The sequence below is a fragment of the Starkeya nomas genome (assembly GCF_902703545.1).
Lineage (GTDB): Bacteria > Pseudomonadota > Alphaproteobacteria > Rhizobiales > Xanthobacteraceae > Ancylobacter > Ancylobacter moscoviensis.
The window spans coordinates 4263057-4352536 of sequence record NZ_CACSAS010000001.1; the positions used below are offsets into that span (position 1 = coordinate 4263057).

81 protein-coding genes and 5 pseudogenes (1 of these 86 only partly in view) are annotated in these 89480 nt (G+C 63.1%); 38 read left to right on the forward strand and 48 right to left on the reverse strand.

Going from position 1 to position 89480, the window contains the following annotated elements; all coding sequences use genetic code 11:
- Together STARVERO_RS23755 and STARVERO_RS20200 are read left to right on the forward strand one after the other, a co-directional pair.
- Positions 1-128: the 3' portion of a hypothetical protein gene (locus STARVERO_RS23755; protein WP_280178145.1), read on the forward strand. It extends 4 nt beyond the left edge of the window; only the last 128 of its 132 coding nucleotides appear in the window; the start codon falls outside the window, past its left edge; it ends in the stop codon at positions 126-128.
- A 5-nt stretch (positions 129-133) separates the two neighbouring features.
- Complete coding sequence (locus STARVERO_RS20200; protein WP_159601104.1) at positions 134-286, forward strand: hypothetical protein; 153 nt, start codon at positions 134-136, stop codon at positions 284-286.
- Between the two features lie 126 nt (positions 287-412).
- Here the strand turns inward: STARVERO_RS20200 and STARVERO_RS20205 are convergent, their stop codons facing one another.
- A complete protein-coding gene (locus STARVERO_RS20205) occupies positions 413-3223 on the reverse strand; it encodes a winged helix-turn-helix domain-containing protein (RefSeq protein WP_159601106.1) in 2811 nt (936 codons plus the stop codon).
- A 160-nt stretch (positions 3224-3383) separates the two neighbouring features.
- Here STARVERO_RS20205 and STARVERO_RS20210 point away from each other — a divergent pair, with 160 nt between their 5' ends.
- Together STARVERO_RS20210 and STARVERO_RS20215 are read left to right on the forward strand one after the other, a co-directional pair.
- The gene (locus STARVERO_RS20210; protein WP_159601108.1) at positions 3384-4043 is read left to right on the forward strand and encodes a recombinase family protein; all 660 of its coding nucleotides are present in this window, start codon (positions 3384-3386) and stop codon (positions 4041-4043) included.
- 295 nt (positions 4044-4338) lie between these two features.
- Positions 4339-5661, forward strand: a complete 1323-nt coding sequence (locus STARVERO_RS20215) for an MFS transporter (RefSeq protein WP_159601110.1) — start codon at positions 4339-4341, stop codon at positions 5659-5661.
- Between the two features lie 385 nt (positions 5662-6046).
- On the opposite strand, the gene STARVERO_RS20220 is transcribed toward STARVERO_RS20215, so the two are convergent.
- Positions 6047-7063: an AraC family transcriptional regulator gene (locus tag STARVERO_RS20220; protein ID WP_159601112.1), complete on the reverse strand. Its 1017-nt coding sequence runs from the start codon at positions 7061-7063 to the stop codon at positions 6047-6049.
- A 308-nt stretch (positions 7064-7371) separates the two neighbouring features.
- Between STARVERO_RS20220 and STARVERO_RS20225 the strand changes: the two genes are divergently transcribed.
- Together STARVERO_RS20225 and STARVERO_RS20230 are read left to right on the forward strand one after the other, a co-directional pair.
- Positions 7372-8982 carry a DUF1254 domain-containing protein gene (locus STARVERO_RS20225; RefSeq protein ID WP_159601114.1) on the forward strand — a complete coding sequence of 537 codons (1611 nt, stop codon included), beginning with the start codon at positions 7372-7374 and terminating at the stop codon, positions 8980-8982.
- Positions 8983-9077: 95 nt separating this feature from the next.
- Complete coding sequence (locus STARVERO_RS20230) at positions 9078-9392, forward strand: hypothetical protein (RefSeq protein WP_159601116.1); 315 nt, start codon at positions 9078-9080, stop codon at positions 9390-9392.
- A gap of 154 nt (positions 9393-9546) precedes the next feature.
- Here the strand turns inward: STARVERO_RS20230 and STARVERO_RS20235 are convergent, their stop codons facing one another.
- On the reverse strand, positions 9547-10005 hold the full coding sequence (locus tag STARVERO_RS20235) for a cytochrome C5 (RefSeq protein ID WP_159601118.1): 459 nt from the start codon (positions 10003-10005) through the stop codon (positions 9547-9549).
- Between the two features lie 279 nt (positions 10006-10284).
- Between STARVERO_RS20235 and STARVERO_RS20240 the strand changes: the two genes are divergently transcribed.
- Positions 10285-11106, forward strand: a complete 822-nt coding sequence (locus tag STARVERO_RS20240) for an SEL1-like repeat protein (protein WP_159601120.1) — start codon at positions 10285-10287, stop codon at positions 11104-11106.
- A gap of 280 nt (positions 11107-11386) precedes the next feature.
- Positions 11387-11827 carry an immunity 22 family protein gene (locus STARVERO_RS20245; protein ID WP_200837872.1) on the forward strand — a complete coding sequence of 147 codons (441 nt, stop codon included), beginning with the start codon at positions 11387-11389 and terminating at the stop codon, positions 11825-11827.
- 727 nt (positions 11828-12554) lie between these two features.
- On the opposite strand, the gene STARVERO_RS20250 is transcribed toward STARVERO_RS20245, so the two are convergent.
- From STARVERO_RS20250 to STARVERO_RS20260, 3 genes are all read right to left on the reverse strand, one after another.
- Positions 12555-14162 carry a hypothetical protein gene (locus STARVERO_RS20250; RefSeq protein WP_159601122.1) on the reverse strand — a complete coding sequence of 536 codons (1608 nt, stop codon included), beginning with the start codon at positions 14160-14162 and terminating at the stop codon, positions 12555-12557.
- A 32-nt stretch (positions 14163-14194) separates the two neighbouring features.
- Complete coding sequence (locus STARVERO_RS20255) at positions 14195-15061, reverse strand: type I restriction endonuclease (RefSeq protein WP_159601124.1); 867 nt, start codon at positions 15059-15061, stop codon at positions 14195-14197.
- Between the two features lie 282 nt (positions 15062-15343).
- Positions 15344-17059: a DNA methyltransferase gene (locus STARVERO_RS20260; RefSeq protein WP_244616842.1), complete on the reverse strand. Its 1716-nt coding sequence runs from the start codon at positions 17057-17059 to the stop codon at positions 15344-15346.
- 1200 nt (positions 17060-18259) lie between these two features.
- Here STARVERO_RS20260 and STARVERO_RS20265 point away from each other — a divergent pair.
- The 3 genes from STARVERO_RS20265 to terL are packed head-to-tail and all read left to right on the forward strand — an operon-like array spanning position 18260 to position 21463.
- Positions 18260-19666 carry a DNA modification methylase gene (locus STARVERO_RS20265; RefSeq protein ID WP_159601128.1) on the forward strand — a complete coding sequence of 469 codons (1407 nt, stop codon included), beginning with the start codon at positions 18260-18262 and terminating at the stop codon, positions 19664-19666.
- A gap of 10 nt (positions 19667-19676) precedes the next feature.
- Complete coding sequence (locus STARVERO_RS20270; protein ID WP_159601130.1) at positions 19677-20030, forward strand: DUF5681 domain-containing protein; 354 nt, start codon at positions 19677-19679, stop codon at positions 20028-20030.
- On the forward strand, positions 20027-21463 hold the full coding sequence (gene terL, locus STARVERO_RS20275; RefSeq protein WP_159601132.1) for a phage terminase large subunit: 1437 nt from the start codon (positions 20027-20029) through the stop codon (positions 21461-21463). The genes STARVERO_RS20270 and terL overlap by 4 nt, the downstream gene beginning before the upstream one ends.
- Positions 21464-21527: 64 nt before the next feature.
- On the opposite strand, the gene STARVERO_RS20280 is transcribed toward terL, so the two are convergent.
- Complete coding sequence (locus tag STARVERO_RS20280) at positions 21528-22043, reverse strand: hypothetical protein (protein WP_159601134.1); 516 nt, start codon at positions 22041-22043, stop codon at positions 21528-21530.
- Positions 22044-22193: 150 nt separating this feature from the next.
- On the opposite strand from STARVERO_RS20280, the gene STARVERO_RS20285 reads away from it, so the two are divergent.
- Entirely contained in the window at positions 22194-22442 is a 249-nt protein-coding gene (locus STARVERO_RS20285) for a helix-turn-helix transcriptional regulator (protein ID WP_159601136.1), read from the forward strand.
- Between the two features lie 88 nt (positions 22443-22530).
- Here STARVERO_RS20285 and STARVERO_RS20290 read toward each other — a convergent pair.
- From STARVERO_RS20290 to STARVERO_RS20300, 3 genes and pseudogenes are all read right to left on the reverse strand, one after another.
- Positions 22531-22662 (reverse strand): annotated as a pseudogene (locus STARVERO_RS20290) (LysR family transcriptional regulator); the annotation flags it as partial.
- A gap of 114 nt (positions 22663-22776) precedes the next feature.
- Positions 22777-23955: an AGE family epimerase/isomerase gene (locus tag STARVERO_RS20295; protein WP_159601138.1), complete on the reverse strand. Its 1179-nt coding sequence runs from the start codon at positions 23953-23955 to the stop codon at positions 22777-22779.
- 25 nt (positions 23956-23980) lie between these two features.
- On the reverse strand, positions 23981-25519 hold the full coding sequence (locus STARVERO_RS20300) for a UxaA family hydrolase (RefSeq protein WP_159601140.1): 1539 nt from the start codon (positions 25517-25519) through the stop codon (positions 23981-23983).
- Between the two features lie 111 nt (positions 25520-25630).
- Between STARVERO_RS20300 and STARVERO_RS20305 the strand changes: the two genes are divergently transcribed.
- The 3 genes from STARVERO_RS20305 to uxuA are packed head-to-tail and all read left to right on the forward strand — an operon-like array spanning position 25631 to position 29096.
- Positions 25631-26371, forward strand: coding sequence for a GntR family transcriptional regulator (locus STARVERO_RS20305; RefSeq protein ID WP_244616844.1), 741 nt, complete (start codon positions 25631-25633; stop codon positions 26369-26371).
- Positions 26368-27885 carry a mannitol dehydrogenase family protein gene (locus STARVERO_RS20310; protein WP_159601144.1) on the forward strand — a complete coding sequence of 506 codons (1518 nt, stop codon included), beginning with the start codon at positions 26368-26370 and terminating at the stop codon, positions 27883-27885. Before STARVERO_RS20305 ends, STARVERO_RS20310 begins: the two co-directional genes overlap by 4 nt.
- Positions 27882-29096, forward strand: coding sequence for a mannonate dehydratase (uxuA, locus tag STARVERO_RS20315; protein WP_159601146.1), 1215 nt, complete (start codon positions 27882-27884; stop codon positions 29094-29096). Before STARVERO_RS20310 ends, uxuA begins: the two co-directional genes overlap by 4 nt.
- A gap of 70 nt (positions 29097-29166) precedes the next feature.
- On the opposite strand, the gene STARVERO_RS20320 is transcribed toward uxuA, so the two are convergent.
- From STARVERO_RS20320 to STARVERO_RS20345, 6 genes are all read right to left on the reverse strand, one after another.
- The gene (locus STARVERO_RS20320) at positions 29167-29997 is read right to left on the reverse strand and encodes an ABC transporter permease (protein WP_159601148.1); all 831 of its coding nucleotides are present in this window, start codon (positions 29995-29997) and stop codon (positions 29167-29169) included.
- 8 nt (positions 29998-30005) lie between these two features.
- Complete coding sequence (locus STARVERO_RS20325; protein WP_159601150.1) at positions 30006-30887, reverse strand: ABC transporter permease; 882 nt, start codon at positions 30885-30887, stop codon at positions 30006-30008.
- Positions 30884-31954 (reverse strand): ABC transporter ATP-binding protein, encoded by a 1071-nt coding sequence (locus STARVERO_RS20330; RefSeq protein ID WP_159601152.1) that lies wholly within the window; start codon positions 31952-31954, stop codon positions 30884-30886. The genes STARVERO_RS20325 and STARVERO_RS20330 overlap by 4 nt, the downstream gene beginning before the upstream one ends.
- Positions 31955-32033: 79 nt before the next feature.
- Positions 32034-33197: an extracellular solute-binding protein gene (locus STARVERO_RS20335; RefSeq protein WP_200837873.1), complete on the reverse strand. Its 1164-nt coding sequence runs from the start codon at positions 33195-33197 to the stop codon at positions 32034-32036.
- A 47-nt stretch (positions 33198-33244) separates the two neighbouring features.
- The gene (locus STARVERO_RS20340) at positions 33245-34009 is read right to left on the reverse strand and encodes a glucosamine-6-phosphate deaminase (protein ID WP_159601156.1); all 765 of its coding nucleotides are present in this window, start codon (positions 34007-34009) and stop codon (positions 33245-33247) included.
- Between the two features lie 2 nt (positions 34010-34011).
- Entirely contained in the window at positions 34012-35091 is a 1080-nt protein-coding gene (locus STARVERO_RS20345) for a LacI family DNA-binding transcriptional regulator (RefSeq protein ID WP_159601158.1), read from the reverse strand.
- A gap of 309 nt (positions 35092-35400) precedes the next feature.
- Here STARVERO_RS20345 and STARVERO_RS20350 point away from each other — a divergent pair, with 309 nt between their 5' ends.
- A complete protein-coding gene (locus tag STARVERO_RS20350) occupies positions 35401-35784 on the forward strand; it encodes a hypothetical protein (RefSeq protein ID WP_244616947.1) in 384 nt (127 codons plus the stop codon).
- Positions 35769-35918, forward strand: a complete 150-nt coding sequence (locus STARVERO_RS20355; RefSeq protein ID WP_159601160.1) for a hypothetical protein — start codon at positions 35769-35771, stop codon at positions 35916-35918. Before STARVERO_RS20350 ends, STARVERO_RS20355 begins: the two co-directional genes overlap by 16 nt.
- A 349-nt stretch (positions 35919-36267) precedes the next feature.
- Here the strand turns inward: STARVERO_RS20355 and STARVERO_RS20360 are convergent, their stop codons facing one another.
- Positions 36268-37197, reverse strand: coding sequence for a LysR substrate-binding domain-containing protein (locus tag STARVERO_RS20360; protein WP_159601162.1), 930 nt, complete (start codon positions 37195-37197; stop codon positions 36268-36270).
- 91 nt (positions 37198-37288) lie between these two features.
- On the opposite strand from STARVERO_RS20360, the gene STARVERO_RS20365 reads away from it, so the two are divergent.
- Positions 37289-38476: an MFS transporter gene (locus tag STARVERO_RS20365; RefSeq protein ID WP_159601938.1), complete on the forward strand. Its 1188-nt coding sequence runs from the start codon at positions 37289-37291 to the stop codon at positions 38474-38476.
- Positions 38477-38589: 113 nt separating this feature from the next.
- Positions 38590-39015, forward strand: coding sequence for a GFA family protein (locus tag STARVERO_RS20370; RefSeq protein WP_159601164.1), 426 nt, complete (start codon positions 38590-38592; stop codon positions 39013-39015).
- A 248-nt stretch (positions 39016-39263) separates the two neighbouring features.
- Here STARVERO_RS20370 and STARVERO_RS20375 read toward each other — a convergent pair whose 3' ends face one another.
- Positions 39264-40160 (reverse strand): LysR family transcriptional regulator, encoded by an 897-nt coding sequence (locus STARVERO_RS20375; RefSeq protein ID WP_159601166.1) that lies wholly within the window; start codon positions 40158-40160, stop codon positions 39264-39266.
- 98 nt (positions 40161-40258) lie between these two features.
- Between STARVERO_RS20375 and STARVERO_RS20380 the strand changes: the two genes are divergently transcribed.
- Positions 40259-40465: a hypothetical protein gene (locus tag STARVERO_RS20380; RefSeq protein ID WP_159601168.1), complete on the forward strand. Its 207-nt coding sequence runs from the start codon at positions 40259-40261 to the stop codon at positions 40463-40465.
- 35 nt (positions 40466-40500) lie between these two features.
- Complete coding sequence (locus STARVERO_RS20385; RefSeq protein ID WP_159601170.1) at positions 40501-41259, forward strand: YoaK family protein; 759 nt, start codon at positions 40501-40503, stop codon at positions 41257-41259.
- Between the two features lie 284 nt (positions 41260-41543).
- Here STARVERO_RS20385 and STARVERO_RS23865 read toward each other — a convergent pair whose 3' ends face one another.
- The 8 genes from STARVERO_RS23865 to STARVERO_RS20425 are packed head-to-tail and all read right to left on the reverse strand — an operon-like array spanning position 41544 to position 48298.
- Positions 41544-41963, reverse strand: a complete 420-nt coding sequence (locus tag STARVERO_RS23865; RefSeq protein ID WP_422802181.1) for a DUF202 domain-containing protein — start codon at positions 41961-41963, stop codon at positions 41544-41546.
- Between the two features lie 5 nt (positions 41964-41968).
- Positions 41969-42313, reverse strand: coding sequence for a YidH family protein (locus STARVERO_RS20395; protein WP_159601174.1), 345 nt, complete (start codon positions 42311-42313; stop codon positions 41969-41971).
- Between the two features lie 38 nt (positions 42314-42351).
- The gene (locus STARVERO_RS20400) at positions 42352-42768 is read right to left on the reverse strand and encodes an aconitase X swivel domain-containing protein (RefSeq protein ID WP_159601176.1); all 417 of its coding nucleotides are present in this window, start codon (positions 42766-42768) and stop codon (positions 42352-42354) included.
- Positions 42768-44012 (reverse strand): aconitase X, encoded by a 1245-nt coding sequence (locus STARVERO_RS20405; protein ID WP_159601178.1) that lies wholly within the window; start codon positions 44010-44012, stop codon positions 42768-42770. Before STARVERO_RS20405 ends, STARVERO_RS20400 begins: the two co-directional genes overlap by 1 nt.
- A complete protein-coding gene (locus tag STARVERO_RS20410; protein WP_159601180.1) occupies positions 44009-45283 on the reverse strand; it encodes a TRAP transporter large permease in 1275 nt (424 codons plus the stop codon). The genes STARVERO_RS20405 and STARVERO_RS20410 overlap by 4 nt, the downstream gene beginning before the upstream one ends.
- 2 nt (positions 45284-45285) lie before the next feature.
- On the reverse strand, positions 45286-45771 hold the full coding sequence (locus tag STARVERO_RS20415) for a TRAP transporter small permease subunit (protein WP_159601182.1): 486 nt from the start codon (positions 45769-45771) through the stop codon (positions 45286-45288).
- A gap of 33 nt (positions 45772-45804) precedes the next feature.
- Entirely contained in the window at positions 45805-46803 is a 999-nt protein-coding gene (locus tag STARVERO_RS20420; RefSeq protein ID WP_159601184.1) for a TRAP transporter substrate-binding protein, read from the reverse strand.
- A gap of 43 nt (positions 46804-46846) precedes the next feature.
- Positions 46847-48298: a sulfatase family protein gene (locus STARVERO_RS20425; RefSeq protein WP_159601186.1), complete on the reverse strand. Its 1452-nt coding sequence runs from the start codon at positions 48296-48298 to the stop codon at positions 46847-46849.
- Between the two features lie 67 nt (positions 48299-48365).
- Here STARVERO_RS20425 and STARVERO_RS20430 point away from each other — a divergent pair, with 67 nt between their 5' ends.
- A complete protein-coding gene (locus tag STARVERO_RS20430) occupies positions 48366-49145 on the forward strand; it encodes a GntR family transcriptional regulator (RefSeq protein ID WP_159601188.1) in 780 nt (259 codons plus the stop codon).
- Between the two features lie 119 nt (positions 49146-49264).
- On the opposite strand, the pseudogene STARVERO_RS20435 reads toward STARVERO_RS20430, so the two are convergent.
- Positions 49265-49525, reverse strand: a pseudogene (locus tag STARVERO_RS20435) (transposase); the annotation flags it as partial.
- A gap of 140 nt (positions 49526-49665) precedes the next feature.
- Here STARVERO_RS20435 and STARVERO_RS23600 point away from each other — a divergent pair.
- Positions 49666-51867: pseudogene (locus STARVERO_RS23600) on the forward strand (autotransporter family protein).
- Positions 51868-51883: 16 nt separating this feature from the next.
- On the opposite strand, the pseudogene STARVERO_RS20450 reads toward STARVERO_RS23600, so the two are convergent.
- The 8 genes and pseudogenes from STARVERO_RS20450 to STARVERO_RS20485 form a co-directional block, all read right to left on the reverse strand.
- Positions 51884-52152, reverse strand: a pseudogene (locus STARVERO_RS20450) (IS5/IS1182 family transposase); the annotation flags it as partial.
- Positions 52153-52489: 337 nt separating this feature from the next.
- Positions 52490-53446 (reverse strand): FecR family protein, encoded by a 957-nt coding sequence (locus STARVERO_RS20455; protein WP_159601940.1) that lies wholly within the window; start codon positions 53444-53446, stop codon positions 52490-52492.
- Positions 53447-53509: 63 nt separating this feature from the next.
- A complete protein-coding gene (locus STARVERO_RS20460) occupies positions 53510-54061 on the reverse strand; it encodes an RNA polymerase sigma factor (protein WP_159601194.1) in 552 nt (183 codons plus the stop codon).
- Positions 54062-54326: 265 nt separating this feature from the next.
- Positions 54327-55133, reverse strand: coding sequence for an ABC transporter ATP-binding protein (locus STARVERO_RS20465; protein ID WP_159601196.1), 807 nt, complete (start codon positions 55131-55133; stop codon positions 54327-54329).
- Entirely contained in the window at positions 55120-56100 is a 981-nt protein-coding gene (locus tag STARVERO_RS20470; protein WP_159601198.1) for a FecCD family ABC transporter permease, read from the reverse strand. Before STARVERO_RS20470 ends, STARVERO_RS20465 begins: the two co-directional genes overlap by 14 nt.
- Positions 56097-57083 carry a FecCD family ABC transporter permease gene (locus STARVERO_RS20475; RefSeq protein ID WP_159601200.1) on the reverse strand — a complete coding sequence of 329 codons (987 nt, stop codon included), beginning with the start codon at positions 57081-57083 and terminating at the stop codon, positions 56097-56099. The genes STARVERO_RS20470 and STARVERO_RS20475 overlap by 4 nt, the downstream gene beginning before the upstream one ends.
- A gap of 47 nt (positions 57084-57130) precedes the next feature.
- Positions 57131-58063 (reverse strand): iron-siderophore ABC transporter substrate-binding protein, encoded by a 933-nt coding sequence (locus STARVERO_RS20480; protein WP_159601203.1) that lies wholly within the window; start codon positions 58061-58063, stop codon positions 57131-57133.
- A 47-nt stretch (positions 58064-58110) separates the two neighbouring features.
- A complete protein-coding gene (locus STARVERO_RS20485; RefSeq protein ID WP_159601205.1) occupies positions 58111-60534 on the reverse strand; it encodes a TonB-dependent receptor in 2424 nt (807 codons plus the stop codon).
- 191 nt (positions 60535-60725) lie between these two features.
- Between STARVERO_RS20485 and STARVERO_RS20490 the strand changes: the two are divergent.
- Positions 60726-60892 (forward strand): annotated as a pseudogene (locus STARVERO_RS20490) (ornithine cyclodeaminase); the annotation flags it as partial.
- A gap of 110 nt (positions 60893-61002) precedes the next feature.
- Here STARVERO_RS20490 and STARVERO_RS20495 read toward each other — a convergent pair.
- From STARVERO_RS20495 to STARVERO_RS20520, 6 genes are all read right to left on the reverse strand, one after another.
- A complete protein-coding gene (locus tag STARVERO_RS20495; protein ID WP_159601207.1) occupies positions 61003-61836 on the reverse strand; it encodes a transporter substrate-binding domain-containing protein in 834 nt (277 codons plus the stop codon).
- 31 nt (positions 61837-61867) lie between these two features.
- Positions 61868-63031: an alanine racemase gene (alr, locus tag STARVERO_RS20500; RefSeq protein ID WP_159601209.1), complete on the reverse strand. Its 1164-nt coding sequence runs from the start codon at positions 63029-63031 to the stop codon at positions 61868-61870.
- Positions 63031-63783 (reverse strand): ABC transporter permease, encoded by a 753-nt coding sequence (locus STARVERO_RS20505; protein ID WP_159601211.1) that lies wholly within the window; start codon positions 63781-63783, stop codon positions 63031-63033. The genes alr and STARVERO_RS20505 overlap by 1 nt, the downstream gene beginning before the upstream one ends.
- A gap of 12 nt (positions 63784-63795) precedes the next feature.
- Positions 63796-64464: an ABC transporter permease gene (locus tag STARVERO_RS20510; protein ID WP_422802182.1), complete on the reverse strand. Its 669-nt coding sequence runs from the start codon at positions 64462-64464 to the stop codon at positions 63796-63798.
- A gap of 8 nt (positions 64465-64472) precedes the next feature.
- Positions 64473-65258 carry an ABC transporter ATP-binding protein gene (locus STARVERO_RS20515; protein ID WP_159601215.1) on the reverse strand — a complete coding sequence of 262 codons (786 nt, stop codon included), beginning with the start codon at positions 65256-65258 and terminating at the stop codon, positions 64473-64475.
- Between the two features lie 92 nt (positions 65259-65350).
- Positions 65351-66247, reverse strand: coding sequence for a helix-turn-helix domain-containing protein (locus STARVERO_RS20520; protein ID WP_159601217.1), 897 nt, complete (start codon positions 66245-66247; stop codon positions 65351-65353).
- A 488-nt stretch (positions 66248-66735) separates the two neighbouring features.
- Here STARVERO_RS20520 and STARVERO_RS20525 point away from each other — a divergent pair, with 488 nt between their 5' ends.
- The 9 genes from STARVERO_RS20525 to STARVERO_RS20560 all read left to right on the forward strand — a co-directional run bounded on the left by STARVERO_RS20525 (position 66736) and on the right by STARVERO_RS20560 (position 76287).
- Entirely contained in the window at positions 66736-67059 is a 324-nt protein-coding gene (locus tag STARVERO_RS20525) for an ArsR/SmtB family transcription factor (protein WP_244616848.1), read from the forward strand.
- A gap of 39 nt (positions 67060-67098) precedes the next feature.
- Positions 67099-68802, forward strand: a complete 1704-nt coding sequence (locus tag STARVERO_RS20530; RefSeq protein ID WP_244616849.1) for an MFS transporter — start codon at positions 67099-67101, stop codon at positions 68800-68802.
- The gene (locus tag STARVERO_RS23605) at positions 68799-69404 is read left to right on the forward strand and encodes an SRPBCC family protein (protein WP_244616850.1); all 606 of its coding nucleotides are present in this window, start codon (positions 68799-68801) and stop codon (positions 69402-69404) included. The genes STARVERO_RS20530 and STARVERO_RS23605 overlap by 4 nt, the downstream gene beginning before the upstream one ends.
- Positions 69347-69973, forward strand: a complete 627-nt coding sequence (locus STARVERO_RS23610; protein ID WP_244616851.1) for a pyridoxamine 5'-phosphate oxidase family protein — start codon at positions 69347-69349, stop codon at positions 69971-69973. The genes STARVERO_RS23605 and STARVERO_RS23610 overlap by 58 nt, the downstream gene beginning before the upstream one ends.
- A gap of 414 nt (positions 69974-70387) precedes the next feature.
- Complete coding sequence (locus tag STARVERO_RS20540; RefSeq protein ID WP_159601221.1) at positions 70388-70582, forward strand: hypothetical protein; 195 nt, start codon at positions 70388-70390, stop codon at positions 70580-70582.
- A 398-nt stretch (positions 70583-70980) separates the two neighbouring features.
- Positions 70981-72861, forward strand: coding sequence for an AAA family ATPase (locus STARVERO_RS20545; protein ID WP_200837875.1), 1881 nt, complete (start codon positions 70981-70983; stop codon positions 72859-72861).
- Positions 72858-73745 (forward strand): sensor histidine kinase, encoded by an 888-nt coding sequence (locus STARVERO_RS20550; protein WP_159601223.1) that lies wholly within the window; start codon positions 72858-72860, stop codon positions 73743-73745. The genes STARVERO_RS20545 and STARVERO_RS20550 overlap by 4 nt, the downstream gene beginning before the upstream one ends.
- Positions 73742-75166 (forward strand): phosphotransferase, encoded by a 1425-nt coding sequence (locus tag STARVERO_RS20555; RefSeq protein ID WP_244616852.1) that lies wholly within the window; start codon positions 73742-73744, stop codon positions 75164-75166. Before STARVERO_RS20550 ends, STARVERO_RS20555 begins: the two co-directional genes overlap by 4 nt.
- A 2-nt stretch (positions 75167-75168) precedes the next feature.
- Complete coding sequence (locus STARVERO_RS20560) at positions 75169-76287, forward strand: hypothetical protein (RefSeq protein WP_244616853.1); 1119 nt, start codon at positions 75169-75171, stop codon at positions 76285-76287.
- A 135-nt stretch (positions 76288-76422) separates the two neighbouring features.
- Here STARVERO_RS20560 and STARVERO_RS20565 read toward each other — a convergent pair whose 3' ends face one another.
- The 3 genes from STARVERO_RS20565 to STARVERO_RS20575 form a co-directional block, all read right to left on the reverse strand.
- The gene (locus tag STARVERO_RS20565) at positions 76423-77715 is read right to left on the reverse strand and encodes an McrC family protein (RefSeq protein ID WP_159601227.1); all 1293 of its coding nucleotides are present in this window, start codon (positions 77713-77715) and stop codon (positions 76423-76425) included.
- Positions 77712-79967 (reverse strand): AAA family ATPase, encoded by a 2256-nt coding sequence (locus STARVERO_RS20570; protein WP_200837876.1) that lies wholly within the window; start codon positions 79965-79967, stop codon positions 77712-77714. Before STARVERO_RS20570 ends, STARVERO_RS20565 begins: the two co-directional genes overlap by 4 nt.
- Positions 79968-80444: 477 nt before the next feature.
- Entirely contained in the window at positions 80445-81317 is an 873-nt protein-coding gene (locus STARVERO_RS20575; protein ID WP_159601229.1) for a DMT family transporter, read from the reverse strand.
- Positions 81318-81759: 442 nt separating this feature from the next.
- Here STARVERO_RS20575 and STARVERO_RS20580 point away from each other — a divergent pair, with 442 nt between their 5' ends.
- The 4 genes from STARVERO_RS20580 to STARVERO_RS20595 all read left to right on the forward strand — a co-directional run bounded on the left by STARVERO_RS20580 (position 81760) and on the right by STARVERO_RS20595 (position 84586).
- On the forward strand, positions 81760-81969 hold the full coding sequence (locus STARVERO_RS20580) for a hypothetical protein (RefSeq protein ID WP_159601231.1): 210 nt from the start codon (positions 81760-81762) through the stop codon (positions 81967-81969).
- Positions 81970-82068: 99 nt separating this feature from the next.
- A complete protein-coding gene (locus STARVERO_RS20585) occupies positions 82069-82494 on the forward strand; it encodes a DUF3489 domain-containing protein (RefSeq protein WP_159601233.1) in 426 nt (141 codons plus the stop codon).
- Positions 82491-82904 (forward strand): DUF2924 domain-containing protein, encoded by a 414-nt coding sequence (locus STARVERO_RS20590; protein ID WP_200837877.1) that lies wholly within the window; start codon positions 82491-82493, stop codon positions 82902-82904. The genes STARVERO_RS20585 and STARVERO_RS20590 overlap by 4 nt, the downstream gene beginning before the upstream one ends.
- Complete coding sequence (locus tag STARVERO_RS20595) at positions 82901-84586, forward strand: recombinase family protein (RefSeq protein WP_159601235.1); 1686 nt, start codon at positions 82901-82903, stop codon at positions 84584-84586. Before STARVERO_RS20590 ends, STARVERO_RS20595 begins: the two co-directional genes overlap by 4 nt.
- A gap of 260 nt (positions 84587-84846) precedes the next feature.
- Here the strand turns inward: STARVERO_RS20595 and STARVERO_RS20600 are convergent, their stop codons facing one another.
- The 4 genes from STARVERO_RS20600 to STARVERO_RS20615 form a co-directional block, all read right to left on the reverse strand.
- Positions 84847-88053, reverse strand: coding sequence for a type ISP restriction/modification enzyme (locus STARVERO_RS20600; protein ID WP_159601237.1), 3207 nt, complete (start codon positions 88051-88053; stop codon positions 84847-84849).
- Between the two features lie 99 nt (positions 88054-88152).
- Complete coding sequence (locus STARVERO_RS20605; protein WP_159601239.1) at positions 88153-88359, reverse strand: type II toxin-antitoxin system prevent-host-death family antitoxin; 207 nt, start codon at positions 88357-88359, stop codon at positions 88153-88155.
- A 142-nt stretch (positions 88360-88501) separates the two neighbouring features.
- Positions 88502-88768 (reverse strand): conjugal transfer protein TraD, encoded by a 267-nt coding sequence (locus STARVERO_RS20610; protein ID WP_159601241.1) that lies wholly within the window; start codon positions 88766-88768, stop codon positions 88502-88504.
- 1 nt (position 88769) lies between these two features.
- Positions 88770-89096 carry a conjugal transfer protein TraD gene (locus tag STARVERO_RS20615; RefSeq protein WP_159601950.1) on the reverse strand — a complete coding sequence of 109 codons (327 nt, stop codon included), beginning with the start codon at positions 89094-89096 and terminating at the stop codon, positions 88770-88772.
- 182 nt (positions 89097-89278) lie between these two features.
- Here STARVERO_RS20615 and STARVERO_RS20620 point away from each other — a divergent pair.
- Positions 89279-89480, forward strand: a 202-nt coding sequence (locus tag STARVERO_RS20620) for a MobA/MobL family protein (RefSeq protein ID WP_159601243.1), incomplete at its 3' end; no start/stop codon positions are given.

Consider the following 89480-nt stretch of genomic DNA (forward strand, 5'->3'; position numbering starts at 1 on the left):
CTTTCCTTCCGCATCTCCGTAGCCGCCGCCGCACGCCGAAGCCGGGCGAGGTGTTGACGCAAATGCTGGTCATAGCCGCGCTCCTGCTCGGCATCGCCCGCATTCTTTCGCTCATCGGCCGGTGGTGAGCGCGATGATGTACGTCATCGGTCGCCTCGCCCCCGATCACCCGAGTGGGTGCGTGTACTGGGACGGCTGGACCAAGGTCGAGGGCGGTCCGGCACTCGGCAACATGGCGCCGGTCGAGTTCGCAATGAAATCCACGCTGGAAAAACAGGCCGCATGAGGCCACAAACGAAACCCAGGACTCTACCATAGACCGGAGGAGATTAGGGTCTCAGGTCACCGGCCACGAATCGGGTCACTGGGCTTCTCTGATTTTGAAATAAGGCGCGACGGGATCACCGACACTTTAATCGTCAGAAGGAAGCAAGCCGCTTGCGCCAGCCTTCACGACGGCGTGGATGCGGCTGTTGACGCCTAGCTTGCTATAGATGTTTTTAAGGTGCCATTTGATCGTATTGACATCGAGCCCCAGCGCGCGAGCAATTTCCTTATTGGACTTGCCGCGAGCAAGGATATCGAGGATTTGCAGTTCCCGGTTGTTGAACTGCTCGCCCCATCCCGCCCCTCGCTCCTTCGTGGTTGATAAATCGGCTGTAGCACCGGGGTCAGCAGTCGGATGAGTGCTCGGCCACCGCCGGAGAGTATCCCATACATAACGGTGCACTTCAGCGTTGTCGTCCGAAGCACGCAGTTGCTTCGCGAGACGCTCCAGGAGCGTCCGCATCACCGGCCCTTCGTCAATTATATCCTGAACCAGGCCTTGCTGAGCGGCGAATGCAACTACATCGGTAAGCACCGACAGCGCGGCAGACGGCTCGCCGGCCATTCCCAGAGTTGTGGCGATCTGGAGTTGAATGCGAAACTCCAAGAGTCGCTGGCGTGACTGTCGGCAAAGGTCGAGGTGATGTTCAAGCATCGCCAGCGCTTCGCCGGTTTGCCCACCAGCGGCTAGCACTCGGGCTTGAGCAGGCTCTATTATCTGAGTTATCCACCTGCCAATGCGATCGTCGCACGCCGCCGGTGAATAATCGGCCAAAATGGCTTTGGCACCGTCAATGAGCCCTCGCGCCAGATAGAGGCGAACTTTCTCGGCTATCATAGTGGCGCGTAGCCGTTCGTTCGAAAACGACGTAGCGGTCTGCAGCCCCTCTTCAACGATATTCAACGCATCGGTGATGCGTCCGCGTAACGCAGCGATCCGCAAGGCTGCCACATAGGCAGCCATCGAGAAGTCGATGACCCCTCCTTCGATATCGAGTTTGCGGTTCTCGTTTATCAGCTGGACGGCGCGATCCACATCCCCGCTTTCGTAGACCACGAGTCCCAGGACACCCAGTGCGATCCTCGACCCGAACGAGCGGCTCCCAACGTCTGTAAGGGCGAGTTGATACGCCTTTTCCAAGGCGACGCGGCAAGCATCCATACGTCCGCGGCTACGTTCCGCCAATCCCAAGTAACAAAGGCCACACAGCTTCGCGACAGGGCTGGGGTCCCTGTCATGGAATTCGAAATTGCGATCCAGTATATCAACTGCGCCGTCTAAATCGCCTTCAATAAACATGGCGAAGGATATCATGTTCGAGGCCGAAGCGACTGTATGTATATTATATTTCCACGGTTCCGCGATAAGGGGATAAAGGTGGGATTTTAGGTCTTGGACCCTGTCGAGATAGGCATTGTAAATCGACTGTATCAATTGTGCTTCACCGCGAAGCTTTGTCGCCTCGGGGGAGTCGGGATTTTCGTCGAGAATCGCTCGCATGTCGCGAAGGGCGTCGTTCACTTTTTCCATGCGCCGGGTGAGGCAATAGGCCCAACTCAACGCTTGCAGAAGTGACAATCGCTTTCGGATGCCTTCTTTCGGCAATAAGTTGACGAGACCGATCAGTGTGCCGTATCGCCCCGCAATCGCAAGATTCATGGCTTGCTTGTCGACAATAGTAATCGCACGCTCGAGGTCACCTGCTGCCTTTGCGTGCGTCACGGCCGCTTCGGTATCGCCTGCCTGGTCCAACCAGCCGCATGCCGCCAGATGCACATCCCGTATCCACGACGGGCAGTCACGATGCAGACGCCGTTGCAGATGGTCGGCGAAAAGATGATGGTAACGGAACCATTCTCCATGATCGTCGGCGGGGCGGATGAACAGATTTTGTCGGACCAGTTCCTCTAACATCGCCTGACTTCCGCTGCGCCCGCACACGGCGTCGCAGAGGTCAGATGACAGCCGCTGCAGAATGGAGGTCTTCAAAAGGAAATTCAGCGTATCCTGGGGAAGGGTGTCGAAGACGTTCTCAGCAAGATACTCCCCGACATCGTCCACCATATCGATGGTCATCGTCGACTGAAGTCTATGCGCCGCCCCAGCCTCCCCGCGCAACGAAAGTGCTGCAAGCTGCAATGCTGCGAGCCAGCCATCGGTACTACGCCAGAGACGGGTGGCTGCCTCGGATGTTACGTCGAGCTCCCACACATTTTGCAGGAACGATCGGGCCTCCTCTTCGTCCAGCCTCAAGTCGCGCGCATTGATCAAGGTGAGGTTCCGGGCGACGCGTAGACGCGACAATGGCAGCTTCGGACGCAGGCGCGACGTCACGAGGAAACGAACGTTCGCAGATGATCGCTCGATCAGGAAAGACAGAATCTCAAGGGACGCAGCGTCTTCTCCGATCAGATGCAAATCTTCGATTGCCACACAGATTTCGCGATCGGCGGCAGCGAGACCATTTATAAATTCCACCGACATTTTTTGGATGAGGCTGGGCCCACTTTGCTCAAAGGCAATTTCCTGATCCCGGATCAGGTCGGGCTCGACTTTCCGTACCGCCTCGACGACATAACGCAAAAAACGTGCTGGGTCGGCGTCAAGTCGATCAATATTGAGCCACGCGACACATATCCCGCTCTTTTCCATGATGTGCCGGCAAGACAAAGCAAAGGTCGTCTTTCCAAAGCCGGCCGGCGCATGGACCAGCGTCAGCTTCCGCTCCAATGCCGACTCCAGCTGTGCCAGCAATCCTGGTCGCTCGACCAATTTGTCGAGCATTCGGGGCGCAAGAAATTTCGTCGCGAGGAACCCGCGCTCCAGCCCCATCGAACCCGTTGTAGATATCACCTTTTCCGCCGCCAGTATTTTTGCCCATGGTCGTCCGACCACCCCGTTTTGCGGCTCACCACCACCCCTCTGGGTGGTGACGCCCCGCCACCCGATCTTATATTTCGGACCTGCTCAATTCCAAACGCTTGGGAATCAGACACCACTCTAAAAGCGGAAGCAAGAGAGGCGGGTTTCTCAAATAATCCGACGAGATTTGGCGATGATCGTGGGATATGCACGTGTTTCGACCGACGAGCAGAAACTTGATCTGCAGTTAAGCGCACTGAAAGTTGCGGGATGTCATCAAATATACAAGGATCAAGGCCGGTCCGGCAGCAGCTTTGATAGGGAAGGTTTAGAGGGTGCCTTGAAAAGCCTGAGGCCGGGAGGCACGCTTGTCGTGTGGCGGCTCGACCGGCTCGGACGATCGCTTTCGGCTCTGGTTCAGCTCATCGACCAACTCGGCAAGCGGCAGGTCCATTTTCGGTCTGTCATGGAGAATATCGACACCTCTTCACCAGGCGGTCGGCTTATGTTTCATCTTATGGCGGCATTGGCCGAGTTCGAGCGCGCCCTTATTAGCGAGCGAACACGCGCGGGTCTGAATGAGGCGAAGGCGCAGGGAAAGCTGATCGGTCGTCCGAGAGCCTTGACGGAAGCGGATATTCATCGGGCGCGGCACGACGTTTACAGCGAAGGTCTGACGATGGTCGAGACCGCAAGGCGGCTTGGTGTGTCGGTCCGCACTTTGCAACGCCACTTTTGCCAGACCAGGGACAATGTCGCGGGACCGATCCGCGCCAAAGCGCCCACAACCATCAACCTGGTCCAGAACGGACCACAGCGAAAACAGAGTCCAGTTATGAACGAGGGCAAATAGGGGGGCAACGTCAGGGGCCATCGGCCACAAGCCGATCTCGCTGCAGAACTCCGGCGGCACACCCAGCCCACCCGTTGTGAAGCAGGCCGAAAGCTCTAGCTTCCGACGGTCCAGGGAATGATCTCGGATCAGAGGAGAAAGGGGTCTCAGGTTAATTGCCACCAGGGCCGGACGCGGTCAGCAGCGGATGAAAGCTCGCCCAACCTGTCTAAGCGAAGATGTGGGAGCTGCCCCCCGACTGTTTTCAAGCGACCTCCAGCGGCTTAGGATTTCCCCGAATTGGGGATCCAGGGTAATGACACAATTGAATATGCAGTCGAGCGCAGGTTTCAGGAGCCGGCTCGACGGACCAGCTGAGTTGCGAAAGGCCCACGCAGCCGTCGCCATCGGCAACTTCGTTGAGTGGTTTGACTTTGCAATTTATGGGTATTTCGCAGCAATAATTGGACGCGTGTTCTTTCCTTCTGCTGAGCCAGGTATTTCTTTGCTGTCGTCGCTTGCGGTTTTCGCGGTTGGCTTTGTCTCTCGGCCTCTGGGGGCTCTGATATTTGGGCCGCTCGGTGATCGCTATGGGCGAAAACCTGTCCTGGCTACGACGATTGCCGGGATGGGGTTGGTGACGGCATTGATCGGGCTTCTTCCCGGCTACGCATCAATCGGCATAGCCGCACCGATCCTCCTTATCATCTTGCGTTTTCTGCAGGGCATGATGGTGGGTGGCGAATGGACCAGCGCCGGAATATTCATCGTTGAAAGCGCCCCTCCTGATCATCGAGCGGTTGCGGCCAGTCTGGTGACCTGTACCGCGGGCCTGGCATATGTTGCGGGGACTTCGACTGCCGTCGTTTTGTCGGCAACGCTTTCGGACGATACAATACTCAGTTGGGGTTGGCGTCTGCCATTTTTGTCCTCCGTAGTGTTGGCTGCAATCGGTCTTTATATCCGCCGCGAACTCGATGAAACACCGGTATTCAATGCCATCAAGCTGAAGCGGTCGAATGCAGATTTTAGCCCTGCATCGTTGCGCGACAACGTCCGCGCGCTAACAGTTAGCCTTTCGTTTTCTTCGCTTTTCGGAGTTTCGCTTTACTATTTGCTCGTCTACGCTGCCAACCATCTGTCACAGACGGTCGGTTTGAGTAGAGTGGATGCACTTTGGCCTTGTGCTGTCGCTTTGACTATCTCCGTCGCTGCAAATCCGGTCTTTGGGTATCTCAGTGACGCGTTTGGCCGTCGTCCCCTCGTGCTGGCTTCGGCTGCAGGCTTAAGCCTATTTGGCTATCCGTTATTCCTGATACTGAATACGTCTAACATTTCACTGATACTAATTGCGTTGACCATGCTCGGAATACTTGTAGCGATGGAGGCGGTCATGAATGTGATCCTTCTGGTCGAAGTGTTTCCAGCTTCAATTCGCTCGTCAGGTGCTGCTATCGGCCACAATCTAGCTTTAGCCCTTCTTGCAGGGCCGAGTCCTCTTATCGGTGCAGGTCTTGTATATATGACTGGTGATGCAAATGCGCCGGGGTGGTATCTGGCGCTCATCTCCATCATCTGCTTCTTCGTCTTGTGGTTCCTGCTGCCGGAAACCAGAGGCAAGGATATCGCGAAGGGGTAGACTGCCCGGTTCCGAGCCAAACCATGAGAAAGCCGACATAGCCATTTCCAGGCGATATGATGCCCCCTTGGAGACAAAGCCAAGCTCTGATCTGTGGTTACTTTAGAGAGACGGGCCGGAACAAGATGGGATGGTTGCCATCGAGGAGCTCCCAGAATTTGGGCCAGTGGAGCGCCCGGATGAAACACCGGGTCGGCCGATATCAGAGTTCGGCCTGCTCTGAAATCGTCCGCAATTCACGCTCTTCGGTCCCGTCGGCGTCAGGGCAGAGATGCGCCGACTGCAGACACCCGGTGGCCGCCACGAAGCGGGCATTCAGCTTCGGAAGTTGGATTCCCACCTCACTGGATATCAGCTTCCGGTCGCTCGTATCCGCGGCGAGCTTTCAGCTGCCGCGCAGCCTGTTCGCGCGAAATTCCCGCGGTCCAAGGCCGGTTGCCTTTCGGAAGGCACGCGCAAAGCCGGCGGGAGAGGAGTATCCGAGCTCTGCCGAAATGCGTGTGATCGAGCCGCCAGCGTCCCGCAGCAGTTCGGTCGCCCGCTGGATTCTCATGGTCGTCGTGAGGCTGCGAAAATCCGTGCCGGCGCGTTGAAGCTCCCGCTGCAGCGTGCGAACGCTGGTGTCCATCGATCGCGCGATATCGTCGATCGACACGCTGCCGGTCAGCGCCTGGGTACGGATCTGCTCGATGGTAATGGCGAGCAGGCTTCGTGGCGCGCCATCGGGCCGGTCGCGCGCGACATCCTCGATCGTCATCACCGATCGGGAGCTATGTCCAGCTGCCGCCCTTAGGTGACGCCGCTCGAAGACGATCGCCACCGCGGGGGCATCAAAGATGACCGGGCACTGAAACGCGTCCTCGAAGAGGAAGGCCTGAGCGGGTGTCGCAATGTCGAGTTCGACGCGCCGCGGGCGCCAGCTGCCAGGCAGATAGGCCCTTAAGACGCTCAGCAGCTCGCCGGCGGCCGCGCTCGCGACGGTGGCATATCCTTTGGAGCCGACCAAGGGAGAGGCATAGCTGTAGCATGCCTCGTCGTCGGCTGTCGTGATAGACAAGCTGTCGAACGTGCTGTGATAACAAAGTGCTGCGATGCTGCGTTTGATCGCGTGTCCCAGTGTGTCGGCGCCGAACACGTAGCGTCCGAAGCTTCCATAGCCGGCCGCATTCATGCCAGGGGCGAGCAGCAGCCCGAGGTTGGGCTCGCCGGCCGCCTTCCCCGCCGCATCGGCAAAATCCAGCATCGCCTGCTGCGGAATGAAGCAGTTCCGGCCCTCAATCATCTCGACATCGAAGCCTGCGGCGCGATTGGCCCGCTGAAGAGCCGATTCCCCGATCTCGTCGCGAACGAAGGCCGGCAGGCCCTGCAGGACATGGCTGGAAATCACGGGGATTTTGGCCATGCGATGGGTCCCCTCCGTTATCGGCAACGGTGGCGCAAAATGAGTGGTTTCGATAGCTGCTGCCGCCTAGCGTAGCAACGGGGACCAGTCGGCGCGCGAGGAACACAGAGCCTGGAAAAGGCAGGAATCGCTGATATGAACCCGCTGATAGTTTGGCCTGTGTTGTAAAGACCGCCGTTTGTGTAGACGAGTGAGTTTTGGCGGCTCCAGCCGGAACTGTCTATGGCAGTGATAGGAGCTACGCTCAGATGCGGTCGGCTTGGCCATCGAGCGCTTTTGGAAGTGAGCTCGCGAAAGGGGCACCGACAATGATCCGCTCAACCCTGATCAGTAGCTTTGCCCTGGTTCTCGCGGCAGGCCCTGCTTTCTCCGACGTTTCCGCCGAAACCGTCAGGGCCCTGTCGGCTCCGGCGGCGGTTGACACGCGTGCCGGCAAGCTCGAGTTCCGCGATGGGGTGCCGACGGAGGAGACGGCACAGAAGGTCTACGACACGCTGGACTTCACCCGCGCGCTCAACGTCTACAACAACAGCTTCCGGGGGGCCTCGGCGCTCGCCCTCGTCAAAGGCTTCCAGGAGATCGGCGCGAAGCCCGGCGACGTCGTCATCTTCTCCGAGCTGATGGACTCGGCGTCGCTGTTCCTCACCGCCAATGCCGACACGGTCTACTACATGACCGGCCTCGACCTCAGCAAAGGCCCGGTGGTGATCGAGCAGCCCTCGGGTGGCATCGGCACGATCAACGACATGTGGTTCTCCTGGATCATCGACATCGGCGCGCCGGGGCCGGATCGCGGGCTCGGTGGAAAATATCTGATCGTCGGTCCCGACTATAGGGGGCCGCTGCCCGAGGGGGGCTACTTCGTCGCCCGCTCGAAGACGAATTTCGCGCTCTATGCCTCGCGCGCCAATCTGGTCGGCAACGACCCGAAGCCGGCAGTCGAGAACATCAAGCGCAACATGAAGGTCTACCCATACGAGCCGGGCAGCTTCGGCTCCAGCATCGCCCAGGCCCTCGACGGTTCCGTGCGGATCGCCGGCGAGCCGAAGATCCCCGAGACGACATTCATCGAAGCCACCGGCCGCTCGTTCAATACGATCCCGCCCAGCAACTACGGCTTCTTCGAGCTGATCAATGAGAACGTCCAGAACGAGCCGGCCACCAGCTATGACGTGGAACTGGCCGGCCAGCTCGCCGCCATCGGAATCGTGCACGGCAAGCCGTTCAAGCCGGACGAGCGGATGAAGAAGATCCTGTCCGAGGCTGCCGCGGTCGGGCAGGCGACCGGCCGGGCGCTCAACTGGCGCTATGCGCTGGACCACCCCGAGTGGGCCTATTACGAAGGCTCGCACTGGGGCAACATGCTGTGGGAAGGCGGCGCCTTCTTCGAGACGCCGCCGCCGGTGTTCGAGAAGGGCGTCTTCAAACCCCTGCCGCCGACCGGCGCACGTACGCTCGATTCGCGCACGGCCTTCTACTACGCCTACACGCTGGACTCGCCGGGCATGATCATGCGAATCCCCGGCGTTGGCTCGCAATATCTGATGGGCTTCCTCGATGCCGACGGCACGCCGTTCGACGGCGCGAAGACCTACAGAGTGACCCTGCCGAAGGGCATTCCGGCGGCGGCGTTCTGGTCCTTCACGCTCTACGACAACCAGACGCGCTCGATGCTGCAGACCCCGCAGAAATATCCGCGTGCCGGCAGCCAGAGCTACCCGTCGCCTGCGGCAGAAGCCGCCAGCGACGGCGCGACCACGATCTATTTCGGTCCCATCCAGCCGAAAGATGTCGCGCGCGGCAACTGGATCCAGACCGATCCCAGGAAGGGCTGGTTCACGATCCTGCGCCTCTACAGCCCGCTCCCGTCCTTCTTCGACAAGAGCTGGCGTCCGAGCGAGATCGAAGCGGTCGAATGAACCGGTGCTCCTGCCGTTGCCCAAAGAAGCCGAACGATAGATATGAATCCGAAGGCCTTATGGAGAACTTCTGACGGAGGATGGGGAGCGTGACAGTGGGCAGAAAGCTCAAGCTGTGCCTATTCGCCGGCCTGCTTGTCGGGCTGGCCTATGCCGCATATCGGCCATTGCCTATGCTGGCATCGATACTGCTCACCTCCCGCTGCGATCAGACAGAGTTCGAAGCCCGCGTTAGACGGGATCTGGCCGCTGGTCAGGCATGGGCACCTGGCGAAATGCCGACGGTTGACGAAGAACGTGCCTTGATTGCGCGTTTACAAAAGCAGGCGCGGCAAACCGGCGACTATGCGTCTGCCTGCCGCGCACTGACCGAGTGGGACGATGACCACACCGAACGTGGGAGTCATTGAGCCGATTCCCCATTTCACGCGCCACGATCCGCTGAACTGAGACGCGATCAGCGCCAACGCGGCGTCGACATCCGTCAGCACCTCGATCCCCGGAGCATAGGCAGAACTCCGGCTTTGTAGCCTCAGATGATGCTCAGCAGCGGATTCAATGGTCTCAATCCTCATCTTTAGGATCGATGGAGACATCCTCCACCTCGAAGTCCTCATCCAATTGCACGCGGATCCAACTGTCAGGAAACTGCATCGGGGCTCCAAAGGATAGGAGAGTGGCGTCAGCAAAAACGACCACTGAACGAACGGCCAAATCGTCACGCAGATCCGTGGTCTCGATCACATTTTCGTCTCCGACAGCGCTCTCGATCTCTTCGGCGATGCCATCGATGATCCGCCGCCAGGCTTCGGGGCTCACCTCAAGAATCCGTTCGATGGCAGCAACGAGCGCTCCGGCATCTATTCCCGGCCTGTCTTCCAGTTCAGGGTCCACGTTGACATTGACATGAGCGCCAGCTGCCAAAAGGCGCGCCGTACCGAAGACAAAACCGTCGCCAATCTGCGGACCGAGCACAACTTTGCTGGCAGCGATCGCATCTCGAAGTTGTTCGATCGGTCCCATCGCTACCTGACCCGCGTTGTTTCTGCCGAGTCCTCCGGCAGCAGGCTCCTCTATAAGAGCCGTTGGACGTGGTCGAGTTGTCGATTCGACGCCATCTCTGCATCGGATGAGGTGTGCCCGCCGCCTCTCCATCCGTTGGCCTGTTCCCTGAGATCGGCCATACAAGGATTGGCAGCGCTGGGAGATTTGCGATTCGGCGAAACCATCTCCTGTATAAAGCGACCACAGGGCAATAATTCCGGTAGCCGGCGATCAACCGTGCCATCAACCGAGAGAAAAATGAGATCGTTACTGCTTGCTTTGGTGATGGTGATAACCGGGGTGATCGCTTCCAGCAGCGGAGCCGTCCACGCGCAGCCTGCGGCGCAAGACCCATCCCCGCCAGCCTGCGTCAAGGATGGCAACGTCGACAGTTGCTGGAGCGCCGGCGTCGCGGCCGAAAAGCGGAACGATGCTGCCGCTGCCCTGGCGAATTATGAACGCTCCTGCGCGGCTGGTTTTCAGATGGGCGGCTGTTACGAGGCCGGCAAGATCTATTTCCTAGATCCCGCCCGTCGGAACTACGGCCTCGCAAAGGATCGGATGGCCCTGGTCTGCGACTCCGATGATGCCGGGATAGGCCCCTATGCCTGCAAATATCTGGGCATCATCTATCGCAACGGTCTGACAGCGGAGCCGCAGGTCGATCTGGCGTTCCGACCCCTGTCACGCTCCTGCTTCCTGCATAATGCCGAACCGTTCATCGATGGAAACGGCTGCGAGATCCTGGCCGAAAGCCTCCCCACCGCTGACGACATGGGGCTTTCGGACACGGCATGGCAGCGCGACTATATCGCCTATCTGGCCTACGCGATGGGCTGTACCGACGACATGCCAGCGCTGTGCACCAAAGCGCGTGATAGGTACCGCCGAGCGATCGCGGCATCGGCGAGCTGGCCCGCCCGCTGCGTGGAGCAGCTGGAGCGGAGCCCGTTCCCCGGGACCTGCGACGCCGTGACGGACCCGGGCATGAGCGTCCAGTTCGAGCAGCGGCAGAAGCTGCGCCGCACGCTCGTGCGCATGTTCCGCACTGCCACGGAGAATCCGCCGTCCGACGGATGACGCCGACGCGGCAACCGGAAGCAAACCCGGATTCTTGCAATTGCCACGCGGAGCGGTTTGGCTAAGCCTTGCCGCTCCTGCTCACCGTTCGAGGAGTTGACAGATTAAGAAGGTTCACCATTCAGAAGCGTTCCGGCGGCAGCTTGTCGACGAGGCGCTGAACCGCACGCCCCCAGGCGGATTCCCCGAGCTGGAGAAGCGGCATAGCCTGCGCCCCGGCACGCTCTTCGACTGGGTCGAACAATATAGTCCGCTGCTCGAGCCCGCGCCTTTTTCGGCGTTGCATTTCTGGATCGGCACGACCGCGCTGGATGAAGCGCAGTTCGGAGCATATTTCGACAATGCCGCGAACTATTCGGAGCTCGACGTCGAGGACATCGAAGCCGCCGACCATGACGTTACGGGCTGCGGCTTTTGCCAGGACCTTGGCCAGAAGTTCCTGTACGACGAGGATCTGTTGCTGGTGATCTGGCTGGAAGAGCCGGTCCCGGTCGAGCAGATCGTGGCGATGAGCGCATTGCGGTCGGAAGATTCTGCACAAGCCATCCTCGCCACCTGCGCCGATCGCGGCATTCCCCGGGCCAACGCCATGTTCGTATACGCGGATCCGACGCAGGAGATCCCGAATCCCGCCGGGCTATTCAACGGGCTTCCCTATATCGGGCTCTTTGCCGAGGAGGCCCAGAAGAAGCCGCGGCGATCGTCCTCACGAAAAGGCTGAGCCACCGGCCAGCTTGATTTATCAGATCACGGCTAGCTCGATGTCGAGCGGCTCGCACGCCTTGCCGCCTGCTCTGGCCCGGAGATCGAATTGGCCGAGTTCGCTAGGAGGCTCTTCGGATTGCCGCCATCGCCGAGAAACCCTCGCTATCGGCAAGGCGGCTAGGCGCGCCTGCCGGACTGGCCTCGGCACCGACCGCCGGATGAGCTCCTGGCGACCTTCGCCGTCGTGAAAGGCGGCAAGTCATGATCAACGACACGAACATCGGGGGTGATGTGCAAGTCGACGCTGCCGGGGCCCAGCGGGCGTATTTCCGGGAAATATCACTGACAAGTGGCGCGCATGAGCAGGCCGGCGACGAGACACTCCCGGATGCAATCAGCGACTTGGTGAGCTCACTTGGCGTGTCACCAGGCGCCGCGCCGGAGGCTTCGACCGTGCAGGAGCCGTATGGGAAATGGTTCCGGAGCGCGCCAGAACCAGACCCTTGCTAAGTGCCTGTCTGAACGTCCGGTATGGGGCCGGTGGCAGACTGTCCGCTATTGGGGACCTCAAACGAAAAGCGGACCTATCGCCGATGAGTGACCGAGGCAGAAACTGACCCATTGGGGACTCTCAAAGGGGCCGCCCCATAGATGCTGGGATGAAAATCCAGCGTATCTGCAGCTGACTCCTTTCTGATCTTGAGAGCGGTTGCTTGCCCACAGAGCGCCTTGGCGATGTTGGCCTATCGCATGGTCGGTCGTTCCGGCGGAGTGGTCTTTCCACGTCGCCTAGTGCCCTGCTTCTGAGCGCTTTCCATCACGCGCTTGCTTTCAGTCGCAAAGCTCTGGACGCAGCGGTATGTAAACATCTCCTCGTCAGCCATCCCGAGCGAATAGCGCTCACGCTCCGCCGCCTCTTCGGCCTGGAGGTATCTTATGAAATGGTCAACTCGATCAAGGCGCGTCTTGATGCGGCCGAGGCGGTCAGCTTTTTCGAACTGGGCATACTCCTTATTCGCAGCTTGCACGAGCAGATTGGCTACGCCCTCGTCGAATACTCCGGTATCCACGCACACCAAATCCAAATAAGCGAATATATAGGCCAACTCTCGGTATATATATAGCCCGTATCCAGTAATCTTAAGGCTATCGACCTCGTCCGCATAGTGATCGATTCGATTGTTTGACTCTATGAATCCATGCTTAAGGAGAATATCTACGTTGCTAGTAAAATCTTCAAGCATATTGAATGTTTCAGAAAAATACGCTTTTAGAGCCGCGATTGGTACGTAGGAAGCCACGCCGTTGTCGAAACTCTTCGATAGCTTCCTCAATATCCTCAGTGACGTAAAGTGCGACCCATGCCGAGCGTTGCGCAGCTGGTAAATGTTGGGAATGTCACTGAGCAGTTCGTCATAAAAATACCTCGTGGGGGTCATCACCGGCTTGATCACCTGGTGGATGAGGAAGTTCCACTGACCGGCGCTCAGCATCTCCTCGACGTTCGTGTAGCCCGACAGCAGGAAGCTCCTGAAGAGGTCGAGCGACAAGCGCGTGTCGCCGTGCGCACACGCCGTGAGGAAGCTGTTCAGCGGCGATCGGTCGTTGTTGAACTCCCGACAGACAATACGGAGATACTGGGCACACTCGTCCATGAGTGCGATGTCGCCGGCGTCGTCGATCTCTTGGCGGGTCTTGGGGGATGTCAGGATGTCGGCAGTGTACTCAAGGCGCTTTTTGAACACCTCCGCTGGCTTCGGCGAACTGATGTGGAAGCCGGCGTTCTGGAAGGCATCCAGAAGACCGTGTATCTTAGAATTGTAGAACCGCTCCTCCCGCATCGAGATGAGCGTTACGCATTCCAGCTCGTCGGCGATCTCTTGCGCGGACGAGAAGCAAAAGTCCTGTATCTCGCCGGAATATTGGTCAGTGTTATCCACAACAACGATGATACCGGAGTCTTGAGATTTCCAGTACTCGACGAGGCGCTTCGCACAGTAGGGGAGGTCAACCTTCCACTGTTCGACGAGTTCGTTGAGCTTTGAGTTGTAGTTTTCGGATGCCTTTGCCAAGCCCGCGAGCTGCTGGCGGTTGGCGACCTCGAACCGATCATGGAACAGCTTTTCGAGCAGCACAGCGCGGTCGGCACTCAGGAAGTTCTCGACGTCCAGGCTCCGGACCAGCGTGCTCCAGATTGTCTGCCGGATGACGCTCAGCTCTTCCGGGGTGTGGAGCAGGTCAATTATGGCTATGACCGCATGATCCTTAAGCCACCGAGGCGGGTTGTGGTGCAGCAGCCGCTTAACAAAGGTCGACTTGCCGGCCCCCTTGCCGCCGAAGAGTACGAGCACCTCCCCCTTCCGCCCCTTCTTGATATTCTTGGTCAGCCGCCCGCCCAGCCGCCCCCCCCCTTTCCCGTGTCGTCCAGTTGTTGGACGCCGTAATCGGCGAAATAGGGAGTCAGTGAGTCTTCTATAAGCGTACGCATCCCGTCGAAGCTATGATGGTAATCCCGGTGCGAGACATAGCACCGGTCCATAAACTCCACGTCGTTGTCCCCGATCACCCCGAAGTAGTGGTTCACGATCGGCCGCAGGGTCTTGGCCAGTTTATTCGCGGTAATTGCATGGGAATAGGAGGGAATGCGATCCTTAGCGTAATAGATATTCCGATCTTTCTGCGCGCCACTGGTTAGGAGGGCGGGGAGGGACAGCTTGCTTGTAATCGCGTTGTACGAAAGGGTGTTATAGGCCTTCGTGTATTCGGTCGAGAAGAAAGACATCTCGCGGGCAACGAAGGCGTTTAGGGATTCCCAGCGTTTGCCGCGCTCGAAGGTCTTGAAAAATATCCATTCGCGACCGTTGGTGATGCAGGCGAACTCGCAGCCGATGTCTTGACAGTACCGCCTGGCCTGCCTTGCAGCGTCCGAGATGTTTTTGTCCGAAAGGAGCTTGGAGAGGGAGATGTACGCCGAAAGCTCGCCTGGCTTGAACGCGTGGGGAAGCTCGAAATACACGCCCTCCTTCTTGGCCTCCACCACGATAATCGGGTCGTCGTCTCCCTTTCGCAGGATATAGTCTGCATAGCCTGGGCTAATGTGTTCCTCGAGACTCACGCGGTTTTTCGGCCAAGCCAGAACGTCGTGCAGCACGAAGTCAATTAGCTTGTGCCGCGTATCCGCCTCGTTGAGGTTGCGCCCCCGATATTCGAAGATGAGCGCATTGCAGCGCTGTACAATCTGTTCGCTCACTTGCGCCTGCCCCACCGCATGTTCAGGGGCACTGCTCACGCCCTCTGGTTAAGCAAGTGAAGCGGTCCGATCGGCCTGTGGCAAGTCCCCTCCGCCGCTCGACGTAAACTTCTGCTGTTGGCGCAACGCATTTACGATGTAGAGCGGGTGACGGCTTTGCTGTAGTAGCCAGATCTCTCTGCGAATTGGCTTCGAACGCTGTCCAAGCCCGACAGCCCCAGTCACCGCCCTCTTCGCGACGCCGCAGCCGATCCGCCTTGGCCTGAATTGCCGTGATGGCCCCTACGCCACCCCTGAAACCATTCCGGGATTGAAATGGCGCACGACGCCCTTGTCTTCGCGGCCTCCGATAAACGAGAAAGGAAGTTCCGGCTGCACAGGCAACGTCGGGGTCGCCCGTGGCCGCCGCCCCGCGAACGCCACTGACGGCAGGTGTTCCAACGGGGGCAACATCGGGCGCTTGCCTGCGAACCAATCCTCGATTGAGACGATCTGAAGCTTTGGAATGTCGGCATGCACCACATCCGCAAGCCCGACTGAAGCCGCTTCTCGGGCCATTTCACGGGTCGGGTGGAAGAGGGTGATGAATAAGCCCATTTGGGCACGCTCCCGCTCAAGTACTCTCGCGAACGCGCGCACGTCGTTTGGGCCTGTGTGGCCGCCTTTCACCGAGGTGAGCATACGCCCCCAGGGGCGTCCAGGGCCGTTCGGGAAGAACAGTTCCCCGTCGATGCCTCGATCCGCTCCCTTCTTTTGCTCACGCAGAGCGTGCGGGTTGAACAGGTAGTTGGCCCACCATTGGAACTGGTACTTGTCCCGCTCGGCCAATTTTACCGCCGAGGCAAAATCACGAGGCATCCCCTCTATCCGGTATAGCGGCGCGCCGCCATCCCGCTTAGCCAAGCGGTTTTCAATGACCTTGATGGCGTGAACCGCAATATCTATCCCAATCCACTGGCGGCCCGCGTTCTCGGCTGCCTCAATGGTAGTCCCGCAGCCGCAGAACGGGTCCAGAACTACGGCACCCGGCAACGTCGATGCGCGAATGATGCGATCAAGCAGCGACAAGGGCTTTTGCGTAGGATAGCCAATTCGTTCTTTGGCTTGAGAGTTCAGCGGAAAAATATCAGTGATGACATCTTGCACCGGTTGTCCCGGAGGTCGGTAGAGCTTGAATTCCGGAACACCCTGGCTGCCGTCCCGCTTCTGAGGGAAGCGGATGAAACCATGCTCATAAAGTAGATCGAGCTGCGCATGTAAGTCACTCGGCAAGGGGATGCCTTGTTCGGCCAATACCTCCAGTGCTTTCTTGGGGACCGCCCAGTGGCGTCCCGCCAGAGTTGGATGATATCCCTGCCAGGGCCGTCCGGAGGCGCCCGTGCGAACACCTGGTCCCGTTAGAACGACAAGCCGGTATGATCCGCGATCGTCCTTGAAACGATATTTGCCGGAAATGTAGCTCTCATCAAGAGCTTGGACGGGTCGCGTCCAGACGTAATCGGCGGAGGCGCTGTAGAACAAGATCGTGTCGTGGACCGGTCCCCAGCGGGACGCGCCTCCGTGAGCCGCTGTCCGCTTCCAAACAATCTCGTTCTGAAAGTGCGCACCTCCAAAAATCGCGTCCATTACGATCTTCAGGTAGTGGCTGGCCGTGGGATCGCAGTGGAGATATATCGAGCCATTAGGTTTGAGCTTGGTCTTCAACTGCACAAGGCGCGCGGCCATCATGACTAGGTAGGCCATCATGTCGCTTTCGTGGAACGTGGCGCGCAGGGCATCGATGATATTGGCTGCCGCGCCACCGGTTCGCATTACGGCGGCATATGAAAATTCGGCTTCAACACCCCACGCCCAAGTGTCCCTAAATGCCTCTACCTGTGCCGAAGAGATATTCTCGCGGGGGCTCGTGAACAGCACATTGTAGTGAGCCTGACTATTAAACGGCGGGTCGAGGTAAATGAGATCCACACTTCGATCTTCGACATACTCTTGGAGCACGTCGAGGTTGTCCCCGAAATATAATCGATTCACGGCTTCGTCCCCGAGCGGTCGTCTTGTCCACAGCCTGTGGATAATCTCGGGTTGCAGTTAAGTGCGACTCAACAAAGGTGGTTATTGGCTCGTTAGCCAATCCCTTGGAGCGTAGACGAGTTTAGGCTTGGTAGGATCCGGAATTGCGGCACTCTTCTGAACGTCCAAATTCTGGACCGGACCCAACGTCCGTTCTTGGCGCTCCATGACCTGTGATGCGGTAAGCAGCAACGTCTGCTTTCAGGAAACCGCAAGTCCGATCGCTACGGCCGAGATCGCGGCGCAAAGCGGACGTCGCTGAAAGGGAAGTTGAGGGGCTGCTATGGGTCGAGAGTGGCAGCGCCACCCTGGCCGCAAGACCGTAGCGCCAAGCAACTAGTCGAGCGTCAAACCAAGTCGACTTCCCATACCGGACGCCAATTGGTGTTTCGGCAGTCTTGCCCAGCGAGTTCACGCTTCGAACCGGCGGTGCGCTTTTTTCTCGCGAAACCGGACTGCATCGCCGGCCGCGAGAGAATACCCATGAGGGCCTCACCTGGGCGGCACTTTCCAGGACGAAATCTGGCGGCATGGAGAAGGCCGCGAGTCGGAAAAGTGCCGGACTTTCCGGCAGTTATCGCGGCATGCCGGAAGTAAAAAATATAATGATATCAATTGCTTAACTGGCTGGCGGAGTGCCTAGTCGGTTGCGAACCCGTCTCGGCGTGTTTCTCCTGTTATGCGCGTCGAAATTGGCCGCATTATCCGAAATCCGGCCTGTCAGCGGGTTATTTCTGGAAGGATGGCAGTAGTTTGAGCGGGTCAGCCAAAGCGCCGATTGTCAGTGTGAACAGGATAGTAACAGGACCATAATAGGTGGTTCTGCGCCTGTTGTTGGTGTCAGGCCCTAGGCAAAGATGCAGCGGGCGCCCATCAGAAAGCTATTGGCTAGCTCACCCTCGGGTGGGGAAATGCTCCATAACCGTACTTGTAGAAGAACGCGAATCAAGTCAACCTGGAGACCTTCCTGAGCGTACACCTTGCAACGCTCATAGGCAGCAGAATCCGTCGGGTCATCGATCCGAGTGGGGACAGCAGCGGAACGTCGGCGCATCGACTCGGCACTAGCCGAGCGCCAGATGGCCGGGCGGGTACCTCTGCAAGCTTACCCCGACGGATGATGTCATCATGCAAAGGATCACTGTACGTCGTTGTTCGACCGAACTGAAGAGTTCGGTGGGCGCGAAGCAAGATTATGCCAACTCTGTAAGCGAATCGGCTCTTTCGGTCGCCTCCGCTCATCTGCAGATCGTCTATAAGAATATCGCAGACATTAAGCCCTCGCCGCGCCGGGTACGTCGCGCCAAGAAGGGGCAGGTCGAGATCGTTGCCAGTCGGTTACGCCGCTTTGGCCTCTGGTACCCTATTCTCGCCACCAAAGATGGCGAGATCGTCGATGGACACGTGATCTATGACGCGTGCCGTGCCCTTGGCCTTGCGGAGATCCCTGTCATCGTCGTAACCGGATTGAGCGACGTAGAGGTCCGGGCTCTTCGGATTTGGATCAACAAATCGCACGAGGGCTCGACGTGGGATCCCGATACGATCAAGGCCGAACTCGAGGCTATCCTGGCAGGGATGCCGGATCTCACAGCGCTTACCGGCTTCAGCGGCCCGGAAATCGACGCGATCTTGCGGAAGCCGCTGCCGATCGACAGCGCGGAAGTTGTCGACCCACGGACCGATAAACCCATCACGCAACTGGGTGACGTTTGGCTGTTCGTCCGCGGGCATAAAATCCTCTGTGGCAATGCGCGGGACGCTGCCAGCTACGTGGCACTCAGGCTTCGAGAGCTCGTGCGGATGGCGCTCTCCGACATCCCCTACGGGGTCATCAAAATTCTTGGCCACGTAAGCCGTACTCACGGCGAGTTCCTCGAAGGCTCGGGGTTGACTTACGACGAGGCTTTGATCTTCTTCGGTGAGTTTCTCACGGCGATGTCGACGATCCTTGCCGACGGCGCGATCGTCGATCTCTTCATCGATGCCCACGGCATGCGGCCGCTTCTCAATGCCCTGCAGGAGAGCCGGTACGACCTCAAGACCCTCTGTGTGTGGGACAAACTGGCGGGAGGCATGGGTAGCCTCTACCGGCAACAGACAGAGTTTATCGTAGTGTCGAAGTGGGGGCAGGGGGCACACACCAATAACGTCTCGCTCGGCAAGTACGGGCGAAACCGAACGACGCTGTGGACCTACCCCGGGCTCGCGCAGCAGCAAGCCGGGCGTGCCGAATTGCTCAGCCTTCACCCGACGGTAAAGCCGATCGCCCTGCTGTCGGAGGCTATCCTTGATACGTCGAACCGGGGAGAGATCATCCTCGATCCCTTCGCGGGATCCGGGAGCCTCATGCTCGCCGCTGACCGCGTCGGTCGGGTGGCGGCCTGCATCGAACTGGACCCGAAATACGTCGACGTCGCCGTGCGCCGCATGGAGGCGGAGACAGGGGAGCCGGCGCGCCTTGAGGCGACCGGTCAGACGTTCGCCGAGGTTGCGCAGCAGCGCGCGGCTTCCCTCGTCGCTGATCCGGCGTGAGGGGGTGACGATGGCAGAAGATCATACGTCATCCGATAATAACGGCCGCCTTCCCAATGGCCGCTTTGGCAAAGGCCACTGCGGCAATCCCAAGGGACGGCCAAGGAAGCCGAAGCCGGTACCCGGCGAGGAACTGCAGGCCGCGCTCGACGAGGTGATAACCATGCCGGACGGTGAGGCGATTACCATGCGTCAGTTTTTGGCCAAGGTGATCCTCCGCGCCGCAGCGCATAATCCCAAACTGGCGTTAGATCTGCTTACACATCAGCCGCCCCGCGTCGGCGGGACGAACGAAGAGCAGTCCAACAGGATCGACGACGAGATCATCGCGGAATGGAGCCGCCGCCAGGGGAGGCGCTCGTGAGCGAGCGTGCACGTCTCCTTCAAGCCCTCCTTCGACAGGACCTCGCAGTCTTCCATCAGAAGGTCTTCGCCGAGCTTGAGCCTGGCACGGTCTATCAGTCGAACTGGCACCTCGAGCACCTCGCCTACATGCTGTCGCGGGTGGCGAGTGGCGAAATCCGGCGGCTGATCATCAACGTGCCACCAAGGTCCGGGAAGTCGCTCCTGGCGAGCGTCGCCTTCCCCATGTGGTGGCTCGGTCATGATCCAACGAGGCGCATTATCTGCGTCTCACATACGGAGAGCCTAGCGAGGAAGTTCAGCCAGGATCGCCGCCTCGTCGCCGAGTGCGCCTGGTTCTGGCAGGCGTTTCCGCGCTTCCGGCTTCATAGCCGGGGGCAGCGGAGCCTGGAACTTGTCACCGATCTCCGCGGGTCGATTTTCGCGGCTGGCGTCGGCGGCGCCATCCTGGGGCGGGGTGCCGACCTCATCATCGCGGACGATCCACTCAAGGGCATGGATGCGCTGTCGAGCGCCAAGCGCAGTAGCCTGAACGACTTCTTCGACAACACGCTTGCCACGCGCCTGAACGACAAGAAGACGGGCGCGATCATCATCATCATGCAGCGCCTGCACGAGGACGACCTGGTCGGCCATGTCCTGCGCAAGGAGGGGTGGGGGGTCGTCTCCCTCCCCGCCATTGCCACCGAAGCCGGCTCCTTTGCGTTAGGCTCTGACCCCAGGGACAAATACGTTCGCCGGGTCGGAGAGGTGCTGGACGCCAACCGAGAACCCCTTGAGGTGCTTGAGGTATTGCGCCGGACCCAGGGCAGTCTGATCTTCTCGGCGCAGTACCAACAAAACCCCATCCCCGCCGAGGGCAACCTTGTCCGCCGGGAGTGGCTACGTCGCTATGATGGGTCGCCTTCCTTCGACCGCCTGGTGGTATCGTGGGACACCGCTTCCACATTGGGAGAGGCCAGCGATTGGTCGGTAGGCACCGTATGGGGTGCGCGCGGCCTCGATTTCTACCTCGTCGATGTCGTGCGCGGGCGGTTTGAAAGCCCGGAGCTCCGGCGCCAGATCCTCGCTCTCCACCGGCGCTACGAGGCCGATGCCACGCTAATCGAGGACACCGAACTCGGTCGAGCCATGGAGCAAGATCTGCGCAGCACAGGCGAGTTGCGCGCCCTTAAAATGAGGCCCAGGTTCGATAAGGAGGCGCGGTTTCTCGCCCAGTCGGCACGGTTCGAGGCCGGGCAAGTGCACGTTCCTGAGGAAGCTCCGTGGCTCGCTGATTACATCAGCGAACTGCTCGCCTTTCCGAACGGGCGTCACGACGATCAGGTCGACAGCACCTCGCAGGCGCTGCACTACCTCACCCTGAGCACCGCGAAGGAGCGTGAGCTGATCCGTCGGGAAATTCCTCGCAGGAGTGTCCCCCGGCGGAGCTAAGACGTGGCGGCAAGGGCACCGCGCGCTCTTGCGGTCGCCGTGTTGAGAGCGGTGCCTGCACTCTTCACTCTGCCGCGCTGGTGACCTCCACCACCTCACGCGCATCGAGATCATAGAGGCAAGTCAGGGTTACATGCTGCCAGGCACCAAAGCCGTTCTGGTAGCGCGCGTCGTTCTCGATAAGGCTGAGCTTGCCGGTGTCGACCGATTTCTCATTCGGCAGGTAGCCCTGAAACGGCATGTCGGGGAACTGCGCATCACCATAGCGCGCCAGCTTTTTTGCCACCTCAACGCAGTCGGCCCGCGCCTCCTCAATCCTCTTGTATTTGGTCACGAGCTGCTCCTGCCAGGTACACTTGGTGTAGTCGTGATGGCAGGCGACATGGAGGCCGGAGTACTCGATATACGTCTTGGCCTTTGGCGCAGCCCACCACCAGCCCAACGCAACAGCTAACCCGATGGGTGTGAGCCATGCGGCAGCCCTCAAGGGCGAAGGCCCGAAAATCAGCCGCAGTATCGCTGTGAACATGGTGCAGATACTGGCGAAGAATGCGAGAAGGAAGAGCGTGTTGGCGTCCATGACGTCCTCTGTCGATCCAAACGAGGGGACCTGACAGGTCGCTCCGGTGCCGGAACTAGTCCAGTCATATCCGATAACCGGATATACGATTTTTGAATATAATGTCTATGCGCCTACGCAACGAGCCGGTCTTTCCCGCCCCGGCTCGCCATGCCCAGCTCGTTTCGCTCCGGCCGCCATAAACGTCTCGCGGAACTGCTTGAGCAGTATCGGCGTGAGGCGGATATGAAGCAGGCCGATGTCGCGAAAATGTTAGGGCGTCATCAGCCGCTCATCACCAATATGGAGAACGGTCAGCGTCGGATCGACGTGATCGAGCTTCTTGAGCTTGCAGAGATCATTGGCTTCAATCCCCACGATGTGTTGGATGAGCTGCTGAAGGTGCCGAAGGACGATTGAGCTAATCTGCTAACGCATCTGCACCGATCCCAGGTGTCGTTTGCTGCGCCTAGCCACTCGCTCGCAGTGCTCCCATGCTCGGCGACAATCAGCGACCGACATAGGCGGCGAGCTCGTCAGGCTTCCCGTTGGGAAAGGCGCGCTTGAGATGATCGAGGAAGGCTGAAACCCGGGCGTTCAGTAGCCGACGAGCCGGGTACAGGGCACGAAGCGATCCCTCGCCAGCACCGCGTGCTCCTTCTCGTGATCGAGGGGCCTAACTTATCCGCGGCAGGAAAATGGGGGACACGTCAATCCGAACCGAGCGACTTACGAGCGCGGGCATCTATTTGCTCTAGAATGGTCGAAGAATGCTGGAGTGGCTGCGGCCAGGATCATTACTGTTCGCAAATAATATAAGTGAAGGCAATATGTGATACAGTGTTCTGATTGGCAGAGGATGGTGGGGGCTTAAGCTATTAGAGTCAATTTCATTTGCCCAATAATTACTATTTTGGTCAATTTGTGACAATACGACCGCGAGGCTTTGCATTGCTAAAGTCCAATGATCAGGTTTCTCATTCAAGGTCGCGGCTGCGAGGGATGCCTTCGCCAGTTCGACCGTGGGCCAGAGTGGGCGGCAGGCCGAAGTCAAATTACCCCAGGCGTCGATGGAGTTGGGGATGGTCCGGTCTGGTCCTGTGGCAGGAACTCCGGCGGCCTTGAGGCCGAACTCGAAGAGACGCCAAGCCAGGTGAGCTGCGCGCGTCGCGCCGGTTTTCGTGGCATAGACGAAGAGGAGCCAAGCCCACTCGAAATGATGGCCAATCTCCCTCTGCCGCCTTTCGGGCTCGACGGCATCCCATCGGGGACCGAACCATTCATCGATCGCGCCATGCTCGTCCACGAGGCGCGCCGCGAGGTCGACGATCCGTTCGGCGCGTCCAAGCCATCCGCCGTCCGGATCGACAGCGGCAAGCATTTGAAAGGCCTCGAACACGTGCATCTGCGGGTATTGCAGACGGAGAAGCTCCGCCCCCGCGGGCTCACGATAGCCTCCTAGAGGGTCGAGCCAGTCGCTGTCGAGACGAGCCGCGATCTCGTCGGCGACCGCGAGCACGTTGGTCTTTCCGGTTGCCGCGCTATAGCCGCCAAGCGCCAGAAGGACAAAGGCGAGATCGTAGAGATTGCCGCGCGGATCGACGACCCGCCCGTCGCTGCCCACGCGATGCGCAAAATGCCCCGCTGAGAGACGGCAGCTATCGAGGAGAAAAGCGAGCCCATGCTCGGCGCCACACAGCGTTTCCGGCGCCTTGTCGAACCGATATGCCATGCTGAAGCTATAGACGAGCCGTCCGGTCACCATGGTGGTGTGTTCGTTCGGCAGGGGCTGCCATTGCTCGGTCGCGTGTAACTCCTCCACATATCCGCGGAGGCCCGGTCGGCAGGTGCGCTCGACCCAGCGAGGGATGAATCGGCCTTTCAGCCATGCCAAAAGGTCGGTGGGTTGTGCAGGGGCGAAAGAGGTGATCATCGAGCGGGTTCTATCGTGACGCCGCTCACATCACCGCGCCGATCTGCCAGGGGACGAACTCGGCATCGCCATAGCCGAGCCGCTCCGATTTGGTGCGCTCGCCGGATGCCACGCGCAGCAGGGCATCGAATATCTCGCGGCCCTTCGCTTCAAGCGAGACGCCTTCGAGTATCTCACCGCAATTGACGTCCATGTCGTCGGTCATGCGGTGGTAGATGTCACTGTTGGTCGCAAGCTTCAGCGAAGGCACCGGCTTGCAGCCGAATGCCGAACCCCGCCCGGTCGTAAAGCAGATGAGGTTGGCTCCTCCGGCGACCTGGCCCGTGGCCGAGACCGGATCGAAGCCGGGCGTGTCCATGAAGACGAGGCCGTGCGTACGCACCGGCTCGGCATATTCATAGACCGCCTGCAGCGCGGCTTGGCCACTCTTCGCGACCGCGCCGAGGGACTTCTCCAATATGGTGGTGAGCCCGCCGGCCTTGTTGCCGGGAGACGGGTTGTTGTTCATCTCGGCACCGTTGCGGGCGGTATAGTCCTCCCACCAGCGCAGCCGCTCCATCAGCCGGTCTCCGACGCCGGGGGACGCGCGGCGCACCAACAGATGCTCGGCGCCGTAGATTTCCGGGGTCTCGGAGAGAATCGAGGTGCCACCGTCGCGCACCAGCAGGTCCGACGCGAAGCCGAGCGCGGGATTGGCGGTGAGGGCGGAGTAGCCGTCCGAGCCGCCGCATTGCAGGCCGAGCATGAGTTCGCTTGCCGGGCGCGTCTCGCGCCGTGCGGAGGTTGCGCGCGGCAGCATCTCGCGGATGGTGCCGGCGATCTGGTCCACGGTGCGGCGCGTGCCGCCGGTTTCCTGGATGGTCAGCGTCCGGAAGCCGTCGCTTTCCTCGACCCCACATTCCTTCTTCATCCGGGCGATCTGCAGCACTTCGCAGCCGAGGCCGACCATCACCACGGCGGCGAAATTGGGATGGCAGGCATAGCCCCACTGCGTCCGCCGCAGGACCTCGTAGCCTTCGCCCAGCTCGGCGAGGCCGCAGCCAGTGCCATGGACGATCGGCATGATGCCGTCGATGTTCCGATAAGAATCCAGAAGACCCGAGCGCTCTATCGCTTCGGCGGCAAAACGCGCAACGGACGCCGAGCAATTCACGGAGGTGAGGATGCCGATGTAGTTGCGCGTGCCGGTACGCCCGTCGCTGCGGCGGTAGCCCTGAAAGGTCGACGGAACGCCGAAGGCGGGCTGGTCGACCGCGAGCGTGGCCGCCTCGAAGTCGCCATGGGGCAGGGCGGTCGCGCTCACATTGTGGACGTGCACCCATTCGCCGGGCGCGATGTCGGCGCTCGCCACGCCGATCGGCTGTCCGAATTTTATGAGCGGCTCGCCGGCGCTGATCCGGCGCAGGGCCATCTTGTGCCCGCGAGGAATCCTGTCGCAGGCAAGGACCCCGCTCGCGCGGTCGCCCGGCTGGATCGCGTCCACCGCGACGACGACATTGTCTGCTCCGTCGAGCCGAAGGATGCGCGGCTCTGCCCGAAATGAGGATAGGGATAGGTCGCTCATCGCCTGCCGATCAGTTTGCTTTATCTGATATGCTAATATATTAGTGTGGACATGCCAACCATGAAGAGTCCAGAGCCGCGGCTCTCCTCGTCCCCCATCTCCGGACCCTCGATGCGGGCCATCCCCGCCTCCGCGCGCATCTATGAACTGCTGCGCGAGCGCATCGTCGGGGGTGAGATGCCGCCGGGTGCCCCGGTGTCGGAGAAGGAACTCGCCGAGCGCTATGGTGTCAGCCGTACGCCGGTCCGCGAGGCGCTGCTGCGTCTCGCCGATGAGCGGCTGATCGACATCTTCCCGCAGCGCGGCACCTTCGTGTCGCATATCAGCGTCGAGGCGCTGCGCGACGGCATGGTGATCCGCGAGGCGCTGGAGCGTGTGGCGGTCCGCCACGCCGCGGCGAAGGTGACGGATGCCGACATCTCGGAACTCCGTCTCATCCTCGACCGGCAGCAGGCCAGTGAGCAGGCGAGCGACTGGGCCGGTTTCCACGCCGAGGACGAGGAGTTCCATCGGCGTGTCGCCATATTGTCGGGCCATCCGAACCTCTGGCGGGTGGCGCGGCAGGAGAAGGTGCAGATCGATCGTTGCCGCGTGCTTCATCTTCCCATCTCAGGCCGCCGCGAGATGGTGATGGGCGAGCACCGCGCGATCCTCGCCGGCCTCGCCGCCCGCGATCCTGACGCCGCCGACCGGGCGATGGCGGAGCATCTCGGCAACGTGTTGCCTGGCCTCGACGAATTGCTACGCGCGCGCCCTGACTATTTCGACGCCGATGTGCGCACGACCTCGGAAGGCGAGCCGGCCGCGGTGCCGCTTCGCACCGTGCGGCGTAAGGACAGGCCCACGCGATGAATTCGCTGCCAAGGCTCTCGGTGCCAAGGCTTTCGGCTGCGTCGCTGGGGCGGCTCGCGCCGGGCATCGCGGCGCCTGCCTATGATCGGGCCGGCCAGAGTGTCGGCATCGTTCACCTGGGCATCGGGGCATTTCACCGGGCGCACCAGGCTGTCTTCGTCGACGACCGCATGGCGGCCGGCGAGCGCGACTGGGCCATCCTCGGCGCGAGCCTGCGCTCGCCCGAGATGCGTGACGCGCTGGCGCCACAGGACGGCCTCTACACGCTGGTCGAGCGCGACGAGGAGGGCGAGCGCGCGCGGATCGTCGGCTCGGTGTCCCGCCTTCTGGTCGCACCGGAAGCGCCCGCGGCCCTGCTTGAGGCGATGAGCGCCCCGCAGGTGCGGATCGTGTCGCTGACGGTGACGGAGAAGGGCTATTGCCATGATCCTGCGACTGGCGAATTGCGCGAGGACCACCCCGACATCCTTCACGATCTCGCAACGCCCGACCTGCCGCGTAGCGCGCCGGGCTTCCTGGTCGAGGCGCTGGCACGCCGCCGCGCGACGGGCATCCCGCCCTTCACCGTGCTGTGCTGCGACAATCTTCCGGCCAATGGCAGACTCGTCCGGCGCATCGCCAGCCGTCTTGCCGGCCTTCGCGACGCCGGTCTCGGTCACTTCGTGGAGAACGAGGTGGCGTTCCCGTGCACGATGGTCGACCGCATTGTCCCGGCAACGACACATGCCGATCGCGACGCCGTGGACGCACGGCTTGGACTGACCGATGCATGGCCGGTGGTGACGGAGCCTTTCCGGCAGTGGGTCATAGAGGACGACTTCAACGGCGGCCGTCCGCGCTTCGAGGAAGCGGGCGCCGAGCTCGTCGCCGATGCGGCGCCCTATGAGACGATGAAGCTGCGCCTGCTCAACGGCTCGCACTCCTCGCTGGCCTATCTCGGCTATCTCGCCGGTCACGAGACGGTGGCGGAGGCGATCGCCGCGCCGGGCTTCGAGACGTTCATCCGCGGCCTGATGGACCGCGAAGTGACCCCAACGCTCCGTGTGCCGGCCCAGACCGATCTTGCCGCCTACAAGGCCGCGCTGCTCCGCCGCTTCGCCAATCCTGCGCTGCATCACCGGACATGGCAGATCGCCATGGACGGCTCGCAGAAGATTCCCCAACGGCTGCTGGCGACCATCCGCGCCCGCCTCGCCGACGGCGCGCCCATCGCGCGCCTCGCTCTGGCGCTCGCCGCCTGGATGCGCTTCGTGAGCGGGATCGACGAGCAGGGCAGGTCGATCGATGTGCGCGATCCGCTCGCTGCGCGCCTGCGCGCGCTCGCAGATGCGGCGGGGCCCTTGCCGGACGCGCTGGTTCCCAGCCTGCTCGGCGTGCGCGAGATCTTCGATACCGACCTCGCGGCCGATCCACGCCTTGTCGGCGCCGTCCTCGAGGCGCTGTCGACCCTGTACCGCGTCGGCGCCGGGCGCGCCGTTGCGCAATTCGAATTCAAGCCGGAGGCAGGACGATGAGACAGGGCTGGCGCTGGTTTGGTCCGAGCGATCCCGTGACGCTCGACCATGCCCGGCAGGCGGGAGCAACCGACATCGTCTCCGCGCTCCATCACGTGCCGCCGGGAGTCGCCTGGACCCGCGGACAGGTCGAGGAGCGGCGCGCCATCATTGAGGACGCCCCCGGCGACCGTACGCCGCTGCGCTGGTCCGTCGTCGAAAGCATCCCCGTTGCGGACGAGATCAAGCGTGAGGGACGGGCCGCACGCGTCGCCATCGAGGCCTGGATCGCCAGCCTCGAGGCCGTGGCATCGGTCGGGCCGCGCATCGTCTGCTACAATTTCATGCCCGTGCTGGACTGGACCCGCACCGATCTCGACTGGCCGCTGCCGACCGGCGCCACCGCGCTTCGCTTCGACCAGAAGCGCTTCGCGGCCTTCGACCTTCATGTCCTCAAGCGTCCCGGCGCCGAGGCCGACTACAGCGCGGAGCAGCGCGCCGAGGCGAGCAGGACCGCGGACAGGTTCGGCGAAGAGGATGTGGCGAGCCTCATCCGTACCGTGCTGGCAGGGCTTCCCGGCGGAACGACCAAGGGGCTGAGCCTCGATGAGTTCCGTGACTATCTCGCCGCCTATGCCGGCACGGATGCCGCGCGCCTGCGCGCCAACCTGATCGCCTTCCTCGACATCGTCGCGCCGATCGCGCAGTCGCTCGGGGTCCGCCTGACGATCCATCCGGACGACCCGCCGCGCCCGATCTTCGGCATACCGCGCGTCGCCTCGACCGCCGCGGACTTCGGGGCGCTGTTCGCCGCCGTGCCGTCGCCAGCGAATGGACTGTGCTTCTGCACCGGCAGCCTCGGCGTGCGCGCGGACAATGATCTGGCGGCCATCGCCGCCCGCTTCGCCGACCGCATCTATTTCACCCATCTGCGCGCGACGCGGCGCGACGAAGATCAGCTCGGCTTCCAGGAAGCCGATCATCTCGACGGCGACGTGGACATGCCCGCCGTGCTCGCCGTGCTGATGGCCGAGAACCGCAAGCGGCCGGAGGATCGCAAGATCGTGCTGCGGCCCGATCACGGCCATCGCATGCTCGCCGATCTCGAATCCGACAAGGTGGTCAATCCCGGCTACACCGCCGCCGGCCGGCTGAAGGGCCTCGGCGAGTTGCGCGGCATTATGCGCGTGCTCGGCCGCCTACCGGACGAGGCGCTCGCCAGCTTCCGCTGAGCCAGCCTGCCTCGATAGAAGGGCCCCGCTCCAGACCGGAGCGAGGCCTTTTTGTTGTCCGGAGGAGCGGTCAAGCCGGCGCCTTCTTCACCCGCGCCACGATCTGCGTCGGGTTGACGAAGCGCAGGGCGACGATGAGCCAGATCAGCGTGCTCAGCATGTAGATCACCGCCATCGCATCGATGGACTGGCCGGCCCGCACGCCCGCCGCGAAGACGGAATAATAGAGCGATACGACAAGGGTCTGGCTGGTTGGGCCGGCGGTCAGGAAGGTCAGCTCGAACATCGACACCGTGCGCACCATGGCGAGCAGCGTTGCCGCTAGGATGCCGGGCACCAGCAGCGGCACCAGCACATGGATGAACAGGCGCCCGGTTCCGGCGCCGAACACACGCGCGGCGGCCTCCACCCGGGGATCGATCTGCTCGATGAACGGGATCATCAGGATCACCGTGAACGGCACCGTCGGCACGAGATTGGCGATGATGACGCCCCACATCGTGCCGGCGAGCCCGACCTTGTAGAGAACCGTCGCCAGCGGCACGCCGAAGGTGATCGGCGGCACGAGCAGCGGAAGCAGGAACAGCAGCATCACCAGCGGCTTGCCGGGAAAGTCGCGCCGGGCCAGCGCGTAGGCGGCCGGCACGCCGATCAGCGCCGAGATGAGCACCACCGCGCCGGCGATCTGGAAGGTGACGAGCAGCACGTCGCCGAGCTGGAACTCCTTCCACGCCGCGGCGTACCAGCGGAAGGTGAAGGCGGCCGGCAGCCACGAGTTGAGCCACCGCGTGCCGAAGGAGTTAACGACGACCGTCGAGATCATCGCGATCACATTGACCACAAAGAAGATGACGAAGGCCCAGATGAGGGTCCGCCAGAGGCGTTCCAGCGCGCTTTCCATGGCCGTGCTTAGCCCTTTCCGCCGCCCGCGGGGCCCTTGTAGAACAGGCCACGCAGCGTCAGCACCAATCCGACGAAGCCGAACTGCACCACGGCCATGATCATCGCGATGGCCGAGGCGTAGGAGTAATCGTATTGCTCGAAGGCGGCTTGCGCCGCCGCGAAGGAGATGACGCGGGTCTCACCAGCCGGTGCTCCGAGCATCACCGCCGAGGGAAACACCGAGAAAGCGTCGACGAAGGCGAGGCAGAACGTCACCGCCAGGCCGGGCACGATCAGCGGCAGTACGATGTGACGGAAGCGCTGTCGCGCGCGCGCCCCGAGGGTCGCGGCGGCCTGCTCCAGCGCCGGATCGATGCCCGAGATCATCGACAGGGTGAGCAGGAAGGTGAAGGGGAAGCCCGTGATCACCAGCGATATGAACACGCCCCAATAATTATGCACGAGGCGGATCGGCCGCTCGAGCAGGCCGAACAAGATCAGCGTCCGGTTCAGCCAGCCCTGCGGTCCGAGATAGTTCAGCAGGCCCTCGGCGACGAGCACCGTGCCGAGGGTGATCGGCAGGACGAGGATGGTCGTCAGCAGACGCTGATGCTTCATGTGCCGCACCTGCATCGCGATTGGCACCGACAGCGCGATGTTGAGCACCGTCACCGGCAGGGCGAGGCGAAGCGTCAGCCAGATCGTCCCGTACATGTACGGGTCGGAGAAGAAGCGGGCGTAGTTACCAAGAAGGCCGCCTTCCTTCGGAGCGAAGGACAGCAGCAGCCCGTAGAGGAAAGGATAGACGAACAACAGCACCACGAAGAGCGCGGCAGGCAGGACGAGAAGCGTCACCCCGTCTATGCCGCGGTCGGCGAGCGTGGGCCGTCGTGCGGGAGGGGCCGTCATTCTTCGTTCCCCGCGGCATAGACCAGCGTCCGCTCTGCGAGTGCGCCGAGCCGCACCGCCTCGCCGACGGCCAGCGGCTCGTCGGTCCGGAAGTAGAGTTCCTGGCCGGCCGTGCCGGTCGCCGTGCCGTAATAGGCCTCGCCGCGATATTCGAGACCGGTCACCTCGGCATTGATGGGACCGTCGGGCATCGGGGCGAGATCGGCGGGGCGGATTGAGACGACGATCCGGTCGCCGGCGACGTCGACCGGCTGCCCGCGAAGCGGTGCCGTGAAGCCGCAATCGACCTCGATCCCGTCGCCTTCACGCCGGACCACGGTGCCGCGCAGGGCGTTGCGGAAGCCCATGAACTCGGCGACGTCCGCGTGCAGCGGACGGCGATAGAGTTCCTGCGGCGTGCCGATCTGCCGGACCTCGCCATCGCGGAGCACGACGATGCGGTCGGCCAGCGACAGCGCCTCGTCCTGGTCATGGGTGACGTAGATGGTGGCCGAGCCCAACAGGCGATGGATGCGACGGATCTCCGCGCGCATCTCCAGCCTCAGCTTGGCGTCGAGATTGGACAGCGGCTCGTCCATCAGCACGAGTGGCGGCTCGACGGCGATGGCGCGGGCGATGGCGACGCGCTGCTGCTGGCCGCCGGAGAGCTGGCCGGGCAGCTTGGCGCTTTGCGAGTCCAGCCGCACCACGCTGAGCGCCTCGTCCACACGGCGCGCGCTCTCGCCCTTGGAGACGCCGTGCATCTGCAGGCCGAAGCCGACATTGCGGCGGACATCCATGTGCGGGAACAGCGCATAATTCTGGAACACCATGCCGAAGCCGCGCTCCTCCGGCTTCAGCGTGTCGATGCGCTTGTCGTCCAGCCAGATCGACCCGTCACTGAGCGATAGCAGCCCGGCGAGGCAGTTGAGTGCGGTCGACTTGCCGCAGCCCGAGGGGCCGAGCAGGGCGATGAACTCGCCGCGCTGCACGGTCAGGCTGATCTCCTTCAGCGCGTTGTGCGCCCCGAAATTCCGGCTCATGCGGTCGAGCCGCAGCTCACGAAAGCCGGCGGAAGCTATCGCCATCGCGCTTAAATCCTGCTGGTAGGAAGGAAGGGTCGAAGGGGTCCGGCGGGCCGCCTCGCGACGGCCCGCCGGAAGTGCCTCACTTCTTCATCTTGGCCGCGCCGATCTCGCGGTCCCACTTGTCGAACATGGCGACGAGGGGTTTGGCGTCGAGCGGGGCTTCGGTCGGGTTGTCGGCGATCAGGCTCGCATATTCGGGACGGCCGAACTTCTCGATCGTCTCCTGGCTCTCCTTCGGCGCCATGTCGAGCGTCACGCCCTTGATGGCCGGGCCGGGATACATGTAGCCATGGTCATACATGTAGGCCTGCTGGGCAGGCTTGAGCAGGTACGCCATGAGCTCGAGCACGACCTTGAGCTTGGCCTCCGAGACGCCCTTCGGCACCGCCATGTAGTTGGCGTCGCCTACCCAGGTGAAGTTCTTGAACGCGCCGATCTTATACTCTTCCGGGACGATGCCGAGGTAGCGCGGATTGATGTCCCAGCCGGTGGTAGTAGCGATGATATCGCGCGTGCCGTTGGCCAGCTCCTTCATCGAGGCAGTGGTGCCGGCGGTGTAGTACTCGATGCAGCTGTCGAGTTCCTTCAGATAGGCCCAGGTCTTGTCCCAGCCATTGATCGGATCCTTGGGATCCTTGTCGCCGAGCAGGTAAGGCAGGCCCATCACGAAAGTGCGGCCGGGGCCGGAATTCGCCGGGCGGGCATACATGAACTTGCCCGGATTGGCCTTGCAGTAGGCCATCAAGGCCTCCGGCGTATTGGGCACGTCCTTCACGCGGTCGGGGGCATATTCCAGCAGCGGGCCGGACGGATACCAGTCAATGACGAAGGCCTGGCCGCGCGCCATCTCCTGCATCAGATAGGCGCCGGGAATGTAGAGCTCCTTCAGGTTCGGGAACTTGTCGGCGTATTTCGGCAGAATCTCCAGCCAGAGGCCCTGCTCCATGCCGGCGGCGAGCGCGTCATTGCCGGTGAGCACGAAGTCGATGTCGACCCGCCCCGCGTCCTGCTGCGCCTTCAGCTTGCCGGCGAGCTCGGGGGCGGTCGCCTGGGTGAAGACGAACTTCGAAACCAGCTCGGGATGCTCGGCCTGGAACTTCTCCAGAGCCGGCTGACTGACCTGGAGGTCGCCGGCGACGTCGATGACATTGATCACGACCGGCTCGGCCATGGCGCCGAAGGTCGTCGTGACGAGCACTGCGCCCGCCGCCAACAGGCTGGATTTCCAGCTCATGCAAGACATTCGTTCTCTCCACTCTGGCTATTGTTGGTGATCGGCACTGGGAAGGTTCATGCGTCCGCGGGGGCCGGCTTCTTGGCGAGCTGGCTTGCCGCGGCGCGGTCGAGGAACAGGTGGCAGGAAGGATGTTGCTGGAGGATGGAAGCCGGCCACATATTGGTGACGGGTCCCTCCAGCACGTGCTGGACAGCCTCGGCCTTGCGCTCGTCCGGCACGGTGAGGACAACGACGGCGCTCGACATGATCCGCTGCACGGTCATCGAGATGGCTTCGGTGGGCACGTCGTCGAAGGTTGGGAACCAGCCCTCACCGAACTGCTGGCGCCGGCAGCGCTCCTCCAGTTCGACGACCTTGTAGGCGACGGTGCTCTCGAAATCCGCCGGCGGATCGTTGAAGGCGAGATGTCCATTCTCGCCGATGCCGGCGAACATCACGTCGATCGGATGCGCGTCGAGCAGGGCGTTCATGCGGGCGAGCTCGGCATCGAGATCGGCGGCATCGCCGATGATGAAATGGAAGGCGCCGAGGCTGGGGAGCTTTTCGGTGACGCGCTCCTTCAGATATTTGCGGAAGCTCGCCGGATGCGTCTCGGGCATGCCGATATATTCGTCGAGATGGAAGGCGGTGACCTTCGACCAGTCGATTCCGGACGCGGCGACGAGTGCTTCCAGCATTTCGAACTGGCTGGCACCAGTCGCGATGACGACATTGGCCTTCCCCTTCGCGGCGATGGCGCCGCGGATGGCGGCGGCGCCGAAATCGGCGGCCGCCTTGCCGTTCGCCGTCTTGGATTCGTAGAGGTGGATGTCGATCATGTTCACTTCCTGCTGGACGGATCGGGTTCGGCCGGTGCCACCTTCCGCCCTCGGGTCCGGCCACCGGGAGCCGGAACGAGGGCAGGTGCGGGACCAGTGGAGCCGCGGATGACGAGCTCGCCCTTGATGACGTGGCTCTCGATGGGCGGCGTGGGATTTGCGAGGCCGTTGAGCAGCAGATCGACTGCGTTGGCACCCGCGAGGGCGCAGTGGGCGTTCACACTAGTCAGCGGCGGATAGGTGGTGGAGGCGATGATGTCGTCGCAGCCGATCACGCTGAAGTCGCGCGGTATGAACAGGCCACGTTCGGCGAGGCCTGCCATGATGCCCTGGGCCACCACGTCGTCGACGGCGAGTGCGGCGGTGGCCCCGCTCTCCAGCAGTTTCGCGACGCACGAGCGTCCGGCTTCGTGACTCGGTCGGCCAGCGGCGATCTCGACAACCCGCAGCCCGCGGGTGGCACCGGTGATCGCCACCGCGTTCGCCCGCTGCTGGTTTGACCAGGACGAGACGGGCGCGCCGACATAAGCGATCGTGCGGTGTCCGAGCCCCGCCACCAGATCGACGGCAGCTTCGAAACCCCCGGTGGTGTCAACCAGCACACGGCCAATGCCATCGAGATCGCGATTGATGACCACGACGGGCCGTCGGGCGGCATGCTTGCGGATGAGCTGCTCATCGAGGCGGGGGGAGGCGAGCACGAAGCCATCGACCTGCGCCGCGAGTTTTCCGAGCAGCACGTCCTCCAGGTGAGCGGTCTCGTCGGAATCGCCGAGGAAGGTTGCGTAGCCGCGCTTGTAGGCTTGCGCTTGCGCGCCGCGCATCAGCGCGGAGAAGAAGGGATTTGCCACGTCGGGCAGGATCAGCGCGATGTTGCCGGCGCGTCCCGTCGAAAGCGCCCGGGCCACTTGATTGGGCACGTAGCCGAGGCGCTGCGCCGTCACGAGCACCTTCTCGACAGTGGCGGGCGTGAGCAGCTCCGGTTGGGAGAAGGCCCGCGACACCGTCGCCTGAGACACGCCCGCTTCACGCGCGACGAGGCGGATGGTGGGAGCAGATGTATGTGACGACGGCTTGGCCAAGTTTTCTCACCGATGAAACCGGTTTCATATCGAGAATGAAACCGGTTTCATTCCTTGTCAATATCGTTATCAGCCCGGGCCCTACCATCATCTTCCATGGCGGCTATGACCGAGTGTCGAGGAGCTCTTCTATTACGGTGGCGCTCCGGCGACGATAATTGTCTGACATCGGACGGTCCCGGATAGGAGGCGCCGCTGCGCGAGCAGAAGCTTGCGTTCCGCCCCGATTGGGAAAAGGTAGTCAGCCCCGCCGTCGATTACGCGCTGACGCGGCCGGACGTCGATCCCGACAATCTGGTGTTGGTCGGCATGAGCTTCGGCGGGTATCTCGCGGCGCGCGCCGCCGCGTTCGAGCATTGCCTCCGTGCCGCGGTATTTTTCGATGGCGTCTACGACTTCCACGAAACTCTGCGCAAGCTGCTTCCGGGAGGCGATGGAGGCTTACGACTCCGGGGATCCGCGATATGCGAGTGGATCGTCCAGGAGAAGATGGCAGCCAACACCGCCCTCCGCTGGACCGTGATCCAGGGCATCTGGACGTTCGGCGTTCCGGGGTCGCCGAGCTTATCGATGGGACCAAGGCTTATACGGTTGCCGAAATCACCGACAAGATCCGCTGCCCGTGCCTGGTCATGGAGGCCGCAGATGACATCTTCTTCGAAGGATAGCCGCAGCAGGTGTTCGACGAGCTGAAGGTTCCCAAGACCTTCGCCCGCTTCACCGCCGAGGACGGAGCCGAGAACCTCTGCCAGTCCGACGCACTCGCCTACAAGGACGAAGTCGTCTTCAACGGGATCGCCGACACCCTCGGTGGCAAGCCAGCCTGACCTTGACGCCGGATCCGTCGGCAAGTCCTGTAAGGTGACGCTTGTGTGGGCAAGGATAATCAACGCCGTAGCCGTCATTCACTCCCGCACGCCTGAAGCGCTGCGGCACTTCGGGCGTGCGGACCGTCAGGAGCTTCCGCCTCAGGCGCGCGAGACCTGGAGCGAAAGACAGGGCCTCGCGGCCTAGGTATGGCAATCGGCATCCCCATAGGCGCCAGCGTTGGGATCGTCTTCGGAATCGTGTTTGACAGCTTGGCGGCCTGCATCGGCGCAAGCGTCGCAATCGGCGCAACGTTTGGTTACGCCATGGAGCGCCGTTGAATGGCCTTAGAACAATACTTCTGACTTGCTACTGATCGACGCCTTGCATCTGGGTCGTAACGTCGAAGCCCCCGATCCACGCGCATACTCTGTCGCTGGCGGCGCGCAACGGAGAGCCGAGAGGCATATAGGCAAAATAGCTGCGCGACGGCAGCGAGATGTGCGGAAAGGGCGTCATTAGCCGTCCGGCGCGCAGATCGTCCTCGATGAGGGTGGATGGCGCCATCGCCACGCCAAGGCCGTCTACTGCCGCCTGGATCGATAGATAGAAATGGTCCAGCGTCAGCGTGGCTGCCGGCTCGAGCGAGCCATGCCCGGCTTGCGCCAGCCAGTCGCGCCAGAGCCGCGGCATGCTGGCAACGTGGAGAAGCGTGTGCCGGGCGAGATTCTCCACCTCGTCGAGCCGCTGGCGTTGCAGCAGCTTAGGACTGCAGGCGGGGAGGCGTCTCTCCGGGAGCAGAAGGCGGGCCTCGAAACCGTGGAACGCGTCCGGACCGCCGCGGATGATCAGGTCGTAGTCGCCGGCGAGCCCGTCCACCGGCTCGTTGCCGGTCGTCAGCTCGATCTCGATGTCGGGATGCGCCTCTCGCAGCAGGCCGAGTTTCGGCACCAGCCAGCGGAGGCTGAAGGTGGCGAGCGCGTTGACCCTGAGCCTCACGGAGCCGCTGGCTTTGCGGCTATGCAACGCAGCCGCCCCGGCGATGCGCTCGAGCGCGGGCTGGATGTCGGCGAACAGCGCCTGGCCCTCCGCCGTCAGCGCAACCCCGTGACTCAGGCGGCGGAATAGCGCCGGTGGCCCGAGCCATTCCTCCAGAAGCCGGATCTGCCGGCTGACCGCGCCATGCGTGACGCCGAGCTCCGCGGCGGCGTCCTTGAAGCTCGACCGGCGCGCTGCGGCCTCAAACGCCCGGATGGCGTTGAGCGGTGGTAGAGGCCGGTTCTTCGAAGGACCCTTCATGTGAGTTTTTCTGACATCGGACAGCCGAATTAGTCGTTTGCACGGCGCATTCTAGCAGGCGCACAGTGCTGATGTGACAAATTCATCAATCATCGCCCCTTCCGCCGAGCCGTCGGCGCTGTCGCAGGCGCCGCAGACCCGCCGGCGCACTCTGGCCCTCGCCGGCCTCGCCCATGCCCTGCACGACGGCTACACCGACGCGATCTACGTGCTCCTTCCGGTCTGGCGGGCGGAGTTCGGGCTCGACTATGTCGCGCTTGCGCTGCTGCGCGGCCTCTATGCCGGCGCCATGGCCGCGCTGCAGGTGCCGGCGAGTTGGCTTGCCGACCGTGTCGGCGGCCGGGCGGTGCTGATCCTCGGGACGGCGCTCGCCGCGGCGGGCTATGCCCTCGCCGGCTTCAGCGGCGGCGCGATGGGGCTCTATGCCGCGCTGCTCGTCTCAGGCGCCGGTTCCAGCGTCCAGCATCCGATCGCCTCAAGCGCGGTGTCGCGCGCCTATGGGTCGGCGGCGCGCGGGCCGCTCGGCACCTATAATTTCAGCGGCGATCTCGGCAAGGCCATCATCCCGGCCGCGCTATCCTTCGGCCTGTCGATCGCGCCGTGGCGGCCGTCACTATGGCTGCTCGCGCTGGCGGGGATCGCGGTCGCCGTCCTGCTCACATTGTTAATGCCCAGGATCGAAGCGCCGCCGCCGCCGGCCACCTCGGGACGCGCGACCCTGCAGCGCGGCGGTACCGGTTTCCCGCTGCTGCTGGCGATCGGGGTGATCGACACCGGCGTACGCATGGGGTTTCTGACCTTCCTGCCGTTTCTGCTGCAGCTGAAAGGTGCCTCGCAGCCGCTCATCGGCACGGCCCTCGCCCTCGTCTTCCTGGGCGGTGCGGCAGGCAAGCTCGCCTGCGGCTGGCTCGCCCAGCGCTGGGGCGTCGTCGGCGTCACCCTGTGCACCGAGGGGCTCACGGCCGTCATGATCGTGCTCGCCGCCGTCCTGCCTCTCCTGCCGCTGCTCATCATCCTGCCGCTGCTTGGGCTCACGCTGAACGGCACGTCCTCGGTGCTCTACGGCACCGTGCCGGAACTGTCGCCGGCTGACCGAACCGAGCGCGCCTTCGCCATCTTCTATACGGGCGTGATCGGTTCCGGGGCACTATCGCCGCTGCTGTTCGGCGCGGTGGGCGATCAGGCCGGGCCCGTCGTCGCGACGCTGGGGACCGCCGCCGCTGCGCTGGTCAATCTACCGCTCGCACTCGCCCTCGGGCCGAGGCTGGCAAAGCGGTGAGGGGTGACCATTGCCCTCATGCACACAACTGCCGATCGCGGCGTGACGCAATGGACTGTTCAAGCCTTGGTTTCCGGAGACCCGCGCACGATGAGAACAGGACAAGCGACAAAATGGTGAGTGTCACAAACGTCAGGGCTGGCCGGTGCCATTGTGGTGCGGTGCGCTTCGAGGTGTCGCTCAGCGACGGCTTCAACTCGATACGGCGCTGCACCTGCTCCTACTGCCGCATGCGCGGCGCGGTCGTCGTGATGGCTGAAATGGGCGGAGTCGAAATCCTGCAGGGCGAGGAGGTGCTGACTACCTACCGTTTCCATACCGGATCGGTGCAGCACTTCTTCTGTTCTCGCTGCGGGATCTATACGCACCACCAACGACGATCCAATCAGAACCTGCATGCCGTAAACGTCGCTTGCCTAGATGAAGTAAGCCCGTTCGATTTCCTCGAGGTTCCGGTTATGGACGGCGTCCACCACACGAGCGACACCGGCAAGCCACCGCGTCGAGCCGGCACCCTGCGTTTCGTTCCGAGAGCCTGACCGTCACGGATCCTCCGAAAGGCCTGCTCGGCGTCGAGGCGAAAGCACATCTCGAGTCTGAGGGGCAGTTGTCGATTGATCGTGGGTGCCAGGGTGTTGAACCTCTATCGAAGTGTCCATCGCTCGCGGCTATAAAGGCGGTTGAATTTACTCACTCATGCCGCGCCCGCGCCTCAGCGCGTGCGAAAAAGGTTGGCCGTCCCTGAGACGCGCCGGCGGCGAGCACCCGGCCTTCTCTCCTTCAACGATTAGATCTTGGCGATGCGCGGCCAATGCGTGGCCACGTGATCGACGAAGCTGCTCAACTTTGGCGAGGCCATCCGCGCCTGCTGGAACAGCAACTGGACCGGCGTCGGCTCGCGCTGGTAGGCGCCGAGCAGCGCTTGCAGACGGCCGGCGCGCAGATCGTCCACGACATACCATGATGGCGCTCGAGTGATGCCAAGGCCATCGCGCGCCGCCGCCACCGCCACATCCAGATTGTTGACCGACAAGCGCCCGTTGAGACGGACGATCCGGCTGCGCCCATCGATATGGAAACGCCAATCGACCGGCCCCGGACTTTCGGAAAACGTCAGGCAATCATGCGATTTCAGCTCCTCGGGCCGGGAAGGCACACCTCGCCTGGCGAGGTAATCAGGCGAGGCGCAGACAACGAGGTCGATATCGTCGAGCTTGCGCACCAGCAGCTCGGAATCCGGCAGGTGCCCAATCCGCACCGAGAGGTCGATTTCCTCCTCGATCAGGTTCACAGCGCGATCGAGCAGGACGAGGTCGATCGACATGGAGGGATATCGGGCCAGAAAACCAGTGACGAGCGGCGCCAGTATCAGGCGCCCGATGAGGGTCGCCGCACTAACGCGTAGCCGCCCGACCGGCTCGCTTCGGGTGGAGGCTAGGGCCAGGTCCAGTTCCCGGACATCCCCCAGGATCGCTTTCGACCGCGCATAGAACAGCCGTCCCTGCTCGGTGAGAGCGAGGCTGCGCGTCGTCCGCCGAAGCAATTGCACGCCCAGCTCGGTCTCCAGCGCGGCGACGGTCCGGCTGACCGCCGTGATGGATTTCGACGTCTCGCGCGCGGCGGCCGACAGGCTGCCGGTCTCGACGGCTCGTACGAGGAGTGCCATGGCCTGCAGGCGATCCATCCTCACCTTCCCATAATTCGCAAAAGTGTTTGCTAACGACCGAGGATACTCCCTCTCCACGCAAATACTATGATCGCCTCCACGATGGGAGGGCGCCAATGCGCATAAACCGATCCCTTACCGGCGCAGGCAGCGACACCGAAGGGCCGGACGCGGGCGAACTCGTCATCGTCTGCTGCGTCAGCGCCTGCGGTCTCGCCGCCACTGGCCTGCTGCTCCTCGGCCCGCCGAACGCCGCGGCGCTCTGCCTGATGGCCGCCGCCGGCCTTGGCCTCGCTTTGTGGGCGACTGCCGGCCTACCATGACAAGTGAGGACAGCGTGCATCGAAGACGTACCGACATGATATCCCCTGCAGTGGGCAAAGGCGGCATTGCGCACGCCTCGTCGCGCCTGTCGGCCGCGGTGCTTGAGCGCGACGTGCTGACCGGCGTGTCGATGGCCTTCGTCGGCGGTTTCGTCGATGCCGCCGGCTTCATGGCGCTGGCGGGCCTGTTCACCTCGCACGTCACCGGCAACTTCGTGCTGATCGGCGAGCAGCTTGCCACCGGCACTGGTGGTGTCGTCGCCAAGCTGGCGGCGCTGCCGATCTTCGTGCTGGCGGTGGGTGGCGCCCGGCTCGTCGCGCTGGCGATGGAGCGACGGAAGATCGCGCCGATGCGGCCGCTTTTGCTGCTGGAGGCGTTACTGCTATTGGCCTTCCTGCTGGCCGGCAGGGTGCTGTCTCCGCTGCGCCTTCCGGATTCCGTCGAAGCGATCTTCGTCGGCATGTTCGCCGTGGCGGCCATGGGGGTGCAGAACGCGATTGGCCGCCTGTCGATCGCCCACCTCGCCACGACCACGGTGATGACGGTCAATGTCGCGCAGGCGACAATCGACGCGCTCGACGTTTTGCTCGGCACCGCGGCGGATCAAGGCAAGCCGGCAAGGGCACGGCTGTGGCGCATGGTCCCGCCAATCGGCAGCTTCGCGGTCGGCGCGCTCGCTGGCGCCTTCGGCTTCGCGCTCTTCGGCTTCGCCTGCGTCGCGGTACCGATCGTGCTGCTGCTGACTCTGTCCGCGCGGCTCAGGACGGTGGTTGCCGGCAAGATGCCGGGCTGAAAGCGCGATCCGGAAGCGCGCTTACCGCTCTCAAGCCGAATCGCTGGAAGGAGGTAATGGCGGATCTCACAGCCTCCTTGCGCCATTTTAGCAGACCTTACGCAGCCTCCAAAAAGCGGACTTCGTGAAAGGGGCGCACCAATATAAGTGGCGTCTTCAGGCACGACCGGCCGCCGCACGGCAATTCGCCCAACTCCCGCAACGGTCAACTCAAGCGCGCTCTGCAGGACGTCAACAGCAGCGAGAGCACAGCAGTCGCTGGTGCCAGCCTCGCGATACTGGTTCTACCCATCGATAAGACGGAGCGGCGCCTCCTCGGAAATCGCATGATCACCCATCTCATCCACCAAGTGATTTCCGTGGCCATGCAGATACATGACCAACCGGCCGAAAGTCGCCGTGCCGTGAAGAACCGCAAGCGTCGCGATACCCAGGCTGACGAACAGCAGAAGCTTCCGGCGCCGCGCGACGTCGTCATTGTCCCCGTTCGGGTCGAGCGGCATCCTGAAGCTGCGATACAGGAAGAGCCCAGCCATGGGCGCGAGCAGGAGGATCAGCGCGAGCTCGGTCACACTCGCTGCCGGAGTACCGGCTCGTCCGAGGAGCGCGGCGACAAGCAGAGCCAGGAGACCGGTACGTGACCAGGAGAGCGCTGTTCGCTCCGGCTGCATCCCAGGGTCCTTCGCCTCGCGCCGTTCCGGCATCTCGCTCAACTCGTGATCACAAGCCAGGCGAGAGCCGTCGCCAGCAGCGCGGTGAGCGTGGCAAGGGCGGGCAGCAGCAGGCTGCGGGGCAGATCCGCCTCGTGTCGCATCGCACACTCCGCGCGGGCCCAGCGGGCATAGGCCGTGCCGGCGAGGGTCCCGCCGGCGCAGAAAAGTACCAGCGCCAGCGACAGCCTCGTCAATGGCGAGCCGAGATGGGACGCGAATTGGTCTATGCCGACCGCGCCCGCGATCAGCGCGAGCGCGGTCCTGATCCAGGCGAGAAAGGTCCGCTCATTGGCAAGGGAAAAGCGGTAATCCGGCCGCGTCCCGGTCTCCCACCATCGCATGGGCGTTCAACCTTTCCCGATCGTCTCGGCGCAGCCCGTCACGGGCGGTCGAGCAGGATGACCTGTCCCTCGCTGGGCCTGACCCTGATCCGCTCGCCGTTGCGGATGAGCGTGGTGACGTCGCCATCGGCGAAGCGGTCCACGAGCGGCAGGCCCGCCAGCGCGGCGCCCTGGGCGAGGATCGGGTTGACGCGGTTGAACACGAAGGCCGCGGGCTTCACGTTGCGCGACGCCATCTCGTTGAGCATCCAGGCGGACGCGACGCCGCCCTTCACATTGTTCAGCACCAGGACACGCTCGCGATAATCTTCGCCGAACAGCTTATGGGCGGGACGGGAGAACACCCCCTTGATGCGATCGAGATCGTAACGCGCACTGAAGTCGTCGGAAGCGACGAGCGCGATCCCTTCGACATCCGGCCCGATGCCGGGGTGGCAGATGAGTGTCTGGGCCATCACAGCACCTTTCCAGCGACGGCGCTGTCGACGCAGCGCTCCATGGTGGCGAGCGTGGGCCTGTAGCCATAGCCGCCGATGATGTTCACGAGCTTGGCGGAGTTCGACATGAGGCGGCTCCAGCCATTGGCCTCGGCCATCTCGCGCGCATAGCTCTGGTAGAAGCAGACGCCGGACAGGACGATCCCTCCCGCCGCCTCGATCCGGCGGGTGAGCCCCATGCGGTCGGCGGCGAACTTGATCTCGGGCGAGGTCGCCGCGATCAGCGTGGTCCCGGCATGGACCTGCCGCCCGTCGAGCAGGTTCGCCACCTTTTCCAGTTCGATCAGCGAAAGCTGCGGCGCCGAGAACACCACCACGTCGACCTTGTCGCCGCGGGCCGCGTAGCCCTCATAGACATTGGCGATATCCTCGGCGGTGATGGGCGAGGCCGGCGGCGGGGGGCCATCGAAGGCATCGGCGAGCGTCGGCGCATCGGGGGTGACGCCGGGCATGTGGAACATGGCCACCGATCCGAAGCTCGCGAGTGCCGCGCCGAAATGCTTCAGGTCGTCGGAGGTCGGGGCGTTCTCCACGCCCGTGATGACCGGCACCGCCCAGTAGCTGCCCGAGCCGCGGCCGACGACGGCACCGAGCGCGCCCCATTCGCTGAAATCCTTCGGCTGATGGCGCAGTTCGAACAGCCTGGTGCCGAGGCGGTTCTTTTCGAGATGGTAGCCATAGCGCGGGGTACGTCCGGTCAGGCCGGCGGCGATCGCTGACGGGCCGCCCTCGAAATTCGAGCGCGCGCCGAACACGGCGTTGGAATAGATGACCACGCCGGTATCGCCGAACGCGACGTGCTCGCCCCGCACCGGAGGCAGGATGGTCTGGTAGTTGATGCACGTGTTGGTCATCAGCACGCCCATGGCTTCGAAGGCGGCGATGGCGCGTTCCTCCAGTGTCGCCATCTCGTCCGTCTGGTGCAGCCGCTTATAGGCGGCGAAGTCGACGCCGCGCGGGTCGGTGATGGTCGGGATGCGCACGCGACGTTCGGCTTCCGGCATCCCGGCTATGTCGGAGAGCCAGCGCACACCGGCCTCTCCCAGGCTCTCCGGGTCGGCCATGACATGGGCCTGGTCGACCTCCACCATGTCCTCGGCGTCGAAAAACCGACCGACTTCAATCTGGTGGCGGATGGCCCACTGGCGGGCACGGCCGCCTTCACCTGCAAGCAAGGCACGTTCTTCTTCGTTGAGTTTCATTTCATCTGTCCCGGAAGCCAGAGGACGATCTCCGGCATAAAGAAGATCAAGTAGAGAAAGGCGATCTGGATGCCGATGAACGGCAGCACGCCGAGAGCGAGACGTTCCAGCGGGATGCGGCTGATGCCGTGGATCGTGAAGAGGTTGATGCCGACCGGCGGGGAGATCTGGGCGATCTCCATCGCCATGATGGCGAAGATGCCGAAGGTCAGCGGATCCATCCCGATCGCCATTGCGACCGGAAAGAAGATGGGCACCGAGATCAGCAGCATCGCCGCCGATTCAAGGAACATCCCGAGCAGCAGATAGACCAAAACGACCAGGGTGATGGTGACGAGGGGGCCACCAGGGACCTGGGTGATGCTCTGGGCGATGATCTGCGGCACCTCCTCATAGGTTAGGTAGTGCGCGAAATACTGACCAAACACGATCAGCATCATCAGCATGACGGTCGTGCGGGTGGCGGCCAGCACGGCGGTCACCAGCTTGCGGGCGTCGAGCCGCCGCTGCAGCAGGCCGAGGCCCGCGACGTAGATGACCGCGAGCGCGCCAACCTCGGTCGGCGTGAACAGGCCGAGATAGATGGCGCCGACGATCACCGGCGGCAGCAGCAGCACGCCGACGCTGCCGCGCAGCAGGGTCCAGCGGTCCTCGCCTTCATTGGCTTTCGCGATCACCTGCGGCCGCGACCACAGCGCATAGGCCGCGAACACGCCCATCATCAATATGCCGGGCACGACGCCCGCGATGAAGAGCTGGCCGATCGAGGTGTCAGTGATGATGCCGTAGAGGATGAGCGGAATGGAGGGCGGGATGAGGATGCCCAGCGTGCCGCCGGCGGCGACGAAACCGCCGGCCCTCGCCTCGCCATAGCCCTGCTCGCGCAGCGCCGGCACGGCGACGAGGCCGACCGTGGCGGCCGTGGCGATGGAGGAGCCGCAGATCGCCGCGAAGATGCCGCATGCCAGGATGGTGGCGACGCCGGTGGCGTTGCGCACCTTTCCGGCGAAGGCGTTCACCACCGCGAACAGGTCGCGGCCCGCGCCGCTCTGCTGCATCACCGTCCCCGTCAGGATGAAGAGGGGGATGGCGATCAACTCGTAGACATGGGTCGCCTGCCAGAGCGTCTCGGTGAAGCCGTAGAGCGCGCCGTCGAGGCCTTTCGACAGCGCAAAGCCGAGGAAGCCGGCGATTCCCATGGCCACGAACACAGGCAGGCTCGCGACCATGAGCAGAAGGAACAGGACGGTGATGGCGATGCCGCTTGTCATCGTCAGCCCTCCAGCACGTCTGGATAGTCGTCGAGGATGAGGCGGCGCAGCGCCTCGATCGCCAGCGAGAGGCCGCCGAGCGGCATTGCGAGCTGGGGAATCCAGAGCGGCGCGTCGAACAGCGTGCCCGAGGTGAATCCCAGCTGGTAATTTTCGGCGACGTAGCCCGCCGAGAGCCACGTCATGGCCGCGGCAAAGAGGAAGGTGACGAGGAAGGTGGCCCGGTCGGCCCAATGCCGCACCCGCGGCCCCGCCATGTCGACCGCCATCATCATCCGGAAGTGCGCGCCCGAGCGCAGCGCGTAGGCGTTGCCCAGGAATGCCGCGGCGATCATCAGATAGAGAGAGACGTCGAACACCCATATGCTCGGATGGCGCAGCGACCGGCTGATCGCGTCATAGGCCACGGGAAGAGCGAGGATGGCGACGATCGTGGCGCTCGCAGCCGTGAAGGCGCGGGCGGCGATGTCGAGAAAACGGCTGATCATGTGTCCGGCTCCAGCTTTTCGCAGTGGCCGGGATCAGCGGACGGAGGTGACGAGCGCGACCGTCTCGGCCGGGAATTCGTCCTTGATCTCTTCGCGGTAATCCTTGAGCGCGGCCTCCCACGCCGCGCGCTCTGGCGTGCCGGGCTTCAGCTCGGACACTTCGAGGCCGTGCTTGCGCGTGTCGGCAAGGTACTGCTGGTAGCTCTGGGCGATTTCCTTGTTGGTGGTGTCGAGCGCCACCTGCGTCGCCTCCAGCACCGCCTTCTTGACGTCGTCGGGCAGCCGCTCGAAGGACCGGCGGTTCATCACGTAGCCGTTGATCAGCGCGCCGAGCACGCCGCCGGTGCCGAGCGCGTATTTCGTGACCTCATAATGCTTGAGGCCGTACGCACCCTGAAGCCCGCCGAGCGCGCCGTCGATGGCGCCGCGCTGGAGCGCGGAATAGACGTCGGCGACGCCCATGGTCACGGGCGCGGCGCCGAGAGCCTGCAGGCTCTGCGAGGCGCCCTTGGAATAGGCGCGCAGGGTGCGTCCCTTCAAGGCTGCGGGATCGCGCGCGTCGAACTTCGAGAACAGCGCCGGCGCGCCGATGTCGAACAGGGAGAGCAGCTTGGTGTTCTGCTTGGCGAGCAGTTTCTCGAAATGCTGAAACAGCGGCTTGTCCGGCTGCAGCTCCGCCTGCGCCTGTTCCATCGTTAGCGTCCACAGCGGGCTTGCCGTGATCGCCACCTGTGGGACGCGGCCGATCCAGTTGTCCAGCGTGGTGAGCGAGATATCGACCTGCCCGCCGGGGATGGCGCTCGGCACGAAGGCCTGCTTCACCATGGTGTCGTCGGGAAAGTACTTCCACTCCACCTTGCCGTTGGTGCGCTTGACCACCTCGTCCATGAACACCTTGGCGTAGGTCTTCACCTGCGGATGCGAGGACGCGCCCCAGGTGGCGAGGCTGAGCGTGATCTTGTCCTGTGCGAAGGCTGGCGCGACGAAGAGCGTCGCGGCGAGCGCGACGACCAGTTTGACGGTCGTTTTCATTGGCATTCCTCCCGGATGTAGAGCGCCCCTCTTGGCGGGGGTGTCACATGAAGTCTGGCGAGAACCCTGGCGGTGGCGAGAAGCCGAGATCTCCCTTGGCGATGACGGCCTCGCGCCCGCCGTTGCGGTGCAGTTGCTCAGCCTGGCGCGCCTTGGCGCGCCGATCCGTGTCGTTCGGATCGCAGATCGTGCAGAGACGGGCGTGAAGCTCCGCCCGTACGTCGAAAAAGGCGAGATCGTCCGCGAGATCGTTCAATTCCTGCGGGTCGGCCTCGAGATCGAAAAGCTGCGCGCGATGGTCGACGTAATGGACATATTTAAACCGCCGGTCGCGGAGCATGTAGAAGCCCGACTTCGATCCCATGCCGTGATATTCGGAGAACACGGCACGATCCGCTGGCGCATCCTCGGCAAGGCGCACAAGGTCGTCGCCCGGCCAGTCGGCGGGCTTCTCCTCCCCGCACCAGCTCAGGATGCTCGCCGAGAGATCGACCAGCGAGACCGGCGTGCGCACGCGCTTGCCCGGCTCGAAGCCCGGTCCCGCCGCGATCAGCGGCACGGAGACCGCCTCCTCATACATGGTCGACTTGCCCCAGAGGCCACGTGCGCCGAGGTTGTCGCCATGATCGGACACGTAGACGACGCGCGTGTCCTGCGACAGGCCGGTGGCCTCCAGCGTCGCCAGAAGCTTGCCGATGTTCTCGTCGAGGAAGCCGACGAGCCCGTAATAGCCGGCGAGCGCGCGGCGCACGTCGTCCGGCCCGGCGAAATGCTCGTCATAGGCAAAGCACTCGGCATATTCGCGCAGATAGGGATGCCCGGGGCGCGCCTGCGCCTCGTAGAGCTTGGGCCATTGGAGGCGGGCGTTGTCGTAATAGCGGTAATAGTGCTCGGGGGGCGCGGTGAGCGGGAAATGCGGCGCGACGAACGAGACGAACAGCGCCCAGGGCGTCGCGCGGGCACGCGCCGCCGCGCCACGCAGCCATATCTGGGCACGTGCGAGGATGTCGCGATCGTAGAAGGTGTAGCTCGACTCCCCCGGACCGGCGAGCCGGGCCATCTTCCAGGCGCCCTTGCGCTTGGGGAGTTCGTCGCGCACAAGGCCAAGAAGGTCGCCCTTCCCCTCGACCACATGCATGGGAATGAGGCTCTCGGTGAAGCCGTAGTCGTCCGCAGCGCTGCGGAAATGCAGCTTGCCGATGGACGTCACCTCGTGCCCGCTCGCGCGGAGGAGGTGGTGCCAGCTTCGGTGCGTGCCGTCATAGGGGTCGGCATTGTCCCAATGGCCGATGTCGTGGACGTAGCGGCCGCAGGCGAAGGACGCGCGCGCCGGCACGCAGACCGGGCAGTTGGTGTAGGCGGCCTCGAACAGCGTCCCCCGCGCCGCGAGCGCGTCGATGTTCGGGGTGGCGACAACGGCGTTCCCGTAGCAGCCAGTGATCGCCTTATTGTGCTCATCCGACATAATGATGAGAACGTTCGAGGGGGCGGGCATTGGCGTTTCCCTTTCCCTGTTATAATTCTATGCTTCAATGCTATATAGGATATCGGACGACGCTACAATGCCTGTTGTCGCCATAGAACGCAGTTTTCCGCTCGAAGCCGTCCGCGACCTCGCGGATCGCGATGCCTCGGGCAGGGCCAAATACGCCGTGCTGACCGAGTGCCTGCGGACGATGATCCTTGCCGGCAATCTCCCCGCCGGCACCCGTCTTCCCACCGAGCGCGATCTCGCGACGTTAAGCGGGCTGAGCCTCGGCACCGTGCAGCGTGCGCTGCGCACGCTGGTGGAGGAGGGGTACCTGACCCGCACCCCCAAGCTCGGCAGCTTCGTCACCGAGCGGACGCAGATTCGCCAGCCCTGGCATTGCCGGTTCCTGGCGGAGGACGGCAAGACCGTGCTCCCTGTCTCCCCCACCACGCGGCAGCGGCTGGTGATCGAGGAGGTGGGGCCGTGGACCGCGCATCTCGGACCGGCGGCTGCGGGCTATCTCTACATCGAGCGCGACTTCAACGTTGCCGGTGAGTTCTCGGTCGACAGCCGCTTCTGGGGCGATGCCAACCGCCTGTCGGCGCTACGCTCAGGGCCGGTTTCGCAGCTCGACGGCGAGAACCTGAAGCATCTGATCGCCAGCCGGTGCCACCTGCCGGTCACCCATGTGATCCACAAGCTGCGCTATGCCGGGCAGGGGCAGGAGCCGGCCCGCTTGATCCTGACGGCCCTGACATGGAGCCACGAGGCGCCGCTCTACTACCAGGAATTCACCATCCCGCCGAATTCGCGCGAACTGCTGGTGAGCGACGAAATCGAACAGAGCCCCGTAATCGAAAAGTCGACCTAGGCGGTCGAAACCTCGTGGCGACGCAGATTGATTGCCGATTCCGGCAATTTGATTCAGTAAGGCGGCCACCGGGTCGAGGCGACCCGCGAAATGGTCGGCGCCTACATCGGGCGTCACCATTTTTTTGCGCTGACATCCTTCAGAATGGCGTTATCCAGCATCTGCTCCGCCAGCAGCTTCTTCAGCCGCGCGTTCTCCTCCTCAAGCGCCTTCAGCCGCCGCGCATCGGACACATCCATGCCGCCGTACTTGGCCTTGAACTTGTAGAAGGTCGCCGAGGAGATGCCGTGCCTGCGGCAGACGTCAGCGGTCTTCGCGCCCGCTTTCTGCTCCTTCAGCATCCCGATGATCTGCTCTTCCGTGAACCGTGAGCCTCGCATCGTCCGTCTCTTTGAGCGACGGACTCTACCTAAATCTGGAGGAGGATCAGGATCTCAGGTCAGGAACCCTGACTTTGCAGGGTACGGCGGCCAATCGCTCGGTCCTGGAAACCGCCGGTTTCCTGGGCGGCAGCGGGACCGTGGACGTCACCATCGACGGGGGCCTTCTGCGCGCCACGCAGGACAATGCCGTCTTCTTCGAGGGCTTCGACACGCACGACATCACCCTTGGCGCGAATGACGGCGTCATCGACACCGATGGCCACGATATCGGCATCTCGCCGCGTTTCGTCGGGGCGGGCAGCCTGACCAAGGATGGCGCGGGCACGTTGACCCTGACCGGGGCCAACATCTACACCGGCAATACGACGATCACCGCCGGCACGCTGCAGCTCGGTGACGGCGGCACGACCGGCAGCATCGTCGGCGACGTTCTCGACAACGGCATGCTCGCCTTCAACCGGTCGGACGTCGTCACCTTCGCGGGACTGATCTCCGGCAGCGGCGTCGTGAGCCAGGACGGCACCGGCACGACCATTTTTACCGCCAACAACACCTATGCCAGCGGCACGACGATCACGGCCGGCACGCTGCAACTCGGCGCCGGCGGCACGACCGGCTCCATCCTCGGCAACGTTCTCAACAACGGCGCGCTCGCCTTCAACCGGTCGGACGTCGTGACCTTCGCCGGACTGATCTCCGGCAGCGGCGCCGTGAGCCAGGACGGCACCGGCACGACCATATTTACCGCCAACAACACTTATGCCGGCCAGACGACCGTTGCCGCCGGCACGCTGGCGGCGGGAGCCTCCTCCGTCTTCAGCCCCGCCTCGAGGCATGTCGTGGCGGCCGGCGCGGCGCTCGCCCTCGACGGATATGATCAGACCATCGCCGGCCTGAGCAATGCCGGGCTGGTCAGTACCGGAGGGGCGCCGGGAACGACGCTGACCGTGACGGGCGACTATGCCGGGAACGGAGGCGTGCTCGCCCTCAACACCACGCTCGGCGGCGATGCCTCGCCGACGGACCGGCTGGTCGTCGCGGGCAACACTTCAGGCTCGACGTTGCTGACCGTGACCAATATCCGGGGGACCGGAGCGCTGACCGTCGAGGGGATCAAGGTCGTCGATGTCGGCGGCCTCTCCAACGGCACTTTCACGCTGCAGGGCGACTACGTGTTCCAGGGCTCCCCGGCCGTAGTGGGCGGCGCCTATGCCTACCGGCTGTATCAGGACGGCATCGCCACGCCGACCGATGGCGACTGGTACCTGCGTTCGACGCTGGTCAACCCGACGCCGGTTGACCCGACCAATCCGACCCCGCCGGCGCCTCCGCTCTACCAGCCGGGCGTGCCGCTCTACGAGGTGTATGCGCGCTCGCTGCTCGCCTTCAACGGCCTGCCGACGCTGCAGCAGCGCGTGGGCAACCGCTACTGGAACCAGCCGCAGCCCGCGTAGACCCCCGAACAGCCCGGCTACTCTCAGGACGGCAGCATCATCACCGGGCAGAACGGCGTGTGGGGGCGGATCGAGGCGGCCCATGCCAGCTTCGACCCGACGCGCTCGACCAGCGGCACCGACTATGACCAGGACCTGTGGAAGCTGCAGGCCGGCATGGATGGCATGCTGAAGGAGTTCGAGAGCGGCTCGCTGATCGCCGGCGTCAACGGCTTCTACGGCACGCTCGACACCGACGTGTCCTCGATCTACGGCACCGGCAGGATCGACACCACCGGCTACGGCTTCGGCGGCACGCTGACCTGGTACGGCAACAACGGCTTCTACGTCGACGGCCAGGCCTCGGTGACGTGGTACGAGAGCGACCTGAAGTCCAATCTGGCGGGCGCGCTGGCCAAGGACCTCGACGGGCTCGGCTACGCCTTCTCGGTGGAGGCGGGCCGGCGCTACGAGGTCAGCCCGTCCTGGTACCTGATCCCGCAGGCCCAGCTGGTCTACTCGAATGTGAGCGTCGACAGCTTCTATGACCGCTTCGACGCCCGAGTATCGCCGGGCGACGCGGACAGCCTGCGGGGCCGCCTTGGCCTGGCGGTGGAGCGCCAGACCAGCTGGACGGCGGCCAACGGCCAGAAGCGCCATGCCTCGGTCTACGGCATCGGGAATCTCTATTACGAGTTCCTCGACGGCACTTCGCCGGTGGATGTGGCGGGTACGACCATCGTGAGCGGCGGCGACGACTTCTGGGGTGAGATCGGCCTCGGCGGCACCGTCGCCCTCACCGAGCGGCTCGATCTCTACGGCGAGGCGCGCTACGCCACCTCGTTCGAGAACGCCGGCGACAACAACGTCTATGGCGGAAACGTCGGCCTACGCCTCTTCTGGTGAAGCGGCGACGATACCGCCGAAGTTCCCTGCCGCCCGGAGAGGTGTAGAGGCCGCGAGCGTGATCGTAAGCGAAATCGCCGCGGCTGAACGTGCCGTCCCGGCGCCCCAACTTGTCGAACACTGGGACGTGGAGCTCGATACCATGTTCATGCACGAGCCAGGCGACATCTCGGCAGAGCCATAGGCGCTGTCGCCGATCAGCCGCGCAGGATAGAGGCCGAAGCGCTACATCGACCGCTCGATCATGCGATTCGCCGCCCAGACCTCGGCTTGGCGACACGGCCGGATGGATGGAAGGAGCGCTCGGTACCACCGCGGCATTTGGTTTATTTTTCGCCGCCCGGACGTTTCAGGCTCTAATCATCGGCGGCTTGGCACCATCTATCCAGGCCTATGTGGCTGATCTCACAACACCCGAGCATCGTGTGGGCGGGATGGGGCTCATCGGTGCCGCGCCAGCCGCTTGGCCGTCGCGCTTGCGCCGAGTAGCGTGAGAGGCGAGCCTCGATCGGCGAAATCCGCGATCGGGCAGCCACGCGCCAACTGCAGACCTTACGCAGCCTCCAGAAAGCGGACTTCGGTGGAAAGGCCGCGCCAAGATAAGGTGGCGTCTTGAGGCTGATCAGCCGCCGCGTACGACGATCAGCGGACCGATCCGGTTCACCGTGACTCCGAGCGCCCGCTGCAGGAAATCTAGCGCGGCGTCGGTGTTCGAAACCGTCATGGTCCCGCTGATGCGCCTATCCGCAAGCCCGAAGCCGGCGATCACGATCCGCCCGGCGAAGTGCCGGTTCATCTCGTTGACGACATAGGACAAAGGCGCGTTGTCGACGACGAGTTGCCCGCGCCTCCAGGCGAGGGCCAGCGCCGCGTCGGGCGTTACCCGGGTCGCGCCGGCGCGGTCATCGACGACGGCTTGCTCGCCCTCGGAGACGCGCAGAGAGGGGTACGCGGCCTCGGCCCATTCGATCAGCACCGCGTGCTTGGCAACGGCGACGTCGGTCTCGGTATCGCCGAGACTTACCGCGAAAGCCGTGCCCAGCGCGGTGACGCGCGCACCGCCGGCCTCTACCGTGAAGGGCCGGTCGGGATCGCGAGCGACGTCGAAAAACGCCCGACCTCGGAGCAGCCGGACCGTGCGGCGGTCGTCGCTGTTCTCGTAAGCAATTGCGGATGACGCGTCGAGCTGCACCAGAGAACCGTCCGCGAGGGTGAGGAACGGCATTTCGCCCGCGCCGGACATCGCATCGGCGCGCAGGCGCATCGGCCCGTCGAGCGCGAGGAACAACACGCCTGCGAGTCCGATGGCCAGAAGGCAGCCGGCCAAGATGCGGCCGGAGCGGGGCGAGCGCAGCTCGACGCGTTGCAGTGAGGGGTCGGACCGGATCGCGCTGCTCGCCTCGCCCATGAGACGGCTGGCGGCGTCATAGGTACGCCGGTTCTCGGGATCCCGCTCCAGCCAGCTCTGGAACGCGGCCCGCTCCGCCACGGTCTGACCGGTTTCGCCATTGCGGAGCAGCCATTCGGCGGCCTCCTCGTGGCGGCGACGTTGCGCGCGCGTGGCTCGCTTGCCCGGCATCACATTCCCAATCGTCACGGCTGTCTCAGTTGATAGACGATCCAGCCTGTCTGTCAGGGACTGTTAGCCCATCTCGAAAAGACGATCGAGGCAATGTGTGAGCGCGCGTCGCAAATGGCGGTCGACCATGTTGCGGCTGATCTGCAGCCGGTGCGCAATGTCGTCGGCGGAAAGATGATGCAGCCTGTGCAGGATGAAGATGGCGCGGCGGCGGGCCGGCAGCTCGCGGATGGCCTCGCGCAGAACGGCGAGGCGCGCGGCGACGTCCAGAGCATGGTCTGGCGCCTCGCCATCCATGCGGACGGACGCGACCTCCTCCTCCGTGCCGGAGAACAGGCTGGCCTCGAAGCGCTCGCGGCGGAAGCGATCGATGCCGAGATTGATCGCCGCACGGCACAGGAAGGCGCCGATAGACCGCTTGTCGCGCAGCACGTCCGGCCTTCCGGCGAGACTCACATAGAGATCGTGAACAATCTCCAGCGCCGCGCCACGCGAATGGCCGCGCCTGCGGACGGCGGCGGTGATTTCCTCGTAATGGGCTTCGATGGCGTGATTCAGCAACTCGTGGCCGTCGAGACTGGTCAGGTATGAATCGGAACCCGAGAGTGTCGTCATCGCCATTCGTTTCGCATTGGGGGCACGGACGGCCGAGGAAAGCCCTTCCTTTGTTCAAGAGTCCATACTTACGTCAATAAATGTCTGCAATATCAATAAGTTAGAACTTTTCCAGACATGCTCGTACTTCTGTTGGCGATGGAAGCTGAGTCGATCTGTTTAACGACTGATTCCGTTGCGTTATTTGCTGCAGGGCAGCGACCCGTGCTTTTGGGCAACAGTGGAAGAATGTTGTCCGCCATCCATATTGGCCCGCGCGTCGCGGTCAGACCTGCCGCGACAATGGAAGGCAAAGCGGTGTCCCCGTCACGGGATCGTCGATCACCGTCACCGCAACATCGAAGACCTGATGGATGTTGGGCGCAGTCAGCACCGTCGCGGGGGCACCGGCAGCGCAAAGACGTCCGGCCTTGAGCAGCACGATGTGATCGGCGTAACGCGCTGCCTGATTGAGGTCGTGCAGCACCGCCACGACGGTCTTGTCGCGGCGCACCAGCCTGACCACCAGTTCCATAAGCTCGATCTGGTGCGCCAGATCGAGAAAGGTCGTCGGTTCATCGAGCAGCAGGATGTCGGTTTCCTGTGCCAGCGTCACCGCGATCCAGGCACGTTGGCGCTGACCGCCGGACAGGCTCTCGAGGGGACGGTGACGAAGATCCATCGTGCCCGTCAGCATCAGCGCCTCCTCGCAGGCGCTCTCGTCCTTCGTCGACCACACGCCGAAGAGGCTTCGATGCGGATAGCGGCCCTGCCGGACCAGATCCTGCACCGTCAACCCTTCCGGCACGGGCGGTCCCTGATGGAGGAAGCCGACGCGCAGTGCCAGTTGCCGAGTGGACAGGCGTGAGATCGAGGTGCCGTCCAGTAGCACCGTTCCGCCCTTGGGAGCGAGCAGCCCGGCGAGCGCGCGCAGGCAGGTCGACTTCCCGCTGCCATTCGGTCCCAGCAGGGCTGTGAACGCGCCGGTACGGACGGCAAGGTCGAGATGTTCCACGATTGGGCTGCGCCCATAGGCGAGCGACAGGTCCTTGGTTGCCAGCACATTCTCGCTGGCACGATCATGCCGCGGCATGACGGCGCCCCCACAGAAGATAGCCGAAGAAGGGTGCGCCGATCAGCGCCGTCACCAGCCCGGCGGGAAATTGCACCGGCGCCAACACGGTGCGTCCGATCAGATCCGCGGTGAGTACGAGCGCTGCGCCGATCAGTGCGGCGACGGGAACGAGATGCAGATGGCGCGGGCCGACGAGGCGGCGGGCCAGATGCGGCGCGATGAGGCCGACAAAGCCAATCGTTCCGGCCGCGGAGACCGCGGCACCGGCAAGCGCCGTGCACATGAGGATCGCCCAGGCCCGGGCGTGATCGACACGCAAGCCGAGACTGCGCGCGGGATGGTCGCCGAGGCTCATCAGGTCGAGTTCGCGGGCGCTTGCGAGGATCAGAAGGAAAGGCAGGATCAGCCAGAGGGTCAGCACCCGCACCACGGTCCAGTCGGCATGGTAGATGCTGCCGGCGAGCCAGATCAGCGCGCGCTGGACGTCGCGGATTTCGGCGAAGGCGATTACGATGGTCACCGTCGCCCCCGCCAAGGCGCCGAGGCCGATGCCCATGAAGATGATCCGCAGCGAGGAAGTGCTGGCGCGCCAGGATAGGGCATAGATTGCCACCGCCATGGCGGTGGCGCCGGCGAAGCCCGCGAGCGGCAGGTATTGCGTCGCCGCCCCTCCTGTCGCGGCGATGAAGATGACCGAGGCGAGCGCGGCCCCGCCATTGATGCCCAGGAGCCCCGGCTCGGCGAGAGGGTTGCGAAGCACGGCCTGCGTCACCGTTCCCGCGACGGCGAGCGCCGCACCGACGCCAAGCGCCAGCAGCACGCGCGGCAGACGGAGATCGAGCACGACCAGCGCGTCCTGAGCCGCCGTGCGCTTCGTCAGAACCGCGAAAACCTCACGCCAAGACACGGCATATTCGCCGACGCCGAGGGCTACGAAGCACAGGCAGGCAAGCGCCAGCAGCAGGGCGAGGACGATGCGGGTCATGCCGGGCAGCCCGCGCGGTTGCGGGCGAGCCAAACGAAGAAGGGGGCGCCGATCAGCGCCGTGGCAGCACCGACGGGAAAGCCCTGGCTGCCGAATAGCAGTCGCGCGCAGGTATCGGCCAACAGCAACAGGAGGGCACCGCCAAGGGCGCTGAAGGGCAGGATCCAGCGATAGTCCGTGCCGACGATGAAGCGGATAACATGCGGGACAACGAGGCCCACAAAGGCGATGGGCCCGGCGAGCGCAATGGCGCTGCCGGCAAGCACCATGACCAGCGCGACGGATATCCCACGCCAAAGCAGGGGTCGTTGCCCTAGCGATTGCGCGACGTCGCCGCCGAGGCTGAGCGTGGTGAACTGGGCGCGCAGCAACAGCGCGACGGCAAGGGCGGCGAGGATGAACGGCGCTATCGCCGCCACCTGCCGAGCATGAAGGCCATAGAGCGACCCGGCCAGCCAGAGGCGGATCTGATCGAGCGTGGACTGGTCGAAGATCAGCATGGCTGTCGTCAGCGAAGACAGGAACGCCGTAAGCACAGCGCCGGCGAGCACGAGTCTGACCGGCGTCGCACCCGATGGTCCGGCCACCCCCAACAGAAAGACGACGAGCGTCGCCATCCCTGTGCCACCGAGCGCATAGCCGACAAGAGCGATGTCCGACGTCACGCCGAGCAGCGTCGTGGCGCTGACGACGCCGAAGGCGGCCCCTGCATTGACGCCGAGCAGGTCGGGCGCGGCGAGCGGGTTGTTGGTGGCGGCCTGCATGATCGCGCCGGCGACGGCCAGTGCTGCTCCGGTGAGCATACCGGCGAGGACCCGTGGCAGGCGTAGATGGGTGATGACCAGATGCTCGCGCGAGCCGTCGAAGGCGAACAGGGCTCCCCAGACATCGGACGGCACTGCGGTCGTGCCCGCCGTGGCCGCAAGAAACGCCACGATTACGAGCGCGGCGAGGAGTGCGAGGAGCGCCCTCCTCTTGATCACCGCCTCGCGCGTCCCGAAGTGGGCCGCGTGCCTGTTTCCGCCCGCACTCACGGTGTTGGCAGCACGTAGCGCTCGATGTCGTCGAGGACCTTATGAGCGGAGGTGGCTCCGGCGAACCCCATCCACGGCCCTCGCCCGACGCGGTGGGCACGACCGGCGCTGACGGCAGGCAGCATCTGCCAGAAAGGGTTCGCGACCGTCGCCACCTCGAGCGCATCGTCCTGCGCCGGATCGTAGCCGTTGACCGGCACATAAAGCAGGACGTCGCCGTCGAGCGCGGCGAGTTCCTCCCAGTCTGGCCGTTTCACGATGGTCGTATCGGCGGTAACCTCGTAATCCGTGCGTCGGACACCGGCTTCGCGCAGCACCGCATAGGGCCCATAGGCGGCCGGGCCATCGAGATAGACCTGGAAGCCGGTCGGAGAGATGCGGACGACCGACACCCGCAGGTTCGGCACGCGCGCCCTAATCGCGGCAGCTCGCGTCTCATAGGTCCCGATGATCTCATCTGCCTCGGCAGATTTTCCTGTTATCCGGGCGACGAGGCGCAGATGCTCTTTCCAGTCGATGTGCTCGATCAGCAGTGTCGGCGCTATGCGCGCGATGTTGCCGAGCGATTGGCCGTGGAGATAGGAAGCGCCGATAATCAGGTCGGGATTCAGCCCGGCGATGCGCTCCAGATCGGGCTGCAGAGGATGGCCCAGATCGACCACATTCTGCGTCTCCACCTCGCCCCGGATCTCCTGGTCCTGGATGCCGAGCATCGGCACGCCGACGAACGGCACGCCCAGCTCCCGCAGCATGCCGAGCGAGAGCAGCGGGTCGAGCGTGACGATGCGCTGCGGATGAGCGGGGACGCACACCGGCTCGCCCATGATGTGGGTCGCGACGATGCGTCCTTCACACGCCGCAAGCGCCGCGGGGGCGAATACTGCCCCCGCCATTACTGTGATCAGGGCAGCGGCGACGGCCCTTTGCATCCGCCGAGTCGACGGATGCCTTGCGCCGCTTGCCATCAAGGCGGCCGTCAGAACTTCACCCTGACGTTCACGCCGACCGACCGAGACGGGCCGAGCTGGGCATAGATCGGCAGGGCGTCATAATCGACCACGGTGAGATAGCGCTCGTCCAACAGGTTCTCGGCGAAGGCGGTGATCTCCCAATGCTCGGCTTTGTAGCCGAGCTGGGCGTTTACGATGATGCGCGAGTCCATGTAGTCGAGCGGCGGGACGCCGAAACGGGCGGTGTAGCCCGCCGTGTACTTGGCATCGGCGCCAAAGTAGAAGCCGTTGCCGAACAGATACTTGCCGCCGAAGCCGATAGTCCATTCCGGCGCTTCCGGGAACGCCGCGCCGGACAGGTCGCCATATTCAGCGTGGTCGAAGGTCAGGAACTGGGTGTTCAGATAGCCGACCGAGGCGAACAGGGAGAGGTCGTCTGTCACCTGATAATTCGGCTCGAATTCGAAGCCCCAGGCCTGCGAAGAGGCGGCATTGGTGGTGATGCGGAAGGAGGGCCGGGTCGGGTCGGGCCGGATCTCCACCTGCTGGTCCTGATAGGTGGTGAAGAACAGGTTGGCGTTGATGGTCAGCCGGTTGTCGAGGAAGCTGCCCTTGTAGAACAGTTCATAATTGTTCGCCGTTTCCGGATCGTAATATTCCGGCTCAAGGGTCTCGTAGTTTACGTAGAAGCCGCCGGTGCGAAAGCCTTGGCTATAGGTGAAGCCCATCGTGTGGTTGTCGCCGAGCTTCTTCGACAGGCCGAGCTTCGGCACGAAATTCAGCTCGTCGAAATCCGCCTCGTTGGTGACGGAGACGAGAGGAAAGCCGGCGATGCCTTCCGCATTGTCCTCCACGATCTGCTCGCGCAGATAGTCGATGCGGCCGCCGAAGGTGAAGAACCAAGTCGGCAAGAATTCGTACGTCGCCTCGCCGAAGGCCGCGAGGTTGCCCGTCTTGCGATCCTGTGTCTGGTCCCACTGGTAGAGCGAGTAGGCGAGCGCATCGAACGAACTGTCGAACTGCTGCTGGCTGCCATAGATGCCGGCGACCCACTTCCAGCGTTCGCCCTCATAGTTGAGGCGAATTTCCTGGGTGAAGATGGTGTCGTCGACCTTGCCCCAGATACCGTTGTCGATTCCGGGCGTGTCGGCGTCCACGGAGCGGCGCGTCGTCTCGCCATACTGGAAGCCGGTCTGCGAGGTCAGCCGCAGCGTGTCGGAAAAATCGTGCGTGATTTCCAGGCCGAGATTGTGCACCCGTACCGCGCGGTATTCCGCATAGGTGACCGGATCGTAGAAGTCGCCCCGGTCGTCATCGAGGTCGAAGCCGGGGCCGACGCCGATCAATCGCTCATTGGGGCGATCGTTGGAGAAGGAGTAGGTGAACACGGCCCGTGTGTCGGGCATCTCCGAGGGCGTGAACAGGAGCTTAGCGCGCAGGTTTTGGCTTTCCTCGTGGGTCATGTCGTCATAGCCGGCATAGTCGACATAGGTCGGGAACGTGACCGTGTTCTTTGCCTGCTCGAATGAACCGGAAACACGCAGCGCGACTTGGTTGTCGATCAGCGGCGTGTTGACGATGAAGGCGCTGCCGTAAAGCTCGTTATTACCCGCCGTGCCGGATATCTCGATGGTCTTGTCGTAGGTCGGATCCTTGGTCTTGAGGTAGATCGCGCCGATCATGGCGGCGCGGCCACTCAGCGTCGATTGCGGACCGCGATAGACTTCGACCTGCTCGGCATCCCAAAGGCTGCGCGCGCCGAAGCGAGCGTTGTAGCGGGTCTGCAGGATGCCATCGACATAGAGCGAGCCGGCGGGGGCGCCCGCGGGCACGAAGCCTTCCGAGCTCATGCCGCGGATGACGAAGCCGGCATTCAGCGTCGCGCTGCTCATGACGTTGCCGAGAAGACGGAAGGAATCGCGCAGATAGCGGATCTCGCCATCCTCGATCTGCTCCGCCTGCACGACACCCACGCTGGCGCTCACATCCTGCAGCGTGCGTGCGTCGCGAGCGCCATAGACGGTGATGGCGTCGAGCGAGATGGCGCCACCATAGGTCAGTTCGTCCGACGCGATGGTGCCGGTCTGCGGGCCGCTTAGCACGACTTGATTGCCGCCGGCAAAGCGCGCGTTGATTCCGGTGCCCGCAAGCAACGTGTCGAGGGCTTCGGCGGCTGTGAGAGTGCCGCTGACGCCGTTGGTGAGCCGACCGTTGGTCAGGCTGGCGTCGAACAGGATCTCGATGCCAGTCTGAGCTGCGAGGCGGTTGAGAGCCGTGGTCAGCGGCCCGGCGGGAATGGCGATGGTCTGCTGCACCGTACGGGCGGACGATGCGCTTTGCGCAAGGGAGGCCGACGGCAAGCCGAACGCCAGCATGGTGCCGGCAAGGAGCGCCAACCTGCGGCTGGCGCCCTGCCTGCGCGAACCGGCCCCGAAACGCGCTCTTGTCATCGAATTTTCCCGTCCAAGCGTCGCCGAGACGTCGCTGCCCACTCGTCAAGCGGCCCAATTCACCGCTTGTTGGAGTGACGAACGACCGATCACGCGAGGGACTCGGCGGCGAAAGAAATTTTCAGCGCAGAGGCCAAGCAACGGACGGGAGAAGCGACCTCACCGCATCACGCTTACGGTACGATGCGTGTCGGGACGAACGGCAGATCACAGTGTTCGACTCGGTCGGCTTTGCGATCAAGGACTTCTCGGCCCTGCGCTACATGCAGGATAGGATCCGGTCGGCGGACTTCTATGGCAGGCTGGTCTGCTGGCCGCCCCCGATGTGCCGCGCGACCTGTCCGGCATGCTGCTGAGGCATGGGCCACCCGGTCAGCCACACAGCGGTATGCGCCCTCGGGGGGACGAATGCCGAAGGCACCAAAAGCCTGGCGGGCCTGCAGGTAGCCAGCCAGGCTCGTTCGTCCCTTACTGCGACGACAGATCGGCACCGAACCATTTCACGCTGAGCTTCGACAGCGTGCCATCGGCGCGCGCCGATTCAATGGCCTGGTTGAACTTTGCCGCCAGCTCGGTGTCGTCCTTGCGCAGGCCGATGCCCACGCCCGGCCCGAACAGGCCGCCGGAAATCCGGGGCCCGAACAAGGCCGCGCTCGCGCCGTCCTTGGAATCCAGGAACAGCTTCCAGACCGAATAGTCGGCAAGGCCGCCGTCGATCCGCCCTGCCACCAGATCGAGGTTCAGATTGTCCTGCGTATCGTAGCTCCGGACATCCACCGTGTCGCCGAAGTATCGGCGCACGAATGCTTCCGCATTGGTCGAGCGCTGGACGCCGATCGTCCGTCCCTTCAGCGCGGCCTTCAGGTCGGCAAGCACGGCCTGGCTCTCTGCATTTTCATTTCCAAGATCGATCCTGGCATTGGCATCGGTTGCCGGCAGATTGAGCGACTTGTTCATGACGAAATAGTTCGACGTGACAGCATAGGGCTGGGAGAAGGCAATGACCTGCTTGCGCTTCTCCGTGATCGACATGCCGGCCATGATGGCACCGTACTTGCCGACGCTGAGGCCGGGAATGATGCCGTCCCAATCCTGGGTGACGAATTCGCAGCGGAGCTTTGCCCGTTCGCAAAGAGCCGTCCCGACATCGATGTCGAAGCCGACAGCCTTCCCAGAGCTGTCGACCGCGTTCCAGGGAGGAAACGCACCTTCGGTGGCGATCTTCACCTTCTCATTCGCTAGGGCAGATCCGGTGACGGCCGCTGCGAAGAGTACCGGAAGTAGTGTTCTCAAGGCGCCCATATTTACTTTCCCCGTTGGTTTTCTGGAAGGATTAGACGTAGACACGCGGAATGTGGTCACGCAGATCGGCGTGAAGTCCCACGAGGTCGGTTCCCCACTGCGTGACGAGATCCTTGTGGGTAATCACCTCATCGCCCTGTCTGCCGAGCAGCAGGCACCGATCGCCGAAGCGCGCCTCAGGCACATGCGTGAGGTCGACCCGAAGATGTTCGAGATGAGCCGGCGGGAGGATGCGCGCCCGGTGGCCTCGCACCAGCACCTCGGCATGGGGTGGCACCCTGCGAGGGTAGCCGTCGCCCCAGCCTATGCCGAGCACCCCGATGGTCATTCCGGATTCGAAGCCGGGAAGATCGGGAAGCGGTTCGAGCGACGCATCGACATGCTTGATGGCCACAAGGCTGGTCGATATCGCCCTGAGCGCTGGCCGGAGTGAGACCTGTCGAACGGGTTCGTCCGTTTCCGGCATGCCGAAGAACAGGGCTCCGGGATCGACGGCATCGAAATCCATCTCCGGATAGCGCAGCACGCCTTCCGTGCTGGACAGCATCACGATCGGCGGAAGCGTGCCCGCTGCCCTTGCATCGAGGACGATCCGCTGGAGCCGCGCGAACTGCGTGAGGGCGTTGGCGGCGACCGTCCCTGGCAATTCGCTCAAATGTGCATAAAGTCCCTGGACCTCCACATCGGCCGATGCCTGCGCGACGGCGAGGAGCCGTCCGATGTCCGATGGAGCGGCCCCCGCGCGGAAGAAGCCGAGGTCGCATTTCACGAACATGCGCAGGGCGGTCAGCGCGGCGCGCCAGAGTTCCAGTTCGACGAGGCTGGAGACGGTTATGGTGAGGTCCAGCGCCTCGACGATCGGCGCCGATCCGGGCAGGGGGCCGGGATAGAGCAGGATCGGCTGGCGCACGCCCTTCTCCCGGATGGCGATGGCATCGGACAGCGAGGCGACGGCGAAACCGTCAGCCCCTTCCGCCGCTAGCGTCTCGGCCACGTCGCCCGCGCCACAGCCATAGGCGTTACGCTTAAGGCAGGCGAATATCTTCACCCGAGCAGGCAACCGGGCACGCAGCTGCCTGTAGTTGTGCCGTATCGCCTGCAAGTCGATTTCGTACCACGTGTCGCGGGCAGGACCTTTGGACCTCAAGGCGAACGGTAACGCAGTTCTGGCGAGGGGCGAGGTGCGGGACTGCATCACGAGGCCTGCACGGTTGCGAAGGCGCGCCGTGCTACGCGGGTCGGCGGTGATGGGATTTCGGCCGGAGGGCGCCGCCGGTGTGCGCTGTTCCGGTACTCCAGATAGCGGAACAGGCGGACGATCGCGAAGGTAAGCGCGAGATAGATCAGCGCCGCGGAGATGAAGACTTCGTAGGGCGAGAAGGATTCCGAGACGATCTTGCGCGCCGTGCCTGTGATCTCCATCAGGGTGATGATGCTCGCGAGCGAACTCGCCTTAAGCATGAGGACGACCTCGTTGGCATAGGCGGGCATGGCAATGCGAAGTGCCGCAGGCAACACGATCCGCCGCATCCGCAGCTGGTACGGCATCCCGAGCGCCTTTGCCGCCTCGACCTCACCGGCCGGAACGGCCCGGATACCGCCCCTCAGAATCTCCACCGTGTAGGCCGCATTGTTCAGCGAGAAGGCGACCAGAGCGCACCAGTAGGGATCGCGCAGAAGGAACCAGGCTGGGGTTGCCCTGATCCAGTCGATCTGCCCGGCGCCGTAATAGATCAGGAAGAGCTGCACGAGCAGCGGCGTTCCCCGAAACACGAAGGTGTAGGTCTGTACCGGCCAGGAGAGCAGCGGCGAGGACGACGTGCGCAGCAACGACAGCGGCAGCGCCAGGATGAAGCCGGCGACGAGCGACATCAGCGTCAGCTGCAGCGTGAGGCCGGCGCCTTCCAGAAGTCGCGGAAAGGCTTCCGCCATCAGTGACCAGTTCATGGACGCCTCCGATCAATGCACGAAGCGAATGCCACGGCTGGCACGACGTTCGAGGATGTTGAGAGCCAGCAGGGAGACAGAGGTGAACAGCAAGTAGATCGCGGCCGCGACGCCGTAGAACATCAACGGCTCATGCGTCGATCCTGCCGCCAGACCGGCCTTGCGCATCAGGTCGTCCAGCCCGACGACGGAAATGAGGGCCGTGTCCTTCAGCAGGACCAGCCAGAGGTTGCCAAGCCCTGGTAACGCGAAGCGCCACATCTGGGGCAGGACGACGAGGCGCCATACCTGGAGCCTCGAAAGACCCAGGGCATGGGCGGCTTCGATCTGACCGCTGGGTACGGCAAGGATGGCGCCTCGGAACACCTCCGACGCATAGGCGCCGAAGACGACGGTCAAGGCGAATACGCCGGCGGCGAAGGCACTGACTTCCACATACCGATCAAACAGCGCGGTAAGGGCGACCGTGCCGCCGAAGTAGAGAATGAGGAGGATGAGCAGCTCGGGAATGCCGCGGATGACCGTGGTATAGGCGCCGACGATGCCGCCCAGCAGCGGCAAAGAGGACAGCCTGCCCACCGCAGCCAGCAGACCGAGGCAGGTGCCGAAGACGAGGCTGAGGCTGGCCACCTGCAGCGTGGTGACGGCGCCGGCAAAGATCTGGGCGCCGAAGCCCTGCAGATCCATCATCAGGCCATCCCCGGACGGCTCGATGCCAAGAACTGCTGGAAGTGCCGAGAGGTCGGCGCGGCGAAGACCTGATCGGATGGGCCGTCTTCCTCGACCTCGCCTTTGTGAAGAAAGATCGCCCGGGTCGCGACCTGTCGTGCAAAGCTGAGTTCGTGCGTGACGATCAGCATGGTGCGCCCTTCATCGGCCAGAGCGCGGATGACCTTCAGAACCTCACCGACAAGCTCCGGGTCGAGGGCGGATGTAGGTTCGTCGAACAGCAGGATTTCCGGCTCCATCGCGAGGGCCCGCGCGATGGCGACACGTTGCTGCTGTCCTCCTGAAAGGTGTGCCGGATAGCTGTCGCGCTTTTCGGCGAGCCCCACGCGCGACAGGAGCAACTCGGCGCGTGCCACCGTGTCGCTCCTTCCTAACCCCAGCACATGGATAGGAGCCTCGATCAAGTTCTCGAGGACCGTCTTGTGCGACCAGAGATTGAAGCTCTGGAAAACCATGCCGAGTTTGACGCGCAGAGCGTTGATCTTTCGCTGGCCCGCCAGCCCGCGACCCAGCTTCAGATGTTCGCCGCCGATCCAGACATCGCCCTCGTCGGGCTGTTCCAGAAAGTTCAGGCAACGCAGCAGCGTGCTCTTGCCGGAACCGCTGCTGCCCAGGATGGCGACCACGTCGCCGCGCCGCGCGGTGAGGGAAACGCCCTTGAGCACTTCGAGCGGCCCGAACCGCTTCCTCAGATTGCGAAGACGCAACGCCTCGGCGATGTCCGCCCGAGCTTCGATCTCGACCATGAAACCCTCGACACTTTGATGCCTAGGGTGTTCCGCCGCTATGCGGCTGCGCTTGCAGCGTATTGATGCGATTACAGGGGATTATCGAAAAATCAGTCGTCCGCCTTGATCGGCCAGCATCTTCGATAGCTGCTAGGGGTCATTCCGAATGCCTTGCGAAACGCATTGGACAGATGACTGGAGCCGGAAAAGCCGCAGGCGAGGGCGATTTCCGTCATCGATCGGGTGGTGTGCCGGAGATGTTCGCTGGCCCGTTCGAGCCGCCGCTGGTGGACGAATGCGTGGGGCGGCATTCCTGTCGCTTGTTTGAAAGCGCGGCAGAGATGAGGAACGCTGACACCAGCAAGCCCGGCGAGGTATGACAGCGACATATCTGATGCCAGTTCGGCGTCGATCGTCTCGGTAAGACGGTTCATCACGGCCGGAGAAAGGCCGCCTCTGGATGGGCGCGGCATGTAGTTCATGCGGCGGAACAATTGCGCAACGATGGTCGTGGCATAGCTTTCGACCAGCAGAGAGCCGTACAGGGCCTTCTCCCTGACTTCCTCTCCGATTCCGCGAGCGGCCTGCATGATGATCGGATCAAGGAAGCCAAGGTCGGGTGAGAGGCGCGGATCAGAACCGGAAGAGGAGCCCCGGCCCAGGCCATCCACGAATTGGCGAGAAATCGATATGGACAGATAGGCAGCCGTCGATGCGCCTTCTTCCCAACCTGACCAAGTGCAGCCGGACGGAACGAAAAGAACGGCTCCGGGCATGCGTCTCGTGAAGCCGGCGCGTTGCCCGTCGAGAAAGTACTCCCCGCGCTCGGCGTTGCCCTGGAGGTTGAGGAGGATGAGATGGTTCTCGGCCGCGAGTGCCGTTTCCTCCCTCCTAAGGCCGGTGCGTTTCACCAGATTGGCCCGGACATCACCCCACGACCCTTGCTCGCGAACGACCGTCCGACACTTGCCCTCTTTGAACATGTGGTTCGGGGTCGCGAGGCTCATGAAGCAGTCCGACACGGGAAAGGGCGTGATCGGTCCACGATCACCTGTCAGCCGCTCGCGCCGATGGCGGCGACTGCGCTTATCCTAAACGCACAGCGCTCCTTTGCCTACGCGTCTGACAGGAAGCGCTACTTGCGGACCTTAGCTCCTTGGCCGGAACCGGACATCGGCATAGGCAACCTGCTTCCCGTTCAAGCGTTCGCTAGCACGGCTACGAAGTTCTTCTTCGCATAAAGCCTCAAATAAATGGTCATCGAAATACTCGAAGGCGTGGTCGTCCTTCTAGTTAGGGCTGCTGTGGATTGCCCGACCTCCGCCTACGGCATCTCCCGCCGCCGTCGTTTTACTGCGAAGGCGCGCGAGGTGACGCTCTTCAGCTGGAAGACAATCTCGCTCGGCCTATGCGTGGATGGCCAGCACTGCGCTCTTGACAGTTCGATCCGCCGCCATCGATATTTAATGAGATGGTTAAATATCAGAATGCGGTATTGGACTCAGTCTTCCATGCGCTGGCCGATCCGAGCCGGCGGGCAATCCTGCGCCTGCTGAGCGAGCGGGAGCGCAGCATCGGAGAACTCGTCCCCGCGTTCCCGATCTCCTTCGTCGCCGTCTCCAACCATATGAAGGTGCTGGAGCAGGCGGGCCTCGTCATCCGGCGCAAGCAGGGACGACACCAGATGTGCAGCCTCGACAAGCGCGGCCTCGATGCCGCGCAGGACTGGCTCGACGCCCATGAACGCTTCTGGACCGAGCGGCTCGACGCGCTCGACGCGGTGGTCGCCGAGATGAAGGCCGACGACACCGGCTCGTAGAGGCCGGACGCCAGCCGACGACAGAAACGGAGGGAACGCGTGACGCAGAAAGCCGTCTGGGACGAGCGGGCCGGTCCGGCCGCACTCGCGCCCGCCGCCGGCCGTGGCGCCGAGGCCGACAGCGGAAGCCTGCGCCGGGTGGTGGTCGCCTCCTCGCTCGGAGCTGTCTTCGAGGCCTACGACCTCGTGCTTTACGGTCCCATGGCCGCGATCATCGCCGCCCAGTTCTTCTCCGGGCTCGATCCGGCCTATGCCTATATCTTCACCCTGCTCTCCGCCGCGGTGAGCTATGTGGCGCGCCCCTTCGGCGGGCTGGTGTTCGGCCCGCTCGGCGACCAGATCGGACGCAAATACACCTTCCTGCTCACCATCCTGATCATGGGTGTGTCGACCGTGTGCATCGGCCTGCTGCCGAGCTACGCCGCCATCGGGGTCGCCTCGCCGCTGCTGCTCATGGGCCTGCGCATCGTCCAGGGCCTCGCCTTCGGCGGCGAGTTCGGCGGCGCGGTCACCTATATCGCCGAATATGCCCCCGCGAAGCGCCGGGGCTTCGCCACCAGCGCGGTGGCGATCACCATGGCGTGCGGCCTCGTGCTGGCGATCCTCGTCGTGCTCGCCTGCGAGTTCGTCGTCGGCAAGGAAGCGTTCGAGGCCTGGGGCTGGCGCATCCCTTTCCTGCTCTCCGCCGTGCTCATGCTGCTCTCGGTCTACATCCGGCTGCGGCTCCAGGAATCTCCGGTCTTCCTCGCCATGAAACGCACGGGGCGTGGATCGAAGGCGCCGCTGCGCGAAGCGTTCGGCCGATGGGAGCATCTGCGGACGGTGCTGCTCGTCCTGTTCGGCGCCATTGCCGGTCAGTCGGTGGCGACCGCGACGGGCGCCTATCCGATCTATCTCCTGATGCTGAACCTGAAGATCGATCCGTTCCTGCTGCACTACACCATCCTCGGATACAGCATCGTCTTCGTCGCCGCGATGATCGCGGCGGGCTGGTTGTCGGACCGGCTCGGCCGCAAGCCGGTGGTGCTCGCCGGCTTCCTCGGCACCGCGCTCGCCGCCTATCCGGTGTTCCAGGGCATCACCCACTACGCCCATCCGCGCCTCGAGGCGGCGCTGGCGGCCAACCCGGTGACGGTGGTGGCGGACCCGGCGACCTGCAGCCGGCAGTTCGATCCCTTCGGCCTCGCCGAGTTCCGCAGCGCCTGCGACATTGCCCGGCGCGCCGTCGCCAGGCTCGGCGTGCCCTACGGCAATCGCGACGCGCCGGCCGGCAGCGGGGCGCAGGTGGAGATCGGCGCCATGGTCATTCCCGCCTTCGACGGGCGCGGCCTCGATCGGGCCACCTTCGCCCGGCAGGTCAAGACCTTCGACGGCGCGCTCGCCGCGGGGCTGGCCACCGCCGGATATCCGGCCCGCGCGGCGCCGGAGACGACCAACGTGCCGGCGCTGATCGGGCTGATGGCCTTCCTCAACATCTTCGTCGCCATGGCCTCGGCCCCGCTCGCGGCCTGGCTGATCGAGATGTTCCCGACGCGCATCCGCACCACGGCCTTCGCGCTGCCCTACAATATCGGCGGCTGGTTCGGCGGCTTCCTGCCGGCCATCTCCTTCGCCGCCTTCACCGCCACGGGCAATCTCTATGCGGGCCTGTGGTACTCGATCGGCGTGCTGCTGATCTCCCTCCTCATCGGCGCGCTGTTCCTTCCCGAGACGCGCGGGCGTTCGCTGGAGGCGGTGACATGACCGGCAGCGGCGCTCATGGCACGGAGAACGGCGGCGGCTCGGTCTCGCTCGTGCTCGTGCGCCGGCTGAACGCCCCGGCCGGGCTCGTCTTCTCCGCCTGGACGGATCCGAAATGGCTGGTGCGCTGGCTGGTGCCGGGAGCCGGGGCGCTCCGGGAGGCCGTGATCGACCCGCGCCCGGGCGGTGCCTACCGGCTGGACGGCGTCGACCCGGACGGGACAGCCTATCAGCTCTGCGGCTCATATATCGAGATCGTGCCGGAACGGCGGATCGTGGCGAGCTGGTGCTATGAGGGCGCCGCTGGAGGCCTGCGCGGTCCGCCGACGCGGATCGAGGTCGATCTGCGCCCGCTCGGGGTCGATGCCTGCGAGCTGACGCTCACCCATGGCGCGCTCTCGGGCGAGGAGGCCGCCAGCCTGCATCGCACGGTGTGGACGATCTGCCTCGACCGGCTCGCCTGGTCGCTCGCTCCGCCTCGGACGAACCCACCTTCCGCCCGCCGCTCGGCGCGCTCGCCGAACTCTATGGCGACCAGCACCGCCAGTTGCAGGAAGCCTTCGACAGCCGACGCCTCGCCAACAGGCTGCGCAAGCTGGCGGTGACGAGCACGCTCACGCCGGATCACCAAGCCTTCATCGCCGCGCAGGACATGGTGTTCCTGTCCACCGTCGATCATCGCGGCTTCCCGACCTGCTCCTACAAGGGCGGCGCCCCCGGCTTCGTGCGGGTGCTCGACGATGAGACGCTCGCCCTGCCCAGCTATGACGGCAACGGCATGTATCTCTCCGCCGGCAATGCCGCCGCCAATGCCAAGGTCGGCCTGCTCTTCATCGATTTCGAGCGGCCCCACCGGCTGCGCATCCACGGCTCGGCTCGGCTCGTGCGCGACGACGCCGAGCTCGCCACCTTTCCCGGCGCGGAGCTGCTGCTGGTGGTGAAGGTCTACGAGGCATTCGTGAATTGCCCGCGCTACGTCCATCGCTATCGACGGGTGAAAACGTCGCCCTTCGTGCCGGGCGAGATGCGGGCGAGAGAGGTCGCGCCGTGGAAGAACCTCGACATCATCCGCGACGACATTCCCGTCCGCGACCGGCGCCGGCTACAGGAGGCGGGAACCGCCCCGGTGACGCGCGAGGAGTATCTGGCGCGCCTGAAGCGGGGCGAGACCTGAGCGGCGTTGATGACCGCGACGCTCGTGTCGCTTGGACTGCGCCAACTGGGACATTGGCGCTCGTCTGTACGCGGACGTTTCGGACGACGGAAAGCAATGCCGGTTTGCGCCTTTAGGGAACATCCGACGAGGCGCCGAGACTCGGGCCTCGATCCTGCTCACCGGAGGGAGGCGCGAGAAGCGATCTGCGTCGCTTTCCGACCAGTTCCGGCAGCACGGCGCACATTGCTATCGCCGCAATGACGATCAGCGCGAGGCTCAATCCGATGGCGATTTCGCTGATGGTCGGGGTACCCATTGTCCGATCACGACGAATCCTGCAGCGTCGCTTCCGACGCCTACCCATTGCGAGCGTAGCACAAGGTGCCATGAAAGGCCCGTGTCCGACGGTGCCTCAAACCGAAAGCAGGAGCGATGATCGCCGCTTATATCGACGAATTCATCATGTTCTGTGCGGCCCTATGGATGACGTCCGTCGGCTTCGGCTATCTGCCATTGCCTGGCGGTGCTGCGAGCCAGTCCAGGTGGGTAAAGCCGCTGGCGGGCCACTTCAAGTGGATGGGACCCTTGCTGCTTGCCATTGCTGTCGCTCTGGCGATCGCGTCTTAGGGCGGAACTAGCCGAAAACCCGCACGAGTGCCCTCAGGAAGAGCAGGATCAGCACTGTGCCACCGCCGTGCCGATCAGCGTGCGCGCCATCGAGCCCCAGACCACCAAAATGCGTGAGGGGAATGAAGGCGAGTATGGCGGCTAATGTGGTCAGGATGATAGGCCGCGTCCGCGCCATAAGCGGACCTTGCCAAGTACGAGTCTGAACGTCTGGAATGGGGCCGATAGCGGACTGGCAGCTCTCGGGCCGTTAGCGCCAGAACAAACAGAGAGGTTTGCTCGTAGAGACGGGGTTGCGTAGTGCATCTCCCTCTTGCGACGAGACGCCATCTCGGTAGGTTCACACGTAAGCGCAAAGCTGGGGTACGAGCAGACCGCCCGCACGTCGGAACGTCCGATTGGCGGTCATCGACTTGCGAGAGCACTTGGTCGATGGGGGCAAGATGATCATTGAGCGGATTCAGATTGAGGAGGGATTCCTCAACGGTTTTGACGTTTGGCCGCGGCCCGGCCTGAACGTCGTTATCGGGGCGCGCGGCACCGGCAAGACCACCCTGATCGAACTGATTCGCTTCTGCCTCGGCGTCGAAGGCTACACGCCGGAGACGACGAAACGCAGCCGCGAACATGCCCTTTCCGTGCTGGGGTCCGGCCAGGTCACATTGACGCTGGTCGAGGATGGCCGGCGGATCACGGTTTCGCGGTCGGCGAACGACCCCGTCCCGCGCTCGTCAGGCCCATTCTTGCTGCCGATCGTTCTGTCGCAAACGGAGATCGAGACCGTTGGCCTCCAATCCGGTGGGCGTCTCCGGTTGCTCGACGGCTTCATCGGAGATCAGCGATCGGTCCTGTCAACGGAGACGGAGGCCGTGGCCTCCGTTCGCTCGCTGACGTCCGAAGCGAATACGATCCGCGCGGACATCGAGCAGTTGGACCAACAGCTCGCGGAGATGCCGTCCATCCTGGAGCAGATCAACCAGGTGGCGCCGCAGGAGCAGCAGCTGTCCACGCTGTCGGCGAACACGAGCGCGAAGACGGCTCAGTTGAGCGTGTTCAGCAACACGATCGCCTTGAAGGGCGTAGCGGTCGAAGCGATCCAAAGGTTTAGAAACGACGTCGCGCGTTGGCGCTCGTCGATCGGTGGCAGCGGCGAGGTGTTCTATGAGGGATGGCCTGCCAACGCCGGCGGCGATCCGCTCGGAGAGCTGCGCACGCGGGTCGAGAAAGCACACGAGCATCTTCGTTACGCGCTGCAGGAACTGAGTGTGGTGGAGTCAGAAACCGCCGCGCTGGCCAACCAGGTCGCATCAGAGAAGATGGGCTTCGAGGATCAGGCGCGGAACCTTCGCCGCGAAATCGAAGCCCTTCAAGCTGGTGCAGGGGAAATTGTCCGTCGCGGCCAATTGCTCCGCGAGCGCAAGGCGCAGCTAGAATCGCTCATGGCCGTGAGGCAGTCGCGGACCGCCAGCCTCCAGGGGGTCATCGCGCGTCGCAATCAGGCGCTGGACGCGCTGGAAGCCATGCGGTCGGCGCGGTTCGAGGCCCGCAGGGAGGCAGCCGCTCGACTCAACTACGTGCTCGGCCCCCGAATCCATATCAACGTCATGCGCGGCGGTCAGTCGGAGGTCTTCGCCAGTGTGCTGACCGAAGCCCTGCGTGGCAGCGGCCTGCGCTACAACGATCTGGTGGCTGCGCTGGCGCCGCGAATCAGCCCGCGTGAACTGCTGGAAGCCGTTGACAATGACGATTTCGATCTAATCGCTAGTCGGGGCTCGATGACCATCGACCGGGCGGCCAAGGTTGCCGTCGCGCTGAAGGATGCGGATCTGGGCGCCATCGCGACTGTGCCGGTCGACGATTACGTCACGTTCTCGCTGATGGACGGCCCGGACTACAAGGACATCGCCGAGCTTTCGACCGGCCAGCGCTGCACTGTGATCCTGCCGCTGGTGCTGCGCCACATGGAGCGTTTGCTGATCGTGGACCAACCCGAGGATCACATCGACAATGCGTTCATCGTCGAAACGCTGATCAAATCGATCCTAGCGCGTCCGGCGAACGGCCAGTTGCTCTTCTCGACGCACAACGCCAACATCCCGGTCTTGGGCTCCGCCGACTTCGTCGTTCAACTCGGCTCCGACGGTCGTCGTGGTTTCCCTATCGCCTATGGCGCATTGGCTGATGCCCCGGTTGTCAATGCGATCACCTCGGTGATGGAGGGCGGCGCGGCCGCCTTCCGCCAGCGCGCCAACTTCTACGGATCGCAAGGCCTGGCATGACCCGGGAAGAGGCGCTGGATAATTTGAAGGCGTCGTCCGCCCATGTGCGCGGTCAAGCTGCCCGCGCCCTTGGTGATGTGGGGCGCCGGACCGATCTGGCCCGCATCCGGCAGGCCCAGCGGGAAGAGACCGTCACCTACGTCGATTATGCCCTGCAGGAGACGATCCGGCGGCTAGCGCATGAACAAGCGCCGGCGCCATCGACGGATGAGGCCGATCTCGTTTCGGAGGATGTGCGCAAGCAAATCTACGGCAAGGCGATGGGGTGGATCACCGGGTTCCTCCTCCACGAGATTTCATCGCCCATCGGGCTGGTCCGGTTGGCGGCCAAGCGCGAGCTTGGCGAGCATTGGGATGGTTCAGGCACGCAGAAGCATCTGGAGTCGGTGACGCGGGTCTTCGATGCGATCGAGGTACTGAAGAACGCTGCGAGTGTACCGCGCCCGCAGGAGTTCGACCTATCGCAGCTCGTGGACGAACTGCTCGATGGCTATGACCCTGAGGTCCGTAAATGGATCTCCACGATCGGCTCTCGCCCGTTCCTCATTAAGAGCGATCCCTCGCTCGTGCGGATGGTAGCGGTGAACGGTATCCGCAACGCCGTCGAGGCCCAGCAGGCTGCATCCGCGCAGCCTAATCCGCACGATGTGACCATCAGCTGGGGCGAAACCGACGTCGACTATTGGCTGGCGGTGGTCGATCACGGTGGCGGCCTTACCGGTCCGATCGAAACTGCCTTCGAGATCGGAAACTCGACGAAGAAGGATCACATCGGCTTCGGCTTGGCCATTGCCAGGCAGGCTGTGGAAACGATGATCGGTTCGCTGACCCTTGAGCCGGCGAAGCATGGCGGCGCCCTTTACACCGCGCGGTGGCGCAAGTGACAGCGCACATTCTGGTCGTCGAGGACGACGAGGCCTATATCGCTGAGCTTACGCGGATGATTGGCGAAGCTGGTGGCCCGACGATTCCGACGTTCGTGACCAATCGCGATGACGCGGTGGCCAAGCTGGAAAGCGGTTTCTTCGATTTTGCGATCCTGGACCTGAAGATCCCCACTGCCACAGGCACCACGGATTTCGATACCGAGCACGGCAAGTATGTGTTCCATCACGTCCGTAAGGTGTCGCCGGGGACAAAGATCCTCGTGCTTACGGGGTCGCCTTCGGATGATTTCATCGCGCCACTCCTCGCCCAGAAGCACGATGCTGATATCTGGAGTGAGGGTGCCAAGGTCGACACCGTCGAGTTCCTCAAGAAGATCGAGATCGACCAGGCACCGGAGAGGATCAGCCGGGTTGTGTCCGCGATTCACGCCTTGTCCGACATCGAACTCCAAACCAATGGGCTGAACCTGTCGACAGGCGAAGATCGGCTTGTCCGCATTTTCGCTAAGCATTTCAAAGCCCTCACTTGCTCGGTTTATCCGATCGGAGCGGGCAAATCTGGCGCCCGGCCGCTTCGGCTGCAGATGTTCGATCAGACCGGCGCGCTCATCCGTGAAGTCGTCGCCAAGCTGGGCGATCTTCCGAAAATGCAGGATGAGGACGCGCGGTATGACGAGCATGTCGTGCTTCTCGACGGCGCGGCGACGCCTCGGAAGATGAAGCTGCTGGAGTTCGGCGCGGGGTTCATGGCCGGTCTCTTCTACCAGCTCGCGAGCGGACACGACGCCTCCATGTTCCAGGCCATGGCCGAGGAGGACGTGCTGGCCGCGAAGGCCGTTGCGGCTACTGCTGACGCTCTTGCCGGGTGGTCGAACGGTAAGAACCAAGAACGTCGGTCAATCGCCTCGATCCGCGCGCAATGGGTGTCGGACGAGCGGGCGGCCGGACTTCACGCGAAGTTCGGGCTCGAGTGGGCGGCAGAGTTCGAGAGCCGCGAGATTCAGACCCGGTGGTGTTGTGTGCATGGCGACCTGCACGGCGAAAACATCCTCGTGGCGCGCGACGGTAGCGTGTTGGTCATCGACTATGGCGACGTTGGTCCCGGTTCGGCTGCCTATGACCCCGTATCGCTGGAACTGAGCGCGGTCCTCCAAGCCAATCCAACGCTTGGGCCCGCCTGGCCTACGGCCGATGCCTGTCGCAAATGGCATGACCTGGATGCCTATCTCGCCGATTGCCCCATGCCGGAGTTCATCCGGGCGTGCCGGGCGTGGTCGGAGAAGCTGACTGTGGGCCGGCGCGAACTGGCCGCATGCGCGTACTGCTATCTGCTGCGTCAGTTGAAGTATGATGACACCGACAAAGATAGGATTCTGGCCCTGTTCGAAGGGGTTCATGCTTGCTGGGCCACGACATGACGATGGTCGACAAGCCCTGCATCATCGCGCCGGATAGCTCGCACTGGTCGCTTTGGCTCGACGCCATGCGCTCCTCGAGGCCGGATGTTCGACGGCGCGCCGAGAGACTCCACCAACGGCTCATGGAACAGGGCCGCTTGCCGCTGCTCTCCTGGCATCATCTTGAAGAGCTGCTTGGCGGCGAGGATGATGCCTGCGCTGCTGACCGGGTAGCGAGCCTGCAGGCCATGCCCTTCATGGCGTGGCTGCGCCTGCCGCCGGCCAAGGAAGGCCTTGGCTCGATCGTCGACATCTTCGCCGCAGAGGTGATGGCGGCCTGCGAGGGGCACAGCGATCTGGCCGCGGTGCGCGACCGCGCACGATCGCTGCTGCTGATGACCGGCAATGGGCGTCAGGCGATAGGCGAGCACGGCTGGGTTTGGCAGGCGGTGCGCCCCGTCATTCATTCCCGCCAGGATCATGTAACGGCCGTTGCGTCGCTGGGGTCCATGCAGACGTTCGATAAGACGCAGACCGTCGGCCAGCTTTCGAAGATGCACATCGCTGACCCTGCGACGCTCCGCACCAAGCTGTCGGGGATCCATCAGCAGGCATTCAAGCAGGCCCTGCGCGGCACCGGCGGGGATGAGGTCAAGGCGCGCGCAATGGCAGACGACTTCATCGAGCGGACGATCGCCATGGGCCCGACCCCAGGCTCCACCGTTCGCGACCTGCTGTTGTCGACACTGATAAATCAGGGTTTGGACGAAGCCGAGATCCGCGATGAGCGCGTCATCGGCGACCTGATGCGGCTCGGTTACTTCCGCAGCTTGCTTCGGGTGGCGGCCGAGGTGACCGGCCGCTCGTTTGCTGATCTCAAGCACGTGTCGATGGACCTTATCCCGAGTTTTGCGATCGAGGAGGCAATCCAGGCGCATCGCCAGCCGAGATACAAGCTGCCGGGCAGTGACCTGCATGACCGACATCTGGCGGTGCTCGCCGCCTATTGCGACGTGCTATATGTGGATAGGCGGACGTCGGAGGATCTGCTCCGGGTTCGGCGGAAGGAACCCTTGATCGACGCCCTGATGGGCGAGGTCCGCAAGGCGGCGGATTTCGAGGCGCTGCTGGAGAAGCAATGAGGGCCTGCACAACGTGAACGAAGGTCTGCTTTTGGGATCAGCCGCATGATGTCTGTATGACCGAGATCGAGGGCGCTTTGCAGACTCCGCTGCGGCGTGGGGACAAACTTGTGGAATCGAGAGGGACCAAGTCCGTCATACCTCTTCGTAAATTGGTTCCTGCCATGAGCATTGCTTCCAGTGCCGCTTGATAGGGATCATCCCACGGATACCGGCGGGGATCTCGTTGCCGAAGGCGAGCTCTCGAACATCGACCGCGACAACCTCCAGTATCGGCCGCTCTTCGGTCATGAGCACGAACTCGGTGATCTTTCCAGGCGCGCAGGCCGCAGACGCGGGGTAGACGAGCGCGAGTCGCTTGCAGTTGTAACGAGTGGCATAGGCATTCATTTGATAAGCGTCGCCACTCGCAACGCCCGAGTTCGGCTCGCCGAGATCGAGGCGCTTCCATTTCGCATCGAGGAGGGCAACGGTCTCGTCTCCGCTCCGAATGGTGATGTCAGGCCGTAGCTGGAAGCCCGACGTGGCGAGGTTCTTCATGGGGCCTTGTAGGCCGACAGAGAGGCCAACAGCGCCGAGCATCTGACAGGCATGCCGGATGCGCAGTCCGAGAACCGTCTCGAAGAGCTTTTCCATGTTGAAAAGTAGCGCGGAACCAGCCGCGTCGCCCGTGCGAACATCCGGATAGAGGCCTAACAGCAGCCAGCGCGCCTGCGCAAACACCCGCTCCCAGTGCCTGATGGTGCGGTCAAGGCTAAGACCGTCAACCTCGCGAATCGTGACCCTTCGATCGCTCACCTCGTCAAAGCGGTGGAGGAACGCGGCCACCATCGTGCGGGTCTTCGGACTTAGTGCGAATCCGAGAAGGATCCGTAGAACCGCCTTCAGCGCTTGATTGTATGGATTGTCGATGCTGCGCTCATCGAAGCGACAGAGCAGATGAGAACGGTCGAACGCGTTGGCGCGGAGGTGCGCTGTCAGTTCGAGCCGTCCGCGGATGGCATTGAGGTTCTCCGTCCTCTCCGAGTAACGGGCGATCGCCCCGCCTCGAAGCGCGGATTTCACTTGGCTGCAGAAATCCTCGATGAAGACGTCCAGGAGGTGGCCGTGCTGCTGCCCGAGGCTGGCATCGCCCACTCGCTTCGATCCAAGCTCACCTGCGCGCGCGAGCATGGCCACCAGAAGGCCCCGCATGTCTTCGCCGCTTTCACTGCCATGGTCAATTTTGGGAAGTATCTCGATTGTTACCTGTCCGGTTTGCAAGACCCCGCAGAACGGCCCAAACTTCAATGAGCGATGGCCCCATGCGAGGGCCCCGGGTGGCAGACGTTCGGCGAGTTTTGCGACCCCTTCCGCTTCGAACTCACTGATCTCGCCGGCTGGTCCGATGCTGACGCCCTCCCGCTCTCGGAAAGTAAGGCGTCTCATTCCGGTGGCTCGTAGATCTTGCGGATCGCGTCCGGAGTGATGTCGTCTTCCCGAATGATCTCGAACGCCTCACCGTCCCCGATTTCGGCCGAGTCCGCCTTGGGAAAGAGCACAGAGGCATTCTGCGTCCGCGCCCGGACCAATTGCAGCTCCTCCTCCACGGCCTGGTCGGCGAGGATATATCGGATCTGACGCCAGTCGTCGTAGAACGCCTCTTGCAGGAAGGGCAGAATCTCCCTGGCAAAGACACGACGTAGTTCGTGGAACGACTTCACGTGGTAGAAGTAGCTGTGGCCGAGAGTCTGGTCGTGATGCAGCAGGCGGGACAGGCGGGCATTCATGGCTTGCAGAAGCTGACGCAGGTCGATCGCGTTGCCTTCGCTGTCGTCGATCGATTCAAGCAGTTCCGGCTTCGGCGTGAGTTCCTCGAAGCGGAATCGGCGCCGTAAGGCGCTGTCGAGCAGAGCGATCGAGCGGTCCGCGGTGTTCATGGTGCCGATCACGTCGACGTTCGCGGGCACACCAAAACGCTCACCCGAGTAAGGGAGCGTCACTTCTAGTCCCTTGCAACTCGCCAACCGGCTTCCCGAGGCATCGATGCGGATGCGCTTGTCCACTTCAACCAGCGTAATCAGCTCGCCGAAGACTTTGGCGACGTTTCCGCGATTTATCTCGTCAATGAAGAGGGCGAACCGCTTGTCCGGCGCGCGCCGGGCCCGATCGCAAAGCCGCTTCAACACCCCCGGCCGCACTTCGTAGGTGACGGCACCGTTCTCTGTGACAGGTCGAATGCCCTCGACGAAGTCCTCATACGCGTAGCTCTGATGAAAAGTCACAAACTCGAAGCGATCACCGGCCTCGTCCTGGTATCGCGGCAGGTAATCGTTCTTAAGGCGATACGTCTTGCCGGTACCCGGAGGGCCATAGAGAATAAGGTTCAGGGGCAACGAGACTTTCCCCGGTGATGCTGCTCCCGATCCAGCATTGTCGCCCGTCGCTATGCTGTCCCCTGCGATCGATGGCAGCGTCTTCCATAGGCGCTCCAATGTCCGGGCAGCCTTCGCCTTGATCTCAATCCCGGAAGACTGCGGGTTCCATTCTTGGTCGGGTTCCCGATTCTGCAGGTCTTCAAGAGGGACAATCTGGTCCGATGTTGCATCGCGAACGGAGTCGAATGCCACGTCAACGAAACGCGTCGTCTCTCCGGCGTCCGCGCGGGTCTGTTCCCAGTGCTCGGCTTCGTAGGGCGCACGCGTGACCTTTCCGACAGCCACAACGCCTTTCGGAGGACTGCCGGTCCGGATCAGAAAGACGCGGTCACCCTCGCGCGGCTTGCTCGAGCTGCAGCGCCATCGGTTGTCGGCCTTCTCCCCGCTGATCGTCGTCGCGCGGTCGGCCGCGAGCGTGCCCCAGGTCCATCTGGAGGGGTTCCAGCTGAGTAGCCAGTTCTTCGTCTGGTTTTTCCACTGCGACTCGAACTCTTCCTGGTAGAAATCGATGTCCCCGCCATGCTCGTCTTCAAGCCGCCGGCGCAGTTCCAGCAAAGCTCGGTCGATCTCGACAGTGCTCCACTTCCGGATCTCCTTCTCCGGCGTATTTCCGAAGCCGGCGAGGATCTGACGCTTGTCGCGCTCGGAACTGATCCTCTCGAAGGTGTCGGGAAACAGCAGGTGTGGAAGGATGTGGATCAGCTGTCGGTGCCGCGCCTCTGGGAGGCCGCTCAGCCAGCCAGAGAATGCCCACGGGTCCGACGCGATCTGCTCACGGACAGAGGCATCGCGAGCCTTGAAATCGCGCAAGGCGCCGATAAGGAATACCAGCTCGCGCCAACGGTGCGTGTTGTAGGCGGTTCCGGCGGAGCCGACGCCTTCCAGGACAGAGTCTTCCAAAAGAGAGTGCGTCGCGCTCAGGTCCTCTCCCGACCAAGACCAGATCTCTAGCACGTTCTCGCGCTTCTTGGCGGCGCCTACGTTCGACGGAAAGAGCAGCGTAAGCCAAAGGTTCTCGGCCATCAGCTGGCGACAATCGGGCGAACCCTCCGAAAGCTGCACCTTCAATTTCGAGAGGAAATCACCTTCACCGGCGTCGAGGTTTTTGACGAAGCGTTGGTCGAGCTCACCAAGCAAGGTGTTCGTCCAAAGGCTTCCGCCGTCCGACAATGCCGATCCGTCTGCGAGAAAGCAGTTCTCTCTCCATGTCCCAGCAGCCTTATAGATCAGAGCGACGTTGTAATGCGGATTGTAGCGAGACAATTGCCCATTCCTTCAAACTTAAAATATCTTCCTCGGGAATTTCTGATTGCCATGATGGATGCTTCTCGCTGGTCCGTCCGCGCAGACCTCTAGCGAAGAAAGGCCTGAACCCATTCTGAATTTTGTTGAACCGTAGCCGCGAGGGAGTGTGCTTTCAATTGAAAGGGGTGCGTCGCCGCGCGATTATCCCAAAGTTGTCCGAGGCGTACGATCATCTTTAAGAGCAGAGGTCATTGCGGGTATTGTCGCAATGTCAGCTCTCGGGCTCGTTAACGGTGGTGGCTTAACGTCCGGGTGGCGGGCGCAAAGCGGTCCTTCGCAACGGCGTGACGGGAAGGCCCGCCTTGGGGTCAGCATTGGGTCATCGGCCGTGGCGAACGCAAAGCTCACTGATCGATCTCTAGCTAACCACTGCCCAGAAGCCTGGATCCTCGCGGGCTGTCTCTTCGCACCGCTCTGTTTTGCTCGCACCGAAGATCATGCCGCTGAGAGCAGGACGACCCCCGTGATGAGAACCCCGCATCCCATCAGTCGCCACGGCCCTACCGTTTCCTTGAGGATCAGCATACCCATCAGTGCGCCCACCATCATCGACATCTCACGCATCGGCGCGACGAGGGTAAGCGGCGCGCCGGTTTCCAGCGCGATCAGAATAAGGATGTAGGACAGCGGCGACAGCAGGCCGACGCCGACCGCGATCCACCAATGGCCGCGCATGCGATCGAGCGCCCGGCGCGGATTGGCGGCGACCAGCGGAAGCAGCAGGAGGAAGCGCAGCAGGTTCGAGAACCAGTCGAGGACCACCGGAGCGATACCTAGCGTTTTCACGGCATAGGCATCGACAACTGTGTAGGAGGCGATTAGCCCACCGGTCGCCGTGCCCCAGCCGATGCCGGCTTTCCCACCCGGCCGCCGGAAGGCCGATAGATCACCCCGCGTTGCGATCACGCCGATGCCGATGACAATGAGAGCTAGCCCGCCCAGCCCGAGCCCGGTCAGCGGCTCACCGAGTAGAAGTGCCGCTCCCATCGCTGACAACATGGGCCCCGTTCCCCGCGCAACGGGATAGACGACGGACAGGTCCGCCACCTGATAGCCGCGCTGAAGGCACAGGCTGTAGGCGAGGTGGATGAGGCCGCTCAGCAGAACGAAGGCGCCACCTAACCATGTCCAGCCGATGGTGCCATCAGCCAACAGGTGCAGCACCCACGGCGCATAGGTAACGCAGGCCACCAGATTATAGGCGAACACAAACATCGGCCCGACCGCGGCCGCACGCTTAGCGAGCAGGTTCCACGAGGCATGAATCAAGGAGGCGAGAATAACGAGAAGCAAGGAGGCGAGTGTCATTGAGATCCCCTTGGGCGCACCGCGCGCCGGTTGATCTCGACGTCTCCTCCCCTGGGATTTTGTCCCTTGGGTGCAGCCGCGGAACTCCCACGGTCTCTGCAACGCTTGGTCCTGTGAGGGCGCTGCCCCCTGGATCCCTAGTTGCCACTCGGTCGATGGCTTGAGAATAGCCGGATGGGTGTCGTGTGTTCAAGAAGATCGCACGACACTGATTGGGAAGTGACGCGGCAGGGTCACTTGCTGCCGAATAATAAGGCCTGGACATGGAAGCGCACCTAGTCGAGCCCTACAAGGAGCTACAGCGGTCACTTGAGCAGCCCGCCGCGCCCTGTGCCCGAGGCGCCGATTTTCTCGCGCAACACGCTCCAATCTCTCACTTATTCGCTCGACTTCATTCGCGTCCAGAGCGACAGCTTGGTGGCGGTGAAGAGTGGAGAGCGAGATGCCGGAGCGTGTGCTGGATCTGGCCCGGGGGTTGAGCGAGCTGAGGCTGCGTCTTGATCGTGCCGCGGCGATCGCCGCCGGGGCACAGACCTGCGCCGATGCGTTCAAGATGATCCTGGAGCTCGATCTCGATGTGCTGATCGGGGAGGCGCAGACCTTGCTGGACGCGATCTCCATGCGCTCGATGGACGCCTCAGCGCCTGGCTGATCTCGGCAGCCCTCACCGAGCCTCTCCGCCCGCCCGCTGCGCGGGCTCGTGTCAGTACAGCCGCCGGATTTCCCGGCGGCGTGCCAAGGAGAGACTTTTATGACCAGCAAGACCGCCACCTCTCGCTCCCGCACGCGTGATCAGATCAGTGCTCGCGCCCTGGACGTCACCTCGCCGAGCCGCCGGAAGCAGGCGGCGGTGGCTGCGGCCCAGGCACCCGAGGAGAACAAGCCCGAGCCTGTCGCGGCACCGGCCGAAGTTGCTACCGAGGCGGCTCAGCCGGTATCGGCCGCTGAACCGACCTCGGCGCCGTCGCGAGAGACCAAGAGCGATCAAGTGGTCCAGCAGCTCCGGACCGAAGGCGGCGCCACCATCGCCGAGATCATGGAGAAGACCGGCTGGCAGGCGCACTCGGTACGCGGCTTCTTCTCCGCGGTGGTGCGCAAGAAGCTCGGCCTCGACCTTGTCTCTTCGGTCGGTGAGGACGGCACGCGCCGGTATCGCATCGCTGCGGCCGCCGCGTGATTACGCGGATCGAACAGCAGGTGACGGCGCTGGCGGAGCTGGACGGATCCCAGCTCCGCCAGCAATGGCAGGAGATGACGGGTCAGGCCGCGCCAAGCGTCAGTCCGAAGCTGCTGCGGCTGGCGCTGGCCTACCAGCTCCAGGCTGCCGCGCTCGGTGACCTTTCGGGTGCGGCGAAGCGCGAGCTCGCCTCGATCGCCAAGGGCAAGCGATCCCAGCCGCTCAGCATGGGCATGCGCCTCGTACGGGAATGGCACGGCACCACCCATGTCGTGACCATCGACGAGAAGGGCAGGATAGTCTGGAACGGCCGTGAGTGGACCTCGCTCAGCGCCGTCGCCAAGGCCATCACCGGCCAGCAATGGTCGGGACCGGCCTTCTTCGGACTTCGCAAGGCGATCACCTCATGAAGCCGGTCCGCTGCGCCATCTATACCCGCAAGTCGAGCGAGGAAGGGCTCGAGCAGGATTTCAACTCGCTCGATGCGCAATACGGTGCCTGCTCGGCCTATGTGGCGAGCCAGGCCAGCGAAGGCTGGGTGCTGCTGAAGGACCGCTATGACGATGGTGGCTTGTCCGGCGGCACGCTGGAGCGTCCGGCGCTCCAGCGCCTGCTGATGGACATCGCCGCGGGCAAGGTCGACATCGTCGTCGTCTACAAGGTCGACCGTCTGACCCGCTCCTTGCTGGACTTCGCCAGGCTGGTCGAAGCGCTCGACAAGGCTGGCACGAGCTTCGTGTCGATCACCCAGTCCTTCAACACCACGACCAGCATGGGACGGCTGACGCTGAACATGCTGCTGTCCTTCGCGCAGTTCGAGCGTGAGGTCACCGCCGAGCGCATCCGGGACAAGCTCGCGGCGTCCAAGGCGCGCGGCATGTGGATGGGCGGGACCCCACCGCTCGGCTACGAGCCGAACGGCCGCAGCCTCGCCATCGTAGAGGAACATGCCGATCTCGTCCGGCTGATCTTCCAGCTCTATCTCGACCTCGGCACGGTGCGCGGTGTCTGCGATGAGCTGGATCGGCGAGGCATCGTGAAGCCGGTGCGCATCTTCAAGACGGGCAAGCAACGTGGAGGTCGGCCATTCGGCCGCGGCGAGCTCTACGCCCTGCTCTCCAACCCGATCTATATCGGCCGCATCCGGCACAAGGGCGTGCTGCATCAAGGCCTGCATCCGGCGATCATCGACATGTCGGTCTGGGACGCGGTGCAGCAACAGCTCAAGGACCAGCGCAGCGGCGAACGCCACATCCGATCTGCCGCGCATCGCAGCCTGCTGGCAGGCAAGCTGGTCGATGAGAATGGCCAGCCGCTTGTCGCCTCCCATGCCAGCAAGGGCGCGCAGCGCTACCGCTACTATGTCAGCCGGGATCTGCAGCTGGGTGAGAAGAATGCCGACGGCCTGCGCATTCCGGCAGCAGAGATCGAGAAACTGATCTGCGACCGGCTGGCCGAGCGGCTCGACGATCCGGTCGCGCTGATCGAGCAGGTCAACCCGGGCCATCCGCTTTCCGATAGCATCAGCAACATCATCACCATCTGCCGCGACACGGCGGGCATGCTGCGGGGCTCGGATCTCAATGCCATCGCGGGCCTGATCGCCACGCTCATCCAGCAGATCACCGTCCGGCGTGATGGACTGACCATCGCCCTCAACGCCAAGGGCATCACGGGCCTGTTGCAGATCGGCCATCCGGCCGACGATGCTCCGAAGATCGAGATGGGCATTCCGGTGAAGCTCAAGCGCGCCGGCTTTGCGCTTCGTCTGGTTCTGCCGAACGGCAACGCCGCTCTCCCTCAGACCGACGATCGTCTCCTGAAGACCATCGCCATAGCTCGCCAATGGTGGAAGCAGCTCGTGGCCGATCCCAAGCTGCGCATCGCCGATCTCGCCGCCGCCAACGCGACGACCGAATCCTGGGTTACCCGCGTACTGCGTCTCGCCTTCCTTGATCCCGCGATCGTTCAGCAGATCATCGCCGGCACTGCGCCGGTCGCTCTCACCTTCGACAGCCTGCGCGCGCCCGATGCCATCCCCGCGCTCTGGTCCGCCCAGCGGGCGCTACACCAGATCAGCATCGCGCGCTAAGCCGCGCGGCGGGAAATTCCGTACTGGAAAATTCGGCCGAGAGAGAAAGGGCGATTTCCGCGCCCAGAGAGCCCAAATTCCGTACCGCAGAGAGAAATGCATCAGCCGGAAACCCGCAGACACGCGGGGTTTGCGAGCTCAGGTCAAGGCGCGACGGTTTTCGGCAGACTGAATGGCGGGCCGCGACCGATAGTGATGATCACTACGTTTACGCTATTCCACTATGACACCCGCGCTGGCCCTGTGAAAGCTTCCGAACTTCAAAGGTTCGGAAGCTCGATCTCGTGCATGATGCGGTCCGTCTCTACCAGTATTTTGATGATTTTCTGGTAGTGGCGAATATCGTCCCACCCCAACGCGCGCCCTTTGCGATCCTTGAGCCACTTTTGCGCTGGCTGGTAGCCCCCAATGGGAAAGTTCCACGCGACGGCGGGCGCGTTGTCGAAATACTGGGTAGTATTGATCCAGATACGCCCTGCATCGAAACGCGGCTTGTCTACCACGCTGTCACCGTCTCCGTCGAAGGGATAGGGCGTTGCACCGATGGCGGCATCTTCCATCAGGTGCAGGCGGCGTAGTTCCTCCCCCTTTGCGCTAACAGCCCTGAACACTTCTGGCGAGGGCGGGAACGGGATGCGGGGGAAGTTGGACTTCAGGAATTCGGTGTAGGTCTGGCGATAGGCCGGGCAATGTAGCACGCCATAGATGTAGTCGAACACTTTGACCTCATCGGGACGGGCTTCGCCAGTCGCCTTGCGGAAGCTGTCCGTGCCATCGGGCGCAGAGAGTGCTCCGATTAACCCCGCCGCCTTGCGAATTCGAGCATATAGCTTGGGGTCGAAGTTCAAACTGATGGACTGGTCTAGGGTGTCTTCTTCGGGGTAAAGGTAGAGGGGAAGGCTCATGGCATTCGATGCTGAAACACCGGAAATAAAAATGACCTCGCTGCATTTGTCAGTCAGTAGACAATGTGCATATCTATGATCTCGGACGGCTTTCGTCACCAACAGAGCCAAATTATGCTTGCCATACATGTGCGCCATTACCCTTTGGCGGCGATGCACAGCTACATGAGCCTTATAAACGGTGTAACGGGTATCGAATGGTCGATAAGCGATGGGCGTTACAGCCTGCCGCCATGCTCCATCGGCCAGCGCAAATTTGGCAGCAGCATAGTTCCACTGACTTTGGGAACATAGACGAAATTGCTGGCGGGCTTCGGCTTCGTTAGCAGTCGAAAGCAGGCGCTCCACTTTTTCCGCGGCTTCGGCGGCGCTCCACGAAATAGCGAATTCGTCATGAGTCGTGACAATTCCGGGGGCTGGGCGGCCATTAGGCGAAAACAGGTCCGCCACGGAAAATCCAGCCCGATAGGCAGCTTCTAGCGCCTTGTCGGTAGGCTTGAAACGCCAAGGCGCGGCTTCCGGTGAAACATCCTGCGCGGCAAGTTCGCCGGTCGTGCTGTCCCACAACCGCTGATATTTCGCTTCCCGATCACCCCATAGATCACCGTGGAACACGCTAGCCAGCTTCTTTGCCCCGCCTGTCTCACCCCTCTTCACCGCAACGATGATCGCCACCCCCTGCATGATATCGAATACGTTCTTGTCCGGTGAACCGTCCGGGCTGACTTCCTTCTTGTTGGAGTTGCCATGCAGATCCAGAACATAGATGCGGTCAAATGTCTGACGCAGATGATTCCGCATATCGAGGAACGTGGGGTTATCAAGATAGCCGTGGTTGGTGATAAAACCCAGCACCCCTTCGCCGTTCTTCTCGATCATATGTTCAGCAAAACGAACGAACTTTACATAGTCGTCTGAAAGCCATTTGGCCTGTGCCGGGCGTTTTAGTTCTGGGCTGACCTTGTAATCAGCCATTAGCTTTTCGATCCATTCCCCCTTGTTGGATGAATGGCCGGAATAGGGCGGGTTGCCGATCACTACCATGATGGGCATTTGCCGTTTGATATCGCTGGCGGCCTTGGCCTCCTCGGCAATGGCGCGAGACAGACCGAATAGGGTCTGTTCCACCCGCTCGCCTTCTTCAAGGCTGTTAGTGAGGTAGACACCAAGTCGGGGCGGCTTGGCCGAGGGCTTGTAGCCCAAGCCCGTCAGAGTCATATCCAGCTTCATGTGGCACATGGCGTAACTGGCCATCAGCAGCTCGAAGCCGTGGATGCGCGGTATCAGGTCTTGCTCGACATAGTTGGACCATTGCCCCGGTGCGATCCCCTTCACCCGCTCGGCAACCAGCTTTACCACTTCTGCCAGAAAGGTGCCGGTGCCTGTGGCCGGATCGAGAATCTGGACGCGGTGCACCTGCTTCTTGATAGTGACCGGCTTGCTTTTCTTGTCGTTCTGCCCGGTATCCCAATTGATGGTGATCCGGCTAGTGTCGGCCAGTCCGTCCGCTAGGCCGAACTCCACTTTCAGCACTTCGTCCACCGCGCGGACGATGAAATTCACTACAGGTTCCGGCGTATACCAGACGCCTCGCGCCTTGCGCTTGGCGGGGTTATATTCGGCCAGAAACACCTCATAGAAATGCAGGAAAGGGTCTTGCCGAGCGGTCACCTTGCCGAAATTGGCCAGCACCTTGGCCATATTGGTCGCACAGAAAACGTTGCACAATTCGTCAATCACGCGGCGCAGGCGTTCATCCAGATTTGGCCCCGCGATGTAGATGAACAACTGGCGCAGGAATGGATTGGACTTGGGCAAAAGCTCCAACGCTTCGGCGCGAGTGAAGCTGCCTGACGTCTCATCATGCAATCGGGCAGCAAACAGGCCATAGGCGATGGTTTCCGCGTAGATATCGGCGAAATCCTCAACCTTGATATCCTGGATCAGATTCGACTTGAATGCCTCGTATTGACCTATCAGATCAGTTGGCGGCGCCCCGTCATCTCGCACCTTGAGGTCGGCGATCAGAGCACGACCCATTATATCTTTAATGATTGCCGCTTTGCCCGCCATCATCTCAGCCAATCGTCTCGATGAGGTTATGCTAAGGGGTGTGACGGTAGCGAAATCATGCAGGCGGTTTTCCAACGCAGGGAAATTTTCTACACGCGCGGGTAGCGTTGGCATCAGGTCCGCAATGGTGATGAAGTCCACCACTTCACCCTCGCGGATGAACTCGAAATCCAGCCCGTTGGTGTAGATCAGATTGGGCAGGCCTTTTTTGTATCGCTCCTTCTGGGATTTGCTGTAATCGTTGGCAGCGAACTTGCGGACATCCTTGCCGATGTCCTTCGCCTCGCACCAACCGATAGCGATATCCCCCCGATTGAAAACGAAATCGGGTGCGCCAACATCGGTGATATGTTTCGGCTCGTTGATGACGGTGAGGGCCGGGTCAATCGCTTTAAAGAGCTTGGCCAGCGCAGGACGGAAGCTGTGTTCGGTTGTCTGGCCACTGGCGTAGAGGGCGCGAATTTCGTTTAGGTAGCCTTGAATGTCCATATCCGCTATTGCCCCCCGGCTTTCACATAGGTCAGATCGTCGGCGAGACACCACGCGGCATCCCTCAGAAGTTGGTCGATACCTACGCGCGCAAGTGCTTTAGTTGTCACCTTTCGTAGCCTCCCCAGCCCCACGCTCGCCCCTCATGGTGCTGTCTTCCAGCAAGGAAAGGCGTTCATATTCCTCCACCGAGACGACGACCACCACGCCACGCCCATGCTTCTCGATGCGAACCGGCTCTGCACGCGCGGTGTCGATCATCAGGCCGAAGCTGTTCTTGGCTTCGCGCGCGGACATGCTTTTCATGGCTTAAATCTCGCCCATCCCAATTGCGCCATTTAGAACAGAATGGCTCTTTTAGGCAATCGTCATCAGTGCTTGCGCGGCGTTGCCGCGCGATGGCGGGCGGCGCTGCAATATTTGAGGTCTCCGCGCCGCCCGCCATCGGTCACGCCCGATCCGGCTGCGGCCGCACTCTGTCGTTTGGGTCTGCCGGACGCTCCATCTCGGACGCCATCTTTCCGAGTTTCGTCCATGTATCGCGCGCCCGTTCGGCATCCTCGCTTTGGAGCTTGTCGGCCATCCAGATAAGCGCACCATAGATCATGGCGCGGTCGTCGCCGGTCAGGTCCACGATGCCCGCCTTAACGACGAGCCCGCCGAGTTCGATGAGATGCCGCGTGCGCTTGCGGCGTTCGACCTGCCATGTCCGCATGTCATGCCGCGCCCGTTGTGACCGATGCCGGTTGCGCGCCGCCCGGTGGCGTTTGAGCGCCGCCAGTGTCGCGGTTAGTCGCTGATGCAGTTCGCCGCGACCGGCCTTGAAAGAACGCAGCGCCGCGCCTGGCCCACGCCTCCCTCTTTCCAGTATCCTTGGTTTCGGCCAGCGCGACCAAGGCACCGGCCAGTTCGTCGGCGGTAAGGCCATCAGCCCCCGTGGCGATGACCAGTTCGCCAAGCTGCTGCACCTTGCGGGTTTTCAGTTCCCGCGCCTTGTCCTCAAGCGCCTTGAGTTCCGCGTCATAGTCTCTGGGTTTCCGCATCGTCGTGTCCTTTCCCGGCCGCAAGTCGTTGATGCGGTAAGGATAGTTGCTCAGACAGCAGAACGCAGTATTGTTTCCGGGACGGTGTGGCACGGCCCGGTCCATCCCGAGATTTTTTCGAGGGAGGGCGCGCTTATACGTCGTTCCGACGTGCGCTTGAGGGCAGTATCTGGTTGGTCGCCATGGCGATCTACCATTTCTCCGTTCAGGTCATCGGACGTGCGGCGGGCCGTAGTGCGGTCGCTGCCGCAGCCTATCGCTCGGCCTCCCGGCTGCGCGATGACCGGCTGGGCCGTGACCACGACTTCTCCAACAAGCCGGGCGTCGTCCATTCCGAGGTGATGTTGCCGGAAAACGCCCCAGAGCAATGGAACGACCGCGAAC

Excerpts from the sequence above, each read along its gene's own strand:
- STARVERO_RS20225 (WP_159601114.1), top strand. The coding sequence starts at position 7,372 with ATGATCCGCTCAACCCTGATCAGTAGCTTTGCCCTGGTTCTCGCGGCA.
- STARVERO_RS20280 (WP_159601134.1), bottom strand. The coding sequence starts at position 22,043 with ATGGACGCCAACACGCTCTTCCTTCTCGCATTCTTCGCCAGTATCTGC.
- STARVERO_RS20580 (WP_159601231.1), top strand. The coding sequence starts at position 81,760 with ATGCCGGAGCGTGTGCTGGATCTGGCCCGGGGGTTGAGCGAGCTGAGG.
- STARVERO_RS20420 (WP_159601184.1), bottom strand. The coding sequence starts at position 46,803 with ATGAAAACGACCGTCAAACTGGTCGTCGCGCTCGCCGCGACGCTCTTC.
- alr (WP_159601209.1), bottom strand. The coding sequence starts at position 63,031 with ATGCAGTCCCGCACCTCGCCCCTCGCCAGAACTGCGTTACCGTTCGCC.
- STARVERO_RS20330 (WP_159601152.1), bottom strand. The coding sequence starts at position 31,954 with ATGGCGATAGCTTCCGCCGGCTTTCGTGAGCTGCGGCTCGACCGCATG.
- STARVERO_RS20220 (WP_159601112.1), bottom strand. The coding sequence starts at position 7,063 with ATGGCCAAAATCCCCGTGATTTCCAGCCATGTCCTGCAGGGCCTGCCG.
- STARVERO_RS20470 (WP_159601198.1), bottom strand. The coding sequence starts at position 56,100 with ATGACCCGCATCGTCCTCGCCCTGCTGCTGGCGCTTGCCTGCCTGTGC.
- STARVERO_RS20520 (WP_159601217.1), bottom strand. The coding sequence starts at position 66,247 with ATGAGCCTCGCGACCCCGAACCACATGTTCAAAGAGGGCAAGTGTCGG.
- STARVERO_RS20465 (WP_159601196.1), bottom strand. The coding sequence starts at position 55,133 with ATGCCGCGGCATGATCGTGCCAGCGAGAATGTGCTGGCAACCAAGGAC.
- STARVERO_RS20370 (WP_159601164.1), top strand. The coding sequence starts at position 38,590 with ATGGTGAGTGTCACAAACGTCAGGGCTGGCCGGTGCCATTGTGGTGCG.
- STARVERO_RS20425 (WP_159601186.1), bottom strand. The coding sequence starts at position 48,298 with ATGCCCGCCCCCTCGAACGTTCTCATCATTATGTCGGATGAGCACAAT.
- STARVERO_RS20430 (WP_159601188.1), top strand. The coding sequence starts at position 48,366 with ATGCCTGTTGTCGCCATAGAACGCAGTTTTCCGCTCGAAGCCGTCCGC.
- STARVERO_RS20295 (WP_159601138.1), bottom strand. The coding sequence starts at position 23,955 with ATGATCACCTCTTTCGCCCCTGCACAACCCACCGACCTTTTGGCATGG.
- STARVERO_RS20610 (WP_159601241.1), bottom strand. The coding sequence starts at position 88,768 with ATGCGGACATGGCAGGTCGAACGCCGCAAGCGCACGCGGCATCTCATC.
- uxuA (WP_159601146.1), top strand. The coding sequence starts at position 27,882 with ATGAGACAGGGCTGGCGCTGGTTTGGTCCGAGCGATCCCGTGACGCTC.
- STARVERO_RS20400 (WP_159601176.1), bottom strand. The coding sequence starts at position 42,768 with ATGGCCCAGACACTCATCTGCCACCCCGGCATCGGGCCGGATGTCGAA.
- STARVERO_RS20350 (WP_244616947.1), top strand. The coding sequence starts at position 35,401 with ATGAGCTTCGGCGGGTATCTCGCGGCGCGCGCCGCCGCGTTCGAGCAT.
- STARVERO_RS20480 (WP_159601203.1), bottom strand. The coding sequence starts at position 58,063 with ATGCAAAGGGCCGTCGCCGCTGCCCTGATCACAGTAATGGCGGGGGCA.
- STARVERO_RS20585 (WP_159601233.1), top strand. The coding sequence starts at position 82,069 with ATGACCAGCAAGACCGCCACCTCTCGCTCCCGCACGCGTGATCAGATC.
- STARVERO_RS20265 (WP_159601128.1), top strand. The coding sequence starts at position 18,260 with ATGCAAAGGATCACTGTACGTCGTTGTTCGACCGAACTGAAGAGTTCG.
- STARVERO_RS20405 (WP_159601178.1), bottom strand. The coding sequence starts at position 44,012 with ATGAAACTCAACGAAGAAGAACGTGCCTTGCTTGCAGGTGAAGGCGGC.
- STARVERO_RS20515 (WP_159601215.1), bottom strand. The coding sequence starts at position 65,258 with ATGGTCGAGATCGAAGCTCGGGCGGACATCGCCGAGGCGTTGCGTCTT.
- STARVERO_RS20595 (WP_159601235.1), top strand. The coding sequence starts at position 82,901 with ATGAAGCCGGTCCGCTGCGCCATCTATACCCGCAAGTCGAGCGAGGAA.
- STARVERO_RS20565 (WP_159601227.1), bottom strand. The coding sequence starts at position 77,715 with ATGAGACGCCTTACTTTCCGAGAGCGGGAGGGCGTCAGCATCGGACCA.
- STARVERO_RS20575 (WP_159601229.1), bottom strand. The coding sequence starts at position 81,317 with ATGACACTCGCCTCCTTGCTTCTCGTTATTCTCGCCTCCTTGATTCAT.
- STARVERO_RS20200 (WP_159601104.1), top strand. The coding sequence starts at position 134 with ATGATGTACGTCATCGGTCGCCTCGCCCCCGATCACCCGAGTGGGTGC.
- STARVERO_RS20360 (WP_159601162.1), bottom strand. The coding sequence starts at position 37,197 with ATGAAGGGTCCTTCGAAGAACCGGCCTCTACCACCGCTCAACGCCATC.
- STARVERO_RS20270 (WP_159601130.1), top strand. The coding sequence starts at position 19,677 with ATGGCAGAAGATCATACGTCATCCGATAATAACGGCCGCCTTCCCAAT.
- STARVERO_RS20540 (WP_159601221.1), top strand. The coding sequence starts at position 70,388 with ATGATCGCCGCTTATATCGACGAATTCATCATGTTCTGTGCGGCCCTA.
- STARVERO_RS20385 (WP_159601170.1), top strand. The coding sequence starts at position 40,501 with ATGATATCCCCTGCAGTGGGCAAAGGCGGCATTGCGCACGCCTCGTCG.
- STARVERO_RS20320 (WP_159601148.1), bottom strand. The coding sequence starts at position 29,997 with ATGGAAAGCGCGCTGGAACGCCTCTGGCGGACCCTCATCTGGGCCTTC.
- STARVERO_RS20415 (WP_159601182.1), bottom strand. The coding sequence starts at position 45,771 with ATGATCAGCCGTTTTCTCGACATCGCCGCCCGCGCCTTCACGGCTGCG.
- STARVERO_RS20505 (WP_159601211.1), bottom strand. The coding sequence starts at position 63,783 with ATGAACTGGTCACTGATGGCGGAAGCCTTTCCGCGACTTCTGGAAGGC.
- STARVERO_RS20600 (WP_159601237.1), bottom strand. The coding sequence starts at position 88,053 with ATGGACATTCAAGGCTACCTAAACGAAATTCGCGCCCTCTACGCCAGT.
- STARVERO_RS23865 (WP_422802181.1), bottom strand. The coding sequence starts at position 41,963 with ATGCCGGAACGGCGCGAGGCGAAGGACCCTGGGATGCAGCCGGAGCGA.
- STARVERO_RS20615 (WP_159601950.1), bottom strand. The coding sequence starts at position 89,096 with ATGCGGAAACCCAGAGACTATGACGCGGAACTCAAGGCGCTTGAGGAC.
- STARVERO_RS20285 (WP_159601136.1), top strand. The coding sequence starts at position 22,194 with ATGCCCAGCTCGTTTCGCTCCGGCCGCCATAAACGTCTCGCGGAACTG.
- STARVERO_RS23605 (WP_244616850.1), top strand. The coding sequence starts at position 68,799 with ATGACCGGCAGCGGCGCTCATGGCACGGAGAACGGCGGCGGCTCGGTC.
- STARVERO_RS20460 (WP_159601194.1), bottom strand. The coding sequence starts at position 54,061 with ATGACGACACTCTCGGGTTCCGATTCATACCTGACCAGTCTCGACGGC.
- STARVERO_RS20455 (WP_159601940.1), bottom strand. The coding sequence starts at position 53,446 with ATGCCGGGCAAGCGAGCCACGCGCGCGCAACGTCGCCGCCACGAGGAG.
- STARVERO_RS20240 (WP_159601120.1), top strand. The coding sequence starts at position 10,285 with ATGAGATCGTTACTGCTTGCTTTGGTGATGGTGATAACCGGGGTGATC.
- STARVERO_RS20605 (WP_159601239.1), bottom strand. The coding sequence starts at position 88,359 with ATGAAAAGCATGTCCGCGCGCGAAGCCAAGAACAGCTTCGGCCTGATG.
- STARVERO_RS20410 (WP_159601180.1), bottom strand. The coding sequence starts at position 45,283 with ATGACAAGCGGCATCGCCATCACCGTCCTGTTCCTTCTGCTCATGGTC.
- STARVERO_RS20300 (WP_159601140.1), bottom strand. The coding sequence starts at position 25,519 with ATGAGCGACCTATCCCTATCCTCATTTCGGGCAGAGCCGCGCATCCTT.
- STARVERO_RS20310 (WP_159601144.1), top strand. The coding sequence starts at position 26,368 with ATGAATTCGCTGCCAAGGCTCTCGGTGCCAAGGCTTTCGGCTGCGTCG.
- STARVERO_RS20340 (WP_159601156.1), bottom strand. The coding sequence starts at position 34,009 with ATGATCGACATCCACCTCTACGAATCCAAGACGGCGAACGGCAAGGCG.
- STARVERO_RS20485 (WP_159601205.1), bottom strand. The coding sequence starts at position 60,534 with ATGACAAGAGCGCGTTTCGGGGCCGGTTCGCGCAGGCAGGGCGCCAGC.
- STARVERO_RS20325 (WP_159601150.1), bottom strand. The coding sequence starts at position 30,887 with ATGACGGCCCCTCCCGCACGACGGCCCACGCTCGCCGACCGCGGCATA.
- STARVERO_RS20335 (WP_200837873.1), bottom strand. The coding sequence starts at position 33,197 with ATGTCTTGCATGAGCTGGAAATCCAGCCTGTTGGCGGCGGGCGCAGTG.
- STARVERO_RS20215 (WP_159601110.1), top strand. The coding sequence starts at position 4,339 with ATGACACAATTGAATATGCAGTCGAGCGCAGGTTTCAGGAGCCGGCTC.
- STARVERO_RS20305 (WP_244616844.1), top strand. The coding sequence starts at position 25,631 with ATGCGGGCCATCCCCGCCTCCGCGCGCATCTATGAACTGCTGCGCGAG.
- STARVERO_RS20395 (WP_159601174.1), bottom strand. The coding sequence starts at position 42,313 with ATGCGATGGTGGGAGACCGGGACGCGGCCGGATTACCGCTTTTCCCTT.
- STARVERO_RS20495 (WP_159601207.1), bottom strand. The coding sequence starts at position 61,836 with ATGGGCGCCTTGAGAACACTACTTCCGGTACTCTTCGCAGCGGCCGTC.
- STARVERO_RS20210 (WP_159601108.1), top strand. The coding sequence starts at position 3,384 with ATGATCGTGGGATATGCACGTGTTTCGACCGACGAGCAGAAACTTGAT.
- STARVERO_RS20550 (WP_159601223.1), top strand. The coding sequence starts at position 72,858 with ATGACCCGGGAAGAGGCGCTGGATAATTTGAAGGCGTCGTCCGCCCAT.
- STARVERO_RS20235 (WP_159601118.1), bottom strand. The coding sequence starts at position 10,005 with ATGGGACCGATCGAACAACTTCGAGATGCGATCGCTGCCAGCAAAGTT.
- STARVERO_RS20560 (WP_244616853.1), top strand. The coding sequence starts at position 75,169 with ATGGTCGACAAGCCCTGCATCATCGCGCCGGATAGCTCGCACTGGTCG.
- STARVERO_RS20375 (WP_159601166.1), bottom strand. The coding sequence starts at position 40,160 with ATGGATCGCCTGCAGGCCATGGCACTCCTCGTACGAGCCGTCGAGACC.
- STARVERO_RS20380 (WP_159601168.1), top strand. The coding sequence starts at position 40,259 with ATGCGCATAAACCGATCCCTTACCGGCGCAGGCAGCGACACCGAAGGG.